This is a genomic window from Shewanella maritima (assembly GCF_004295345.1).
In the GTDB taxonomy this organism is placed as follows: Bacteria; Pseudomonadota; Gammaproteobacteria; order Enterobacterales; family Shewanellaceae; genus Shewanella; species Shewanella maritima.
The window spans coordinates 3,748,872-3,864,214 of record NZ_CP036200.1 but is presented as its reverse complement, the minus strand read 5'-3'; the positions used below and the strand labels follow the sequence as shown (position 1 = coordinate 3,864,214).

The 115,343-nt window shown below is 44.9% G+C and carries 87 protein-coding genes, 2 pseudogenes and 1 riboswitch (1 of these 90 only partly in view); of the genes and pseudogenes, 46 read left to right on the top strand and 43 right to left on the bottom strand.

The window, feature by feature from the left end:
* On the top strand, positions 1-1,640 hold the 3' portion of the coding sequence (locus tag EXU30_RS16370) for an acyl-CoA dehydrogenase C-terminal domain-containing protein (protein WP_130601819.1). It extends 151 nt beyond the left edge of the window; 1,640 of the gene's 1,791 nt are visible here — the last part of the coding sequence; its start codon lies off the left edge, out of view; it ends in the stop codon at positions 1,638-1,640.
* Between the two features lie 96 nt (positions 1,641-1,736).
* On the opposite strand, the gene EXU30_RS16365 is transcribed toward EXU30_RS16370, so the two are convergent.
* The 4 genes from EXU30_RS16365 to EXU30_RS16350 all read right to left on the bottom strand — a co-directional run bounded on the left by EXU30_RS16365 (position 1,737) and on the right by EXU30_RS16350 (position 6,141).
* Entirely contained in the window at positions 1,737-2,318 is a 582-nt protein-coding gene (locus EXU30_RS16365; RefSeq protein WP_130601817.1) for a thymidine kinase, read from the bottom strand.
* 222 nt (positions 2,319-2,540) lie between these two features.
* A complete protein-coding gene (locus EXU30_RS16360) occupies positions 2,541-4,103 on the bottom strand; it encodes a Na+/H+ antiporter NhaC family protein (protein ID WP_130601815.1) in 1,563 nt (520 codons plus the stop codon).
* A gap of 77 nt (positions 4,104-4,180) precedes the next feature.
* A riboswitch (Lysine riboswitch) is annotated at positions 4,181-4,380 on the bottom strand.
* Positions 4,381-4,466: 86 nt separating this feature from the next.
* Positions 4,467-5,390 (bottom strand): FAD-binding protein, encoded by a 924-nt coding sequence (locus EXU30_RS16355; RefSeq protein ID WP_130601813.1) that lies wholly within the window; start codon positions 5,388-5,390, stop codon positions 4,467-4,469.
* A 1-nt stretch (position 5,391) separates the two neighbouring features.
* Entirely contained in the window at positions 5,392-6,141 is a 750-nt protein-coding gene (locus EXU30_RS16350; protein ID WP_130601811.1) for an electron transfer flavoprotein subunit beta/FixA family protein, read from the bottom strand.
* Between the two features lie 435 nt (positions 6,142-6,576).
* On the opposite strand from EXU30_RS16350, the gene EXU30_RS16345 reads away from it, so the two are divergent.
* The 5 genes from EXU30_RS16345 (at position 6,577) to EXU30_RS16325 (ending at position 10,978) form a co-directional block, all read left to right on the top strand.
* Positions 6,577-6,981, top strand: coding sequence for an H-NS histone family protein (locus EXU30_RS16345; protein WP_130601809.1), 405 nt, complete (start codon positions 6,577-6,579; stop codon positions 6,979-6,981).
* Positions 6,982-7,173: 192 nt separating this feature from the next.
* Positions 7,174-7,566: an Rcs stress response system protein RcsF gene (gene rcsF, locus EXU30_RS16340; RefSeq protein ID WP_130601807.1), complete on the top strand. Its 393-nt coding sequence runs from the start codon at positions 7,174-7,176 to the stop codon at positions 7,564-7,566.
* 179 nt (positions 7,567-7,745) lie between these two features.
* A complete protein-coding gene (gene tsaA / locus EXU30_RS16335) occupies positions 7,746-8,495 on the top strand; it encodes a tRNA (N6-threonylcarbamoyladenosine(37)-N6)-methyltransferase TrmO (RefSeq protein WP_130601805.1) in 750 nt (249 codons plus the stop codon).
* Positions 8,496-8,538: 43 nt separating this feature from the next.
* Entirely contained in the window at positions 8,539-9,147 is a 609-nt protein-coding gene (locus tag EXU30_RS16330) for an acyltransferase (protein WP_130601803.1), read from the top strand.
* Between the two features lie 121 nt (positions 9,148-9,268).
* Positions 9,269-10,978 (top strand): proline--tRNA ligase, encoded by a 1,710-nt coding sequence (locus EXU30_RS16325; protein WP_130601801.1) that lies wholly within the window; start codon positions 9,269-9,271, stop codon positions 10,976-10,978.
* Positions 10,979-11,172: 194 nt separating this feature from the next.
* Here the strand turns inward: EXU30_RS16325 and EXU30_RS16320 are convergent, their stop codons facing one another.
* Positions 11,173-12,543, bottom strand: coding sequence for a GAF domain-containing sensor histidine kinase (locus EXU30_RS16320; RefSeq protein WP_130601799.1), 1,371 nt, complete (start codon positions 12,541-12,543; stop codon positions 11,173-11,175).
* Positions 12,544-12,560: 17 nt separating this feature from the next.
* Positions 12,561-14,108 carry a response regulator gene (locus EXU30_RS16315; protein WP_130601797.1) on the bottom strand — a complete coding sequence of 516 codons (1,548 nt, stop codon included), beginning with the start codon at positions 14,106-14,108 and terminating at the stop codon, positions 12,561-12,563.
* 486 nt (positions 14,109-14,594) lie between these two features.
* On the opposite strand from EXU30_RS16315, the gene EXU30_RS16310 reads away from it, so the two are divergent.
* Both EXU30_RS16310 and EXU30_RS20320 read left to right on the top strand, forming a co-directional pair.
* Positions 14,595-15,731: a patatin-like phospholipase family protein gene (locus tag EXU30_RS16310; protein ID WP_130601795.1), complete on the top strand. Its 1,137-nt coding sequence runs from the start codon at positions 14,595-14,597 to the stop codon at positions 15,729-15,731.
* A gap of 93 nt (positions 15,732-15,824) precedes the next feature.
* Positions 15,825-15,989 carry a hypothetical protein gene (locus EXU30_RS20320; protein ID WP_165399038.1) on the top strand — a complete coding sequence of 55 codons (165 nt, stop codon included), beginning with the start codon at positions 15,825-15,827 and terminating at the stop codon, positions 15,987-15,989.
* 107 nt (positions 15,990-16,096) lie between these two features.
* Here EXU30_RS20320 and EXU30_RS16305 read toward each other — a convergent pair whose 3' ends face one another.
* Positions 16,097-16,648 (bottom strand): YfaZ family outer membrane protein, encoded by a 552-nt coding sequence (locus EXU30_RS16305; RefSeq protein ID WP_242620243.1) that lies wholly within the window; start codon positions 16,646-16,648, stop codon positions 16,097-16,099.
* Positions 16,649-16,881: 233 nt separating this feature from the next.
* Here EXU30_RS16305 and EXU30_RS16300 point away from each other — a divergent pair, with 233 nt between their 5' ends.
* Positions 16,882-17,367 carry a glutathione peroxidase gene (locus EXU30_RS16300; RefSeq protein ID WP_130601793.1) on the top strand — a complete coding sequence of 162 codons (486 nt, stop codon included), beginning with the start codon at positions 16,882-16,884 and terminating at the stop codon, positions 17,365-17,367.
* Positions 17,368-18,078: 711 nt separating this feature from the next.
* Here the strand turns inward: EXU30_RS16300 and EXU30_RS16295 are convergent.
* The 5 genes from EXU30_RS16295 to EXU30_RS16275 form a co-directional block, all read right to left on the bottom strand.
* A complete protein-coding gene (locus EXU30_RS16295; RefSeq protein WP_130601791.1) occupies positions 18,079-19,860 on the bottom strand; it encodes a M1 family metallopeptidase in 1,782 nt (593 codons plus the stop codon).
* 498 nt (positions 19,861-20,358) lie between these two features.
* Positions 20,359-21,330, bottom strand: coding sequence for a PstS family phosphate ABC transporter substrate-binding protein (locus EXU30_RS16290; protein ID WP_130601789.1), 972 nt, complete (start codon positions 21,328-21,330; stop codon positions 20,359-20,361).
* Positions 21,331-21,701: 371 nt separating this feature from the next.
* Entirely contained in the window at positions 21,702-23,003 is a 1,302-nt protein-coding gene (gene phoR / locus EXU30_RS16285) for a phosphate regulon sensor histidine kinase PhoR (RefSeq protein WP_130601787.1), read from the bottom strand.
* Between the two features lie 101 nt (positions 23,004-23,104).
* Positions 23,105-23,794: a phosphate regulon transcriptional regulator PhoB gene (phoB, locus tag EXU30_RS16280; RefSeq protein WP_130601785.1), complete on the bottom strand. Its 690-nt coding sequence runs from the start codon at positions 23,792-23,794 to the stop codon at positions 23,105-23,107.
* A gap of 174 nt (positions 23,795-23,968) precedes the next feature.
* Complete coding sequence (locus EXU30_RS16275; protein WP_130601783.1) at positions 23,969-24,907, bottom strand: porin; 939 nt, start codon at positions 24,905-24,907, stop codon at positions 23,969-23,971.
* Positions 24,908-25,361: 454 nt separating this feature from the next.
* Here EXU30_RS16275 and rdgC point away from each other — a divergent pair, with 454 nt between their 5' ends.
* A complete protein-coding gene (gene rdgC, locus EXU30_RS16270; protein ID WP_130601781.1) occupies positions 25,362-26,273 on the top strand; it encodes a recombination-associated protein RdgC in 912 nt (303 codons plus the stop codon).
* Positions 26,274-27,646: 1,373 nt separating this feature from the next.
* Here rdgC and EXU30_RS16265 read toward each other — a convergent pair.
* The 3 genes from EXU30_RS16265 to EXU30_RS16255 all read right to left on the bottom strand — a co-directional run bounded on the left by EXU30_RS16265 (position 27,647) and on the right by EXU30_RS16255 (position 29,146).
* Entirely contained in the window at positions 27,647-27,958 is a 312-nt protein-coding gene (locus tag EXU30_RS16265; protein ID WP_130601779.1) for an Mpo1-like protein, read from the bottom strand.
* 8 nt (positions 27,959-27,966) lie between these two features.
* Complete coding sequence (locus EXU30_RS16260) at positions 27,967-28,596, bottom strand: GNAT family N-acetyltransferase (protein ID WP_130601777.1); 630 nt, start codon at positions 28,594-28,596, stop codon at positions 27,967-27,969.
* A gap of 169 nt (positions 28,597-28,765) precedes the next feature.
* Positions 28,766-29,146: a DUF3192 domain-containing protein gene (locus EXU30_RS16255; RefSeq protein WP_130601775.1), complete on the bottom strand. Its 381-nt coding sequence runs from the start codon at positions 29,144-29,146 to the stop codon at positions 28,766-28,768.
* Positions 29,147-29,308: 162 nt separating this feature from the next.
* Here EXU30_RS16255 and EXU30_RS16250 point away from each other — a divergent pair, with 162 nt between their 5' ends.
* Both EXU30_RS16250 and EXU30_RS16245 read left to right on the top strand, forming a co-directional pair.
* Positions 29,309-29,632 carry a hypothetical protein gene (locus EXU30_RS16250; protein WP_130601773.1) on the top strand — a complete coding sequence of 108 codons (324 nt, stop codon included), beginning with the start codon at positions 29,309-29,311 and terminating at the stop codon, positions 29,630-29,632.
* Between the two features lie 7 nt (positions 29,633-29,639).
* The gene (locus EXU30_RS16245; RefSeq protein WP_130601771.1) at positions 29,640-30,413 is read left to right on the top strand and encodes a Zn-ribbon-containing protein; all 774 of its coding nucleotides are present in this window, start codon (positions 29,640-29,642) and stop codon (positions 30,411-30,413) included.
* Positions 30,414-30,490: 77 nt separating this feature from the next.
* Here the strand turns inward: EXU30_RS16245 and syd are convergent, their stop codons facing one another.
* Positions 30,491-31,141: a SecY-interacting protein gene (gene syd / locus EXU30_RS16240; RefSeq protein ID WP_130601769.1), complete on the bottom strand. Its 651-nt coding sequence runs from the start codon at positions 31,139-31,141 to the stop codon at positions 30,491-30,493.
* Positions 31,142-31,195: 54 nt separating this feature from the next.
* Between syd and queF the strand changes: the two genes are divergently transcribed.
* Complete coding sequence (queF, locus tag EXU30_RS16235) at positions 31,196-32,050, top strand: NADPH-dependent 7-cyano-7-deazaguanine reductase QueF (protein ID WP_130601767.1); 855 nt, start codon at positions 31,196-31,198, stop codon at positions 32,048-32,050.
* A gap of 115 nt (positions 32,051-32,165) precedes the next feature.
* On the opposite strand, the gene EXU30_RS20820 is transcribed toward queF, so the two are convergent.
* Complete coding sequence (locus tag EXU30_RS20820) at positions 32,166-33,125, bottom strand: 4'-phosphopantetheinyl transferase family protein (RefSeq protein ID WP_278044718.1); 960 nt, start codon at positions 33,123-33,125, stop codon at positions 32,166-32,168.
* 502 nt (positions 33,126-33,627) lie between these two features.
* Between EXU30_RS20820 and EXU30_RS16225 the strand changes: the two genes are divergently transcribed.
* The 7 genes from EXU30_RS16225 (at position 33,628) to EXU30_RS16200 (ending at position 53,202) form a co-directional block, all read left to right on the top strand.
* Complete coding sequence (locus EXU30_RS16225; protein WP_130601765.1) at positions 33,628-34,428, top strand: helix-turn-helix domain-containing protein; 801 nt, start codon at positions 33,628-33,630, stop codon at positions 34,426-34,428.
* On the top strand, positions 34,425-42,515 hold the full coding sequence (locus EXU30_RS16220) for a type I polyketide synthase (protein ID WP_130601763.1): 8,091 nt from the start codon (positions 34,425-34,427) through the stop codon (positions 42,513-42,515). Before EXU30_RS16225 ends, EXU30_RS16220 begins: the two co-directional genes overlap by 4 nt.
* A complete protein-coding gene (locus EXU30_RS16215) occupies positions 42,512-44,950 on the top strand; it encodes a PfaB family protein (protein WP_130601761.1) in 2,439 nt (812 codons plus the stop codon). The genes EXU30_RS16220 and EXU30_RS16215 overlap by 4 nt, the downstream gene beginning before the upstream one ends.
* Positions 44,947-49,863 (top strand): hotdog fold thioesterase, encoded by a 4,917-nt coding sequence (locus EXU30_RS16210; protein ID WP_423213348.1) that lies wholly within the window; start codon positions 44,947-44,949, stop codon positions 49,861-49,863. The genes EXU30_RS16215 and EXU30_RS16210 overlap by 4 nt, the downstream gene beginning before the upstream one ends.
* A gap of 53 nt (positions 49,864-49,916) precedes the next feature.
* On the top strand, positions 49,917-51,026 hold the full coding sequence (locus EXU30_RS20930) for a beta-hydroxydecanoyl-ACP dehydratase (RefSeq protein WP_423213347.1): 1,110 nt from the start codon (positions 49,917-49,919) through the stop codon (positions 51,024-51,026).
* A gap of 8 nt (positions 51,027-51,034) precedes the next feature.
* Positions 51,035-52,669: an eicosapentaenoate synthase subunit PfaD gene (pfaD, locus tag EXU30_RS16205; RefSeq protein ID WP_130601759.1), complete on the top strand. Its 1,635-nt coding sequence runs from the start codon at positions 51,035-51,037 to the stop codon at positions 52,667-52,669.
* Between the two features lie 275 nt (positions 52,670-52,944).
* Positions 52,945-53,202: a hypothetical protein gene (locus tag EXU30_RS16200; RefSeq protein WP_130601757.1), complete on the top strand. Its 258-nt coding sequence runs from the start codon at positions 52,945-52,947 to the stop codon at positions 53,200-53,202.
* An 88-nt stretch (positions 53,203-53,290) separates the two neighbouring features.
* On the opposite strand, the gene EXU30_RS16195 is transcribed toward EXU30_RS16200, so the two are convergent.
* Entirely contained in the window at positions 53,291-53,980 is a 690-nt protein-coding gene (locus EXU30_RS16195; RefSeq protein ID WP_130601755.1) for a PilZ domain-containing protein, read from the bottom strand.
* A 539-nt stretch (positions 53,981-54,519) separates the two neighbouring features.
* Here EXU30_RS16195 and yghU point away from each other — a divergent pair.
* The 3 genes from yghU to EXU30_RS16180 all read left to right on the top strand — a co-directional run bounded on the left by yghU (position 54,520) and on the right by EXU30_RS16180 (position 57,357).
* A complete protein-coding gene (yghU, locus tag EXU30_RS16190; protein WP_130601753.1) occupies positions 54,520-55,374 on the top strand; it encodes a glutathione-dependent disulfide-bond oxidoreductase in 855 nt (284 codons plus the stop codon).
* Positions 55,375-55,528: 154 nt separating this feature from the next.
* Positions 55,529-55,825, top strand: coding sequence for an MmcQ/YjbR family DNA-binding protein (locus EXU30_RS16185; protein ID WP_130601751.1), 297 nt, complete (start codon positions 55,529-55,531; stop codon positions 55,823-55,825).
* Entirely contained in the window at positions 55,801-57,357 is a 1,557-nt protein-coding gene (locus EXU30_RS16180; RefSeq protein WP_130601749.1) for a recombinase family protein, read from the top strand. The genes EXU30_RS16185 and EXU30_RS16180 overlap by 25 nt, the downstream gene beginning before the upstream one ends.
* A gap of 269 nt (positions 57,358-57,626) precedes the next feature.
* Here the strand turns inward: EXU30_RS16180 and EXU30_RS16175 are convergent, their stop codons facing one another.
* From EXU30_RS16175 to EXU30_RS16165, 4 genes are all read right to left on the bottom strand, one after another.
* The gene (locus tag EXU30_RS16175; RefSeq protein WP_165399037.1) at positions 57,627-58,595 is read right to left on the bottom strand and encodes an AAA family ATPase; all 969 of its coding nucleotides are present in this window, start codon (positions 58,593-58,595) and stop codon (positions 57,627-57,629) included.
* Between the two features lie 31 nt (positions 58,596-58,626).
* On the bottom strand, positions 58,627-58,806 hold the full coding sequence (locus EXU30_RS16170) for a hypothetical protein (RefSeq protein WP_130601745.1): 180 nt from the start codon (positions 58,804-58,806) through the stop codon (positions 58,627-58,629).
* Positions 58,806-58,976 carry a hypothetical protein gene (locus tag EXU30_RS20315; RefSeq protein WP_165399036.1) on the bottom strand — a complete coding sequence of 57 codons (171 nt, stop codon included), beginning with the start codon at positions 58,974-58,976 and terminating at the stop codon, positions 58,806-58,808. The genes EXU30_RS16170 and EXU30_RS20315 overlap by 1 nt, the downstream gene beginning before the upstream one ends.
* A 319-nt stretch (positions 58,977-59,295) precedes the next feature.
* Complete coding sequence (locus EXU30_RS16165) at positions 59,296-59,865, bottom strand: recombinase family protein (RefSeq protein ID WP_130601743.1); 570 nt, start codon at positions 59,863-59,865, stop codon at positions 59,296-59,298.
* Positions 59,866-60,202: 337 nt separating this feature from the next.
* Between EXU30_RS16165 and EXU30_RS16160 the strand changes: the two genes are divergently transcribed.
* Both EXU30_RS16160 and EXU30_RS16155 read left to right on the top strand, forming a co-directional pair.
* On the top strand, positions 60,203-60,382 hold the full coding sequence (locus tag EXU30_RS16160; protein ID WP_242620242.1) for an MmcQ/YjbR family DNA-binding protein: 180 nt from the start codon (positions 60,203-60,205) through the stop codon (positions 60,380-60,382).
* Between the two features lie 456 nt (positions 60,383-60,838).
* Complete coding sequence (locus EXU30_RS16155) at positions 60,839-63,019, top strand: TonB-dependent siderophore receptor (protein ID WP_130601739.1); 2,181 nt, start codon at positions 60,839-60,841, stop codon at positions 63,017-63,019.
* A gap of 84 nt (positions 63,020-63,103) precedes the next feature.
* On the opposite strand, the gene EXU30_RS16150 is transcribed toward EXU30_RS16155, so the two are convergent.
* Positions 63,104-63,958: an SDR family oxidoreductase gene (locus EXU30_RS16150; protein WP_130601737.1), complete on the bottom strand. Its 855-nt coding sequence runs from the start codon at positions 63,956-63,958 to the stop codon at positions 63,104-63,106.
* A gap of 337 nt (positions 63,959-64,295) precedes the next feature.
* Between EXU30_RS16150 and EXU30_RS16145 the strand changes: the two genes are divergently transcribed.
* Positions 64,296-65,204, top strand: coding sequence for a LysR family transcriptional regulator (locus tag EXU30_RS16145; RefSeq protein WP_130601735.1), 909 nt, complete (start codon positions 64,296-64,298; stop codon positions 65,202-65,204).
* A 30-nt stretch (positions 65,205-65,234) separates the two neighbouring features.
* Here the strand turns inward: EXU30_RS16145 and EXU30_RS16140 are convergent, their stop codons facing one another.
* On the bottom strand, positions 65,235-66,146 hold the full coding sequence (locus EXU30_RS16140; protein ID WP_341274635.1) for an AraC family transcriptional regulator: 912 nt from the start codon (positions 66,144-66,146) through the stop codon (positions 65,235-65,237).
* Positions 66,147-66,470: 324 nt separating this feature from the next.
* Here EXU30_RS16140 and EXU30_RS16135 point away from each other — a divergent pair, with 324 nt between their 5' ends.
* Positions 66,471-67,418, top strand: a complete 948-nt coding sequence (locus EXU30_RS16135; RefSeq protein WP_130601733.1) for an SDR family oxidoreductase — start codon at positions 66,471-66,473, stop codon at positions 67,416-67,418.
* Between the two features lie 76 nt (positions 67,419-67,494).
* Here the strand turns inward: EXU30_RS16135 and EXU30_RS16130 are convergent, their stop codons facing one another.
* From EXU30_RS16130 to malQ, 7 genes and pseudogenes are all read right to left on the bottom strand, one after another.
* Positions 67,495-68,619: an alcohol dehydrogenase family protein gene (locus EXU30_RS16130; RefSeq protein WP_130601731.1), complete on the bottom strand. Its 1,125-nt coding sequence runs from the start codon at positions 68,617-68,619 to the stop codon at positions 67,495-67,497.
* A 218-nt stretch (positions 68,620-68,837) separates the two neighbouring features.
* A complete protein-coding gene (locus EXU30_RS16125; RefSeq protein WP_130601729.1) occupies positions 68,838-70,628 on the bottom strand; it encodes a glycogen synthase in 1,791 nt (596 codons plus the stop codon).
* Positions 70,629-70,642: 14 nt separating this feature from the next.
* Positions 70,643-71,907 (bottom strand): annotated as a pseudogene (glgC, locus tag EXU30_RS16120) (glucose-1-phosphate adenylyltransferase).
* Positions 71,908-71,969: 62 nt separating this feature from the next.
* The gene (locus EXU30_RS16115) at positions 71,970-74,597 is read right to left on the bottom strand and encodes a glycogen/starch/alpha-glucan phosphorylase (RefSeq protein WP_130601727.1); all 2,628 of its coding nucleotides are present in this window, start codon (positions 74,595-74,597) and stop codon (positions 71,970-71,972) included.
* Positions 74,594-76,849 carry a glycogen debranching protein GlgX gene (glgX, locus tag EXU30_RS16110; protein ID WP_130601725.1) on the bottom strand — a complete coding sequence of 752 codons (2,256 nt, stop codon included), beginning with the start codon at positions 76,847-76,849 and terminating at the stop codon, positions 74,594-74,596. Before glgX ends, EXU30_RS16115 begins: the two co-directional genes overlap by 4 nt.
* Positions 76,849-79,410, bottom strand: a complete 2,562-nt coding sequence (gene glgB / locus EXU30_RS16105; RefSeq protein ID WP_130601723.1) for a 1,4-alpha-glucan branching protein GlgB — start codon at positions 79,408-79,410, stop codon at positions 76,849-76,851. Before glgB ends, glgX begins: the two co-directional genes overlap by 1 nt.
* 16 nt (positions 79,411-79,426) lie before the next feature.
* Entirely contained in the window at positions 79,427-81,907 is a 2,481-nt protein-coding gene (gene malQ, locus EXU30_RS16100; RefSeq protein WP_130603553.1) for a 4-alpha-glucanotransferase, read from the bottom strand.
* A gap of 782 nt (positions 81,908-82,689) precedes the next feature.
* Between malQ and EXU30_RS16095 the strand changes: the two genes are divergently transcribed.
* On the top strand, positions 82,690-84,720 hold the full coding sequence (locus EXU30_RS16095; protein WP_130601721.1) for a methyl-accepting chemotaxis protein: 2,031 nt from the start codon (positions 82,690-82,692) through the stop codon (positions 84,718-84,720).
* 88 nt (positions 84,721-84,808) lie between these two features.
* On the opposite strand, the gene EXU30_RS16090 is transcribed toward EXU30_RS16095, so the two are convergent.
* The 3 genes from EXU30_RS16090 to EXU30_RS16080 all read right to left on the bottom strand — a co-directional run bounded on the left by EXU30_RS16090 (position 84,809) and on the right by EXU30_RS16080 (position 87,846).
* Positions 84,809-86,389 carry a methyl-accepting chemotaxis protein gene (locus tag EXU30_RS16090; protein ID WP_130601719.1) on the bottom strand — a complete coding sequence of 527 codons (1,581 nt, stop codon included), beginning with the start codon at positions 86,387-86,389 and terminating at the stop codon, positions 84,809-84,811.
* A gap of 119 nt (positions 86,390-86,508) precedes the next feature.
* Complete coding sequence (gene rimK / locus EXU30_RS16085) at positions 86,509-87,414, bottom strand: 30S ribosomal protein S6--L-glutamate ligase (RefSeq protein WP_130601717.1); 906 nt, start codon at positions 87,412-87,414, stop codon at positions 86,509-86,511.
* Positions 87,415-87,417: 3 nt separating this feature from the next.
* Positions 87,418-87,846 carry an ATP-dependent zinc protease family protein gene (locus EXU30_RS16080; RefSeq protein WP_130601715.1) on the bottom strand — a complete coding sequence of 143 codons (429 nt, stop codon included), beginning with the start codon at positions 87,844-87,846 and terminating at the stop codon, positions 87,418-87,420.
* A gap of 259 nt (positions 87,847-88,105) precedes the next feature.
* Here EXU30_RS16080 and EXU30_RS16075 point away from each other — a divergent pair, with 259 nt between their 5' ends.
* The 3 genes from EXU30_RS16075 to EXU30_RS16065 all read left to right on the top strand — a co-directional run bounded on the left by EXU30_RS16075 (position 88,106) and on the right by EXU30_RS16065 (position 90,940).
* Positions 88,106-88,777 carry a DUF2461 domain-containing protein gene (locus tag EXU30_RS16075; protein ID WP_130601713.1) on the top strand — a complete coding sequence of 224 codons (672 nt, stop codon included), beginning with the start codon at positions 88,106-88,108 and terminating at the stop codon, positions 88,775-88,777.
* A 243-nt stretch (positions 88,778-89,020) separates the two neighbouring features.
* Positions 89,021-89,350 carry a hypothetical protein gene (locus tag EXU30_RS16070; RefSeq protein WP_130601711.1) on the top strand — a complete coding sequence of 110 codons (330 nt, stop codon included), beginning with the start codon at positions 89,021-89,023 and terminating at the stop codon, positions 89,348-89,350.
* Positions 89,351-89,512: 162 nt separating this feature from the next.
* Positions 89,513-90,940, top strand: coding sequence for an RsmB/NOP family class I SAM-dependent RNA methyltransferase (locus EXU30_RS16065; protein ID WP_130601709.1), 1,428 nt, complete (start codon positions 89,513-89,515; stop codon positions 90,938-90,940).
* Positions 90,941-91,070: 130 nt separating this feature from the next.
* On the opposite strand, the gene EXU30_RS16060 is transcribed toward EXU30_RS16065, so the two are convergent.
* The 3 genes from EXU30_RS16060 to EXU30_RS16050 form a co-directional block, all read right to left on the bottom strand.
* The gene (locus EXU30_RS16060; protein WP_130601707.1) at positions 91,071-91,637 is read right to left on the bottom strand and encodes a chalcone isomerase family protein; all 567 of its coding nucleotides are present in this window, start codon (positions 91,635-91,637) and stop codon (positions 91,071-91,073) included.
* A 60-nt stretch (positions 91,638-91,697) separates the two neighbouring features.
* A complete protein-coding gene (locus tag EXU30_RS16055) occupies positions 91,698-92,177 on the bottom strand; it encodes a DUF2947 domain-containing protein (protein WP_130601705.1) in 480 nt (159 codons plus the stop codon).
* Between the two features lie 129 nt (positions 92,178-92,306).
* Positions 92,307-94,778 carry a 6-hydroxymethylpterin diphosphokinase MptE-like protein gene (locus EXU30_RS16050; protein ID WP_130601703.1) on the bottom strand — a complete coding sequence of 824 codons (2,472 nt, stop codon included), beginning with the start codon at positions 94,776-94,778 and terminating at the stop codon, positions 92,307-92,309.
* Between the two features lie 463 nt (positions 94,779-95,241).
* On the opposite strand from EXU30_RS16050, the pseudogene pseB reads away from it, so the two are divergent.
* The 12 genes and pseudogenes from pseB (at position 95,242) to EXU30_RS15990 (ending at position 107,093) form a co-directional block, all read left to right on the top strand.
* Positions 95,242-96,236, top strand: a pseudogene (pseB, locus tag EXU30_RS16045) (UDP-N-acetylglucosamine 4,6-dehydratase (inverting)).
* Positions 96,233-97,378 (top strand): UDP-4-amino-4,6-dideoxy-N-acetyl-beta-L-altrosamine transaminase, encoded by a 1,146-nt coding sequence (gene pseC / locus EXU30_RS16040; RefSeq protein WP_130601701.1) that lies wholly within the window; start codon positions 96,233-96,235, stop codon positions 97,376-97,378. The pseudogene pseB and the gene pseC overlap by 4 nt, the downstream one beginning before the upstream one ends.
* Positions 97,375-98,103, top strand: a complete 729-nt coding sequence (gene pseF, locus EXU30_RS16035; protein WP_130601699.1) for a pseudaminic acid cytidylyltransferase — start codon at positions 97,375-97,377, stop codon at positions 98,101-98,103. The genes pseC and pseF overlap by 4 nt, the downstream gene beginning before the upstream one ends.
* On the top strand, positions 98,096-98,701 hold the full coding sequence (locus tag EXU30_RS16030) for a hypothetical protein (RefSeq protein WP_130601697.1): 606 nt from the start codon (positions 98,096-98,098) through the stop codon (positions 98,699-98,701). The genes pseF and EXU30_RS16030 overlap by 8 nt, the downstream gene beginning before the upstream one ends.
* A complete protein-coding gene (locus tag EXU30_RS16025; protein ID WP_165399035.1) occupies positions 98,584-99,744 on the top strand; it encodes a hypothetical protein in 1,161 nt (386 codons plus the stop codon). Before EXU30_RS16030 ends, EXU30_RS16025 begins: the two co-directional genes overlap by 118 nt.
* Before the next feature lie 13 nt (positions 99,745-99,757).
* Positions 99,758-100,885, top strand: a complete 1,128-nt coding sequence (locus EXU30_RS16020; protein WP_165399034.1) for a Gfo/Idh/MocA family protein — start codon at positions 99,758-99,760, stop codon at positions 100,883-100,885.
* Between the two features lie 9 nt (positions 100,886-100,894).
* A complete protein-coding gene (gene pseI / locus EXU30_RS16015; RefSeq protein ID WP_130601691.1) occupies positions 100,895-101,959 on the top strand; it encodes a pseudaminic acid synthase in 1,065 nt (354 codons plus the stop codon).
* 54 nt (positions 101,960-102,013) lie between these two features.
* Positions 102,014-102,268 (top strand): acyl carrier protein, encoded by a 255-nt coding sequence (locus EXU30_RS16010; protein WP_130601689.1) that lies wholly within the window; start codon positions 102,014-102,016, stop codon positions 102,266-102,268.
* A 5-nt stretch (positions 102,269-102,273) separates the two neighbouring features.
* Complete coding sequence (locus EXU30_RS16005) at positions 102,274-103,863, top strand: class I adenylate-forming enzyme family protein (RefSeq protein WP_130601687.1); 1,590 nt, start codon at positions 102,274-102,276, stop codon at positions 103,861-103,863.
* The gene (locus EXU30_RS16000; protein WP_165399033.1) at positions 103,856-104,956 is read left to right on the top strand and encodes an FkbM family methyltransferase; all 1,101 of its coding nucleotides are present in this window, start codon (positions 103,856-103,858) and stop codon (positions 104,954-104,956) included. Before EXU30_RS16005 ends, EXU30_RS16000 begins: the two co-directional genes overlap by 8 nt.
* Positions 104,957-104,976: 20 nt before the next feature.
* Positions 104,977-106,035: a putative sugar O-methyltransferase gene (locus EXU30_RS15995; protein WP_130601683.1), complete on the top strand. Its 1,059-nt coding sequence runs from the start codon at positions 104,977-104,979 to the stop codon at positions 106,033-106,035.
* Between the two features lie 35 nt (positions 106,036-106,070).
* Positions 106,071-107,093 carry a radical SAM/SPASM domain-containing protein gene (locus tag EXU30_RS15990; RefSeq protein WP_130601681.1) on the top strand — a complete coding sequence of 341 codons (1,023 nt, stop codon included), beginning with the start codon at positions 106,071-106,073 and terminating at the stop codon, positions 107,091-107,093.
* Between the two features lie 102 nt (positions 107,094-107,195).
* On the opposite strand, the gene secF is transcribed toward EXU30_RS15990, so the two are convergent.
* From secF to EXU30_RS15960, 6 genes are all read right to left on the bottom strand, one after another.
* On the bottom strand, positions 107,196-108,143 hold the full coding sequence (gene secF / locus EXU30_RS15985; protein ID WP_130601679.1) for a protein translocase subunit SecF: 948 nt from the start codon (positions 108,141-108,143) through the stop codon (positions 107,196-107,198).
* 14 nt (positions 108,144-108,157) lie between these two features.
* Entirely contained in the window at positions 108,158-110,008 is a 1,851-nt protein-coding gene (secD, locus tag EXU30_RS15980; RefSeq protein ID WP_130601677.1) for a protein translocase subunit SecD, read from the bottom strand.
* A gap of 17 nt (positions 110,009-110,025) precedes the next feature.
* Positions 110,026-110,358 (bottom strand): preprotein translocase subunit YajC, encoded by a 333-nt coding sequence (yajC, locus tag EXU30_RS15975; protein ID WP_130601675.1) that lies wholly within the window; start codon positions 110,356-110,358, stop codon positions 110,026-110,028.
* A 37-nt stretch (positions 110,359-110,395) separates the two neighbouring features.
* On the bottom strand, positions 110,396-111,520 hold the full coding sequence (gene tgt, locus EXU30_RS15970; RefSeq protein WP_130601673.1) for a tRNA guanosine(34) transglycosylase Tgt: 1,125 nt from the start codon (positions 111,518-111,520) through the stop codon (positions 110,396-110,398).
* A 178-nt stretch (positions 111,521-111,698) separates the two neighbouring features.
* Entirely contained in the window at positions 111,699-112,739 is a 1,041-nt protein-coding gene (queA, locus tag EXU30_RS15965) for a tRNA preQ1(34) S-adenosylmethionine ribosyltransferase-isomerase QueA (RefSeq protein WP_130601671.1), read from the bottom strand.
* A gap of 71 nt (positions 112,740-112,810) precedes the next feature.
* On the bottom strand, positions 112,811-112,990 hold the full coding sequence (locus EXU30_RS15960; protein ID WP_130601669.1) for a hypothetical protein: 180 nt from the start codon (positions 112,988-112,990) through the stop codon (positions 112,811-112,813).
* Between the two features lie 325 nt (positions 112,991-113,315).
* Here EXU30_RS15960 and EXU30_RS15955 point away from each other — a divergent pair, with 325 nt between their 5' ends.
* The 3 genes from EXU30_RS15955 to EXU30_RS15945 all read left to right on the top strand — a co-directional run bounded on the left by EXU30_RS15955 (position 113,316) and on the right by EXU30_RS15945 (position 115,281).
* The gene (locus EXU30_RS15955; protein ID WP_130601667.1) at positions 113,316-113,921 is read left to right on the top strand and encodes an acyl carrier protein phosphodiesterase; all 606 of its coding nucleotides are present in this window, start codon (positions 113,316-113,318) and stop codon (positions 113,919-113,921) included.
* Between the two features lie 61 nt (positions 113,922-113,982).
* The gene (locus EXU30_RS15950) at positions 113,983-114,549 is read left to right on the top strand and encodes a protein disulfide oxidoreductase (RefSeq protein WP_130601665.1); all 567 of its coding nucleotides are present in this window, start codon (positions 113,983-113,985) and stop codon (positions 114,547-114,549) included.
* A gap of 78 nt (positions 114,550-114,627) precedes the next feature.
* Positions 114,628-115,281: an RluA family pseudouridine synthase gene (locus EXU30_RS15945; RefSeq protein WP_130601663.1), complete on the top strand. Its 654-nt coding sequence runs from the start codon at positions 114,628-114,630 to the stop codon at positions 115,279-115,281.
* Positions 115,282-115,343 lie beyond the last annotated feature (62 nt).

Here is a 115,343-nt window from a genome sequence, read left to right as displayed (position 1 = left end):
AAGTGATGCTACCTCTCAATGCTAGCGGCGATCTGCAGGGCTGCAAGCTAGAAGATGGAAAAGTCATCACGCCGGATGGTTTTATCGATGCGTATCAGCAATACGTTGATAATGGCTGGGCCACCCTCACCTGTGACGTTGAATACGGAGGACAAGGCCTGCCTGAAGTCGTGGGTGTATTTGCCACTGAGATGAAATCATCAACTAATATGGCTTTTGCCATGTATCCTGGGTTAACACATGGCGCTTACGCCGCAATCCATGCCCATGGTAGCGATGAGCTAAAAAACAAGTACCTACCTAAACTGGTCAGTGGTGAGTGGACTGGCACCATGAACCTCACTGAATCTCACGCAGGCACCGACTTGGCTTTACTTCGCACTAAAGCTGAGCCTGTAGAAGACGGGTTGTTCGCCATTAGCGGCGAGAAAATCTTTATTTCATCTGGCGATCATGACCTTGCAGAAAATATCGTTCACCTAGTGCTTGCCAAACTGCCAGACGCACCCGAGGGCGTAAAAGGTATCTCGCTATTTGCTGTGCCTAAAATCATGGTTAATGGTGATGGCAGCTTACGTGAAGCCAATACCCTACATGCTGCAGCGCTTGAGCATAAAATGGGGATCCACGGTAACTCTACTTGTGTCATGGTGTTTAATAATGCCAAAGGTGAGTTGATTGGCGAACCTCATCAAGGACTGCGCGCCATGTTTACCATGATGAACCAAGCTCGTTTAGGTGTGGGTATACAAGGCCTTGGACTATCAGAAATTGCCTATCAGAATGCCCTTACTTACGCTAAAGAGCGTATCCAAGGCCGTGCGTTGAGCGGCGCAAAACAAACCGAGCAAAAAGCTGATTCAATTTTGGTTCATGGTGATGTGCGCCGCATGTTGTTATCACAAAAAGCACTTAACCAAGGTGCGCGCGCATTAATGGGTCAACAAGCGCTATGGCTTGACCAAGCTGAGCGCAATGTCGATACCGTCAAGGCAAAACAAGCGCATGCCATTGCCGCCCTATTCACCCCAATCGTAAAGGGCTTTGTTACCGATCAGGGTTTTAAAGCCTGTGTCGATGCTCAGCAGGTCTTCGGTGGTCATGGTTATATTAATGAATGGGGAATGGAGCAATTTGTACGTGATTGCCGCATTGCCATGATTTATGAAGGCACTAACGGCGTACAAGCGCTGGATCTTGTTGGCCGTAAACTATTATCGGATAAAGGCGCAGCTTTAATGGCCTGGTCAGAAATGGTGAAAAGCTTTATTGAGCAACACGCAGGCAATGATGACATGCAGCCATTCATTGGCGGTTTGATGAAAGCGGCAGCAGACCTTGAACGTGCAACAGGTTACATAGTGAAAGCGGCACAAACCAACCCAGATTTGATTGGTGCAGCATCAATGGCCTATATGCAAATTTTAGGGATCACATCGTTAGCCTGGATGTGGGCAAGGATGGCGGCAACCTCACTTGAGGCGCTAGCCAACGGTAGCGACGATACTGCTTTCTATCAAGAAAAGCTTAAAACAGCCAAGTTTTACATGGGTTACTGGGCTGTACAGACAGGCAGCCTAGCAAGACAAATCGAAGCGAGCAGCCAGGATATCGTCGAGTTTGAAGAAGAGCTGTTCTAGCAGCTAGCTTTTTCAATCACTGATCAATAGTAAATAATCAATAAAAAACAGCTTCCTCGGAAGCTGTTTTTTATTCAATCGGTTTTCAAGCCGCAGTTACGCATCCCATAGGGTTTCTCTAAAATGCTTGCGGCATACTGACTCGTAACTTTCGTTACCGCCAATGGCAACCTGCTCACCTTCTTTCATTGGCTTACCAGTCTCATCAAGGCGCACCACCATGTTGGCCTTACGGCCGCAATGACAAATGGTTTTAAGCTCAACTAATTTGTCAGCCCACGCAAGAAGATACTGACTGCCAACGAAAAGTTCGCCCTGAAAGTCAGTTCTTAGGCCATAGCACAGTACAGGAATATCAAAGTTGTCGACCACATGGGTTAATTGGCGAACTTGCTCTTTACTTAAAAACTGACACTCATCAACTAATACGCAGTGGATATCTTGCGCCGCTTTTGCGGTGGCGACTAAGTCAATTAGATTGTCTTTGTCACCAAAGACTTGCGCATCGGTTTGAATACCAATACGTGATGCAACCTTGCCCTGACCGTAACGATCATCAATTGATGCGGTCATTACTAAGGTGTTCATACCGCGTTCACGGTAGTTATAAGAAGACTGTAATAATGAAGTCGATTTGCCGGCATTCATTGCCGAATAATAGAAGTACAACTGTGCCAAAACCAAGACCCTTTTTATATTTTGCGCTTGATTATACCCAAGCGGACAGCAAAAGGCATTGCGGTGGATCATTTTCTCAGTTTCGGTTAACTAACCGCGCGCCTTAACGGCCTGCATGCACTGGACTAGCAGCATAGCAGGTTAAATGATTGGCGAGAGTAGCTTCATTTGAAACGAAAAAACCGCGAAAATCGCGGTTTTTTTTCTGAAGACAACTAGCCGCTACTGAGCATTAGATTTGGCTTTAAGCACCAATACACTAATCACAAATAACACACTGGCAGTCGCTAGGCCAAATAGCACTGACGAAGTAAAGCCAAGCACGATATAACCCGCAATACTGATTAGCGCGACTATCACAGCGTACGGCAACTGAGTCCATACATGGTCTAAGTGATGACAACTTGCACCGGTGGATGACAAAATCGTGGTGTCTGAGATTGGTGAGCAATGATCGCCAAATACAGCACCAGCAAGCACAGCTGAGAGCATTGGTAACATCATAGTACTGTCGCTTCCCATCGCCATATCCGCAGCGATTGGCAACATAATACCGAAAGTACCCCAGCTAGTACCGGTAGAAAAAGCCGTTAAACCTGCTAGTAAAAATAGTACGGCCGGCAGTAATTCAAACGGGATATTACCAGTAGCAAGGCTTGCCATGTACTTACCCGTTTCTAATTGACCAATTACACCAGCAATAGACCAAGCAAAAAGTAAGATGTAAATAGCTGGCAGCATCGACTTAGCGCCCATCAACATGCCTTTGGCAATCATGTTGAATGCTACCTTCTGCACAAATGCCAAAATGAAGGTCACCACAAAGCCAACTAACCCACCATAAAGCAGTGACTGAGCGACATCAGTATTCTCGAACGCACCTAATACTGAAAATGGTTTATTGTCAGCCGCTAACGCGTCTGCGCCGCTTGAAATCATGAAAAATACAGTGGCCGCAATCAGTACTAAAATCGGCACGAACAGACCAGAAATTTTACCTGTATCCGCTTCAGGTAAATCAGCAGTCGCCCCTGGCGGCATGCCCTTCGACTCATCGTACAATTCACCTTTTTGGGCGTTTTGCTCATGCTGGCGCATTGGACCAACATCTAAAGTGAACATAGCTACACACAGTAATAACAGCAACGCAAAAATAGCGTAGAAGTTCATTGGGATCATTTGCATGAAAATGGTCAAGTGACCAGTATCAGCAAAACCGTGGGCAGTAAGAATACCGCCAATAAGTGCAATGATGTAAGCACCCCAACTCGAGATAGGTGAAATCACACAAACTGGTGCAGCCGTTGAATCAAGTAAATAAGCTAACTTGGCACGTGAGATATGGTAGCGGTCGGTAATTGGGCGTGAAATAGAGCCAACTACCAGACTATTGAAATAATCATCAATAAATACCGCACAACCAAGCACCATTGTCATCAGCTTAGCATCACGTTTGTTGCGAATGCGCTCCTTTGCCCAATCCGCAAAGGCTCGTGAGCTGCCACTAACACTAATAAGCGCAGTGATCATGCCAAGTAAAACGAGAAATCCAAGAATGTTTAGGTTCCAGGCATTAAGTGCACCATCATCCCAAACTAGGCCAGTGGCGGTATCGCCGATAAAGCTGGCGGTATTTGCGAGATTAAAGTCGGTAAGTAGCAGTGCGCCAATAATTATCCCCACACCTAGTGAAAGCAGTACTTTTCGAGTAAATACAGCAAGTACAATCGCAACAACAGGCGGCAATAAAGACAATGCTGAGTCAGCATAGTTGATTAAATTCATTATTATTTTCTTCGTGTAAGTACGAATGGAGGGCGACTGAACCGGTGCAAGGTAAGGTCATACCTAGGAACACCTGTCCTCTCAGTAGCGCTCCATAGTAAAATCAGTTTTGTCATCCCGACAAAACAATACTATGGCAGTGCAGTACCTGTTCGGTAACAACACCAGCAGCTGTTTGCGATAAAACTAACTACTTCGGCACCAAATCCTTTCGTGGTAGCTCACAGGCATCACCCTAACGACCACTACTGATATTTAATGCTCCTCTACTAAAGGGCGTTTGTGAAAAACGCGGGCACATAAAAACATAAGCGGCTATGGGGATGCCACCCCAGAGCCGCTTAGTGTGATTCAGATCAAGTTTTAGATCAAGTTATTGAGCGCAGGCACGGCGTCAAACAAGTCTGCTTCTAGGCCGTAGTCAGCAACCTGGAAGATAGGCGCTTCTGGATCTTTGTTGATTGCAACAATCACTTTCGAATCCTTCATACCGGCTAGATGCTGGATAGCACCTGAGATACCAACGGCGATATATAGCTCTGGAGCAACGATCTTACCGGTTTGACCAACCTGTAAATCATTCGGTACAAAGCCTGCATCAACAGCCGCGCGAGATGCACCAACCGCAGCGCCAAGTTTATCGGCAAGTTGCTCAAGGATGGCAAAATTCTCACCACTGCCCATGCCGCGACCACCCGATACAATAATGCCAGCATTACCGAGCTCTGGACGCTCTGATTCAGTTAGGCTTTGCGATACAAACTCAGTTTTAGCTTCAATGACTTGCGTAAGCTCAGCTACATCTGCATTACCTGTTGCTGCTACTGCATCAAATGCACTAGAGCGAACCGTAATAACTTTCTTGTAATCTAAGCTTTTCACCGTCGCTAATGCATTACCCGCATAAATTGGGCGTACAAACGTATCGGCATCAACCACTTCAATGATTTCAGAAATTTGCGCTACATCAGCAAGCGCTGCTACGCGAGGTAAGGTTGCTTTACCCACACTTGAAGCTGCAGCCAAAATGTGTGAGTAGTCGCCGCTTAGGTCATTAACAAGTTTTGATAGGTTTTCAGCAAGCTGTGCACCATAAGCGCCAGCGTCGGCAACCAGTACTTTAGCAACGCCATCAAGTTGCTTGGCACTATCAACAACTGCGCCACAGTTTTCACCAGCAACCAGTAGGTGAATGTCACCACCAATGGCTTTTGCTGCGCTAACGACTTTAGCGGTATCGGTTTTTAATTGCTGATTATCATGTTCAGCTAATACTAGAATAGTCATATTAAATCACCTTCGCTTCGTTCTTTAACTTCTCAACTAGCTCTTCTACTGAAGACACCATGATGCCCGCTTGACGCTCTGTTGGCGGCGTAACTTTTACCACCTCTTGATGCACTTTAAGGGTTACACCCAAGTCATCAATGGTGACAGTTTCAAGTGGCTTACGCTTAGCCTTCATAATGTTTGGTAACTTAGCGTAGCGAGGTTCGTTTAAGCGAAGGTCAGCAGTAACAACTGCTGGTAATGGCATCGCCAATGTTTGCAAACCACCGTCAACTTCACGAGTGACGGTTAGTTTGCCATCTTCTACGTTTACTTCAGAAGCAAACGTAGCCTGAGGCATATCAGCCAGCGCAGCTAGCATTTGGCCTGTTTGGTTATTGTCGCCATCAATAGACTGCTTACCTAGCAATACAATATCTGCTTGCTCTTTTTGTTGCACAGCATGCAAAATTTTGGCAATTGATAGCGGCACTAATTCTTCATCAGTCTCAACATGAATTGCACGATCTGCACCTAATGCCATTGCTGTACGTAGTTGCTCATGCACTGCTTTAGTACCGACACTCACAACAACAACTTCAGTGGCCTTACCTGCTTCTTGCAAGCGTACCGCTTCTTCTACTGCAATCTCACAAAATGGGTTCAACGCCATCTTTAGGTTTGCTGTGTCTACGTTTGTGTTATCAGCTTTTACCCTGACCTTCACATTGGCATCAACGACGCGCTTTACTGGCACCAATACTTTCATAGGGGTTCCTTCCTACACCTTCATGTATGTGGACGACACATTGGCCTATGCCAATGCAAGTTAGCTCAACTCTACTTCCTGTTGACGTTAACGTCAATGCAATTCAAACGCTTGTTTAACACTTTTTAATTACCGCTTTTGGCAATCAAATTTGACATGCACACATTTATGATATTTTTGACGGAACTAGGAAAATTTACACTTATTTATATTTTATAATTTGCCAGTAACAAATTTTATTTCTATTATTAGCAATTCAAGCGTCTGCGTTATTTTTTGCTCGTTGTAGTTCGCAATAAAAAGTCCGCAAACCTGTTAGTTAAAAGTGTAAGTTAGTTCACAGTCTTCATCGTCACGAACTAGGCTTCACTTTTAAAAATCTATAATTAAAATGAATTATCAAATCTCCCTTTTTAAATAATTAGGATAGTAGCAATGAGTGATTTTATTAGCGTGTTAACCCATGGTCGTCGTTTTAAAGCTGCAGTTAAAGATTTAGCTCTAGAAGATTTACGCGACGTAGCCACCAAACTAAATAAAATCATTGACGACCGTGAAGCTGAAGAGAAAGCTAAAGCAGAAGCAAATGCAGCGCGCGATGCACGTATTGCTGAAATTTTAGCTCAGATTGAAGAAAGCGGTTTATCAATTGAAGATTTAGATGCATCGGCTACTAAGCCAGCACCTAAAAAGCGTGCACCACGCCCAGCTAAGTATCAAATTACCGTAGACGGTGAGTTAATTACTTGGACTGGTCAAGGTCGTATGCCTACTGTATTTAAAAATGAAGTAGATGCCGGTAAATCAATGGATGATTTTTTAATTCCAGGAATGGCATAAACAGCGTCGTACATCATTACGCAGTTTAGCGCTTGTTGTCACAAGCAAGCACATGCAAAAGGCTGAGGTATCTCAGCCTTTTTTGTGGACATTTTTTTGCAATTTATTGTTTAAGTCTGCAGTAAAGCACTTTGCTTGCTACCCTATAGTGAGTAAACTTAACTAACTAACTCAAATGAGCGGCAATTACCTATGTTTAAGCCTCAAACAAGTTTATCAATTCTCGCTAGCTTAGCTCTATTATCAGGGTGTGCAGGTGAATACACCTTCAATAGTAATCTAGACAGCCAGGCTATCGACGAGTACTTCAAACCTGGCGAAGTGACACTATTTGATAAAGGCGTACAGCCTAGACAAAGTTATAAAATATTAGGCTTAGTTCAAGGCCAGGCTTGTCAACAAACGGTTAATGATGCTCCTGCAGACAAAGCACAGGCAAGGACTGAAGCAAGACGTAATGCAGCAGACATGGGAGCAAATGGATTGCTCATTCAAAACTGTCACGTCATTGACGAACCAGACTCTAGCTGTCAATCACAAGCATTATGTGTCGGCAAAGCAATTAAATTGCAGAATAACAACTAATACAAGGTGACAAACCTGAGTTTGGCAAAATTGGCAGCTAAATTTATATCTTGCTATCTCAGTTAAGTAAAATGCGCTATCACATCGTTTTTAAATAATGTTTGATAGCGCTGACACCTTCGCCACCTTAGTAAATACCGCGCCTCTCTAGTCCATACTGTATTAATTTAGTTTCGATTATGTCTACTTCTAGTTTCTCAAACCTAATCTCGGCCGTTGCAATTTGCCGTACACCATACAAACAAAAATTTGGCATCCCACGTCAACCCGGTTTAGTCGATACCAAAGGATATATCGAACTTGTTGGTGAGTTTAATAATATCGACTGTGTAAGAGGTATTGAGCAATATTCGCACCTTTGGTTAGTATTTAGTTTTCATGAAAACTTAGCTCAAGGTTGGAAAACAACTGTACGCCCACCTCGCTTAGGCGGTAATGAAAAGTTAGGTGTATTCGCTACTCGTGCTACATTTCGCCCAAATGGCTTAGGTCAATCAGTTGTTAAACTGCACCGAGTAATTCAGCAAGATGGCAAAATTAGACTAGAAATATCAGGTATGGACTTGGTTGATAAAACACCAATTATTGATATCAAACCTTATATCCCTTTTTCTGATGCAATCAGCGATGCCAAAGGCGGAATGGCACAAGAAAAACCTGAGTTAATTAGTGTTGAATTTAGCGAGCAAGCTTTAATACAAATTAGCCAATACGAAGCTAAACATGAACATGTCGATCAGTTTAAGCAGCTTATTGAAGGAGTATTGTCCCAAGATCCAAGGCCTGCCTACAAAAAAGCTAAAGTGGACCCAAAACTCTATCAACTAGCATTATATGACCGCGATATATTTTGGCGTGTTATCGACAATATTATAGTTGTTGAACAGCTCGTGAGTAGCAAAGTTATCGACAATAAAGAGCATCAATAAGCACTATAATTTAGAAAGACCTAAATTCTATTAATAAATGCAAATGACCATTGACTACCAAACCCAGCATAAAAAACGCTTATCTTATATGCCATGGCTTTACTTCAACCTAAAGCCTAAGCATTTTGCTTGGGCAAAACCTTGGCAAGAAGGAATTCAGCAGCAATTAAGTGCGCTCGAAACAGTCTCAATTGGCGACAATTGCTTTATCGCCCCAGAAGCAAACCTATTTGCCGAACCTGGACGCGACATCACAATTGGCTCTAAATGCATGATTGCCGCAGACAGCTTTATCCATGGTCCGATTAATATCGGTGATGAAGTCGCGATTAATCATGGCTGCAGTATTGATGGCGGCCGAGTAGGTATCACCATAGGTAATCGCACTCGCATTGCCAATAATGTCACCATTTATGCCTTCAATCACGGCATGAGTGTCGATGCTCCTATTTATCAACAACCAGTCAGCTCAAAAGGCATCACCATAGGTGAAGATGTTTGGGTTGGTGCGCAAGCCGGTATTGTCGATGGCGTGACAATCGGTAACCAAGCGGTTATCGGCATGGGCGCAGTTGTGACTAAAGATGTCGAAGACTTTGCCATTATGGCCGGAAATCCAGCTCGAAAAATTGGCGATCGCCGCGATAAATAACCTGAACTCGAGTTAAATTGTTAGCCAAAAATCATCAGCGACAAAGCTTAAATATTCAGTGACATCAGCGCTTCAAGTGCTAAAATGACGCTCATTAATAGCTATTGAGTGGACATTAGGAATGCGTGTAAGCAACTACCTGCTTTCAACCCAAAAAGAAACCCCTGCAAATGCAGAAATCGTTAGTCACCAATTGATGCTTCGTGCTGGCTTCATTCGTCGCAATGCATCAGGTTTATATTCATGGCTGCCAAGTGGCTTGCGTGTATTGCGCAAAGTTGAGGCAATTGTACGTGAAGAAATGAACAAAGCAGGCGCTATCGAAATTTTAATGCCGTTAGTTCAACCGGCAGACCTTTGGGAAGAAACAGGCCGTTGGGACAAGTTTGGCCCAGAGCTACTGCGCTTTCAAGACCGCCACAACCGCGACTTCGTATTGGGTCCAACTCACGAAGAAGTGATCACAGACCTAGTTCGTAAAGAAGTTAGCTCATACAAGCAGCTACCTCTGACTTTATATCAAGTACAGACTAAGTTTCGCGACGAAGTGCGTCCACGCTTTGGTGTGATGCGTGCCCGTGAGTTCTTAATGAAAGATGCATACTCTTTCCATTTAACTCAAGAGAGCATGGATGAAACCTACCAGGCGATGCATAAAGCCTACAGCAACATTTTAGAGCGCATGGGTTTGGCTTATCGACCAGTAATTGCTGATACAGGCTCTATCGGCGGCAGTGCATCACACGAGTTCCACGTACTAGCTAACAGTGGTGAAGACTTAATCGCTTACTCAACTGACAGCGATTACGCGGCCAACATTGAGAAAGCAGAAGCACCAATGCCAAGCACAACCTTGGCTGAGCCGACTCAGGAAATGAGCTTGGTTGACACGCCAAACGCTAAAACTATCGCTGAGTTAGTTGAGCAGTTTGACCTTGAGATCACCAAAACAGTTAAAACCCTCATCGTTAAAGGTGCAACCGAAGAAGCACCATTAGTGGCACTGATGGTGCGCGGCGATCATGAACTTAACGAGCTTAAAGCTGACAAGCACGATCTCGTTGCTGCGCCGCTTGAATTCGCGACCGATGAAGAAATTCGCCAAGCGGTAGGTGCAGGCCCAGGGTCATTAGGCCCTGTTGGTCTTAACATGCCTATCATTATCGACAACGATGTCGCGGTAATGAGTGATTTTGGCGCAGGCGCAAACCAAGATGATAAGCACTACTTTGGTATCAACTGGAACCGCGACGTGGATATGCCACAAGCTATGGATATCCGCAACGTAGTGGAAGGTGAGCCTACACCAGACGGTAAAGGCACTTACGCGATGGCGCGTGGTATTGAAGTTGGTCATATCTTCCAGCTTGGCACTAACTACTCAGAAGCGATGGGCGCAAGCGTACTTGACGAAAACGGTAAATCTAAAGTGATGCTAATGGGTTGCTATGGTGTGGGTGTAAGCCGCATCGTTGCTGCTGCAATTGAGCAAAACCATGATGACCGCGGCATGATGTTACCAGAAAGCCTAGCACCATTTACTGTGGGTATTCTGCCGATGAATATGCACAAGTCTCACCGAGTGAAGGAAAAAGCTGAGCAGCTGTATCAAGATCTGACTGACGCAGGCTTCGAAGTATTATTCGATGACCGTAAAGAACGCCCTGGCGTGATGTTTAACGACATGGAGCTAGTTGGTCTACCTCATGTTGTGGTGATTGGCGATCGCAATATTGATGCTGGCGTATTTGAATACAAGAACCGCCGCAGTGGTGAAAAGCAAGAAGTTGCTTTTGACAATATTGTTGAGTTCTTAAAATCTGCTAAATAAAGACTGCTAAGCCCCTAGCTGACTGAGCACCAATACAATCAGCATCACAATTTAGGGGGACAAAGCTGATATAAAAAACGCACCTTAGGGTGCGTTTTTTAATGGCCAGAATTTTCCGTAATTGCAAAAAGCCACCTTTATAGTGGTTAGTTTAATTCATGCTCTAGAATTTGGAGATAAGTTGAAAGCTAGCCTTAATTAGAAACCTCTTTATCAATATAAATATCGATTTCAAGTCCCTGGTTTGGCTCGGATAGGATCTCGATGCTACCACCTAACTTTTGCGTCACCAGATTATAAACTATCGACATACCTAAACCTGTTCCGCCCGCATTTCGCGCTGTAGTAAAAAATGGCTCAAAGATACGCTCTTTCACCTCAGCTGATAAGCCGACACCATTGTCTTTATAGTACATCATCACCCTATCATCCATGGCCTTTGCGCCAAGCTGTATTTTCTTATCGCCTTCAAAACTATCCGGGTAAGCGTGTCGAAAGCAATTCGACACCAGGTTGGTAAAAATTTGCGCTATGGCGCCAGGGTATGAGTCGATATGAATAGCATCTTCAAAATCGATAACAAGCTCGATGTTATGCTTACGTGTAAGCGGTCTAAGTGGTGTAGAAATTTGTTCTAAATATTGAGTCAAATCAAACTGCTCTCGCTCAAGCAGCAACTGATCGGCAGCTGTACGTTTAAAATTATGTACCAATTCTGCAGCGCGAGATAGATTACGGTTGATGAGCTGCAGGCCATCTTCCATGGTACTCAAAAAGTACTCAAAATCCTCCTCACCTAACTCACCAGCAGTAAACTTAGCTTTTAGCTTATTTAGCTCATCAATACAGTGACTTGTGGATGTCACAGATATTCCTAAAGGCGTATTAACCTCATGGGCAACACCTGCAACTAAGTTACCTAAAGCCGCCATTTTCTCACTTTCCACCAGCTTGGTTTGCGCGGCTTTAAGTTTATCTATAGTGATGTTTAGCTCTTCGGTGCGCCTATTAACTTCATCTTCAAGCCGGGTATTAATTTGCTCAAGCTCTAATTGATAATGCCTGACCTCATTAGCATTAACGGCACGACCATATAAATCAGCGAGAGAGCTTACAAAGGCTTGCTGCTCTCGGCTCCAGTCAAGCAATTGACCTCTATGCTCGCAGCAGATCACCCCAATCATCTTGCCTTTGTGGCGAATTGGGCAATCAAGCATTGACACTATGCCGTTAGGCTTAAGATAAACATCGGTAAACTCATGGGTGGCAACGTGATGACACGCATCTTCAGCAGCAATTACTCGTTCGGTATCTAATGCGGTAAAATATGCTGGAAATGCACTGCGAGGCAAGGATAAATCGTCAAGATGCTGTTGCTTATCAAGTATAAAAATACTGTCGATTTGTTGCTTGTCATCGCTTAATAGCCAAATTCCGGCTCGATCAATGCCAAGCCCCTGAACGACCGAATGCACTATCAACTTAGATGCCTGGGTTAAGTCTCCTTGATCAATATCACTGGATTGACTTACATCTAAAAGCACGCTTTCTAGTTCAGTGTTCATCTACCGCTACCCTAGCTTTAATGGCCATCATCAGGCATCTTGCGCTGAACATCGACAAACTTCGACATAAGCGCCAGTGTCGCCTTACATAGTTCAGGGTCAAACTGTTTACCTGACTGCTCGCGGATATAAGCCTCTACCTTCTCTGCTGGCCATGCTGGTTTATAACTGCGTTTTGACAGCAGCGCATCCACTACATCAACCACAGCCATAATACGCCCTTCAAGAGGAATGTCTTCACCGCTTAACCCTCGAGGATAACCATCACCATCCCAGCGCTCATGGTGAGTATAAGCAATCCGTGCGCCCATTTTGGCGATAATACGGTTTGACGCTGCCAACAGGTTATAGCCTTTTTCAGCGTGGGTTTTCATAATTTCCCACTCTTGCTCATCAAGCTTACCTGGCTTATGCAAAATGCTTTCAGGGATACCGATTTTCCCCACGTCATGCAGTGGTGCGGCGTAACGAATCGTCTCAATAAACTCATCACTCATATTTAAATACTCTGCGAGCATTTCACACATAATCGCAACACGTCTTACGTGAGCGCCGGTTTCTTTACTGCGCTGCTCAATCGCGTCACCTATGATCAGAATCAGCTCTTTTTGCGTCTGCTGTACGTTCTCTTTACCGGTAAGGTTTTCAAATGTAATGCTAACGTTGGCAGCGAATAGCTCAAGAATACGAACTTGCAGTGGCGTTAAAGAGGTATCGTGTTGCAGGTATAAAATGCTAGTGACATCTGAGCCGAATTGGTAAAAGCCTACATATATGTTGTCGTGGATCACCGATTTTTTCAGCGCAATCGCTTCGATAATGTACTCTTTCACATCACCGGGCAGCGACTCGACATTTTCTATCTCTTTATAGCTCACCATATCACCTGTCGCAGCTAGCAGATTCATCTGTGTATCTTCGTATAAATCCTGATGGTAACTAGTGAGGTAAAGTGCAGAGCTATTTAAACTCAATAGTTGCAGAGTTTGCTCTAACACGGCACTGCCAAAATGATATAAGGTTTGCGAGCGCAGCACAGACGATGACGCGGAAATTACCTTCTCCATACCTTTTTGGCTTTGTTCGATGATTTTAATATCGCGGTAAGAGCGCAGTGAGGTATAAACGCAGGATTTTAGCTTTGCAGCTGTTAGTTCAGTTTTTGCTTTGTAGTCGTTAATGTCAAAATCACGAATAACGCGCTCTTCTGGTGCGCTACCAGGCTGACCTGTGCGTAAAATAATACGTGTACTGTGGTTTTCTAATTCACTACGGATTTGCTCAACTAAATCAAGCCCAGCATGGTCGCTTTCCATCACTACATCAACAAAGGCAAGTGCAATATCGGGCTCATCGCGCATCAGTGCAAACCCTTCAGCGGCGCTGAAGCAAGAGAAGAAGGTTAACCCTCTGCCATCCAGCTTAAAGTTACTAAGGGCAAATTTAGTCACTTCATGAATACCAGGCTCATCATCAATGATAACCACTTTCCATGGGCTTAATTGGGTACGTTTTTCTTGCGTACCCGATGAGCGCATTTCTGACGACTTTTTAAATAGAGCCACACTGTATCCTTAAAGTTTGGGTTGGTTTACTGCGTAATATGAACGAAAACTAACCTTGGTTTCCTACCAGAACGGCATAAGTGATGTATCTAAAATGACATCTGCTACACACTTAATTGCCTTTCAAACCTGCCGCCCACACGAACATTTATTTAGCGATTTGCGCTTATGCTTAAGTCGAGTTATTCAGCGGCAATATCGATTCAAAGTATTTCGAGTGAAATCAACAAAAAGCGACTACAAAAAAATAACAAATCTGTTTATTTTAATAGCTCATAAACTACCTGTTTGTCAAAGAAAAATCCCCATTCAAACCACCCTAAAACTTCATGAAACTGCGTCACATTTACCAGGCAGATTGCTTGAAATAATTCGAGCTTCATCATCGATAAAATTTTTCACCTCTATATTGAAATAGCCTAGGCAATCGTCCTATGCTGAATGTAATCAAATAACAAAAAAGCATAACTAATTAAAGGAGTTGTATTGGCTGACTCAGTGGCATTGGTGTTAGGCGGTGGTGGCGCGCGAGCTGCGTATCAAATAGGTGTGCTCAAAGCCTTGGTGCAACTGTATCCGCGCAATCACCATATCCCGTTTAATATTTTGTGCGGTACTTCAGCTGGAGCGATTAACGCCACCTCTTTAGCAACTCACGCATCATGCTTTCATCTAGGCGTAAAGAAACTCGATTGGGTTTGGCGCCATTTCCATACAGGTAAGGTATATAAGTCCTCCATTTCAGGCGTAACCTCACATTTACTTAAAATGGCAGTAAAGGGTATTCAACTTGATAGAATAAGCACGGATGCGGGGAGTTTGTTCGATAACCAACCATTACGAGAACTGCTAAATCAACTTATCGACTTTGCTCGTATCGATAGAAACATTATTAACGGCGCGCTTGATGCGATTAGCGTTGATACCTCCTGTTATAACAACTCGCATTCTTATACTTTTTACCAAGGTCATGAGTCAATTGGCGACTGGCAGCGAGCTCGGCGCAATGGCATTCGCACTCGATTACACACTGAGCATCTGCTCGCCAGTAGCGCAATTCCTATGGTGTTTCCCTCCATAGCCTTAAATCGCAATTACTTTGGCGACGGTAGTGTGCATCAACTTGCACCACTATCAAGCCCAATTCACTTAGGCGCAAATAAGGTTTTTGTCATTAACCTGGATAGCCCACATCAACAAAGTCACACTGAGCTTGTGCATCATCCTAGTACGGCCACCATTGCAGGGCACCTACTTGATACCATTTTCTCCGACACCCTAAATAGTGATTTAGAGCGTTTGGAGCGAATTAACAAAACGCTTGATTTGATTGAACCAAAGCAGCGCCAGCAACTCGGTTTACGTCAAATCGAAACGCTGGTATTTAAGCCCAGTGAGGATTTAAGTGAAATTGCCAGTCGCTATTATGAGGAGATGCCGTTTGCAATTCGTTCACTACTTAAGCTCATTGGCATAAGCAAGCAATCAGACTCCAGTATTGTCTCTTATCTGTTGTTTGAGAGCAGTTACACCAGCGCACTCATCGACCTTGGTTATCAAGATGCCATGGCAAGAATCGACGAGATAACAGACTTTTTCGATATTAGCATCCACACACCCTAGCCTCTTTTGATAACTACACACTGTAATAATCCTGCCACGTTTGCCCGCGATACTTGAGTAAGAAAATAGGCTACTAACCTTAGGGATCAAGCAATGGCTAAGCGCGACAAGCACAAACGCTATGATGAAGATGAGTGGGGAGAGAACCTCAATGACAACAGTAAATCTAAGAAACTAAAAAATAAACGTCGACAACAAAAGCGTGTGTTGAGCGAAGATGATACCTATTTGCTAGAGCAAGATTGGAGTCAGTCATAAAAATAAAGGCAAGATAACGTTTAGTATCTTGCCTTTAATGCCTATAGCTTATTTGAACAGCAATTCGAGCCTAACGTGCCGCTGGTTAGGCTCAGCAGATGGTTGAGCTAGAACTTGATAGCGCCGCCGATGTGGAAACCATCTTCAAAGCTCTGGCTACTGGCATGGTCAAACTTAAGCTTCTGATATCGGTAACCTGCATACAGCCCCATATTTGGATTCAAATTGAACTGTACTTTAGCGCCGTACTCGACATAACCATCTACATTAGAAAACGACAACACCGATGGTGCATAGTAGGCCGAACCATGTAGCGAAAGGTTCTTACTAATACTTAAGCCATATTCCCCACCCACGGCAACAGCGCTACCGTTAGGGGCATGTTTGTGCCACATATGAACGTACTTAGGCCCGACTTGGAAGTGGTGAGGTCCACTTTGATGAACCATATGGGCAGCAACTTCAGCTAGGTGACCTTTGTTTTCATGGTAGGTGTAACCTAAATCTAAGTTGGCATTTTGGTTCAGACTATTACTCAAACCAACTGATACACGGTGCTCACTCAAACCTAAGTCAAACTCACCTGCTTGTACCATGGTGACAGGCATCGCCACAAACGTTGCAGCAACAATCACAGTTTTTACACCATTGAACGTCATAACACACTCCCTTTAGTTGTTGTTGGCTGAATTATATGAATCCAAAGGTAAAAGTCTTGCTAGATGGGGCAGAATTAACCTTTATTACAAGTTGCCATCCCTCCCTCAACCATAGAGAAACAATTCACTCACACCAGTTCAACTTTCACTTCGCAACCATACATTGCAAAATTAAATTGCGCACAACTTAATTATCAACTATATTGCTGTTATTACTTTTCGGAGGTCAAAAAATGAGTCAATCAATTTATCAGTTTTCAGTAACAGACATTCGTGGCGAGCAACTTGAGTTAGCCGACTTTAAAGATAAGGTTTTACTGATCGTCAATACTGCAAGTAAGTGTGGATTTACTCCGCAATACAAGGCTTTGGAGACCTTATATCAAGAGTTTAACGAGCAAGGTTTAATGATATTAGGCTTCCCATGTAACCAATTTGGCGCTCAAGAACAGGGGAGCGAAGCTGAGATTAGTGAGTTTTGCGAGTTGAATTTTGGTGTCACCTTCCCACTACTATCAAAAGTCGAAGTTAACGGTGAAAACGCGGTCCCGCTATACAAGTTTTTAAAAAGCCAAGCAAAAGGCTTGCTTGGTAGTGAATCAATCAAATGGAACTTCACCAAGTTTCTGGTTGATCGTCAGGGACAAGTTATTGAACGCTTTGCTCCAACAACAAAACCTGAAGCATTAAGAGGTCAAATTAGTCAGCTTTTAAAGTAGCGAAAATGGCTATAACGATTAAACTCAATATACCGATGAAGAGTTAACGTTGTGGGCACAGGAGCTTTGTCGTCTTTTATTGGCTCAAAGCTAGTAACCTTGATAGATAGTTCGACTGGGTGCGCAAAAAAATTACTGCTAATTTGGCAGCTTAAATTTTTGATTTTTAGTGCTATTTGCTAAAAAACCAAATTATTTTGCAAAAAATTAAGAAAAATTGACTCAATCAGTGAACTTTTTGGCCTAGATGCCTTCTAACAAAGTAACAATGTTCATCACTTTGTTCTTCATCTCCCTGGGACTTCTAGCGCAGTCCCTTGATCTCAAGTAGATCGATAGGCAACCATTTGGTTGCCTTTTTTTATGGCCGCACATATTTAAATGAAATCCGGTTATACTCAATCATCAATAACCACTTAAATTTAGCAAAGTAGTTAATGGGCTTTTAAGAGAGATATTGGGAATTTCGAAGCGGCCTATATAAGCAGAGAAAAAATATTTAATTTTTTTCACAGCCTAATGAACTTTATTGAAAAGCACTAGTCTGAATAAGTAAGCAAGTTGACAAGTTTCCCCAGACTCCAACGCGCTTCTTCATCATCCCTTATGGCTGGCGGCTCATCACCGCCTTCCAATTTGCAAGATTCTTTTTATTGGCAACCCATTCGGTTGCCAATTTTTTTGCCTGCTCTTCAATTGAATATCTTGGAACTATTGCTCAAATAACTTATCTAATTGAAACCTAAGCGACGGATGGTAGCCTTTTCGAGCTTGCTGGTAAATGGCTAACGCCTGCGAATTCATTCCAGCAATTTGTAACTCAAGGTATAACGGTCTAACAAACTTAGCCCGGCCGACTTCGACTAAGAAAGCTGTTAAACGCTGCATCACTTTCTGGTAACGATTTCGAATCGCTACTCTAAACCAATCACATAAAATCTCGCTGTTACTACTTTGTGTAAAGGCAAAGCACGTATCTAAATCATCAAGCTGCTCAGTTGTTAGCACTAAAGGTAACTGGGTTAAAAAGTACTGCCAATGATGGACTCGCCAATCCTGGATTGCTAACTTGTTAGCATCAATACCAGATGTAAACTCGCTAAGCGCGAAATCGACCTTATTCAGACTGTCTGAGGTCGGCGCTTTGAACCAAGCTGGCATACCTGTGCCGTACACCCATTCATGTAGCTCGTGGGCAGAAATTTTGTCCCCATGGTCGATAAGCAATGTTTGCTCAGCATATTCCATAAAGGTTTCAGTGGTAATTGCAGTAAAAGCAAAATGCTCAACATAGCGGCGTAAAAAGATATCGAAACTATCCCGTCCAAGTCGCGATTCGAGTTCATGGACGAACATAGAGGCTTTGTCATAGGTAAAACGATTAAACGCTAGGTTTGGATCGCCCAGTTGCACATTAGCAGGTAAGGTTTGACTGCTGACTTCACTTGAAGCTAGCTCTTCTTGTAAGCGGCCATACTCAATCATTTTCTCAAGTTCAGCTTGCTCCTTGCTATACACGGCTTCAACAATGCGGTTGGTAAAATAGGTAGTAAACCCCTCGTTAAGCCATAAGTCACGCCAAGTCGCATTACTGACTAAATTACCAGTCCAAGAATGGGCTAACTCATGAGCGACTATTGATACCAAGCTTTTATCACCAGCTATTAGCGTGGGTGTCATAAAGGCAAGCATTGGGTTCTCCATACCGCCAAAGGGGAAGCTTGGCGGCAACACTATCATGTCATAACGCTGCCAGGCATATTCACCTAAAAGTGATTCAGCTACCTGCATCATAGCTTCAGTATCTTCAAACTCATTTGCTGCGCGCTCAAGCATGCCCGGCTCTGTATAAATTCCGCTACGTTTACCGGTGGCCTTGAACGCAAGGTCGCCGACAGCAATGGCAAGTAAGTGTGTCGGGATAGGCTTAACCATAGTGAATTGATACACGCCGTCATCCGCAATAGCAGGATCGTTTAACGCGCTCATCACAGCACGTAATTGCTTGGGTACACTCACCTTAGCATTAAAAGTGACTCTCGCTTTCGGTGTGTCTTGCAGTGGGATCCAGCTCCTGGCATTAATAGGTTGTGATTGACTAAACAAATAAGGTTGCTGTTTCCCCAATGTTTGCTCAGGTGCTAACCACTGTAATCCTTGAGCTTGCGGGCTTGTACAATAAACAATCTTGACTTTATTAAGTTGGGTTCCAACTTGAATACTAAGCTGTTGACCTAATGCATCGTTAACTTGAACTAGCTGGTATTCAAGTGCGTTATCCAGCTCATCCTTTACCGCAACGATATCCAAATCTCGACAATCGATTAGCAGGCTATCGCTTGAAGACAAACGCTCAAAACTTAGCACTACCTCGCCGGAGAGTTGTTTTAGGTCAAAGTCTACCGTGATATCTAAATCGAAATGAACAACGCGGTTTTGGTCGCAATTAGCGCTGGAATGATAATCTTTGTTAAAGTCGAACACTTTCGCCACAACAGCTCCTTCGGCTGAATTTATATCCTAAATTGTATAACAAGCAATGATTTATTTATTAAGCATAGGTCAAAGATTTCTGCGGTGATTCGGGATCAGGAAAATTATCTGAAAAAATTGAAAAAGGTGGGAACTAATCTCAACGCCGCCGGTCATATATAGTGAACCGAATCTTATTTGAAAGTTTCATTGTTCATCATCATCCTCCCATTTGATAACACTGTTATCGCCCATATTGCATTTGCAGTATTAGCAACCTCAAAGTAGGTTGCTTTTTTTTGTCTTTGAAATAGCAACATTTAAAATATAGTCATACCAATCGGGATAAATAAGCGGGCGGGTTAGACTGCCTTAGAAATGTCCAACGACGTAATAAGCCCTTTTAATCAATAAGAGTAAGCCAGTAGGCATGCTCACATACCTGTGCTGATGGGTATAAATGGCAGACACAAAAAAGACCTCGCGAGGAGGCCTTTTAGATTCAGGTTTTGTAAGCGTTTAAAGCTTAATGCCTGCTTTTTCTAAGTCTTTAGCAACAACTGAGCGAGGTAGCGGTACATAACCGTCTTTCTCAACAATTTGCTGACCCTGCTTAGAAAGCATGTACTTGATGAACTCGCGGTCCATTGGCGACAGCTCTTTATTAGGGTGCTTGTTGATGTAAACGTATAGGTAACGAGATAGTGGGTAAGTACCGTTTGCAGCATTCTCGTGAGTCGCAGCGATATACTTCTTACCTTTCTTCGAAACTGCTACGGCTTTAACACCAGCAGTTTTGTAACCGATACCAGAGTAACCAATCGCATTCAGAGATTGAGAAACAGACTGCACTACTGACGCACTACCTGGTTGCTCGTTCACGTTTGGACGAAAATCACCTTTACAAAGTGCTTTCTTCTTGAAGTAACCATAAGTACCAGATACTGAGTTACGACCGTACAGCTGAACGTCTTTTGCGCTCCAGCTACCGTCTAGGCCAACATCGCCCCAACGCTTAACTTCGCTACCACCACACTTGTTAGTAGAAGAGAAAATACCGTCGATTTGCTCAATGCTTAAACCTTCAACTGGGTTATCTTTGTGTACGAATACAGCTAATGCATCAATCGCTACACGGATAGCAGTTGGTTGGTAACCAAAATGCTTCTCGAATGCTTCAACTTCGTTTGGCTTCATTTTACGGCTCATTGGACCGAACTGTGAAGTACCTTCAGTAAGGGCTGGTGGCGCAGTAGATGAACCAGCAGCTTGAATTTGAATGTTTACGTTAGGGTAGATGTGTTTAAAGTCTTCTGCCCAAAGAGTCATCATGTTCGCAAGCGTGTCAGAACCAACAGATGACAAGTTACCAGAAACACCACTTGTTTTTTCATAAACAGGTAGAGTTTGATCGATTGCAGCCATCGCGCCTGCAGAGAATACACCAGCGGCAGATAGGGTAATAGCGCCGACAAGTTTTTTCAGTTTCATTGTAATGCTCCAAATTAAGCGTACTTTGTTTTGAACACGGTCAGTATCAACTTCAACGATGACAAGTCTATTACTGCTAGATGACAGTTGTATGACAGAGTGACATTTCGATAACAGATTTATGAAACACCTTAAAAACACTTTTAAGCGCCGACATAAGATCACGATTAAGCTATATTCGAGAGAATGACATATGCTCGTTGATGATTGACGCAATCTACAGGTTCGAAGTAACAAGTTAAAAACACAGAAATTGAACGCAGAACGTTAGCCAGAATTAGAAAGCAAAAAGCAGACAGAATTAGAAAGCAAAAAGCAGCCAGAAGGCTGCTTATTCAAACTCTAACTTAATACATCTGAATGACAACAAGCTATGTCACTTCATCAGCTAAAAGGTGTGATGGAATAATAAAGCTAAAGGTACTGCCTACACCTACCTCACTCACAATAATTAACTCACTGTGATGATGACTCAGCGCATGCTTCACAATCGCCAAACCTAAACCTGTACCACCTGTTTTACTGCTTCTGGCATTATCAACCCGATAAAATCGCTCAGTTAAGCGGCTAATGTGTTGAGGCGCAATACCTTGACCAGTATCAGTTACCGAGAACCTTGCGCCTTGCGCAACCTTGTTCCAGGTAACTGTTATAGTGCCACCTTCTGGTGTATAGCGAATCGCATTAGAAATTAAATTTGAACAGGCACTTCTAAGCTGCAATTCAACACCATGAATGTTCAATTCAGGGTCACAGTCAAATACTAGGGTATAATCAGTTAACGCTAACGCTTTGGCTTCTTCCTTAAGCACATCAATCATCACACGCATATCGACCACTTGCGATAAGTCAATCTCATCCGCATCTTCTATCCGTGACAACGCAAGTAACTGCTCAACCATGGATTGCATCCGCGTGGTTTGCTGCTGCATTAACTCAAGCGGCTTACTATTAGGTGAGTCAGTGCCTTCCATGGTTTGCATGATCTCTAAGTAGCCCTGTAGCACGGTAAGCGGGGTTTTAAGCTCGTGCGACACATTGGCGACAAAGTCTTTGCGCATGCCTTCTAGTTGATTAAGACGAGTGACATCGCGAGCTATAAGTAACAGCTGTCTGTCACCGTATCGCATGATACGAATCTCTAACGTGCGGTTGTCCGATACTGGGGATGGGATTTCTAACGGTTCATCAAAACTAGTTGAACGTAGATACTCTGAAAAATCGGGATGACGCAATAAGTTATCAATGCGCTGACCATTATCTTGTGGCCACACAAAGCCTAAAATCAACTGCGCAAGCTTGTTACACCACAAGATATTATGACTCGAATCGAGCACCACTGCTGCGTCTGGCAGTGCCTCAGCACCTTGACGAAAGCGACCTAGAATAGACGCCAACTGCCCTACTCGGCGACGATTTTTACCTTGCAGACGGTAAATACCATTAAACACACCTTCCCAACTGCCTTGCCCTTGAGGCGGTGTTAGACGCTTATCTTTCCATAACCAAAAGTTAAGACGCGCGATTTGACGATAGTGCCAAACCAGCAAAACAATACAACCTAAAATGACAGTCACTGCGACCTGGCCAACTGCTAAACCCACAATAAATAGCAAGCCTACAACCAAACCCAATCTTAGTAACAATCGAAAGCCAGAATATGATTCAAACATAAGCAGACCTAAAAAAGGGTTGTGTAACAACCCTTAGAAAATAATTAGGTAAATATTGCGCTACACCTTAACCCAATATCTACCCTATGACTACTCGTTTGCTATAAACGGGTTGAGAAGCGGTAACCAGCTCCTCGAACAGTTTGAATAAGCTTGTCGTGTCCGCCAGTTTCGACGGCTTTGCGCAGACGACGAATGTGTACATCTACGGTGCGATCTTCTACATAAACATTGGTTCCCCAAACGTTATCTAGAAGCTGCTCACGGCTGTACACACGTTCAGGGTGAGTCATGAAGAAATGCAATAGTCGAAATTCGGTCGGCCCCATATCGAGCACACTGTCACCAAAGCTAACGCGATGACTCACAGGATCTAGTTGCAGGCCTTGAACATCAATCACCTCTTCTAAACGCGTTGGTGCACTGCGGCGTAATACCGCTTTAATACGAGCAACAAGCTCCTTTGGAGAGAAGGGTTTAGTGATGTAATCATCCGCACCGACTTCAAGGCCTTTGACCTTGTCTTCTTCTTCGCCACGAGCAGTCAGCATAATGATCGGGATCTGACGCGTAAATTCATCTTGCTTTAAGCGCTTGGCTAGCTGGATACCACTGCCTCCAGGGAACATCCAATCTAGCAAAATTAAATCTGGATAAGGCTCTTGTAATAACTCAACTGCTGAATCAAAGTCTTCAGCTGCAGCAGTGCTAAAGCCATGCTGTTCCATGACGAATGTCAGCATCTCACGGATTGCTGCTTCATCTTCTACAATTAAAATCCTAGCTGTCATAATCGCTTCTGTTGCTTCTGTTATAAATGTGCCACATGGTTATTATTGGTCAGTTTTATTACAGATTTATGATAGTAAACTGCATTTTCTCACTAATTCCAAAAATATGTCATATTAATATCATTAAAACGAAAAAAGGGGCCTAAGCCCCTTTTTATCAAGACAATTATTAATTTAGAACTTGTGTTCTAAACCTAGACCAAAGTACTTGTCTTTGTCATCACCAGATTCAGGCGTATTGTGAGTGTAGAAAGCGAACAATTTAGTTGGCTTACCTAACTTGTAATCAGCACCAACTGACCAAGAATCGCCTTTGTTTTCCATGTCCTGGAACTGAGCTTTAAGTGTTACAGCATCAATGCTGTAAGCTGCGCTTAATAGGTAACCTTTATTCTTAACGTTACTGTTTAGCTTTTCTTCTTGTTGGTACATACCACCAAGTTTGAAGCCAGCGATTTTACCTTGAACAGTTGCACGAGCAACGTCATAGCCTTTTACTTTTGAATCATACGCGATAGATGCGTAGATAGGAGATTTCTTAAGGCCTGAGTCACCGTACATAACAGCTGTAGAGAAGCCATTCTCTTCCTGCTGCTTGCTATCAGCGTCAGCTACATAAGTTACACCCGCTTGGAAACCGCTGAATGATGGCGTCACGTATGTTGCAGTTTGCGCCATACGGTTCTCACCGGCGAACAAACTCTTTAAGTCACCAGATAAGTCATTGAACAGGTCAACTTTACCTTGCGACTTTTTAAGCATGGTGTCATTGCGACCGACAGAAACAGCACCAAAATTACCTTTTAAACCAACAAACTGGTTACGAGCAGTAAAGTTATCAGAGCTTGCGTTACCTGTATCAACTTGGTATTCAACAGTGTAGAACGCTTCTAATGAATCGCTTAACTCAAAAGCACCTTTTACACCAAAACGAGATGCGTTGCTTTGAATGGTAGTATTAGAAACGTTCTTACCATCTTCATAGTAATCGTTAGATTGAGCAGTGACATTTAGCTTACCGTACACTGTGATTGGATCAGCAGCGTAGGCAGTTGACATAGTTGCAGCAGTGATTGCTGTAGCAATTACAGTTTTAGTTAACGCTTTCATCATTTCATCCTTTTGACGAGTTATCGTCTTTTTTGCTTGTAAAGGGCGAAATAAATCGCCGCTTTGAACTGTGAACGGCGGCAAGTTTGCACGTTGAATATTGCAGATTTATTTCAGTAAATTCACTTTTGCTTAAGTAGCTGTTTGCAAAATAATCAGCCAGTAAGCAAAGTGCTTATTTTTCAAATAGTAAGATAACACCTCAAGATTTATGACAGTTTTGTGAAGCGTGTTTTTTTAGTGACTGTACGCAAAATAAAACGCAATAAAGTCCGAAACTGCACCAATATTAGGCGACTAACTTCTAATAACTCATTCACTGTTCTAATAATCAAACGAGCAAAGGCTGAACAAAACTCACCCAGCTATCACTCTCAACTACGTGGCATGTTTACCCTTTGGATGACATGCCGTACACTGCTGCACTATTCATTGATTTAACTTAGGTTACTCATATATGTGGTTCAAAAACTTAACTCTCTACCGCTTTAACAAACCATTCAACGTTGAAACCGAAGCGTTAGAAACTGCTTTGCAAGACTTCACTTTTTCACCTTGCAGCAGCCAAGACATTAGCAAATTCGGTTTTAGTAAGGCGCTAGGCAAGCAAGGCGACGCACTAGTACATAGCGCAGAGAACCGTCACTTAATTTGCGTAACGAAAGAAGAGAAAATCCTGCCAGGGCAAGTGATTAAAGAAGCCCTTGATGAAAAAGTCGCTGAAATTGAAGCAGCAGAAAACCGCAAAGTGACCAAAAAAGAAAAAGACTCCATCAAAGATGAAATCACCACCACTTTGCTTCCACGGGCTTTTTCTCGCCGCAGTCAAACGCGCGCACTAATCATGCCTGAGCTTGAAATGATTTTAATAGACAGTTCAAGTGCAGCTAAAGCAGAAGAATTACTCGCGTTGCTGCGTAAAGCACTAGGCAGCTTGCCTGTTATTCCGCTTAGCTTTGCTACCCCAATTGAAACGACACTGACTGAGTGGTTAAAAGCTGGTAGCGCACCCATGCCGTTTGAAATGCAAGATGAAGCAGAACTGAAGAGCGATTCAGATGAAGGCGGAATTGTTAGATTCAAACAACAAGTGCTACAAGAAGATGAAGTACTAGCTCATATTGAAACAGGTAAGCAAGTTCACAAACTTGCTTTGCACTATGGTCAATCTATTGCCTGCGTCATTCAATCTGATGCCAGTGTCAAGCGTATTAAGTTCTCTGAAGAATTCCGCGCGGGTAATGATGATATCGGCGGAGATGATCCTTTAGCAAAAATCGATGCTGACTTTGCGCTTATGGGAAGTGAGTTGGTGTCTTTTGTTAATGCTATGCGTGATGCATTAGGTCCATTTGAGCAACAAATTTAAGCTCATTTTTCGCGAAAACTCACTTTAATAAAGAAAGGCCGCGATGTTTCCATCGCGGCCTTCTATTCTCTTGTTAAGCTGTCCAGCTATTGTCGTGCTCCCTGCACCATCCATGCGTCTAGTTGCGTCCTGCCCTGTCCGTGATCTTTCCTTGAAATCCGTGTACTTGCGTACTTCCCTCTTACTCGGTTTTCCATTGACCGAGCCTGCTCTATCCTAAGCGTGTCCTAGATCTATCCCTGAAAATCCTTCTTATTACACTTCCGGTGTAACTAACGCTTTCTCTCACTCCCTGACAAAAAGCTTTTATCCTTAACTGGCTTAACGCCACTTTCCTTTGGTGAACATCCTGTCACCCCATTCCCGTGTGTATCCAGCTCCTTGGATGTGGATATAGTAAAGAAGTTGTATCAAAATCACAGGGGTGAAAAACTATTTTAACATCAACTCAACAATAAGCTTGTTGTGCACAAGGAGAACAATAAACAAAAACAATAACTTACATCGTAACCACAGTGTAAACACTCAATAACAACTGTTGTTGTCTCACACGGTTTGTGAGATATATCTCACACGAAAGATGTCATATATAGCAACATAAACGAAAGTACTAGTAAGTATAGGTTAGACTACATTGTTGAATTTGTAACACCGCAAAGCACGCTTTGTACAAAAAACAGCCAACAAAGCTTAATTCCTACAATACTCGATCTACGTTTTATACTCACGTACTCCACATCAATATTCAATACAAATAAAAAAGGCACAACCTCGAAAGGTTGTGCCTGTTTTTCTTCTTGTTAGCCATCCTGCTAATTTGTTGCTCCCTGCACCATCCGTGCGTCATCGCTATCCAAGCGTGTCCTATCCCTTTTAACTCAAATCCTTGCTAATCATTAGCATTGAGCTTCATTCCATTGATCAGTCATCCATTTACTGAACATTCAAATCCATCTGAGTCTTCCTTGGCGTCCTGCTATCCTTCCCTTATTCCTTGTGTCTTACGACACCCATCCTTGTTTCGGTTATCCATTTACCGAGCTCATGCCTGTTCCTTGGGCGTGTCCTGCATTCATCCTTGAAAACCATCATCCTTAATACAACCTTCCTTTAAGGCTAATAAGTTATTTGCTCTTCCTGAGCCGTAATAACTTGATGGGTTAATCATACGCCTTTAAGAGGTCGGTCCAAGATGCTTTTCATACATTTCACAGAAGAATAACATTTCAAAAATGAAATATTTAACCAAAAAACCAATAAAATCATAAAGAAAGACTTTAACGATTGTTAAAACACTGATGCACGTCAATAGAAAGACCTACAAGCGTGTAAGAGATATCTCACAAGCAAACGGTTTGATCATCCATACTCAATTATTTTCGAATTCGATTTGTTAACATTTGCCACAACATTACCCAGTCACCAACAAAGCTATACCAGGGATAAGTGAAGGTAGCAGGTTTATTCTTCTCAAAGAAAAAGTGTCCAACCCAGGCAAATCCATAACCAATAAAAGGTAAAACAAATACATAGCTCCAGCTTGCTGTGACTACCACCCAGGCAAGTACCGCTATCGTCAACAAAGAGCCGACATAATGTAAGCGTCTGCAAGTTGGGTTTTGATGCTGAGACAAGTAAAAGGGATAAAACTCGGCAAAACTTTGGTAACGTGGACTATCAGACATAAATCTACCTATGATTTCTTGTAGAAAAGTACACTGCCATGGACACTGCCTATAGTGACATCGGCAATTGCACTGAACTCTTGCTTAACGAAGATTTGTTTATGGCGATGATCACTGACAAATACGCCCACACCATCTAACTCATGTTGCTCATCACACCAGCTCTGTACAGCTTGAATTAGTCGACTGCCTAAGCCTTTGTTTTGCTCGGCAGGACTTAATGCAATGAACTGCAACACACCGCATTTCTCCGACGGAAGCTGCTCGAGAATACACGCCTCTTTATTGATCATGCTTTGGGTCGACTTCCAGCCAGTACCTAACACCATCTTCAAGCGCCAATGCCAGTAACGAGTTTCACCAAGTGGCACTTGCTGGGTAATCACACAAGCCACCCCAAGTAAACGCTCACCATCAAACAAGCCTATTAAAGGTTGGTCTTGTTGCCATAACTCATTTAATTCCTCACGAATCGCCGCCCTTAGTTTCTGCTCATAGGTAGACAAGTCACCTTGCCCTAAAACGTCATTAAAGAAAGGATCATCATGATAAGCGTTGTAGATAATAGACGCAGCAATCCGCAAATCTTCAGCGGTTAAATACACTGCTCGCAGCTGTTCTAATGTAAATGCTGACATATGCGCTCACCTTACATTTATAAGTAAGTTAGTATTTGAATTACAGCTTAAAATTCCCTCAATTAATCCAATCTAGCAATTTAACATTTTTTAAACAATTACTTTTTTACAATGTAAAAGGCCTCGTCAATGACGAGGCCTTGCCTTACTAATTTAAGCTTTTGCTTACTTATATTTGCTTATAAGCACTGTCGCCCCAGCCAACGAGCGCGTTATCGCGCAGCACGACCGGAGTACATTCATCCTTAGTGGTCTTACCGTCGCCTTTAGTCCACTGTGTACGATAAAAATAAACTTGTACTTCTTGTTTCGCGTCTCCGTCATTGCTTAGATAGGCTTCGGTGAAATCAGCCGTCCCCATAATTACAAGCACTTGCTCTTTGGTCATTCCCATCGAAAGCTTAGTCAAATTAGCGCGGTTTTTTTCTTGTTGTACTTCCCAATAATCATGGTTTTTAGCTGACTTATGATCGCCGACATTCAATACACAGCCTGATAAACCTAAGGTTGTGGTCGCAATAATAATTGAAGCTAATAGTTTTGATTTCATCTCAGTTCCTTTTTGTTAAAATGGTCAACTATGCTCGCTATAAAGCGATATCCATGCCAATTATTTAAGGTGTTGAAATTAAAAGACAATTAATCTTAACCTAGGTTAAGTGAGTTAAATTGCCAACGTCATTAAGCTAAATTTTAAGGATTTTCACCAACCATGCGTCCAATTGACCACGTACTTGCTGCCGCAAAAGGTATCGCACTTAAAGGGCAAAAGCCCAATGTTGCTCTCATTAAAAGTCGTGTTGGCGCAAATGTGCCAATGCCAGTCATAGTTCAAGGTATTCGCGAGTTTAATGCCATGTCTGAAGAAGAATGGCGTGGAATTGAAGACTCACAACCACAAGCAATAAGCAAAGACAAATCCGCTGGCGTTAGCCTCGAAGCCCTAAGCAAGCAAGTTAATGCCATGCAAGAGTATATCTCTCAATTAGAGTCGCGTATCAGCCAGCTTGAAACACAAGCTAACAAAAGCGAATAACACAGCTATGTTTGTTTATGAATTAAGATTTGAGTGCTTTGCTGACACCACTATCACAGCGGCAGAAAAAGCAATCAATAATCTGCTTGAAGCTTATCGCGCCAATGGTCAAGTGCTCGGGCGTGAATTTGCGGTAGCCTTTAATGATGGCGAGTTTAAAGTGCGTTTGCTAATGCCAGAGCAAACCAGCCTGCACCCAAAACACAATAGCCCTTGGGTTAAGCGAGCATTGACTGAGCTGACTGATGCCAAACTGCTTGCACCTCGTGAAAAGTTCATAGGTCAGGATATAAACTCAGAAGCTTCAACCACCGAAGTACCAAGCTGGCAGGTACTGTACACCAGCTATGTGCATATGTGCTCGCCACTTAGAAGTGGCGATAGTCTAATGCCAATTCCGCTTTATCACATTCCGGCTACTTTTAATGGCGATCATAAACGGGTGATCAAGTGGCAAACTGAGTGGCAAGCCTGTGACGAACTGCAAATGGCTGCAGCAACCAAAGCGGAATATGCCGCACTTGAAGAGCTTACAAGCCATCAAAGCGATCTGTTCCGCCGAGGCTGGGATTTACGTGGACGTATTGAGTACCTCACTAAAATCCCTACTTATTACTACTTATATAGAGTGGGCGGCGAAAGCCTAGCTACTGAAAAACAACGGCCATGCCCACGCTGCGGCTCAAAAGATTGGCTGTTAGATGAGCCGCTATTAGACATGTTTCACTTTCGCTGCGACAACTGCCGCATTGTATCTAACATCTCCTGGGATCATCAGTAGCCCGAAAAGTGGTAAAGATAAAAAAGTGGGTCAGAGTAAACTTTACTCTGACCCACTTTTTTTAACTCACTAGCGACTTACTTTTGATGACCCATTAAATTGCCCCACATGATTTTAATTCTTGCCCATATTCCAGGATGCTCATGGACTACATCTTGTTCCTGAATTGGTGCTACTGGCGGTTTAATGATGACTTGCAACTGCTCAATAAACTCAGCGATTGAGCTGGCTAACTGCTGCTTAGGTTTATCGCCTGGAATTTCAATCCACACGCTGCCATCAGAATTATCAACGGTCAGCATTTGGTCGCCCTCACCCAGCACGCCAATAAACCAGGTTGGCTGATGCTTAAGCTTTTGCTTCATCATCAAGTGACCAATCATATTCTGCTGTAGATATTCAAAGTCTTGCTGATTCCAGGCTTGCAGTAGCTCACCCTCGCCCCAAGGGCTGGTGAAATTTAGCGGCGCGCTATAATAGCGGCCGTAAAAGGCATTAATATCGACGTGCAATTCAAGCTCAAGCGCCTTAGCGACATTATCAAAATCAGCTGGAGTTTGGCGCTTATGAGGCTGCCAAAAAACCGCATCATCTAGATCGGCATCGTCATCCGCCACACATGGAGAGGCTTCACCTAGCGGGTAATAACGCGGCAACTCAGATAATGATGACTGATACACATTTAGATACTGTTTGAAAAAGTTATCAAAGGCAGATGAACAAGACACTTAAGCTACTCGTAGTTTATAATAAAGCGATATTTTGACATGGAAACCGATTAGATGACACAAAATCACGATCCTTATAATGAAGCGCCAGAACTTGCTGAGCTAACCCTTGGTAAATCAACTGGCTATGTCGCTGAATATGACGCTTCATTGCTGCAAGGGGTCCCGCGTAAACTTAACCGTGATGCCATTGAGTTAACTGGCGAGCTACCTTTTCATGGCTCAGATATTTGGACCGGCTATGAGCTGTCTTGGCTAAATGCCAAAGGCAAGCCTATGGTTGCCATCATGGATGTTTATTTAGATATCAACAGCGTTAACTTAATTGAATCTAAGTCATTTAAGCTGTATCTCAATAGCTTTAACCAAACTCGTATCGACAGTGTGGAAATGCTAGAGCAAACCATCAGCAAAGATTTGGCTGATTGCGCTCAAGGCGAGGTAAAAGTTAAAGTCATTGAGCCTAAACACTTCCCACAGTCTCGTATTGTTGAGCTGCCAGGCACTTGCATCGATGAGCTAGATATTGAAGTGAACGATTACGACTTCAAGCCTGAGTATCTTGAAGACAGTACTGACAGTAAAAATGTTGCAGAAACCCTAACTTCAAACCTGTTGAAGTCAAACTGCTTGATCACTTCACAGCCAGATTGGGGCAGCGTGATGATCCGCTATCAAGGGCCAAAGATTGATCGTGAAAAGCTGCTGCGCTATTTGATTTCATTCCGCCAGCATAACGAGTTTCATGAGCAATGCGTCGAGCGTATCTTTACCGACTTAAAGCGCTACTGCCAATGCAGCAAGTTAACGGTTTATGCTCGCTATACCCGTCGCGGCGGATTAGACATTAATCCATTCCGCTCTGATTTTGAGCAGCCGCCAGAAAGCCTACGTTTAGCAAGACAGTAATTGCTGTTCACTAGCAATTAGAAGTAGCTATAAACATCAAGCCATCTCAGTTGAGATGGCTTTTTTTGTCTATGCAACAAATTAATCAATATAAAAGCTACAGGCTCTCGCAGAATTAGCGACCTAGCATTTGCGCTAACTGCACTTTATCCACTAGAGAAAACTGCCAGTTGGTTTTGCCAGCTATATTAGATGTAATCGCAAAGCGATATTCTTGATTTAAATAACCAAACTGAACCTGCCATTTTTGCTTAGCAAGATTTGTCTTTTTGATATCACCAAGTTTAGCGTCATCAAACTCTAGTCCAATGCCATCAAGCGTAGGCAGGTAATGAATTGACTCACTCTCGTTTGCTGTGCTCTCGTTTTCAGTGCTCTCGTTTACTGTATTTTCTAACGTTTGTAATTCGGCTTTACTCGAAACGACATGACGAAAATCAAAAGCAAATGATTTTAGCGATAATGCCAATCCAGAACCTTCCGCTTTAATAAACGACTCTTTCAATGCCCATAAATCAAAAAATCGCTGCCTTTGCTCACTCTCTGGCAGCTGTTGCAACTGGGTGATTTCTAACTCACTAAAGTAGTTATTTAAAATTGCGTGAATATCGGTGCGACTGCGCAGGCGCTCGATATCTGCGCCGAGCATAATAGGCTGACAATCACCACTGCTCGCTAACTGATTGGGGTTATTCATACATGCAATAGCAATCATAAACCAGTCGCCACTGTGGCTTAAGTTAAAACTAATACCACTATGTTTAAATTGTGCATCTGTGAGTCTAGGTTTGCCGTGTTTGCCATACTCAAAGCGCCACTGCTGCGGCGCAATATCACTGTGACGCGATAGCAAAATCCGCACCAGCGCCCTGACCCAAAGTGATTTTTCACGGCGCTCTGAGCTGCGAATACGCTCTACCTTTGCCAGCTCATCATCGCTTAATAACCCAAGCAACTGCAGAGTCAGCGGTTCAGGCATTGGAAACTTCTCGCCGGGATTCGCGCTCGAGTATTCAGGCGCTTTATTGATGTGCGCCTTCGAAGATAAATTAACAAAGTAGACGTAATAGCTCATTGTTTTACCGCCATTGATTGGCATCCTAACTAATAAATTATCGATGACTGATAAAACAGTATCTTATAGGGCTAGTCTCGGGTGTTTATACGACACATGTAACGCTAATCCAGCTCAAAAACTGGTCGAGCCACTTCTAGCTAGACGATACCGCATTATGCTTAAACTCAGCACTAATCACCACAAAATCATTTAATTCATTCGCTTACGTATAACTTTTATGCAGATGAAACTTAAATCTTGTTAATGTTAACCCTAGCCTGGTTAACTTTTAAGTCCCAGGTGATTGTATCGACCTGAAACCTACTGTAACCTGCGTTACTAATTTAAACCGTCACTTTCAAAGCGCAGCTAGCGTTTATGGAAAACTTGCGTTGATGAACAATAATCCAATAAGACTAATCAGCCGCACTCAATGCGCTGCGATAAAACAGCCAAATTTGCAGTGTACAAGCAGTAAAAGGATAAGCAGTGCAAGCATTGGCGCGGAGCGTGTTAGTTAATGACGCAGAAAACCACTCGCCATCGCAATGCCACCACCACCCCTGAAATGCGCCAGTTTATTCAAACTTCGGATTTCAGTGTCAGCCAGCTGGCAAAAATCTTAAATATTTCAGAAGCAACCGTGCGCAAATGGCGCAAGCGTAGCTCGGTAAGTGATGCACCAAATACGCCGCATCACCTCAATACCACGCTGTCACCAATGGAAGAATACGTGGTTGTCGGTTTGCGTCATCAACTCAAAATGCCGCTCGACAGACTGTTAAAAGTCACCCAGGAATACATTAATCCAAATGTATCTCGCTCAGGGTTGGCGCGCTGTTTAAAGCGTTATGGCGTATCTAAACTTGATGATTTCCAAACCGACGGCGTGCCCGACAAATACTTTAATCAACTGCCGATTGTTCAAGGCAGTGACGTTGAAACCTACACTTTAAATCCAGAAACCCTAGCCGACACCCTCGCCCTACCACACTCATGTGAAGATGTGGTGCAAGTGGTATCGCTTAGCTTACCGCCAAAAATCGCGCAAGATCAGAACTACTCCATCTTGTTGGGCGTTGATTATAAGAGCGACTGGGTTTACCTCGATATTTATCAAGACTCGCATACTCAAGCAACTCGCAGATACATGGCCAATGTATTAAAAGATGGGCCATTTCATCTGCGCAAGTTACTGGTCAAAAATTACCACACATTTTTAAACCGTTTTCCGGGCGCCCATGTATTGAACAGCCCAGATTTAACGGACGAAACATACCTTTCAGCTAAGGAAAAGCTGAGCACTGGAGACTCACAATGAGCCAAACCAAGCAAGCAAATGTAGGGAAAGAGCCCTCAGCGATGGGAAAAAAGCCGTCAGCTACAGAGAACGAGACGGCCAACAGCCTACGCCTCAACAAGCGTCTAAAAGACACGCCTATTGCCATCGTCGGCATGGCGAGTATCTTTGCTAACTCCCGCTATCTGAATCAATTTTGGGATTTGATCTGCGATAAAATCGACGCTATCACTGATGTTCCAAATAGCCACTGGCAAATCGACGATTACTTTGACACCGACAAAAACGCGCCAGATAAAAGCTACTGTAAACGTGGCGGCTTTATTCCTGAAGTCGACTTCAACCCTATGGAGTTTGGCTTACCGCCGAACATTCTTGAGTTAACCGACACCTCACAGCTCTTGTCACTCGTAATTGCCAAAGAAGTGCTTGCTGACGCTGGCGTAAGTGACGATTACGATACCAACAAAATTGGTATTACCTTAGGCGTGGGCGGCGGTCAGAAAATTAATCACTCGCTATCGGCGCGCTTGCAATATCCAGTGCTAAAAAAGGTATTTAAAAACAGCGGCATTAGCGATGCTGACAGCGAAATGCTGATCAAGAAATTCCAAGACCAATACATTCACTGGGAAGAGAATTCATTCCCAGGCTCATTGGGCAATGTGATTGCAGGCCGTATTGCCAACCGCTTTAACTTTGGCGGCATGAACTGCGTGGTTGATGCCGCTTGTGCAGGCTCGCTTGCTGCAATGCGTATGGCACTAACGGAGTTAGTTGAAGGTCGCAGTGAAATGATGATCACTGGCGGCGTTTGTACCGACAACTCACCGCAAATGTACATGAGCTTTTCAAAAACGCCAGCATTTACCACCAACGACACCATTCAACCATTTGATATCGATTCAAAAGGTATGATGATTGGCGAAGGCATTGGTATGTTGGCGCTAAAACGTCTTGAAGACGCTGAGCGCGATGGCGACCGTATCTACTCGGTGATCAAAGGCGTGGGTTCATCATCTGACGGTAAATTCAAATCTATTTATGCGCCGCGCCCTGAAGGCCAAGCCAAAGCGCTAAAACGTGCTTATGAAGATGCAGGTTTTGCCCCTGAAACCGTGGGTTTAATTGAGGCGCACGGAACTGGCACAGCTGCAGGTGATGTCGCCGAATTTAACGGCCTAACCTCGGTATTTAGTGAGAACAATGAGCAAAAACAACATATTGCGTTAGGCTCAGTGAAATCGCAGATCGGACATACAAAATCGACTGCGGGCACAGCTGGTGTCATTAAAGCAGCGCTTGCCCTGCACCATAAAGTACTGCCGCCAACCATTAATGTCGACAAACCAAGCGAGAAGCTAAATGTTGCCGACTCGCCATTTTACATTAACAGTCAAACGCGCCCTTGGTTGCCAGATGCCAACAACACGCCGCGCCGAGCAGGTATTAGCTCGTTTGGTTTTGGTGGCACTAACTTCCACCTTGCGCTTGAAGAATACAATAGCGAGCATCAACGTGGTGACAAATACCGTCAGCGTCAGGTGCCGCAAAGCCTGTTGTTAAGCGCAAACAGCAAGGCCGAGTTAAGCTCATTAGCTAATGATGTTATCAATCAAGTTAATGCTGCTATCGATGCCAATGCTGCGCTAAGCAAACAAACTGAAAACCGCGGTAGCAACAGCAATTATTTAGCCCTTTGCCAAATCGCCAACACCAATCCTGTGCGAGTATTGGATGCAAATACGCCGCGTTTAGGCTTAGTAGCAAGCAGTCTCAATGAGTTAAAAACTCAGCTTGAACAAGCGATTAAAAAGCTCGCCTCAGATGAAGCTGCATGGCAGTTGCCATCAGGCACCAGTTACCGCGCAGCTGCGTTAATCGATTCAAGCAGCGCACCGAATAAAGTCGCTGCCTTATTTGCTGGTCAAGGTTCACAGTACGTCAATATGGGCATCGAGCTAAGCTGCTTGTACCCTGAGATGCGTGCGCAAGTGATGAAAGCCGATAGCGTGTTTAACGCTAATGGCAAAACATTATTATCACGGGTACTTTACCCTATTCCGGCATTCGAAAAAGCCGACAAAGACGCGCAAGCAGCGCTGCTGACGCAAACCAATAATGCTCAAAGCGCGATAGGTGCGATGAGTATGGGTCAATATGAGCTATTCACTCAGGCAGGTTTTAGCGCCGATATGGTAGCAGGCCATAGCTTTGGTGAGCTTTCAGCATTATGCGCTGCCAAGGTTATCTCAACAGATGATTACTACCAGCTAGCATTTGCCCGCGGCGCTGCCATGGCAAGCGATGCGCTAGATGCTGACGGCAAAGCTAAAGACAAAGGCGCCATGTACGCCATTATCTTAACAGGCGACGAGCAAGATGAAGCCAATGCCAGCAACATCAGCACACTTGAGCAAATTATTGCTAAGTTTGACGGCGTAAAAGTTGCTAACTACAACAGCGCGACTCAGCTAGTGATTGCAGGTCCAACCGACACTTGCGCCGATGCGGCGAAGGCTATTACTGAGCTTGGCTTTAAGGCTATTAACCTACCAGTATCAGGTGCGTTCCACACGCCACTTGTCGGTCATGCGCAAAAGCCATTTGCTGATGCCATCGACAAGGTGAAATTTAGCGCCAGCAAGCTTGAACTCTATTCAAACGCGACAGCACAAGTTTACCCAAGCAACGGCAAGTCAATTAAGTCAGCTTTCAAGCAGCACATGTTGCAGTCGGTACGTTTTACTGAGCAGCTAATTGCTATGTATGACGCAGGTGCACGCGTGTTTGTAGAATTTGGTCCTAAAAACATTCTGCAAAAACTGGTTGAAGCGACCTTGGGCAAGCATAGCGATGTAGCTGTGATTAGCTTAAATCCAAAACCAAAAGCAGATAGCGACACGCAGCTACGCATAGCCGCTATGCAATTAAGCGTACTTGGACAAACCATTGCCAACATCGACCCTTACCAAGCGGAGATTGCCGCTGAAGCTGAAGTCAAAGGTATGAACGTCAAACTAAGCGGCGTTAACTACATCAGCCCAGCGACGAGAGCCAAGATGCAAAAATCACTTGAGACAGGTGAGATCAGCAGTCAAATCGTTGAGAAAGTTGTTGAAACTGTCGTCGAAAAGATTGTTGAAGTCGAAGTAGAGAAAGAAGTTATCAAGGTCGTTAAAAAACCAGCGGCTTCAGTTGCCAATAATGCAAGTGTCAATGCAGCGAGCGTTGCAAATATGAACGAGACTATCGTGAAAAAACCAAATATCAATCAAGCACTGCCAAGCAGTGACACTAACCTCTCGGCGTTTTTCAACGCTCAGCAACAAGCTGCCGAGCTGCACCAACAGTTCCTGGCTATTCCGCAACAATATGGCGAAACCTTCAGTCAGCTTATGGCTGAGCACAGCAAATTGGTTGCTGCAGGTCTAGCTATTCCAGAAAGCCTGCAACGCTCGATGGAAATGTTCCACCAGCATCAAGCGCAAACGCTGCAAAGCCATACTCTGTTCTTGCAACAACAAGCGCAAATTAGCCAAAGCACCCTAGCAGCACTGGCTGGCACGCAAGTACAAACTCAAGCTCATACTGCAAGCCAGTTACCAACTGAGACACAAACACCTGCTCAAGCTCAGGTAAGTGCACAAGTCAGCGCGCCCGTGCACCAAGTTGCACCTCAGCCTGCTGAACAATCAAAGAAACAAGCTGTGCAATCAGCGCCCGCAGCTATTACACAACCTGCTCAGTCACTTGCAGCCACAGCAACGCCGGTTGTACCTGTGCCAGTGTCAGCGCCAATAAGTGAGCCAGCAACATCGCCAGATTCTGCCCAGCAGCCGGCTAAGCATAGTACTGTGCAAAGCACTGAACAGAGCACTAACGGTCTAAGTACCAAGCAAGTACACGACACCATGATGTCGGTAGTTGCCGATAAAACTGGTTACCCGACTGAAATGCTAGAGCTTGAAATGGACATGGAGGCCGATTTAGGCATCGACTCAATTAAGCGCGTAGAAATTTTGGGTACAGTGCAAGATGAATTGCCAACTCTGCCTGAGCTAAGCCCAGAAGATTTAGCAGAATGTCGCACCCTAGGCGAGATTGTTAGCTATATGGAAAGTCAGTTAGCTACTGATACTGCTCCCGTAGCTGTAGAGACTTCACCATCAGCGACTCAAGTTGCTACTACTGGTTTAAGTGCTGAGCAAGTGCACAACACCATGATGGCAGTAGTAGCCGACAAGACTGGTTACCCAACCGAAATGCTTGAGCTTGGCATGGATATGGAAGCCGATTTAGGTATCGACTCAATCAAGCGTGTAGAGATCTTGGGTACAGTGCAAGATGAATTGCCAGAGTTACCCGAGCTAAGCCCAGAAGATTTAGCAGAATGTCGCACCCTAGGTGAAATCGTTAACTATATGGAAAGCCAGCTTGCAGCTTCTGCAACTGATTCAGCTCATTCTGTGGCAACAGTGCCAGCTACACCTGCTCCTTCTACTTCAACTGGTTTAAGCGCAGAGCAAGTGCACAACACCATGATGGCAGTCGTTGCCGATAAAACCGGCTACCCAGTTGAAATGCTAGAACTTGGCATGGATATGGAAGCCGATTTAGGTATCGACTCAATCAAGCGTGTTGAGATTTTAGGTACCGTGCAAGATGAATTGCCGACACTTCCAGAGCTAAGCCCAGAAGATCTAGCAGAATGTCGCACCCTAGGTGAAATCGTTAGCTACATGGAAAGCCAGCTTGCTACTGATACGGCTCCAGCAGCTACAGAAACTTCACAGTCAGCAACTCAAGTTACAGCAACAGGTTTAAGCGCTGAGCAAGTGCACAATACTATGATGGCAGTGGTTGCCGATAAGACTGGCTACCCAGTTGAAATGCTAGAGCTTGGCATGGATATGGAAGCTGATTTAGGTATCGACTCAATCAAGCGTGTTGAGATTTTAGGTACAGTGCAAGATGAGCTGCCAACACTTCCAGAGCTAAGCCCTGAAGATTTAGCAGAATGTCGCACTCTAGGTGAAATCGTGAGCTACATGGAAAGCCAGCTAGCTACTGATACGGTTGATACTACGACGACCTCTGCGCCTGCAGCACCAACTCAATCTTCAGCAACTGATTTAAGTGCTGAGCAAGTGCACAACACCATGATGGCAGTCGTTGCCGATAAGACTGGTTACCCAGTTGAAATGCTAGAACTTGGCATGGATATGGAAGCTGATTTAGGTATCGACTCAATCAAGCGCGTGGAAATTCTCGGTACAGTGCAAGACGAGCTACCGAGCTTGCCCGACTTAAATCCTGAAGATTTGGCCGAATGTCGCACTCTAGGTGAGATTGTCAGCTATATGGAATCTAAGCTGGATAGCAGCGAAAGCTCACTGCAAATCCAAGATGTAGCGCCAGCAGCAATCGACACCACCGAGCTTCCACCACATCAGGAAGTTAGCCTAAAAAAGTTGCCAGCGGCGGATAAACTAGTTGATGCATTTGCTAAAGATGCTTGCATAGTGATCAATGATGACGGTCACAATGGCGGCGTGTTAGCAGAAAAATTGAATGCAGCCGGTTTGTCTGTCGCAGTAGTACGTGCGCCGCAATCAATTGTGAGTGCCCACGCCCCTATCAGCAGTGACATAGCAACCTTTAACCTTGAGCAAATCAGCGATGACGCGATTGCCGCAGTACTTGCGCAAATTGGCCAGCAATATCAAATTGCCGGCCTTGTGCATCTACAACCGCAGCACTCAGCCGATGATGCTATTGGCTTAAACGACGCCGCTTTCCACTCAGTTGAGCAAGCTTTCTTAAGCGCTAAACACCTGCAAGCTAAGCTGACTGAAAAGGCACGCGATGAGCGTTGCTGCTTTATCACGGTAAGCCGTATTGACGGCGGCTTTGGTTATGCAAACTCAAACGATTTAACCAGCGCAGAGCTTAACCAAGCTGCACTTTCAGGGCTGAGCAAAACTCTAAGCCATGAATGGCCACAGGTGCTTTGCCGCGCGTTAGATATTGTGCCAGATATGGAAGCCGTTGATTTAAGCCATGCCATTATCAGCGAGCTATTTGATACTGACACGCAAACTACTGAAATCGCGATTAACGCCAATGCCCGTTACAAGTTGGTTGCCAGCACCCAAGCGGATGCCCAGCTAACCAAAGCCGAGCTTAATCAGGATGACTGCATCCTAGTAACTGGCGGCGCCAAAGGTGTGACCTTTGAATGTGCGCGAACCCTTGCCAAGCAAACTCAGTCACACTTTGTGCTAGCAGGTCGCAGCCAACATCTCGGCACTGACCTACCACTGTGGGCGCAAGGTAAAAATGCCAATGAGCTTAAAGCAGCTGCAATTAAGCACATTCAAGCCCAAGGCGAAAAACCAACGCCTAAGCAGATTGATGCCTTAGTTTGGCCAGTGGCTAGCAGCCTTGAAATTGATGCAGCTCTTGCGGCGTTTAGCCAAGTCGGCGCAAGCGCTCAGTACATCAGCATGGATGTCAGTGAGCCACAAGCGATTGAAGCTGCGCTGCAAAATGTCAAAGCCATCAGCGGCATTATTCACGGCGCTGGTGTGCTGGCAGACAAACACATTCAAGATAAAACCCTAGCCGAGCTTGGGCGTGTATACGGCACTAAAGTGACTGGCCTTGCTAACCTGCTAAAAGTGATTGAGCCTACTCAGCTTAAGTTGCTGGCAATGTTCTCATCGGCGGCAGGTTTTTATGGCAATACAGGTCAAAGTGACTACGCCATGTCAAATGAGATCCTTAATAAAACCGCACTCAAGTTTGCCAAGCAATTGCCGCAAGCCAAAGTGATGAGCTTTAACTGGGGTCCTTGGGACGGCGGTATGGTTAGCTCTGCATTAAAGAAAATGTTTGTTGAGCGCGGCGTCTACGTAATTCCACTTGATAAAGGTGCAGATTTATTCGCGCACAAATTGTTATCGACTGGCGGCACTCAATTGCTGATTGGCTCAAGCATGCAAGGCTCTTCTACTAGCAATAAAACGGAAGACTCTGCAAAAAAGCTTAATGCGAACTCTGGGAATAATGTCGATAACGATTTAAATATCGACGCCGAGGGTTCGCTAACGCTACGCGCTGCACTTTCAAACACCACTGCTCAGGGTGAAGTGATTGTTGAGCGTACGCTTGACCCACTAACCCTGCCATTGCTCGCCGATCACTGCATTGCCGGTAACCCAGTGTTGCCGACAGTGTGCGCGATTGAATGGATGAAGCAAGTTGCTGAAAACATCACAGGCAAACCTGTGATGATTAAAGACTACAAGCTACTGAAAGGCATAGTGTTTGAGACAAAAGCCGCCCATGAACTACAGCTAACACTGACGCAAACCGCTACAGGCCTTAACGCGCTTATTAGCAGTCGCCTAGCTGGCTCTGAACAGGCTTATAGGCCTCAGTATCAAGCAACAATAGTTCAGGCAAGCTCAGCCCAAACACAGTTAGTAAGTGCTAACTCTTTGACGCAAACTGCTTTGTCACTGCAGGAGCTGCAAGCCAAGTTAGCAATTGATGGTGTTGAGCCAACAAATCATTTGCTCACTAACAAGGCTGAGCTATACAGCAATGGTACCTTGTTCCATGGCCCCAGTTTGCAAGGCATTGAACAGGTACTTCAGCTTGACGAGCAACAACTGATTTGCCGTGTAGCAATGCCAGCGGCGGCAGCTAATACTGATACTCACTCAGCAAATGGCTCAGGCGCGCAGCGCTTTGGCGCAAGTCAGCCACTAGCCGAAGATTGGTTACTGCAAGCTATGTTGGTATGGGCAAGGGAGCAGCATGGCGCTGCAAGTTTACCTGCAAGTATTGGTGAAATGATCTATGGTTCGCCATTCGGCTTAGGTGATGGTGATGGTGATACAGATGGCAACAGCGGCTATATCAAGCTTGAAGTGGTAAAAAGCAGTAAGCGTTCACTCACTGCCAACGTGTACTTGTACCATGATGATGGCCGTTTAAGCTGCGCGATGCTCAATGCCAAAACCACCATTAGTAAAACCCTTAATGATGCGTTTTTAGCACCTGCTACACCACTTGCTGAGCTCAAGGAGTCAAGTTGAGCAATCACTCGTTAACTTCTGAGCCTGATACCATAGAGCAACTCACGGCAAGCGCTTTGCGCTTAGCCGTGTTTGTGCTTGATGACAGCGCAAAGCAAAGTTCGGCCAAGCTGCCAGCAACTGACCCATTAGTTAATCAACCATTAGCCGAACTGCTTGCTCAAGCTGAGCGCTTAAATCTAGCTGAGTCAATAGCCGGGCAAACTCAACACCTTGCCAGCATATTGCTCGCAGCGAAGAGTAAGCCTCAGCTGATCACGCTAACTCATCCAGCAGCAAGCAATAGCGAGCGACAAGTGTTGATCGCACCAGCATTGATGGCGGCAAAGCTTCATTGTCATGCCCATGCGCTTATTACTGGTATTAGTACTGGCATAAGTTCTGGCAATGAAGACGCTAGCTCAGTCCAAGCCGCCCTTAAACACGCTAAGCGCGAGCACATTTCGCCAGTGAGTTTTTTAATAGAGGCCGTACCATCTAGCTCAGCTGAGCAAGAGCTCTTGAGTAATCATATTACTGGCATTGCAAAAATCAGTGAGCTTTTCACTAAACGCGCGTTACCAAAAGCGAATGCAAAAATAGCTAGTGCCAAACCAGCTAATGCAAAAACTGCAATCGAGCTTACCCAGCAAGATTTAACTCAATCTGAGCAGCTTAGTTACTGGTACACGCCATTACATCAACAACGTGTGGCGACGTTAACCCTGTGCGGTGAGCAAAACTTAACCCTAGTCATGGTGCAAGGCTCACAGCTTGCTAAACCTGAGCCGCTATTATCAAATCAAAGAATTTGGCTGCCTGTTCGCGCGCAAGATACAGCTGAGATGCGCCAGCAACTGGTGTCTTTTGTCAATGAGCTCACCAACATCAAACATACTGATGATCAGTCAGCTTTACTTAAACTTATAAGCTGCGCCATACACAACTCTGTTCAAAACATAGAACCAAGTCATCAACAGCAATCAAAAGCAAGTGCTGTGATAATGGCTAACAGTGTTGAACAAGCCATCAGCGAAATCGATGCTATGCTCGCGGTGATTGATGCTCCCTTTTCTGACAAACAAGCTTCTGACTATAAAACTCCTGCGGGCAGTTGTTTTCAAACTTCTGAAACCTCTATGCCGCAAAACGATTTATGTTTTGTCTATCCGGGTGTCGGCACGGTTTATCCAGAAATGTTTAGCGAGTTTGGCCGCTACTTCCCTGCGCTTTACAGCGAACTTGAAGCTGAAGGCGACTTAGGGCAAATGTTGCAAGCTGATTTACTGGACTCTTGCGCTAAAGACAAAAAGAAAGCCGCCGACGTTAGCCAGATGGCACTAAAAGAATTAGCGATAGCTGGTGGCGGCGCAAGCTTTATGCTGACTCGATTGCTGCAGCGGGTATTTAACATCACCCCAAACTACGCCATGGGCTACTCCATGGGTGAAGCGGCAATGTGGGCGAGCCTTGGAGTCTGGCACAAGCCCCACAGCTTAGTTGCAGCGACCGATCACTCATCAATTTTCAATCACGATATTTCAGGCGAGCTCAACTGTGTGCGCCAAACCTGGCAACTTGGTGATCATGACACCATAAACTGGAATAGCTTTGTGGTACGTGCAACTGAGCAAGAAATTCAAGGCGCAATAGATGCACTAGCTCAACAGAAGAATCATGCACAAGCCCAGCAGCTTGATCAAAATCGAGTTTATATTGCCATCGTTCAAGGCGACACCTGCGTGATTGCCGGCTGTGAGCATAGCTGCAAACAAGTGTTAAAACAGCTAGGCAAGCGTGGCATTGCCGCCAATCGCGTTACCGCAATGCACACTGCACCCGCCATGCTCATTCGCGATCAGCTAAAAGATTTTTATCAGCTGCCTATCAGCAAAGGAGCTAATGCAACTCAACAATGCCAACAAACCCAGTTTATTAGCGCCGCTAGTGAGCAGTTTGTTGCACTCAATGAAAACGCCATTGCAGCATCGGTAGCCGATACCATGTGTCAGCCTTTGGACTTCACTAAATTAGTCGACAAAGCTCACCGATTAGGCGCTCGTTTATTTGTGGAAGTGGGCGCCGATAGGCAAACCAGCACCCTAGTCGACAAGATCCTAACTGCGAATTCTGAGCAAGCGACTAATTCTGAGCAAGCGACTGAGCCTGAACAAGCCCGCGCGAAGGGACTCTTAACCCAATCTGAGCAAGCCCGCGCGAAGGGCTTAGCCATCGCGACTAATACTAAGGCGGGCGACGATATTACCAGTTTACTTAAGTGTTTAGCTCAGCTGTTTTGTCATCAAGTACCTATGTCTTTGGACTATTTAATGGACGGGCTTGAATCACAGTTACAACAGCTTACTTGTAACGCTGAGCCTCTAAAAATACATACAAATTCTTCAACCGCCATCACGGAGCCGACAGCGGTTACCTTAAAAGGAGCACAAGTTTGAGTTCGACTAAACTTGCCACAACCAGCAAACACAAAATTGCCATTGTTGGTTTAGCTAACCAGTATCCAGATGCCGATACCCCAGACTCGTTCTGGCAAAATCTGCTAGATAAAAAAGACTCTCGCAGCACTATCACGGCGCAAAAACTCAATGCTGAGCCACATGACTACAGTGGCGAGCAAGGTCAGTCTGATCGCTTTTATTGCGATCAAGGCGGCTATATTCAAAACTTTACCTTCAATCCCAATGGCTATCAGTTAGCGCCTGAACAACTTGCAGGCCTAGACGACAGCTTTTTATGGGCCATTGATACCGCGCACAAAGCGCTTAAAGATGCCAACATTGAGCTAACTAACCCTAAGCTATCGCGCACCGGTATTGTAATGGGCACCTTGTCATTCCCAATAGCCAAATCAAATGAGCTGTTTGTACCCTTGTATCACGGCGCGGTTGAAAAAGGTTTGCAACATAAGCTTAAACAGCCAAACCTCAAGTTACAGCACTTTAGCCCCAGCTCAGCAGACTCAGGCAAAGGCGATGAAACAGCTGTGCCACTTGCAAACGGTGCTATTGCTCATAACGCCTCAAAGCTAGTTGCTGATGCACTTGGTTTAGGCGCTGCACAACTTAGCCTTGATGCAGCCTGCGCAAGCTCTGTGTACTCATTGAAATTAGCATGTGATTATCTGCAAACAGGTAAAGCCGATGTCATGCTAGCGGGCGCAGTGTCTGGCGCAGACCCATTTTTCATCAACATGGGCTTTTCTATCTTCCACGCCTACCCTGAGCACGGCATTTCTGCGCCATTTGACCAAAACTCAAAAGGCTTGTTTGCAGGTGAAGGTGCTGGCGTACTGGTACTAAAACGTCTTGAAGATGCTGAGCGCGATGGCGATAAAATCTATGCCCTAGTCAGCGGCATTGGCCTGTCAAATGATGGTAAAGGCCAGTTTGTACTTAGCCCAAATAGTGACGGCCAGGTAAAAGCCTTTGAGCGCGCCTACGCCGATACCCAAATGAACGGCGAGCAGCTCAACCCAGAGCAAATAGAAGTCATTGAGTGTCACGCCACCGGCACGCCGCTTGGCGATAAAGTTGAGCTGACCTCAATGGAGCGCTTTTTTGCCGATAAGCTTAACGGCAGCAATCCTCCACTCATTGGCTCAGCTAAATCGAACCTAGGGCACTTACTTACCGCAGCGGGTATGCCGGGGATCATGAAGATGGTCTTCGCCATGCAGCACGGCATGTTACCACCAAGTATTAATATCAGTGCGCCGATTAGCTCGCCTGATGGCATGTTTGCCAACCATACCCTGCCACAACAAGTGCAGCCTTGGCCTGTAAAAACGAGCAATACTCATCGCCATGCAGGCGTTTCTGTATTTGGTTTTGGCGGCTGTAATGCGCACCTATTGTTAGAGTCTTATCAAGGCAAAGGCCAACATCTGGCGTGCACTGAAAAACCAGCCAAGCCTAGCACGCTAGCTGTTACCGGCATCGCCAGTCACTTTGGCAAGTTTTCCAATATCAGTGAGTTCGCCACGGCTGCGAAAAATAAGCAAAACGCATTTATACAACTGCCACAAAACCGCTGGAAAGGCCTGCAACACCACCATGAGTTGCTCGGTCAATATAATGTCCCAAGCGACCTAAGCGGCGCATTTATTGAAAGCTTCGAGTTTGACTTCCTGCGCTTTAAAGTGCCGCCAAATGAAGATGACAGATTGATCTCACAACAACTGCTGTTGATGAAAGTCGCTGATGAGGCGATCCGCGATGCGCAATTAACGCCAGGCGGTAAAGTTGCGGTACTGGTGGCAATGGAAACTGAGCTTGAGCTGCACCAATTCCGTGGCCGAGTTAACCTGCACACCCAATTAGCCAACAGTCTCAAGGCTCAGGGGGTTGAATTAACAGCTGACGAATATCAAGCCCTTGAAGCTATCGCCATGGACAGCGTACTCGATGCCGCTAAGCTCAATCAGTACACCAGCTTTATTGGCAATATTATGGCGTCACGGATCTCATCACTTTGGGACTTCAACGGCCCAGCGTTCACCATTTCGGCTGCTGAGCAATCGGTAAACCGTTGTATTGATGTGGCGCAGAACCTACTGGCAACCGAATCAGATGAGCCGCTAGAGGCTGTGATAATTGCCGCCGTTGATTTAGCTGGCAGTGTTGAGAATATTTGCCTCCGCAGCGCGACGATGAATAAGTGCAGCGAAACGCTTGATCAATCAGCAACGAATACCACTCGCTTTGGCGAAGGTGCTGGCGCGATTGTGCTGCAAGCCGATGTCACTGCTGAAAGAGCTAATAATAACGCTACGGGAACAAACTCAGAACTTGATTTGATGCAGCAAGCATTAGGTGCCGTTTCGCTTGACTCTGACCCACATAACTCTGACCCACAAGACCCGGTTGCAGCAGAGTCTAACGTGGCTTCAAACGCGACAAGCTACGGCACCATTGAGGCGCTAAGCTTTGGCAAGCTTGCCAACTTTAATCAGGTTAGCGACGCGCTGTTAAGTCAGACTGATGTACTGGCTCAACAAGTTAACACCATAGAGCTTAACCAAGCACCTGAAAGCCAATTTGCAGCTGCGCAGCAGTTATCGAACCTATTTAGCCAAGCGACGCTGCAGCACGCTAGTGACTGTATTGGTCACACCTTTGCCGCATCAGGTATGGCGAGCTTGCAGCATCAGCTGCTAACCTCAGCCGACACTAACGCTAACAGTAATCAAACTAACAATAATCAAACTATCGTTGCCGGCATTAGTAGCAGCATTAGCGAAGACCAATGCTCGTTGTTAGCCATGAGTCAAACACCTGAGCAACAAGCTGCATTAGCCCTGCGCTTAAATCACGGCGTCAGTGAATATGAAAATGAGCCTAAACAAAAGCTGAGTCTGGTAAAAACTGTCACCCTTGGTGGTCGTGATATCTATCAGCACATTGTCGATGCGCCACTAAACCAGCTTGCCAGTATTCAAGCCAAAGTTGCCGATGGGCTAAGTTCATCAGCAGGCGATGTCACGAATAATGCTAAACCAGCCAGTCAGGTGAACTTTACTGTAACGAGTCCCATGTCTGCGCACAGAGATGCAAACTCAGAGCACACAAATTTAACTAACCAAATTGATCTAAGCATGACCTCAAATACCCAAAACTCTCGTCCGCTAGCTCAAACGAATATCACCACTGCGCAAACCAATGCCCTGCCGCCAGCACATTTGTCAGCATTTGAGCAAAACCAATGGCTCGCTCATCAGGCGCAAAAAGCCTTTCTAGAGTCGCGTGAACAAGGCTTGAAGCTAGCTGATGCTATGTTAAAACAGCAGCTTGCGCAGGCTAATGGCCAAGCGCCAGTTAGCTATGATCCACAAACTCATGCAGCTGAAACAAGTACCGCCCCAGTAAACGTACTAGCGGCTGCGCAACAAGCTATATCGGCTACGTCTTTGCGGCCAGATCACGCCAACGTGCCGCCATATACCGCGCCTATTCCTGCCGATAAGCCTTGTATTTGGAACTACGCCGACTTAGTTGAATACGCTGAGGGCGACATTGCCAAGGTATTTGGTGATGACTACGCGGTTATCGACAACTACTCACGCCGCGTACGCCTGCCAACCACAGACTATTTGTTGGTGTCGCGTGTGACTAAGCTTGATGCACAAACCAATCAATATCGTCCAAGCTCAATGACCACAGAGTATGACATTCCTGTTGACGCGCCATATTTGGTTGATGGGCAGATCCCTTGGGCAGTTGCGGTTGAATCAGGTCAGTGCGATTTAATGCTGATCAGCTACCTTGGCATCGACTTTGAGAACAAAGGTGAGCGCGTTTACCGCTTGCTTGATTGTACCCTCACCTTCTTGGACGATTTACCGCGTGGCGGCGACACCCTGCGCTATGACATTAAGATCAATAACTTTGCTAAAAATGGCGATACCTTATTGTTCTTCTTCTCGTATGAGTGCTTTGTTGGCGACAAGATGATCCTGAAAATGGATGGCGGTTGCGCCGGCTTCTTTACCGACAAAGAGCTTGAAGATGGCAAAGGTGTTATTCGCACCGACGATGAAATCGCTAAGCGTCAGGCCGCATTAAATAATCCAAATAAGCCTAAGTTTGAACCACTGCTGCATTGCCCACAAAACCAGTTTGATTATGGGCAAATTCATCGCTTGTTAAGTGCTGATATCGGTGGCTGTTTTGGCGGCGCACATCTTGCCCACCAGCAAGCTAACCAAATGCAACCTTCGCTGTGTTTCGCATCAGAGAAATTCCTGATGATTGAGCAAGTCAGCAGGGTTGATGTTCATGGCGGCGCCTGGGGCTTAGGCTTAATTGAAGGTCATAAGCAGTTAGCACCAAATCACTGGTACTTCCCGTGTCATTTTAAAGATGATCAAGTAATGGCTGGCTCACTGATGGCAGAAGGCTGTGGTCAGTTGTTGCAGTTCTTTATGCTGCATATTGGTATGCATACCCTAGTGCAAAATGGCCGCTTCCAGCCGCTAGAAAACGCTTCGCAAAAAGTGCGCTGCCGTGGTCAAGTACTGCCGCAGCACGGCGAACTTACCTACCGCATGGAAGTCACTGAAATTGGCGTGAGCCCGCGCCCGTATGCGAAAGCCAATATTGATATTTTGCTTAATGGCAAAGTAGTGGTCGACTTCCAAAACCTTGGGGTAATGATTAAAGAAGAATCTGAATGTACTCGCTATGTGCCAGACACGACTCCAATCCTAGAAACCAGTGAAGGCAATACCAGCTCAAAACAAACTCAGTTTGAAGCAGCTTCAATCAATGCACCTCTAATGGCGGTTGAACCAGACTTAAGCGCGCCAACCAATAAGGGCGTTATTCCCTTAAACACGTTGAAGCGCCGATAACGCCAGATTATCCAAACCGCACACCTGATACGCTGCCATTTACGCCATATCACTTGTTTGAGTTTGCCACAGGAAATATTGAAAATTGCTTTGGCCCAGACTTTGGCATCTATCAAGGCCTTATTCCGCCGCGCACACCATGTGGTGACTTGCAGCTCACTACTCGAGTGATTGATATTCAAGGCAAGCGCGGTGAGCTTAAAAAGCCATCGTCATGTATCGCTGAATATGAAGTGCCGCAAAACGCTTGGTACTTTGCCAAAAACAGTCATCAAGCATTAATGCCTTACTCGGTGTTAATGGAAATATCCTTGCAGCCAAATGGCTTTATCTCAGGCTACATGGGCACAACGCTAGGCTTCCCAGGTGAAGAGCTATTCTTCCGTAACCTTGATGGCAGCGGTAAGCTGCTGCGCGAAGTGGATTTACGCGGTAAAACCATAGTCAACGACTCTAAGCTGTTATCAACCGTGATTGCCGGCAGCAATATTATTCAAAACTTCACCTTTGATTTAAGTGTTGATGGCGAACCGTTTTACACAGGTAGCGCGGTATTTGGTTACTTCAAAGCCGACGCCCTGAAAAATCAATTAGGTATTGATAACGGTAAAATCACGCAGCCTTGGCATGTGGCCAACGACATTGCTGCTGATATTAAAGTTGACCTATTAGATAAAAGCTCACGCGTATTCAATGCACCGGCCAATCAGCCGCATTACCGCTTAGCGGGCGGTCAGCTTAACTTTATCGACCACGCTGAAATTGTTGAAACCGGTGGCGATTACGGCAAAGGTTATCTGTCGGCAAGTCGCACCATTGACCCAAGTGACTGGTTCTTCCAGTTCCACTTCCATCAAGATCCGGTTATGCCTGGCTCACTAGGCGTTGAAGCAATTATCGAGTTAATGCAAACTTACGCCATTAGCAAAGACCTAGGTAAAGGGTTTACTAACCCGAAATTTGGCCAAATTCTGTCAGAGATAAAATGGAAGTACCGCGGCCAGATTAACCCACTGAACAAACAAATGTCCCTCGATGTGCATATCAGTAGCATTGAAGATAAACAGGGTAAACGCATCATTACAGGCGATGCCAACCTTAGCAAAGACGGCCTGCGCATTTACCAAGTAAAAGATATTGCCATCTGCATTGAGGAGGCATAAGGAAGATTATGACAACCACAACACATAACGAGCAGCTTTCTCCATGGCCTTGGCAAGTTGCCACAGCTGACAGCGCATTTGCCCTAAACGATATTGCGAAGCAGCTTAAAGACTTAACTAAGCCATGCTATGTGATTAACCACGCCGAGCTAGGTCTTGGCGTGAGCCAGCAAGCGCAAGTCATTAGTGATGCAACCGAGCTAAGTGAAGCAAGCGCCCAGCCAGTGAGCGCATTTGCACCAGCCCTTGGCACACAAAGCCTAGGCGACAGTAATTTCCGCCGCGTTCACGGAGTTAAATACGCCTATTATGCAGGTGCGATGGCAAACGGTATCTCGTCTGAAGAGCTGGTCATCGCCCTAGGTAAGGCAGGTATTTTATGCTCATTTGGCGCTGCTGGGTTAATTCCATCTCGCGTTGAGCAAGCCATTAACCGCATTCAAGCTGAACTGCCAAATGGCCCTTACATGTTTAACCTCATTCACAGCCCAAGCGAGCCAGCACTCGAGCGCGGCAGCGTTGAGTTGTTCTTAAAGCATGGCGTTAAAACGGTTGAAGCATCAGCATTTTTAGGTTTAACCGAGCAAATCGTTTACTACCGCGCAGCAGGTTTAAGCCGCGATGCCAGCGGTGAAGTTGTGATTGGCAACAAGGTTATCGCTAAAGTTAGCCGCACAGAGGTTGCCAGTAAGTTTATGCAACCCGCGCCAGTAAAAATGCTGCAAAAGCTAGTCGATGAAAAGCTGATCACCGCAGAGCAAATGGAGCTAGCGCAACTTGTTCCTATGGCAGATGATGTCACCGCCGAGGCTGACTCAGGCGGTCACACTGACAATCGCCCGCTAGTCACGCTGCTGCCGACGATTTTAGCGCTGAAAGATAAAATTCAGGCCAAGTACCAATACAAAACTCCAATTCGCGTGGGCAGTGGCGGCGGTATCGGCACGCCAGATGCGGCGCTAGCGGCATTTAACATGGGAGCCGCTTACATAGTTACAGGCTCAATCAATCAGGCGTGTGTTGAAGCGGGTGCCAGTGAGCATACCCGCAAGTTACTTGCCACCACTGAGATGGCAGATGTGACCATGGCGCCAGCTGCAGACATGTTCGAAATGGGCGTTAAGCTGCAGGTGGTTAAGCGCGGAACCCTATTCCCAATGCGCGCTAACAAGCTATACGATATTTACACTCGCTATGAGTCAATTGAAGCGATCCCTTTAGAGGAACGTGAAAAGCTTGAGAAGCAAGTATTCCGCTCAAGCCTAGATGATATCTGGGCTGGCACAGTGGCACACTTTAACGAGCGCGACCCTAAGCAAATTGAGCGCGCCAAAGACAACCCTAAACGTAAAATGGCGTTAATCTTCCGTTGGTACTTGGGGCTGTCAAGCCGCTGGTCTAACTCAGGTGAAGCAGGCCGTGAAATGGATTACCAAATCTGGGCAGGTCCAGCACTTGGCGCATTTAACGAATGGGCAAAAGGTAGTTATTTAGACGATTACCAAAACCGTAATGCTGTCGATTTAGCCAAACATTTGATGCATGGCGCAGCCTATCAAGCGCGAGTCAACCTACTTACCGCCCAAGGTGCTAAACTACCCGTAACATTGCAACGCTGGCAGCCACAAGATCAAGTGAGTTAAGCGGTGTAGACTGACAGACTAACTTCGAATTGAGGTTAGTCATCAACCCTAGGTGCTACTGTTGCGAGACGCCGTAAAATCATCCCTGATGGCTTCACTCTGGTTTATGATTGGGACATCCATGTCATAAAGACTCGCAAACAATAGCTCCCTAGAGTTGTCTAGCGAAGAATGTTTATTTAACTTCTCTGCACGTATGAAGCAAGGCGTCTAGCTGCAGGCTTTAGCTAGAAACATAAAAAACAGATTAAGAATCCAAAACAAAGAGATAGACAATGAGCGAAACGCAAAAGTTAGATTTTTCCGCGGTAAACGGCACCACACAGAAGTCGTTCAATGCCCAAAAGAATCTGATCAAACGTATGCTAAAAGGTAGCAGCGCCGAGTGTAGTGTGTGCGGTCAAACCCTAACACTGTTACTGCCACCAAACAGCAAAAACGCTAAAGCAGCAGATAAAGCCCCTGGCATCTACTGCAAAAAAGGCTGCACCGATATCGAGTTAGATATGGAAGCTGTGGCGATGATGAAGTAATCGATGATTAGTTATAGCCTCTGCTGGTTTGACTAGCAGGGGTTAAAATGAAATAGCTAATACAAACGGTATTGGCATAGCAAGTCAACTACTTCTCTGCCAACAAAGCAATATGGATCAGCTTATCAATGGTCTGTTGCTGCTGCACGGCAAACTGGCAACCCAACTGAAAGCCTTGCTCATCTTGCTTAACGTTGCATACCTTGGCGATAACCGTGTCTCTATCCACCTCGTCTGCCTCACCACTCTCGTCGCCAATAGCGATACTGATGTCACTGTCTTCAGGAATAGATTTTTGAGTGCAATCTTGCATCACTAGATGACAACCTGTGAGGGATACGTCATTCATCACGGCAGGCCAGCTTCTTGTACCTAGATTTACCGTCACTTTAAGCTCAGTATCGACTCGTTTTGTGGCTCTAAGGTTGTGAATGCTCACCGCTTTAGGAAATGACAGCACTATCATGCGTGATGGCATAGTAACGGTCTGCTCAATCAATGACATAAAGCCAATGATGGAGGCTTTTTGTCCTTCAACTAAGCCACGTACCGCAATCTTCATTCCTTTGACCACATGTTGAGAAAAGTTGCCAAGTTTGCCCATGTCAGGGCACTCGATCAGCAAATACTCGTTTGGCATAAAACCGATGAATGTGGATTTAAAGCGACCTTTTTGCCCAGCAGGGGTAATGATATCAATGCTGATTGCACTGCCCGCTTTTAAGAAGTGATTTTCCTGCGCTAGCGCTTGCTTAATGGATAACTGCTTAGTAGCCATGTAGCGACCTGATTCCTCTTCCTATATTCATTTTATTCGTTATTTTAATTTCTGTGCTTGCTGCTAGCGCAGCATTAAAACCGCAAAACATTAACTCACTCAAACTAACATAGTCCACTGCACTCTAGTGAGATTCAGATAACATAAACCACTGCTGTAGCGTCATGCTATCAGTCGACAGAAACACGCATTTACACAATATGACGCTAATATCGTCATTTGTCGTATATAAATTTTGCCGTATATAATTTTATCGTTTGATTGATAACTTTTAGCACTAAAATTATGGCTAACCACGGGGTTATATTCTGCTGTTTTAGCCCAATATCCTATACCAACCGGGACAAATAGTTGTTCAGAGATTAGGCTGGAAAAATCGCTTAGAACAAAGCAGAAATTGTAGCGAGCGAGTTGTTCTAGCTTCAAGATTTCTAACGAAGTTATAAGCAATTCTTACCAACAAGAGTTAGCCAGTAAGAATGCTCACACATTTGTGCTGATTGGTACAAAGACATATTAAAATGACATAAGGGCCTGCAATGACAAATCAATACACACCACCTAAAGTGTGGACCATGGAAGAAGAGAACGGTGGCAAGTGGGGCGGCATTAATCGCCCGGACTCTGGTGCGCGCTATGAGCGTGAGTTACCAAAAGGCAAGCACCCTTTTCAGCTACATTCCCTAGCGACGCCAAATGGTCAGAAAGTCACCATTATGTTTGAAGAGCTGCTAGCTTTGGGCATTAGTGATGCTGAGTACGATGCCTACTTAATTAATATTGGTGAGAGTGATCAGTTCTCTTCAGGATTCGTCGAAATTAACCCTAATTCGAAGATCCCAGCGTTATACGACAACCAAGCTGAAACTAATATCTTTGAATCTGGCTCAATATTGGTTTATCTAGCGGAGAAGTTTGGTCACTTCTTGCCAAAAGATGGCGTAGCACGCGCTCAGGTGATGAATTGGTTATTCTGGCTACAAGGCAGTGCGCCATACCTTGGCGGCGGCTTTGGTCACTTCTATTCCTACGCCCCAGAGAAGTTTGAATACCCGATAAACCGCTTTAGTATGGAAACTAAACGTCAGCTAGACGTGTTAGATAAACAGCTAGCCAGCCACCGTTATATCGCCGGTGACGAATACTCAATTGCAGATATGGCTATTTGGCCGTGGTACGGTAATTTGGTGCTAGGTAACCTGTATGATGCCGCTGAATTCTTAGATGTCGCTAGCTATAAAAACGTAGTGCGCTGGGCCAATGAGCTAAACGAGCGTACTGGCGTAAAACGCGGCCGCATTGTTAATCGCGCCTGGGGTGAAGAATGGGAGCAAGTGCCAAACCGCCACAGCAGTGCCGACATAGATGCCGTACTAGCTAAGGCGCCAAAGTAAGCACCTAACATTAACACCACCAACAAAAAGTAGAGGCTAATATCTTTTACTAGCTAGTAGGGTTAGCCTCTACTTATTTTCATACACAGCTCATTGACGTCGCCAAAAGTTGTCATAATAAATAATTGCCATCATTAACTAAGAGCTAAACACAATGCAATTTGAAACTCTGCGCAACTACCTGCTCGCCAAGCCAGAAGCCACTGAGAGCTTTCCATTTGGTGAGGGTGCCCACGTATTTAAGGTTAAGGGCAAGATGTTTGCGTTAATCGCCTGGCGTGATGGTGTACTAATGATGAATTTGAAATGCGATCCAGATGAAGCCATCGCACTATGCGACATCTTTGATGCAATAAAGCCTGGCTATCATATGGATAACACCATCTGTTATAATTACCCATACAATAAAAAACAAAGGGTAATACCATGCAACTCGCTGATAGTTATGTAAGATTCTCAAGTAAAGGCCAAGCCAAAGGCCACAGCTTAGAACGCCAACAACAAGACATACAAGCCTATTGCACTAAAGCGGGTTTAACACTGTCAGATAGCAACTACCAAGATTTAGGCGTGTCAGCGTTCACCAGCGCCAATGCAGACGAGGACAAAGGGTTAGGCCAATATCTAGTAGGCTTGCGTGAGCAATTAGTAACAAGTCGCCACCTGATAGTGGAAAGCTTAGACAGGTTAAGCCGTGCAAAGGTAGTTGTTGCACTGAGCCAATTCACCCAGATATTAAGCTATGGCGTATCAATCCACACCATCATGGATGGCAAAGTTTATACAGCGGATTCAGATCCAGCCGACATCATGTTTAGCTTAATGATTATGATGCGAGCTAATGAAGAATCAGAGGTTAAGTCAAAGCGCCTTAAATCTAGTTGGGACAGGAAGCGAACCACACCAACAGCGAGCAAGAAGAATGCAACCTGCCCTTGGTGGCTTACTTTAAATGAGGATGGTCAGACATACACAGTGGACGAGGCCAAAGCCGAGATAATACGCGAGCTATTCCAGCGTTGCATTAATGGTGATGGCGGTAACAAGTTGGCACAGTACCTAAACTCAACAGGCTATAAAACTGCACGTGGCAAGGCTTGGGGTTTATCTAGTACGAGCTACCAATTAAACACTAAAGCGGTTATTGGCATATGGGAACCCCACATTTACGAGGATGGCAAAAGAAAGCCAACAGGCGAGCAAATAGAAAATTACTACCCGCCAATAATGGAACCTGATTTTTACTGGCTAGCTCAAGCACGTAGAGACGAAAGAAAGCGCCCGAGCAATGCAGGCCGTAAAGGTGCCTTTTTAAACATCTTTAGTAAAATAACAGTGTGTCCTAAGTGCGGTTCAGGTCTACATTTCCTAAACAAAGGTAAACTTAAATCAGGTAAGTTAGCGGCCTATTTAGCTTGTGCAAAGCAGCGAGTAGGCGAATGTGATCAGCCCATATTGAAATGGCAGAAAGCTTTAGACTTCATCGAGCAAGTCTATTTAGCGCCTTTCATGTATCAACACTGGCAACAGCCAAAAGCTAAGCCACAGGAAAACAAGCTTGAAAGCCTGCAAGCCCAATTAACTAAAGAGCAAACCGAGTTGAACAATCTACTAATCTCTATAGGCAGTAATTTGAACAGCGTTATATCGAATCAAATCAGCCAGCGTTCAGAGAAAATAGCCCACCTAGAAAGCACCATAGAAGCCGCTCAGCGTGAGCAAGCAGAATTGTTAGATGATGGTATCCACCAGCAGCGAGAAGATGCCTACGCGCTATTTAGACGTTGTACAGCGGATTATTCAGACGACACTTACCAAGACAGACAGCAATTAAACAGAATGTTGAGCAAGGCATTTGGTAAAGTAGCTTTTGACGTTGAGAGCAACAAAGCAACCATTGAAAAGTTAGGGATGAGTTTTGATTACCTTGATACAGGCTGGTGTGTCTCGGCTGAGACTGTAGATGGTTGGATGGGTAGATAGGATATGTGTGTTGCTGGTGGCTTTGTGAATGGGTCGCCACTAGCATCTAGTTTTAGTTAAAAATACCTCCAAATTGGTCAAAGGTGGTGTAACACTTTTTAGGGTGAAAAACAGCCCTAATACGCACAATAAGTACGATAAAGGATACGCAAGCGTATTCGCATACAACCTATTGTTCTATAAGGATTTTTTAAGCATTTTAACTTTTTCCCCCTTTTTGCTTTGCGTATTGAGAAATCACCAATATTACGGTCAAATACACTGTACATCTAAAACACATCATTCAGCGGTAAAGGTGACTCCTTTTTGAACCATTCCGTAAAGCTTTCTAAGTCGCTTACACCAAATTCATTATCGCCTTCAAATAAATACTCTACTTTAGGCCACATCAATTTACCTGAAACATTGTTACCAACTTTCAATCCAAACATAGCGTTGAATTTCTGCATGCCTTTCTTCAAATTGTAGCTGTCACCTTGCTTCATCTTAGACAGCATTACAGCGAACTTCCTAAGCTCTTTTAGCTGTGCATCAATAGAGTTTTCAGCGAGTAAGCATTGATTTTCAGCGTCTACGGTGTAAGAAGTGCAATCCACCCAAGATCCAAACCCATGCTCACTACGCCCTTGTTTACTACCAGCGTTAACAGTGAAGCTAAACTCGCCTGCCTTGTTAATAGTTATATCACGGTCAACCGTAGTAACGGCATTGGTTGAACCAGCAAACATCACAGTACCGCCTGTAATAGCTCCCTTGTTGGCATGATGCACAACTATCACTACAGCCCCTAGATCACGTAGTCTAGGCACTAATTGATTCAGCGGTTGCCATGATGCAGCGCTATTCTCATCAGCCATGTTAAACAAGGTTCTCACACTGTCTAAGACAACAATGTCATACCCACCAGCGATAACAGCATCAATAATGGCGTCTCGGTGTTCTTCCAGTGTCAGGTCTAGATCAGGGTTGCTATTAGGCTTGCTGTAATACCCAATATTGTTATTACCACCCAGTGTCTTAACACGCCTGCCAATCGAGTTAATATGCATCTCACCATCGAGATAAAGCACAGTTTTACCAGTGGCACATGGTTGCCCTAAAAACTCTCCCTCATAGCTTGATACAGCCTTACACAGCGCATAAGTGAATAAACTCTTACCAGCGCCAGAAGCACCAGCGACAAGCATTGATTCAGTGTCGTATAGTAGCCCCTCCACGATTGGCTCTAGTTCTCTCATATTGTCCTCATACCATCTTGTTGGTTTGATGTTATTGTTTATGTTCATTGTCATAGGTAGTAGTTCCTCCAGCGGTTGAAGCCGCTTTGATTAAGTTTTTCACATAGGCACTAGGACTAACCCCAGCATCTTTAGTAAGCCGACTCAGCGAGTGTTTAACATCGCCGTACACTTGCACCCTTATTGGTTTTTCTTTCTCACGATGTTGCATTAGTCATCATCTCCATTAGCGCCTGTATCGCTCTGTGAGCAGCGTTCTAACACTTGAGCTATCTTGTCAGCTTGAGTGTCAGTTATCGCCATTTCGCAAGCTTCAGCAGCGCTTACAGTAGGCTTTTCATATAAGGCGCATATCTCATCGCCTGTTCTTTTATTATTCAAATTAAAGTCCTCATTGTTTTGTTACAACATGTCATTAGGGGGCGTGTCTTTGCGCATTTGACGCCTTATTTCAACAGCACCCGTCTAATCAATTTTATTAAATTTCAGTATCAGATTTTCCCCTTGTTAAAGTGCCTAAAAACGCAAAAAACCCAGCCACTTACCTAGAATAATCTAAGCAAATGAAACTGAGTTTCTATTACTGCTTTGGGGGTTAATCAGGCAATATCCCGTTAACCTCGTTAATCCATTGCATCAGCGACACACTAACTAATGGTTTTGCCCGTGTAAACAATACATTAACTTCTATTCACCTTTTTTATTTGTTCCAATGACGTTTTACAGTTGCTAGGCTCAAACCTAACTCAGCGGCTACTTTGCTCTGAGATAATCCACCAGCCTTACATTCTTGCACTTTGGCAGTAGTGTCAGTGGCTTTAGGTCTGCCTAGTGTCTTGCCCTCTGCCTTGGCACGTTGTAGCCCCTCTTGGGTACGTTCACGGATGCGGTTACGCTCGAACTCAGCAAAAGCACCCATCATTTGCAACATCAAACGCCCCTCAGAGCTAGACAGATTAGCAACAGGCAAATCTAAGCACACCACCTCAATACCGTTAGCAATCAAAGCGTCAACAGTCGATTGAACATCAATGTTATCGCGGCCTAGGCGGTCAAGCTTCAATACAATCAGACGGTCGCCAGCTTCCATGCGTACATTAACCAATTGCGAGAAAGCTTGTCTTTCCATGGCGACAGTCGAACCTGAAACGGTTTCGGTAACTACTCGGCTATCCTCAATTTCATAACCAGCGTTGCGAATAGCTAATACTTGGTTCTCGGTGATTTGTTCGGTTGTAGAAACTCGGCAGTAAGCAAAGGTGCGGCTCATTGGTATCAATCCTAATTCGTTAGTGTCATTTAATGGTGTCATCAATAGTAAGTGGTGTCAACAATTGTTTAGGCTATTTTGTTGATACCAATCAAAGGATAGGTTTTATAGTGTCATAAAACGGATGTTTGTTGATACCACCTAGTTATAGGGAAAACCTCAGGCCACCAGCCAGCCCGTATCAAAAAGCACAGACGGACGAGCCAAAAGCGAAGTAGTCCCGCAAAAGCCCATTCCCCAATTAAGCAGCGATAAATGAGGGTATTCCCCGCATCTAGCCAAAACTCAAAATTGAAAGTAAATAGGGTATGTTTATCAATCGGGGTAAATAGGTTACATGGATAAGAAACATTGGATTTCTATTTATTTTGACTCTAAGCCAGTTGACATGCTAACTACCACAAAGCTAGGCGCAGTGCCCCAAGGCGAAGTTGAAAGACTTGTCGACAGCTCCTTCGAGCTAGTTGTGAGTAAACTCACCAAGAAAGACCAAACCTCAATTCGCAATCAAATGTAGTGTTAACCAGAATCAAGGTTCTCAAATCTAGCGCTCAGCTATATCTAGAATTAAGGTGAATGTAGTGCACACTAGCTAGCAGATGCATTGCCCAATAAGCTTCTGCGCAACTAAGTAAATGAGATAGGCTCTAGTCTAGATTGACCGCTCTTATCCCGTCGGCTAACCCAACACCACTAGTTCAAACACAGTAAACTGCCCAAAATAAAAGCTGCAAACATCCTACAGGCGTTACCGCATAACAACCTGCTGGCAAACAAAAATATCAACCCCTCGATAATCATTAAGCTAATCAGTCGCTAACGACCAACTGTTACACTCACACAACCAAACCATAACAATCGGTAACTTTAGATAGGCATTGTTATGATATATCATAAATATAAATCTAATTATTACCGTATTGGTAACGGTAATTGACTATTATTAATAATCCCATAAAACGATCTAACCATTATGCAAAACCACGGACTATTTCAAAAAAGTGCCATTGCCATAGCAGTGTCGCTAGCAAGCAGCGTAGCTATTGCTCAAAGCGCTGACGAAGCAACGACAACCGAGCCAACGCTCGATACACCAACAGTTGAACAAAGCATTAATCTCGACACCATTGAGCGTATTGAGATCCACCACAAATGGCAGCCTTATCGCGGTAACGTGCCGCTCAGCAAAACGCCACAAGCAATTGATACCATTAGCAGTGAGACACTTGAAAACGCCGGTATCACCCGCTTTCAAGAAGCGCTTGATATGTCTTCTAGCGTGGTAAGACAAAATAGTTCAGGTGGATTGTGGGACAGCTTTGCAGTACGTGGTTTTGCCGGTGACGAAAACAATGCAGCGGGCTATTTAGTCAATGGCTACAACGTTGGCCGTGGCTACAATGGTCGTCGCAGCACCTCAAACATCGAAGTGATTGAAGTGATGAAAGGTCCAGGCTCAGCGCTGTATGGACAAGGTGAGCCAGGCGGCACAATTAGCATTATCACCAAAAAACCTAAGTTTGAAGAACAAGGCTATGTGCAGCTAACCTTGGGTGACTACGACAAAAAGTACACGGAATTTGATTACACCAATGGTATTTCTGAAGATGTGGCATTTCGCATCAATGGCTCGTACGAAGACTCAGATACCTACCGTGACCATGTGTATTTTAAAAGCTTAAACCTACACCCATCGCTACTATGGAACATTAGCGATCGCACTAGCGTTAACTATGAGATGGAAATCCTTGATCAAGAAAAGCCTTTAGATAGAGGCGTATTTGTTCTTGATAATGACTTTGACGCCGCATCAACCAATGCTTTTTATGGCGACATCAAAGACGGTGCCCACAATGTAAAAGCCCTAGGCCATCAAGCATCGCTTAGACACACCTTATCTGACACCTGGCACTTACTGACTGGATTCTCGTATCGTGAGTCATCATTTAAAGGTCAGTCGTCTGATGCTGAATTATCAGCAGGCCGCCAACTGATTTATGACGACCCAACCAAGCTTTCTCGTCAGCGCCGCGAGCGCGACTATCAAGCAAGAGACTTCACTACACGCCTTGAAGTCAGCGGTACATCAACCCTGTTTGGTTTAGAAAATAATTTCTTAATTGGTGGTGATTACTATGACTACCATGTCGATACCAAGTTAAATCGCTGGCGTACAGCCTATGGCTCTGGCGATCCAACCTATGCCATTGACCCAAATAATCCAAACTATGATCAGGTTCAGCCAGAAACCTCAGTACAAACGGATCAAACGGAAGATCAGCAAGCTGGCGGTGTGTATGTGCAAGACCAAATTATGCTAGGCGATAGAGCATCGATATTAATCGGCGCACGCTATGATAAATTCAAGCAAGAGATCTACGATTTCACCCGCGACCGCGCACAAAGCCAAAGTAAATCTGCACTGAATCCACGCTTAGGTATTACCTATGAAATCACCGATGCAGTGAACTTGTACACCAACTATGCAGAAGGCTTTAGACCAAACCCAGGCTTAGACTCAAATGGTGACGCTTTTGATCCAGAAAAAAGTAAATCGTTTGAAGTAGGTGCTAAGTGGCAAAACGCTAGTGATACCTTCAGTGGTAATATCGCCTGGTTTAACTCAACTAAGAGCAATATCTTAACGGCTGATCCGTCAAACCCTGACTTCTCAGCTACCTTAGGTGAAGCCACCAGCCAAGGCATTGAGCTTGAGCTAACGAGTTATATTACCGACAACACCAACGTTAAATTAGCCTACTCATATACCGATGCTAAAACGGCCAATGAAACCACTAACCCAGATTGGGGCGTAACCATCCCTAAAGGCTCAAGATTGATTAACATTGCCGAGCACGTGGGTAATTTTTCTCTTAATCACTACGCTAATATTAAGAGTATGGAAGCCTACTTTGGCACAACAGTGAACTATGTTGGCGACAGATTAGGTGAAACGACCGACCCTGACTATATTTTGCCAGCTTACACCCTAGTTAACCTGCATGCGTCATTACAGGTGAACAATGACTTAAGCCTCAAGTTTGATATTAATAACCTGTTTAATACCAAGTACTTTGAAAGCTCGTACCACAAACTGTGGACCATGCCAGGTGAGCCGTTAAACTTCCAGGTGAGTGTGAAGTATCAGTTCTAACTTGTTCGCTAAGCCATAAAATAAAGCCCTAGCAACTACTAGGGCTTTTTTTATCTAACGTATCAATGCAGATATGCTATTGGCTTAAACAAGCTGAGCAAACTCTTTGGCAAAGGCATCAAAAGTTCTTGCTGGTCTGCCAAGCACCTTCTCCACATCATTGGTCACATAGGCGTAATCCCCTTGTGCAAACCAATCCATGATTTCTGCCAAATGCTCAGCTAGCCATGGGTTCATACCCGCAGATTGCATCGCCTGTTGCGCAGCAAGCTTTGGCACGGCGACATATTGAATATCCTTAGCCGCAGCAGCCGATAACACCTTGGCCTGCTCAGCAAAAGTTAACCCCTGCGGCCCAGACAATAGATAAGTTTGCCCGCTGTGCCCTGATTCAGTTAACGCAGAGACGGCTACCGCTGCCACATCGCGAATATCCACCACGCTTTGCGCGGCATCAGCTAACGGCAAGAAGAATTGCCCCATAGACTTAATCGTCTCTAGGCTGCCAAACAGGTTTTGATAAAAAGAGTTTGGCTGCACTAGGGTATAACTGACACCAGACTGCTTGACCATTTCATCAGTAATCGCGTGAGTGCGAATAATTTCTGAGCCAGCATCTTGTCTAGCGCCCATGCCAGAAAGTTTAACCAGGTGCTTGGCACCACTGGCTTTCATCGCCTCAAGTACATTCGTTACCCACTGTTTATTATCTGGGTGCGCGACCATAGCAAGGTAAACCGATGATACACCTTGCATTGCTGCAATCATTGAAGCCACATCATCAAAATCGCCGAGATAAACTTGCTCGCCAGTTAAATTTAACGCTTGCGCGGCCTGAGCATTTCGTACCATCACGCGAAAGTCAGCCTGCTTTTGTTGTAGCTGTTTAACCACTTCTGAGCCCGTGTTACCTGTCGCACCTAAAACTAAAATAGCCATATCGTCACCTTAATACCAATTAGCACAAGAATGTGATCATTCTTACTGGTTAAAATCGCTTATAACTTCGTTAAAAATTTTGTAGGTAGAACAACTAGCTAGCTGCAATTTTCGCCTTGTTCTAAACGATTTTTCCTGCGTAATATCTGATCACTCACTTATCCCAATTGGTATAAGTTGTAAAACTTGCGCTTGTTGCAGTTGATGAGCAAAACTATAATTCATCCCGAATAAGACTATTAGATGGTTAAATTGGGCTTCACTTTCCCATATTTGGGATGCTTAAGTTCAATCACAAACAATTGACCACTAAGCGCTAAGCAATAAGGTAATAAAGATGAAGGAATTTGATGGATTGCCACTGTTTGCCAAAGTGGTTGAGCTAAAGAGCTTTGCAGAGGCAGCAAGACAGCTACAACTACCAACAACCACGGTAAGCCGTAAAATCCAGCAGCTTGAAGCTGAGCTTGGCGGAAAATTACTTAATCGCACTACCAGAGCATTGTCGCTGACAGAATTGGGTGAGCAAGTTTTACCAAAAGCTATGCTTATTCAAGATACCATCAAAGAGCTGCAAACCGATGCCGAAGCCTTTGCTAATCAGCCCATGGGTAAACTACATATATCTGCGCCGCGCTCTTTTTGTCAGCACTTGCTCGCGCCATTGCTTGCAGAGTTTAGGAGCTTATACCCAGGAATAAAATTAGAGCTAGAAGCGGCAAACCGAATACAAGATCTCACCAAAAGCCGTGTGGATTTTGCGTTTCGTATCGGCGAGCTAAAAGACTCATCCTTAATCGCGTTGCCGCTGACAGCTGTTGACTATGAACTCACTGCCAGCAAAGCCTATCTGGATCAGAATCAAGCACCAAAGCACCCTGTTGATTTGATTAAACACCCAAGTATTCGTAATCATGTTGACGGCTATATCTTGCCCTGGCAGTTCAGTCAGGCTAATGAAAGCTACAGCCATCAAGCTGATGCCGATTTACTGTCAGACGACCTCGATGTATCTGTGACTTACACACTAGCAAACCTTGGTATTAGTTACTTGCCCGTGTCATTAACCAAGCGATATCTCGAATCAGGCGAGCTTATTACGCTACTCCCAAACTGGGATAAACTCTCCCCGATCGCTTATTTACTGTATCCAAACCGCAAACACTTACCGCAGAAAGCCAAGTTGTTTATCGAATTTATTAAGCAGCGTAAAAGCTTCTTTAAAGACAAGCTGACGTATAATTAAAGTTAGGTTGAATGGTAAAAAACATAAGTGTTAAACCGCCTGTTCAAGTAAGTCTTTATTCGCGCCCCACTGTTTTGGCGACTGACCATACATACGCTTAAACTCGCGGCTAAATTGTGATGAGCTTACATAGCCCACACAAAGCGCGGCCTCGTTAACCGTCATACCTGCTGCTATTTTCATGGCGGCATCATTCAATCGCATGGATTTCACAAACTGAATTGGCGACATAGTAGTTGCCTGCTTGAACTTACGATGAAATACCGCGCGGCTCATACCAATTTGGGAGGCTATATCATCAATAGTGATGGATTCACTTAAATGACTCGATAGATATTCGATTGCACGTGCTATTTCATTACCGGCGCCATAAGCTCGCATCGCAGAGGCGCCAGCTTCACCTTTAAGCACGGCGTAATACAACTCGCGTAAGCGACTATCAGCTAAAATGGCAGTATCAGCTGGGCTTTCATCAAGTTGCAGTAATCGCAGCAGAGCTTCGCTAAAACTTTCGTCCCAGGCTGCTAAATTCAATCCAGCGGGCTGCATTGACGCACGGCGCGCGCGGCTCACGCCCGTCACATTGCCATACTTAATTGCCAGCTCACTCATCAGCTTGGTATCTAAGGTGATATATATACCCAACAGTGGATTCTCATTTGAGGCTTGTGGTGTGCCCGCTTCCACTGGCATAGACATAGTGCAGCACAAGTATTGATTGTTGCCGTAAATAAAGTGTTGACCATCAAGGATCGCCTCTTTGGTGCCACTAACAATGGCAACAATTGTCGGCTCGTAGACGGCAGGTGCGCAGCGCATTGATTTGGTGACCCTAAACATATTAACGCTGGAAATCCCGGTTGGCTTAATACCGTCATCACTCATCCGCCGCTCAATGATTTGTTTAATTTGTAGCTGGATCTGCTCTCGACTCATGCCCATATCTCTGACCTCAATCACTATTCTAAATCACTACCCACGAGTATTTTGCCGACGATTTACCTTAACCAAGGCAAGCTAACCTTTCACCCTAGTTATAACGCCAACTGTTAAGTTCGCCAAACAATTATCACCAACTTGACACAAATAGGCATATTTTAGCGACAAACTCGCCTATTTAATGCGCACGACGATACATATAATACAACTCAAGCATTAACGCATAGTACTAAATAACTGCCCGATTGAGCAGCAGATAGAGCTAAGGAGTCGACAAGCTAACTTGTCCATTCCAGTTTTGAACAACGAATTTGAGGATTGTTAACTATGACGACTAAATATTTTGGTAACAAAGGCTGGACTCCTGAGCGAATCGGCTCACTAGCTGGCAAGACTTATTTGATCACAGGCGCAAATACAGGTGCAGGTTTTGAAGCATCACGCATTTTATTAGCTAAAGGTGCCAAAGTTGTGATGCTAAATCGCAACGCAAGCAAATCAGCGGCAGCGATTGCAGCGCTCAAACAGCAATTAGGCAATGATATCGATGTTAGCTTTGTGCAAATGGATCTTGCTGAGCTTGCATCTGTGCACAAGGCCGCACAGCAGGTTTTACAATCCACAGCGAAAATTGACGCGCTAATTTGTAACGGCGCTATCGCACAGGTTGCCAAGCAAGAATTCACGAAAGATGGTTTTGAAAGCCACCTTGGGGTCAATCATTATGGTCACTTCTTATTATGTGGACTGCTGTTTGACCGCATCGAGGAGTCACAAGGTCGCATTGTCGTGGTGAGTAGCGAAGGCTACAAAATGGGGTTAAAAACCATGCAGTTTGACGATATGAACTGGGACAAAAATTATCACCCTAACCATACTTACTGCCACAGTAAATTGGCACAGATGATGTTTGCCTATGAATTACAAAACCGCATCAAAGACGCAGGCAAGCGTGTTGAAGTCTATGTGTGTCATCCGGGCGCATCAAAGACTTCGTTGATCAACGATAAAGCCAGCCGCGCTACTCGTATTATCTTTGGCATAATGGCGATGCTACCCATTGTGCAGTCTGCAGAGAAAGGTGCATATCCAGAAATAATGTGCGCCACCGAAACAGGCTTAAAACAGCGTGCTTACTATGGTCCGACTGGGTTTCAGTACTTTGTTGGCCCAGTAGACGAGTGCAAACTAGAAGCGTTCGCTCATGATGAGCAGGTATGTCAAACCCTGTGGCAGTTGTCAGAACAACAAACAGGATTTAATTGGGCGCTATAAGCTATAAAAACAAATAAAGCCGTGTACGTTATATAGCAGCACGGCTTTATTGGGCAAATGGCGGGCGGTGCAGTTGTTAGAACTTTAACGACAGGTCGATAACTAACTTACCAATGTGCTTTTTCAACTCAAACTCTTGCTGCGCCTGAGCGATTTCAGACAAAGCAAAGCGATTAGCAATTAACGGCTTGATTTGTTTAGCTTCAATACGCGCAATGAGATTGGCAAACACATCCTTGGCTAAAATTGTACAACCGAATAAGCTCAGGTCTTTCAAATAAAGCGTGCGCACATCTAGCTCTACTATCGGTCCAGCAATTGCGCCCGATGTGGCATAACGCCCGAATGGTTTAAGCACTTGCAAAAATTGCGGCCACTGCTCACCCGCAACTAAATCAATCACCACATCAACGCTGTTTTGCCCTAGTTTTTTTGCAAGATCATCGTTTCTATCTAGTACAACATCTGCGCCAATAGCCGTTATTTCGGCAAACTTAGACTTGCTTGTAATCGCAATTACTTTCGCGCCTCGCGCTTTGGCTAACTGAATCGCCGCAGAGCCAACACCACCAGATGCGCCGCTAATTAACACTAAATCGCGCTCTGTTGCATTAACGCGCGTTAGCATGTTTTCAGCAGTCGAGTATGAACACGGAAACGAGGCAAGTTCGACATCGCTAAGTTCACTAGATACAGGGTAAGCATGCTTTGCCGCGACTTTAGTGTATTGCGCAAACCCACCGTCACATTCTGAGCCGAAATACCATGGCGACGCCAGCACTTCATCATTAGCTTCTTGCACGCAGGGCTCAATTAGCACTCTACGCCCTAGCAAGTTTTTATCGACCTGCTCTCCAACAGCTACCACAATGCCACAAACATCTGCGCCTTGAATTCGCGGAAATTGAATTGCCTCGCCAGACCAGCTTGCATCGCTGCTATTGGTAGCAGATGGTTCAGATTCAGGCGCTATGTTCTCGGCCTCAGTGTTTTTAAGTTCAGCGCTTTCAACATAAGATTTTGAGTACCAGGCTTTGCGTGTATTAAGGTCGGTATTATTAACCCCAGCAGCAGCCACTTTAATTAGTACATCACTAGCGCTAATAGTTGGTACAGGCACTTGATGATTTAGCACTAGCTTTTCCACACCGCCATGACCGAGTAATTGCACAGCTGACATGTTATTTGGGATGGTTTCCATACTGGACTCCGGTCTGTATTTGAGTTGGGGGAAATGAAGTTGCGCTAAGTTTTATCACCTTAGCACCAGGGCAGAATTAATGCTGAGGAAACACTTTACCCAAGCAAGCTTAAATAGCCACTAAAAAGGCAGCAATACATGCGAATATTGCTGCCCAAGTTCAAACTATTGGCAATTGCCTAACTATTGCTTACATCAAATTCTGCTCAACGCTAACGCTATGCATCATGTGCCACCACCTGCTCAGTCCCGCTAACTGCTATCACTTCAAACCGATATAGCTGCTGACAATAGTCAATCGCCACCTGCTGCCAGGTAAAGCGCTGCTCTCCTGCTTTTTCTCTTATAGCTAGCCAGTCATTGTCACCATAACTTGCTAGGCACTCATCGAATACCCGCAGCAGTTGTTCGGCCTGTTGCTGAGGATTGTCACCACTAAATTGCCAACCCGTTTGCTTATCGATAACCGTATCTTTTAAGCCGCCAACGGCATGGACTAAACAAGGCTGATACTGCTTCATTGCGAGCATCTGGCTAATACCGCATGGCTCAAACGAGCTTGGCATAATAAATAGCTCACCTTGTTGGTATAACTGCTCAGATAGCAGTTCATGGTAACCGTTTAAAAACAGTAAATTGGCATGCTTTGCGGCTATCTGTTGCATTTGTTTAGCAAGCTCAGCATCTCCACTCCCCAGCAGAATGAACTTAGCTTTTGGATGCTGCATTTCAAGGTTTAGCAACATTAGCTCCAGCGTCTTGTGCTCGGCTGTCACCTGATATAACAACAAGGCAACTTTTTGCGAGGTTAAGCGGCCAACCGAGGTGAGTAACCAGGTGTGAGGTATCACTAAGCCTGGTGGATACAAGTTTAACGGAGATTTACTTTGCTTATTCTCGTCTTGCCTTTGCCATTGGCGAAGCCGGTTGGCAGCTATAAAGTCACAGGCGCTCACTTGCTCTTTCGTGCCCTGCCATTCAATCAGCACATCTTGAATAAGGTTAAACAAACTCTGGCGGTTGTCAGCAGAGGTGTACGCGCGCTTTTGCTCAACTGACGGACAAGCATCATGATAAAAACAGCCATTGATTATGCCGATAAGCTGGCCTTGATGCTGCTTTTCAACTAGATCTTGCTCTAAGCCTTCACCACCTATGAAGCCAAGTTGAGAGTCTGATGCTCGTGTCACTTCTTGGGCATAACTTGGAGACACAATATGTACACAATCACTATGAGCGATGCCAATGCGCATTGGGTTAATGCAGTTATCGTATCTTGGGTCGAGTAGTTTAAGCTCACGAGCTTTGGTTAAATCAATCTCTGAAAACCAAGGCTTAAACCAGTGACAAAACGATGATTCATCGTGGCTGAACGGTCTGACACCTTGAATGGCTAAATTGTGAATGGTATACACGCAGCGCATGGTTTTAAGTACGGCAAATTCATCTACTTGTGAGCGCAGCATAGCAAGCATTGCTGTGTGCCAATCATGAAGATGCAGCACCTGATAGTCAGCAAGCAGGCCGTGCCTAAACGCGCTGGCGACACTTAAACAAAACAGAGCAAACTTATTTGCATCATCAGCAAATGGCCGCTGGTAATGTGACTCAGTGTATACCTTGCGCTGACCTTGACGGAGCTGAGGGTGATTAAACAAAGGGTGGCTAAATATGTACACCTGAGGTTGCGGCGCATCATGTTCAGCAGCCGAGGCAGAAGCAGGGAGTTGCGGCCGAGGCATTTTATATAGTTTAACCAGCTCAATACGTCCGGCATATGGCACCTCAACATTTGCCACAAACTGCGCCTGATTATCGCTGGCAATAAAACCATAGTCAGGCATGGCGACATCAGCTTGCACATTTTGCTCAATTAATGCCGGCGGTAAGTCACGAATAACATCTGCCATGCCACCGACTTTCGCACCATTTATGGCGCCATTTTCGGCGGCGACTAACATCACTTTTTTTTCTTCAATACTTTGATTGTTTTTAATATTTTGCTCCATCAACTCACTACCGCCTATTCGTATCCCACAGGTAAACCCAACATTTTTCGCGTCACTAAGGTAACGCCGCCTTTTGACACCCTAAAGCCGCGTGCGCGGTCGTGTTCAGGGTCAAAGCCAATGACCATACCCTCTGGGATAATGCAGCCACGGTCGATAATGGCATTCTTAATGCGGCAGTTTTTCAGCACCACGACATCAGGCAGCAACACCGCGTCCTTTACAAACGAATATGAACACACGCGCACCTCATCAAATAGCACGCTGCGCTTCACTTTAGCGCCAGAAATAATACAGCCACCTGAAACGATTGAGTCCACCGCCATGCCTCTGCGGTCTTCATCATCGAACACAAACTTAGCAGGTGGTAGCTGCTCCTGATACGTCCAAATCGGCCATTTAGCGTCGTATAGGTTCAACGCAGGTGTGGGGGAAAGCAGCTCCATATTTGCTTGGAAGAACGAGTCTAACGTTCCGACATCACGCCAATAAGGCGGCTCACTATCGAGCGAGCTTGCAAAAGGGTAAGCAAATACATTGTGGTCTTTGATGATATTGGGAATGATATCTTTGCCAAAATCGCGTTCTGAATTTTCATTCACCGCATCTTTCTTTAGCTGATCAAACAAGAACTTAGTATTGAACACATAGTTACCCATCGACGCCAAACACTTCTCGGGGTTTTTAGGCATATGTTTCGGATGCTCGGGCTTTTCTTCAAAGCCGATAATGCGATTATCTTCATCTACTTCCATCACGCCAAAAGCGCCGGCGGCTTCAGGAATATCCGCTTCTAGGCAACATACCGTCATATCTGCGCCAGACTCGGCATGGGCGGCAAGCAAGCCTGCATAGTCCATACGATACACATGATCACCCGATAAAATCATCACGTATTTAGGCAGTTCATGGCGAATAATGTCGATATTTTGAAATACCGCATCGGCAGTGCCTTCATACCAATTACCCGAAGTTTGCTGCGAGGCTGGTAGAATTTCTACCGACTCACCAAGCTCCTTTTTAAAATGCCCCAACCACGCGTCACATGACGAATAAGCGAGTGAGACTTGTACTGAGTGACCACGCCAACACGGCGAATGCCCGAATTAATGCAATTAGATAGTGGGAAGTCGATAATGCGGAATTTACCCCCAAAATACAGCGCGGGTTTAGCACGCCAATCAGTAAGCTCATGCAAGCGTGAACCGCGACCACCTGCGAGAATGATGGCATAGGTATCACGGGTTAAGTTACTGATATAACGAACACTATTATTCATATACACTCTCCAGTTAAACCTTAAACTTCAGGTACGTCCTTGTTTCTAAATCCGATAAAGCCTTATTTCATCCAAATGTGGTCACGGTAGCCTTCAATGGTGTTATCACTTGAAAAACGTCCGCTTGCCGCTGCATTACGAATGCTCATTTGCTGCCACTGGGATTGATTTTGATAGGTTTTCGCGACTTGCTGCTGGGCGCGGCAATAGTCGTCAAAGTCTGCGGCGAGCATCCATTGATCATTGGGGTCTTTAATTGCGTTGATGATGTCGTCAAAAATATTTGGCTCAACCAAATTGAAATGACCGCCCTCAAGCATATTGAGCACTCCCTGCAACGCTTGGCTACGCGCGATAATCTCGCTGGGGTTATAGTGAGGTTTTAAGGCTTCAACCTCGTCGGCTTTCAGCCCAAATAGGAAGAAGTTTTCTTCACCTACTTCTTCAATCATTTCCACGTTGGCACCGTCTAATGTGCCTATGGTCAATGCGCCATTCATCATAAACTTCATGTTGCCGGTACCGGATGCTTCTTTACCTGCGGTAGAGATTTGCTCAGATAAATCCGTACCAGGGCAGATTTTCTCCATGGCGCTAACGTTATAGTTGGGTAAAAATGCCAAGCGCAGATAAGGGGTCACAACTGGGTCAGAGTTAACCATATGGGCAACATTGTTGATCAGCTTGATAATTTGCTTGGCCATGGCATAGCCTGGCGCGGCTTTACCGCCAATTAGTACACAACGCGGCACCATACCCTGAGTATCGCCAGACAAAATGCGCTGATAAAGATGGATAACATGCATGATGTTCAGTAGCTGGCGCTTGTATTCGTGAATCCGCTTTACCTGCACATCAAACATCATCTTGGCATCAAAACTCACCCCGCATTCTTGCTCAACAAAGTTAGCCAAGACCTGCTTATTCGCCTGTTTAACTTCAGCCCACTGTTTGACGAACTGATGGTCGGCGGTAAACGCATTTAGCGCGGCGAGTTTTGATAAGTCGGTCACCCAATCATCACCAAGGCGCTTAGAAATCAGCGTTGATAATTGCGTATTGCAGTAGGCTAGCCAGCGCCTTGGAGTGACACCATTAGTGCGGTTATTAAATTTTTCAGGCCAAAGCTGGTAAAAGTCATTAAATAATCCGGCTTTAAGTAGCTTAGTGTGCAGCGCTGCAACGCCATTGACCGAAAAGCTGGCAACGATGGCAAGATAGGCCATACGAATGTGCTGCACAGGCCCTTCTTCAATAATCGACATTTGCGCCAACTTTTGACAATCGCCCGGCCATTGGTGTGCCACCTGCTCGAGATAACGGGCGTTGATCTCAAAAATAATCTCCATAATCCGCGGCAGCATATGTGCCACCATAGGCACACTCCAACGCTCTAACGCCTCTGGTAACAGTGTGTGATTGGTATAGGCAACGCTACTGCTGGTAATTTGCCAGGCTTCATCCCAGCCAAGTCCGTGTTTATCCATTAATAAACGCATCAATTCTGGCACAGCGATACTAGGGTGAGTGTCATTTAACTGAATAACATTGTTGGCGCTAAACTGACTGAAATCATTACCAAACTTATCCAAATGGCGGTTGATTAAATCTTGCAGACTCGCTGAGCTTAAAAAGTACTGTTGGCGTAACCTTAGCTCCTTACCATTCTCACTAGCATCATTGGGATACAGCACCATGGTGATTTGCTCAGCGAGGTTTTTCGCAGCAACAGACTCGGTGTAATCCCCATCATTAAACTCGGCTAAGTTAAAATCGTCATCCGCTTCAGCCTTCCACAGTCTTAAGGTGTTAATACGTCCATTACGGTAGCCGGGAATGGGCATGTCGTGAGGCACGGCTAGCACAGTCTGCCCTGCTTGCCACACATGGTGGCGACGGCCAGTATTGTCTTCATATGTATGGGTATGACCAAAAAACGGCACTGATACTGTACGGTGAGCGCGGCGCACCTCCCAAGGGTTACCGTCACGTAGCCAGTAGTCTGGACGCTCGATTTGATAACCATCGACAATTTTTTGGGCAAACATGCCGTATTGGTATCGAATACCATAACCAGTAACCGATAAATCTAAACTGGCACAGCTATCGAGGAAGCACGCTGCTAACCGCCCTAACCCACCATTACCTAGGCCTGCATCATGTTCATATTCTTCTACCGCTTCTAATTCACTGGCATATTGCGCCAACACTTGGCGGCCTTGCTCGGTTAAATCAAGATTTAACAGCGCATTGCCTAGGGCACGCCCCATTAAAAACTCTAAAGATAAGTAAGCAACTTGCTTTTGCTTAAAGTCATTATCTTTTAGGCGGGTTTCACGCCACTCATCAAGCATTTGCTCCTTAAGAGCTAACGCTAGCGCGTCAAACAACTGAGATTGATCTTTCTCGGTTGAGCACAATCCATAACGTATTTGCCGCGCTACGCCTGAAGCTAAAGACTCATGATCAACCCCAGTAGCAACAGGCTGTGCTTTGCTCGTCTTGGCTTTGGTCTTAGCTGCAGCGCTAGATTTAGTTGAGGTGCTAGATTTAGTTGTCGCTTTAGTACTTGAAGTTTTAGTACTCGAGTTTCTAGTCGTCCGCTTAGCAGCAGTTTTACCGGTAGAGGATGTTTTGCTAGCGGCATTACTAGCGCGTTTACTAGACGGTGGTGTATTGGCAGAGCTCATGATTCTCTCCTTGAAAAATGACTGTGAAATATCATTAAACTGTGTGCTTGCAGTTGATAGTGCGAGGCTGTGCTGTCACTAGGTAAATAGCGCGTTTTGCGATTGGCGGTATCGATTTGCTGACTATCGGCAGCTGAAGCGGCAATAGAGGCGCTTGTCACTAAATGCTTTGGAGTAGAAAACAGCTCAAACTCACCTTGCCATGGGGTATCTTCTTGGGTATCGAGTACCCGCTGCCAATGCTCAAAATGTGCGAGTTGTGGCAACTGAAAGTCTTGTTGGCAGTTATCTGCATTGAGCAAAATGAGAATCGCTTGAGCGTTACAAGGTGTTGGCATCGAGCCTTGTTCAGCTAAATCACCACAGATCATCACTGCCAATGTTTTACAGTGATACTCACTCCAAGCCGCTTTACTCATAGGGTCGCCCTGGCGGTTGAACCACACCATGCCGTTATCAAGCTCAGCGTGGGGCTGATGAATAAACTGCTGATGACACAACATTGGGAAGCGTTTACGTAGTGCAATCAATGCCTTGGTAAATGCCAGCAAGCCATCATCGCATGCTTGCCAATCAAACCAGCCATTGGGGTTATCTTGGCAATACGCATTATTGTTGCCCTTTTGGGTTTGCCCCACCTCGTCACCCGCCAGCAACATAGGGACGCCTTGAGATAACAATAAGGTGGTTAACAGGTTGCGCTGCTGTCGCTGACGCACTTGATTGATGGTGCTGTCAGATGTGTCACCCTCGACACCATAGTTACAGCTGAAGTTTTCTTGATGGCCATCGCGATTTTGCTCACCATTAGCTTGATTGTGCTTATGTTGATAACTCACTAAATCACGTAGCGTAAATCCATCGTGACTGGTGATAAAATTAATACTCGCGCTTGGGCCGCGACCACCATGCTCAAACACATCACTGGAGCCATGAAAGCTCTTGGCAAAGTCAGACAACATGGCATCATCACCACGCCAAAATCGGCGCATCACATCGCGATATCTGTCGTTCCATTCACTAAAACCAATGGGGTAGTTGCCCAGCTGATAACCGCCAGGACCAATATCCCAAGGCTCAGCGATAAGTTTCACCTGACATAAAACAGGGTCTTGCATCAGGGCATCAAAAAAGCCGCTGCCTGGGTCAAAACCATAGGCCTCGCGGCCAAGACAACTGGCAAGGTCAAATCGAAAGCCGTCTACTCCCATCACTTCAATCCAATAGCGCAGCGAGTCCATCACCATCATCAATACTTGCGGGTGATTGATATTTAGCGTGTTGCCACAGCCGGTATCGTTAATGTATTTTCTAGGCTCATTCGGCATTAAGCGGTAATAACTAGCGTTATCTATGCCGCGAAAGTTATAAGTTGGCCCTAGCTCATTGCCCTCTGCAGTATGGTTGTAAACCACATCTAAAATCACCTCGATACCCGCTTGATGCAGCGCCGACACCGCATGCCTAAACTCAGCAATATCGGCTTGGCTTAAATAACTTGGGTGCGGCGCGAAAAAGCCTAAGGTGTTGTAGCCCCAGTAATTATTAAGCCCTTTCTCGATTAAAAAAGGCTCGTCAGCAAAGGCCTGTACTGGCAGCAGCTCAATTGCTGTAATCCCAAGCTCAGTGAGGTATTGAATAATTGCCGGCTCACCCAGTGCGGCAAACTTACCGCGTTTTAGCTCTGGTACGTTAGGGCAAGTCTGAGTAAAGCCTTTAACGTGGGTTTCATAAATAATCGACTTAGCCAGCGAGCGCTTTATTGGCTTAATAATGATGTCTTTAAGCGGCGCGGTATCGACCACCACACACTTAGGCATATAGGGCGCACTGTCTAATTCACTGAAACTCAAGTCCGCCTTTACTGTGCGCGAGCGATAACCGTATATCGCTTCATGATGCACTAACTCACCATCAAATTGCTTGGCGTAAGGGTCTAGCAGCAACTTGTGATGATTAAACCTATGACCAAGCTCAGGCTGATACGGACCATAAACTCGGTAACCATAACGTTGCCCTGCGCTCACGCCCAAAATGCAGCCATGCCATATGTGACGAGTTTTAGCGCTTAAACTAAACTGCGCCACCTCGTTATGCTGCGCGTCAAACAGGCATAGCACGACCTTGGTAGCATTGGCTGAAAACAGTGAAAAATTAACCCCACCTTCAACCACATTGGCCCCAAGCGGAAAAGCGCTACCCGCAACTAGCGTCCACTGATGCAGGCTTGAGTACTCGGCTGCGCTGCTCATTACGCGCCTTTACCATTAGAAGGCTTAACTGCAGTTTTAGCTTTGCTGTTAGTTTTAGCTTTGCTTTTAGCAGAAGTAGACTTGGTTTTGTTTACCGCGTTAGTTTTAGAAGCAGTTTTAGACTTAGACGCTGCTGTAGCAACAGCTTTGGGCTTAGTCGTGCTCTTGGTGCTCTTAGTCTTAGTATCTTTGGTCTTAGTATCTTTGGATTTATTGGCTTTGGTTTTAGTCGCTTTGGTTTTAATGGCTTTGGTTTTAGTTGCCTCGGTTTTGGAAATAGCTTCAGGCTTCACCTCAGATGTTGGTTGCTTGTCGCTGTTGGCTTGCCCCTCTTGATTACTCGTCTGAGTTTGTGAAACTGGGATCAAGTAACAGCAGCCCAGCGGTGGCACGCCAATCAAAGCGCTTTGCGCTTGTTCTTGCCAGGGCTGCGCCTCAGGCTCAACGGTATGCTCATTGACCACATGACTGCCACCATAGTGTTTGTCATCGCTATTAAGCACCTCAACATAGGCTTCATTATTGGGTAGCCCTACACGAAATCCATGGTGTACTTGCGGCGTCATATTCACGACCACCAGCACATGAGTTTGTTTTTGCTCGCAAAAGCGTAAGTACACAAACACGCTATTATCGGCGTTATGACAATCTAGCCACTGAAAACCGCTAGGCTCAAAATCTGCTTCAAACAGCGCCGGTGTCTGATGGTAAAAAGCGTTTAAGTCGCGCACCCAATCTTGCACACCTTGGTGCGGCGCGTATTGCAGTAAATGCCAATCAAGGGAATAGTTATGGTTCCACTCATCACGCTGAGCAAACTCGCCGCCCATAAAGAGCAGTTGCTTGCCTGGATGCGACCACATAAAGCCATAATAGGCGCGCAAGGTTGCAAACTTTTGCCAATCATCACCGGGAATTTTTGAAATTAGCGCCGCTTTACCATGCACAACTTCGTCGTGACTCAGCGATAAAATAAACTGCTCAGTATGGGCGTAAACCAAGCTAAAGGTCATTTCGTGATGGTGATGACGGCGATAAATCGGGTCACGGCGTAAATACCCCAAGGTGTCGTTCATCCAGCCCATATTCCACTTATAACCAAAGCCTAAGCCATCATCGCTAACAGGCTTAGTCACGCCGCCCCAGGCGGTAGACTCTTCGGCAATCATACAAATGCCGGGAAACTCTCGATGCATACTGCTATTGAGCTGTTTAAGAAACGCTATCGCACTGAGGTTTTCACGTCCGCCATGTTCATTTGGCAGCCACTGTCCTTGCTCGCGGCTGTAATCTAGATACAACATGGACGATACGGCGTCGAGACGCAGGCCATCAAAGTGAAACTCACTTAGCCAGTAATGGGCATTACTGAGCAAAAAGCTTTGCACTTCAGCGCGGCCATAATTGAAGATCAAAGTGTCCCAATCTGGGTGCTCGCCTTGTCTTGGGTCGGCATGTTCGTATAAACAGCTACCATCAAAGCGTGCTAAACCATGATGATCTTTCGGAAAATGTGCAGGCACCCAGTCAAGTAAAACAGCAATATCATTGGCGTGACAAGCATCAACAAAAGCTTTCAAACCAACCGCATCACCCATTCTTTGAGTTGGTGCAAATAGCCCCACAGGCTGATAGCCCCACGAGCCATCAAAAGGATATTCACTGATTGGCATCAATTGGATATGACTAAAGCCAATTTCAACCACATAGGGGATCAGCTCATCAATTAGTTGCTGATATTGATAATATTGCTCGCCGTTCTCCCCGACTCGGCGCCACGATGCCAGATGCACCTCGTAGGTCGACATAGGGCTTTTATGAGATGCGACTGCAGCGCGCTTAGCTAACCAATCATCGTCTTGCCATTGGTACGCTTCCTTTGGTGGCACCACAGAAGCATTGCCTGGCGCGCCTTGCATGCCCTTGGCATAAGGGTCAGCCTTTTCAACCAATTCACCTTGTTGGTTAATCAATTGAAATTTATATAGTTGCCCAGCTTCAACTTCGGGAATAAAGATATCCCAAAGTCCACTTGCAGGGTGAAAACGCATCATATGGCGCTCGCCATGCCAGTAATTGAAATCGCCGACAACTGCAACCCGCTTGGCATTGGGCGCCCACACACAAAAATGCACGCCGTGAGTATGCTCGCCATTTGCCGCTGCTAGTTCACGCCAATTCGCTCCTTGAAACTGATATGCCTGTAGCTGACTACCTTCATTAAACAAATATACGTCTTGCTCAGATAATGGGCTTGGGTATTGGTACGGGTCGTTAATCAACTCAAGGCTATGTGGGTATTGCGCGCGCAACTGATATGCAAAAGGATTTTTACGCCTAGGGATCACCCCGCTAAAGTAGCCAGTTTGGTCTTCTGCGTTTAGCTGAGCGACCTTGCGGTTACTCTTTAAGTCAATCACTTCAACCTGACTTGCCCCTGGCAAAAAACAATTCACAATAAGTGATTGGCTCTGCTCATTCTTGTGCATACCAAGCACTGAAAAAACATCATTAAATTGCTCATTGATGATGGCGCTAGCGTCTGTGATTGAAGTCGTCATAGGTTTAATTTCCATATCAAAGTGAATTGTTAATTTGGGGTGCAGCTTCACGTTCATCAGCACCTGGTTCAGGAATTGCGCCGCTAGCAATGGGCGAACAGGCTTCAATGCTGGTGCTCATGGCTCGAGCAAGGCTGATTAAAGATGTGCGCTGTCGCACCTTAGCAAGCTGGCGAATTTGGCTAACGGTGTAAGGCAAGCGTTGCTGCCAATTAGAGTATTGCTTCCAAGTGCCAGGAATATTGACGCATTGGCTATCGTCAAGCAGATCGGCAAGTTGCACGCTAAACAGGTTCGCGCTGCCACTTGCCGCCGTTGCAATCCAAGCGCAAATAAGGGTGTCTGTGTTTAGCTCAAAGAATTCCGGGTGAAATCTAAAATGAGCGTCCTCGCTACTGCTACAATCATTGCCACTCACATTGCTCAAGCTGTTGTCACCGTGTAGCCATTGTTTTAAATCGGCGACAAATTCCAATACTTGGCGCAACTGCCTCGCATCTAACTCTGAGACGCTAGCCGCAGACTTGCCGACGAGCGCTTTGTGGATAAACTCCTGGCCATAGTTTGCTAGCCATTGAAGCAACTGCCATTGCTGCGTTGACCTTTGCGCATAGGCTTGAGTTTCAGCGGCTTGAGTTTCAAACAGGTGCAACTGTTGGCGTAAATTCAAATCTTGCTTTTGCCACCACATTTTGAGTGGTGCGACATCGTGATTTGCCAGCATCATCAAGCTGCGGCGTTTTTGCTGAGCTGGTGGCACAAAACCTTCACTGTGCTCACTGAAATAAAACAGCTCATTGGAATACATGTGACTGCGCGCCATAGCGTCAATAATTGCTGGCGGCACTGTGCCTAAGTCTTCACCAATAACCAGGCAATTGGCGCGCTGGCTTTCCAAACAGATAATTGCCACTAAGGTTTCAACCGGATAAAACACATAAGCGCCATGACCATGACCATGCTGCTTGGTTAACGGCCACCACCATAACCTTAGTAACCCCATTACATGGTCGATTCGCAGTGCGCCATATAACCGCATGTTGCTGCGTACTAATGCGATAAAATGAGCAAACTTTTGCTGACGCATTTTTACTGGGTCAAACGGCACTAAGCCCCAATTTTGCCCGCTGGCAGAAAACGGGTCTGGCGGCGCACCAATACTGGCATTAACGCAAAAGCTTGCCTGCTCGCTTTGTACCTCACAGCCATGCACCACAGCGCCAACAGCCAGGTCACCTACTAAACCAATTGCCATACCACGCTCACGGCAACGCTGCTGACACAAAGCCAATTGCTCATTTGCCACAAACTGCAGGTAAGCAAAAAAATCAGCAGTCGGGTTCATCCACTTAGGCGCTTGTTGTACCTCATTCAAGCAAAACTGTATTAACGCCTCACCTTGTTGTTGCTTAAAATGCTTAAACGCCTGCCCTCGCTGAAAACTTTCGTCATGTAAGTTGCTGGCAAACTGCTGATATAGTGCCAGTAATTGCTGATATTTACGCTTAAACACCTGGATATAATCAATCGTTTCACCAAGAGCTAAGGTAAGATTTACACTGCCAACTTGCGCATTGTCGACACCTTGGAAAACCTCAGATTTAACCTGTGAATATTCAGGAACAGCAGCAATATCGATATAAAGCGGGTTTAAGCGGCGCCTGTCAGTCGGGCTGTATGGGCTAGGATGCTCAGGGTGGGCAATATCCAAGGCGTGAAGCGGGTTTAAAGTGATAAAACTCGCACCGATGTCAGCGCAATAGTCAATTAACTGCCTAAGCGCGCCAAAGTCTCCGATACCATAACCCGATTGCTCGCTGCGCAATGAGTACAGCTGAATACTCACACCCCAAAGCTTCGCTCTATCGTTCACTGGCGCTTGATAGCAATAGCGTGGTGCTAACACCCATTGACCAGTGCAACCCAAATGACCTGCATCTAAGCCATCTACATCTTGGTGATTTGGCGCTTGATTGTTGGAGCCTTGGTCAAACAAGTCGTGCTCGATAACCCGAGCAGTTAATTGATGGTAGCCACTCGATAGCGCAATGGTCTCTGGGATATATGCATTAACATCGACTTGGTAACGACAATAGCGTCGGCCTTGATAATGATATTCACCAATAATATCCTCGGCGTGAGTTTGATAGATAAAAGTAAAATCACTTCCACTTTCTAAATGCACCTTTATTTGTACCTGACAGTCTTGCTCTATCAGGTGCATGTGCAACGAGGGCTTGTCTAGGTGGGAAAATTGAAACTTGGGCAGCTGCTCAAACCATGGCTCGACATCAAGCTGATGGTTTCGCGCCTCGACTATATGCGACTCAAATTGCGATTTGCACTCTTCTGCATCATCCACACTGCTACGCTCATTAGAGAGCATAGCTTTGAGTATCCCTACCCTGTCTTGCATAGGGATACGAATGTGCTGACCAAAACAATCAACAAACTCAGCCCCAACACCCTGCAAATACAGTAACTTATCCAGCCCCATATTTGTCTCCATGTGAAAGACAACCTAAGGCTTAATTCAGCAAGCGCTAATTTATCTCTAAACCCCAATTGGATTTAAACCAAAGTAGACCTGCCAGCTTAAGCCGCCGAAATTAATAAACTTCAACTTAGACATTGCGGTACATATCGAGGAAGTTGCAGTTAACATGCCAAGGTCAGATAACAGATATAAGATAAAAAAATGACAAACTGGTTAAATTTAAAACAACGCTAATATAGGTGCTTCAGGCAATAGCATGACTTAAAGGTATGAGTTTTAAACACAGCTACGAATTAACTATATTAAAATTTCGCACTAAAGCTGGGCATAATGATTTTCAGGGCGCACAAAAAACGTACAAAAGCATTTTGTTCAATGGCGATGATGGGTTGGCTGATGGAACGAATTCAAACACATGTTGTTAGTGAGTCAATAAGACTGGCATTGCTTTTCGTACTTCTTGAGTGAGTAACTTTCGACAAATAGCAAACATATAGGCGCCATTAGAAGTAAATTTTTCAAAACATTCCCGCGTTCTACTCCAAATCGCGCATTGCTTAAACAGAAAAAATCGCCTAAATTTAATAATGTAGCAACAATATAACAACAATTAAATTTAAGCCTCTCATGATTGCGACAAGACAATTTCAACGTAAGTGTTGATGTGCCTTATACCTCTCAGGCTCGTTAACGGATTAACAATTCAAACATCCATAAACGACGCCTGAAGATTGATTTTTTGCATCATTGAACGAGGTTGCGCATAACTCGGCGACAAGACTATGTTTACTCTGACTATCAAGCAAAAAATAGCTTTGGGCTTTGCTGCAATTGGCATTTTATTACTGGCGGGAAGTAGCTTTTTTTACCGTTCTCTTAATCAAATTCAGACCGCAAACAACAAAATTGAGCTGGTAGCGGTACCAGTACAAAATCAGTCAAACGATCTACAAAACACCTTACTACACATTGCTAAAACGAGCAGTTTAGCGTTCTCGCAACAAGCAGCAAAAGATATCAGCAATAGTCAAAGTCAATTTGAGCTATTGGCAACCCAATACCGCAGCAATATTGATGCTTTAGCCAACAAGGTGAACAGCCAAGCTAAAATGCGACAAGCTCTTGCTAGCGCTAGTGAGCAATACAGTCAGTATCAACAGCAACTTAATGCCATGTTCGCTGCCAAACTTGCAACCGCCAATGGGCGCGATAAGTTTGAGCAACTCGCAACAAACTTTGTTAATGCCAAAAACAATGCCAGTAACAACATGATTGATTTAGAGATCATGGAAGTTGCCCCTGAAGATATCGCGCTGCTCGATGAAGTCATTGGTACAGGTATTCGTATTGATGACATGCTATTTACTTTAGGTAATACTATCAATGAGTTGTCTAGGCTCACTGACAAAACCACATTAGATAGCCACCAGCAAGATGTCGCTGTGTTATTAGGTAACCTTAAAACCTACTCGCAATATCTGCACCAGCAAGCCTCGCCTTTAGCCATCGATGAGTTACTAAAACAATATGACACTAACTTAGCCGTTATCTTGAGCATGGTCGATGAGCAAGGCAGGTTGTATCAAGCTCAAACTGAAGTCATCAATCAGCTGAGTCTCGCCGAGCGTAATTATCAAGCGGCTAACCAAACTTTTGAGCAGGTGAATGGTCAGCTAGAACAATTGGTTACCCTGGCTAAGGGGCATTTCTCAGAGCTACAATCTGATGCTAGTGACGTTATCGACACATCTAAGAGCTTGGCAATAGTGATGGCTGTAGGCTTTATTGTCCTAGCTTCTCTCATCTACTTTTTCACCTCCAAAGCTATGCTTGGGCCACTGGCTGCAGTTAACAAGGCACTGTCACGGATAGCCAGTGGTGATTTATCAAGACGCATTAAAAAGCGTAATAATGATGAATTTGGCGAGCTAATGGATAACATCAATAAACTTGCAGATGACTTAACTCTGTTACTAAAACAAATCGACCGTGATGCTCATCTACTTGACGATGCAGCAAATGACTCTCGTCAGCAAGGTCAAGCGTTAGCTGAAGCCGCAACCGCACAAATCGATAAAATCGCCACCGCGAAACAATTAGCAGAAGAAATTCATCGCAGCTCAGATCAGGTTAACCAACAAGCAGGGGATGCCAGCGAGCAAATTCATCTCGCATCTGAGCAAGGCGCTCAGGTAAAAGGTATTGCCGTGAGTAACAAGCAGCGTATTGAGCAGCTTTCAAGCAAGCTTCAAGACTCGGTCACTATCATGGCAAACCTGAGTCAGCACAGTAATGATATTGGCGGCATTCTGGTTACCATTAGCAGTATCGCTGAGCAAACCAATCTACTCGCGTTGAACGCAGCCATTGAAGCAGCTCGGGCGGGTGAGCATGGAAGAGGCTTTGCTGTGGTTGCAGATGAGGTGCGCGGGCTTGCCTCTCGCACCCAGGCATCAACGGCGGAAATCCAAACTATGATCACTGCGCTACAAAAAGAAACCGAGCTTGCAGCCGACACCATTGAATCTGGTCAGCAACAAGCAACTGAATGTGTATCGCAAAGTCAGTCGCTTAATGATGCTGTAGAGCATATTGAAAATGCCTTACAAACCATCAACAGCATGAGTAGTGAAATTGCCCTAGCCGCTGAAACGCAACTTGATTTTAGTAATCAAATTGAGCACACCATGAACGAAAGTAGCACCACTACAGAAAATAACGCAGAGGCGTCACAATCGATGGCAAGTCAGAGTTTAGAACTAAATGAGTTAGCAAAATCACTGACCACTTCAGTTGAGCGCTTTAAATTATAGCGCCAGTAGTCAAATGCAATAAAACACACACAATTGATTAACAATCATGCGTGTTTTAGATGATAATTGACTCACCTAGCGCACAGGTTTATTCACCTAAAGTACCTACCGCAAAACGGCGAATAATTGACCTCACCGTTAACACAGAGTCATTAAGCTGATTAGAATTCTGCAGCGATTTAACTGACGAGTCTTTGGTCACTTTTGCAGAATCAGCAATCTCAATAATCTGCTGATTTATGTTATCAGCAACGCAGCTTTGCTCTTCAACCGCCGCCGACATTTCCATGGTAAGCCGAGTAATTTGCTCGACGGACGAACAGATAGAGTCCAGCGACTGGCGAGTTTTATCAACAATATCTACGCCCTGGGTTGCTGCAAGCTCACCGCGCTCAGATACCTCAACAGCATTACTTGCACGCAGAGTGAGCACTGACACAATCGAATGGATCCGGTCTGTTGACTCACGAGTTTTTGATGCTAATGCCCGAACCTCATCAGCAACCACGCTAAAGCCGCGGCCTTGCTCGCCGGCCCTTGCCGCTTCAATTGCAGCATTGAGTGCAAGCAAGTTAGTTTGGTCGGCAATGTTGGAAATAAGGCTTGCCGCTTGACCTATCTCATTGGTTGACTCAGCCAAATCACGCACGGTTTGCGCGATTTCTGCAACTGAGCGATTAAGTTCATCAATCGACTCTTTAGCTTGACTGGCTTGTACGCCACCCGCATTGACATTTTCCAGTGCTGTTTGTGCGCTTAGCGCAGAGTTTTCGACATTGCTAGACACATCCTGAATAGCTTTGGACATCTGAGTAATCGCCGCTGCAATATGTTGAGTTGATGCGCTCTGTATATCAATCGCATCAGCTGTGGATTCAGCTTCCTGGTGAGTTTGCTCAACGATGCCATCGAGTGACGTGGCAGAGTCTTCAATACGTGTCATTGCGGTGCGTGAGCGAGCAACCTCGCTACCTAGGGCAAGTTTCGCTCTAGCCTTTACACCAAAGTCGGAAAAATACGTTTCTGCAACAGTTTGATTAGAAAATGAATTTGGACTTAAGCGGATTACATCCATCCAATCTTGATATTGTTTGTAGCCCATCCAACTACTTGACGCCACGGCAGCCAAGGCGCACAAGGCGCCTGCGCTCACGCCCCAAAACGGCACCATCATGCTAGCTACCACCAAGGTAGGCAGCCAAACCGGTAACAACCTGATAAGTTGATTGGAGCGCACAGCCACTTCGCTACGCGGCTTTAGCCCATTACGAATTCGCTTGTACGCCTGCTCTGCGCGATTAACTTCTTCTGGTAGTGCGCTGACACGCACCGACTCGTACCCTACGACTTTCTCATTTTCAAATACCGGTGTAACGAAGGCACTAACCCAATAGTGATCGCCATCTTTACGTCGATTTTTCACCAACCCCATCCACACCTTACCTTTTGATATGTAAGACCACATGTCTCTAAAAATAGCTGGCGGCATATCTGGATGACGAACAATATTATGTGGCTGACCAATTAACTCTTCACGCGTAAATCCGCTTACTTCAACAAAGTCATCATTACAGTATGTGATATGCCCTTTGCGATTAGTTCCTGAAATTAAGCGCATGTGGCTTGGTATTGGATATAGTTTTTGAGTGATAGGTAGGTTATTTCTCATTGCGACTCCCTGTCGTTCTTTTTCCTTCTGTACACAGTAAGTGTGGAAAACAATGAGAAATTGTCAAACTAGTTCATTAGATTAATCTGAATTATAAAGTGTAAATAAATATGCCAACGTTAGCCCATGCCCTTGGTTCGGGTAGACTTTTTCTCAGCGCTCTTTTCTAAAAACTGAACTATCTTGTCAGCAACATCTATATTGGTCGCCTTTTCAATCCCTTCTAGCCCAGGAGAGGAGTTCACCTCCATGACCAAGGGACCATGCTTAGAGCGTAGTAAATCCACGCCCGCTACGTTCAAGCCCATGGTTTTAGCCGCTCTAACTGCAGTTAAACGCTCTTCTGGTGTTAGCTTAACTAAGGTTGCCGTGCCGCCGCGATGCAAATTAGAGCGAAACTCACCTGCTAAAGCTTGGCGCTTCATGGCTGCAATGACTTTATCGCCAATCACAAAGCAGCGAATATCAGCGCCGCCAGCCTCTTCAATATACTCTTGCACCATAATGTTGGCTTTGAGCCCCATAAAGGCTTCGATTACTGATTCAGCGGCCTTGCGGGTTTCGGCCAGCACCACGCCAATACCTTGAGTGCCTTCAAGTAACTTAATCACGCAGGGAGCACCACCAATCATGTCGAGTAGATCGGGGACGTCGGTAGGCTTATTCGCAAACCCTGTTACTGGCAAGCCAATGTTTTTACGAGAAAGCAATTGCAAAGAACGCAGCTTATCGCGAGAGCGAGAAATGGCTACAGACTCATTAAGCGAATAAGTACCCATCATCTCAAACTGTCTTAGCACTGCAGTACCATAGAAAGTCACCGAGGCACCAATACGAGGAATGACTGCATCAAACTTAGGTAATTCCTCTCCGCGCATGTGAATGCTCGATGCCCGCATATTAATATTCATGTAGCAGGCAAGAGCATCAATCACTCGAACCTCATGCCCACGAGCAATTGCAGCCTCTTGTAGGCGACGAGTGGAATACAAGTTAGCATTACGCGACATAATGGCGATTTGCATTTGTTATTCTCCTAAAACATATGATGATTGAGCATCGACCAAATAACGCCCAGCCAGAGCTCTGCGGCCAAGTAACATACGAAATTTCATGTTCTCACGAGAGGTCAAGGTGAGTTCAATATCAAACTCTTGCGAACCAATAATCACAGGGGTTTTTATCACATAGCGATCTGTTACATGACCACCAGAGCTTTTCACCTTGCGTTTATCAAATACGGCGAACTCTTGCGTCACCTCTCTATCAGAGCCTTGCTCAGGTTGAAACACGACTCTTATCCACGGCTCACCTTGTTTAGTAAACGGCGTCACATCAACCGCGTGCAAGCTTGAGGTGCGTGCGCCGCTATCGACTTTCATATTGACTCGCTCATTGTTGATATGCGGGAATCTCGCCCATTCACACCAACCGATTATTTGTAAGTCTGCTGCCATTACTTGACCTTTAACTCTTGTTTATAAGCTAGTTTATATTGCCAATGTCATCATACATCTTAGCGATTGTATTAAGTTAACGCACTTTAATCAGTAAACTAACTTGCTCTTCGCGCACGTCAAAACCGCTCCGCTAACCACAAAAAGTGCTCGCGACAGCAGCCGCTATTTGAGCACACAAGCTTACATATGATATTTGACATAGCTTAGCGAAACGACAAACCTGTAACTCTATCTTCGGTACTTATATGGAACATGTATGTTTAGCGATCACACTTTTGCATTTTTACAGCAATTAGCGGCGAACAATGACCGCGATTGGTTTAAACAAAATCAGCAAGATTACGAAGACAAAGTTCGCACGCCAGCGCTAGAGTTTATTGAAGTGATGACACCTGTGGTACTTGGCATGTCACCTAGGCTCACTGCTGTGCCGAAAAAGGTAGGTGGTAGCATGATGCGCCCGCAGCGTGATAGTCGCTTTAGCAAAGATAAAACACCATACAAACTTAACGTTGGCATTCAGTTTAGGCATTTTCAAGCCAAAGATGTACATGCACCTGGGCTGTACCTGCACCTAGCAAATGATGGCTGTTTTATCGCTGCCGGCATTTGGCATCCAGAATCTAAAGCGCTCAACGCTATTCGTGAGTGTATCGATGAAAACCCAAACGGATATAAAAAAGCCATTGAGCAAGTTGTAGATGCTGGGTTCGAACTCACTGGCGATAGCCTAATTCGCCCGCCAAAAGGTTATGACAAACAGCATCCACTCATTGACGAGTTAAAACGCAAAGATTTTATTGCGGTTAAGCCAATTTCAGTTGAGCAAGTGTGCAGTAAAGACTTTGTCGACGTTTGTGAGGCAGAGTATCAGCACACTAAAGCGTTAATGGCGTACCTTTGTTTTGCCCTCGACTTAGACTTCTGACAGAAACACGAAAAAAAACCGATTCAACAAAGCTCAACAATTGCTGTCTTGCAAAACATTAACGAGGATTAACGTGATTGCCACGCTGAAATATTGCACACTGCAATCACTGATGACATTTTATGTCACTAACAAGATTATTCTTGATTGGCATCGAGTCTTCTGCCCTTGCACAAAGTGAGTAATTGACCACTTTAAGTCCGGCAGATTCCTCCTTGGCACATCAAGTATTGAGGCCAATTTATGAGTTTTAAGCAACAATTTCAGTCGTTTCAGTTTAATGGATTTAAGCCTGCTAACCTTATGCAAGGTTTGCATCCAATCATCGCATTGTTAGTCATGCTAGCGGTATCAGTTGCCACTATTGCGCTGCTGCCTTTTCTGATTATTTTTATCGCTATTACTTTAATAAGCGCCCACTTTTTTGGACGCTCATTAATTAAAAAGGCTGCAAGACATGCCGAGCGCCAGCAACAAGGGTTTGTATATGATGACCCAAACTTGCAACGCACACCGCGAGGCTCTGCGCACGCTCAACCACAAGGCAGAACCTTTGAGCACCAGGCAGACTAGCTAACACTAATTCATCCTATTCCACCCTACCTATTTAACCGATAGGTCTTCCAACCCTTTGCCGAGCTTACACGCTCGGCTTTTTTTATTTACAAACTGTGCCAATCAAAAAAGCCTCATGGTAAAATCCCCAGCTGACTTTTGACCTGCCAGTAACTCACCATGATCATCGCCCCTAATCATTCAATGCCGTTAGCTATCAGCGAGCTAAATATTGACGAGCCTTCGCAGCGCAGAGCCTTAAGCTATGCCAATACCATTCATATGCTGTTTGATAAGGTAATGACGGATAAACAGCCAGCAGACCGAATTGTTGCCGACTATTTTCGCGAGCATAAAAAGCATGGCTCAAAAGATCGTAAAGTTATCCGCGAAACTCTATTTGCCACATTTAGATGGTGGGGTTGGTTAAAGCAGCTGGGTGACTATCAACAGGCATCTAACTGGTTAGCCATGATTGCACTTGCCAGCAAGATTGAAGCAAAACAATTTGCTGGAGCAGCTAGCACCTGGCAGCAGCTATCATCATTAGACATCAATTGGCAACTTGACGCGCCAACGCTAGGTGACTTTGTTAGCGTAGATGAACTCAAGCAGTTAACCGCGTATGTAAACCAAGCAGTAGGCATTAATATCAATGCAAGCGATCTAGCACCAACATGGTTTTGGCAACATTGCTTTGCCAACAAACAAGCTGATGCTAGTTCTGATGCAAATGCCGACTCGGCTCTTAACTCGGAGGTGACTCAGCAACAACTCTCATTAGCTGCGGCGCTCAGCTCAAGACCACCAATTTGGGGCCGTGCGCAAAATGTGTCAGCACAGACATTAGTAACAGAGTTAGTCAAAGAGCAGATTGATGCCCAATTGAGTGAAAACATTAATGACGCGATAAATCTGGGGCATAAAAATATCAACTTGCCTGCACTAAACGCCTTTAAACAAGGACGCTTAGAGATCCAGGATTTAGGCTCGCAAGTGATTGGCTATGTTTGTGCAGTTAAAGACGATGAACACTGGTGGGATACCTGCAGCGGCGCAGGCGGTAAAACGCTGCAACTACGCTCGCAAATGCTTATGCAAAATGCTCACTCTAGCGGCAGTATTGTTAGTTCAGATATTCGTAAAAAGCCGCTGCAAGAGCTGCAAAAACGCGCCAAGCGCGCAGGTTTTAGCGGCATCACAACGGCGCCTTGGCAGGATGAATCATTGCCTGTGGATGCAATTAGTTTTGATGGTGTACTCGTAGATGCGCCTTGTAGCTGCACTGGTACCTGGCGTCGTAACCCAGACATGCGCTGGATTGATGACGAGTCTGCAATTAACAACAAACCAGAGCTACAACTCGATATTCTCACGCGCAGCGCTGAGGCGGTAAAAGTGGGCGGAAAATTGGTTTACGCAACTTGCTCACTCGCCATAGCGGAAAACCAAGGCGTTGTGGAAGCCTTTGCTAAGGCCAACACTCACTTTGAGCTACAAACGCTGCGTCACCCTTTCACTGATGAGCAAACTCAAATGCTTACCGTGATGCCTGAGCAAGCTAACAGTGACGGCATGTTTGCAGCTGTATTTATCAGGAAAAGCTAGCATTTATAAGCTCGCCTACTACTGACACTGCCTTTTGGCGTAGGTAGTTTAAAGTTGAAAATAAAAAAGCGCCCGTGGGCGCTTTTGTTATTTTTAACCAAGTACTTTTGCTATTTTGAGAAGGTAAAGGCTATTTATTAAGCATTTTCTTACGCAAGCTCTTTTGCGCAGGCTTATCGCCTAACCAGATTTTGAGCAGAGCTTGTCTAAAGGCTTCACCTTCAATTACACCTAACTGCTGACCATTCTTAAACGTGGTCACACCCATATCTTTTTGAGTGACAAAGGTAAACTGGTCGCCTTCAACGATTTCATGACTTAGAAAGGTCATAAAAGTGTCGACTTCAGTCTGAATGCTGGCAACATCATCTTTAGTTGCAAGCTCAAAGCCTTCATTAATCGCATCCTGCATCTTTTCAGAGGTGATCATCCCTGAAGTGATGTTTAAACGCACCACCGAATGAGGCTGAGCAAGTACGGCATCTAACTCAGTTTGCGGCGCAGGTAAGTAGAGGCTACCTACATATAAGTCCATAAAAAACTTACTGCGTACGCCAGCGCCATTTAACTGTAGCTGAGCGTGAGTAACGTCAAGTTTTTCTGCAACTTCAACACCAGCGACTTCTTTGGCTTGGATAACTGAACTAAAAGATAAAGCGGTAAGGGCTAATGAGGTAAGAATTAGCGATTTTTTCATTATAAACTCTTTGAGATCTTGTTGAATCAGCGAACTTAGCAAGCCAAGCTCGCTAGATGATCACCCACGTACTCCTAGTTTAAATTGCCCAGATTGTTCAAACATCATCGCTTGTTTTTGCCCTGGTGCAATCAATAGTGGGCCATCATCGAAAAATAAGAAACACTTCCAGTTTCTTACAAATACATCCCAACGTGTTTCAATAATTTGATACTTCTCATAACAGAAGAATACCTGAGTGTCGCCAGCCCAATCTATGTGCTGCGAAACCACCTCTGGCATTGCATTGTCTTCACTGTCCCAAGCAGCTTGCCAATGCTCTGTTATCTTCCATGCCGAATCCTTTGCGGGCCAGTCACCTTTAGTAAACTGCTCTGCACGGCTACTTTTGTTGCTGATCCACTTGTTCCACACTTCCATCGCGCTTTTATCAGATAAAGGCTTAATGGCTTGCTTGTCGTCATCGGTCACAGGCAGATCTTTATGGCTAAAAATCCACTTACGTTTATATTGATCAAGCGAAAGGTAACTCAGGTTCAAAACAACTCCTGTATCGGGTTTATGGCACGTTGAAATTGGCGCTAATTGTAACGCCATTAAGGCCCAACAAGAAACTATTCAGACCAGTGTTTTGCGATTTATTAATATCTTCAGCTAATAGGCTAAAACTTACGCTTGCAGCATTACCTTTTTGTACTCTAACGCTGTTGCATTTTCAGGCTCTAGCTTGAGCACCTGCTCAACGTATTCAAGTGCATAGTTAACTTCACCCAATTGATATAAAAAATGACTCAACTCTAATTGCACCGAAATGCTATTGGGTGATTTCTCTAAATAAGACACATAGGCATTAAGCGCTTCTTGATAGCGCCCCGACAACTGCAATACTTTGGCATACTTGGGTAAATACTCATCACTAAAGTCACAAACTAAATTCAGTAACTTTGCTGCATCATCGAGCCGATTGAATTGCAGCAACAAACTGATGGCTTGTTTAAGCTCTAGCTCCTGCATTTGCTCAATTGGAATGTTGAGGATAGCTTCTAACGCTTGTTGTGTTTTTCCCTGAAAAACCTGCAAATAGCTGCTAGCAAGGAAGTGTAACCTGCGAATGTCTTCGCCAGTGTCTATGTATGGTTCGGTATACTGCACCATCTTACTTACACCTAACTCATGACGGTTTTGATTAAGCAGGTTCAACTTATGAAAAGCATTGTCAATAAATGGGGCTTTATCTGGTGCTTTGGGACTGGCTAGCTGAGTAAAGTGCGCTTGATAGTCAAACTCGCACTCATCAACTAATTCTTGTTGCGCTGCAGGTAAAGATTGATAGCGCTCAGAGAAAGTTTGCTTCCAAATGGTACTGCGGCCAATTAAATCGAATTTGCGCCACTTTTCCACTAGCTGCTCAACATCGACATTGGGTGCGCCTTCATCTATTCGTAAGCTAACCCGCTCGAGTGAATCCTTAACCAAAGCCAGTAAGTCTTTAGCAATAATTTCAAAAGCTTTGTAGTACTTAACTAAGCTGACAATCACATCTTGCTGACTGCGTTCATCATTTTGCTGGGTTGAGAAAAACTGACTGAACTCATAGTAGCCGTAGAACTTACAAACAGAGCCAAGAGTCGAGAAGCCACTATTGATTTTATCTTCTACTTTATCGAGTTTGGCAAAAAGCTTAACCAAATCCTGCTCTGAAGCCGTACGCATTTTTTCGGTTAACTTTCTGGCATCATCCAACAGTGGGATGAGCTTATTAAAGTCAGTTTTAGTTTGAATCAGCTCATTACTGAGCGCCTGGAGCAGGGGTTGACGCTGCTCAAAGCTAAGTTTGTAGTGCTTTGGATTAACGATATCCCTCAATCCTTGATCAATACTCGCGATCTTAATTGACTCTGGAGCTTGGTAATCAACGCCCTTAACCTTAGCGGCATCTTTGGCAATATTGACGACCCTAACGTTTGAATAGGAGGCGACAGACTCTTCTAACCCGGCGATAGCTGAAACCAGCTGCATAGGCGTTTCCGCCATCTCACCAGAGTAAGTCTCTACCCATTCAAACATTTGCCCTAATTGCGGCCCTAAACTTGAGCCAAAAGTCCCCTTGGTGTGCGTAGCCCCAGATTGGGAGTGACAAAAATCGACGCCCAACAACACAATTTGCTCAAACCCCATATCCACTGCAACTTCAACCGCAGAGTTAGTTACTGTCGGGCCCATTGATAAGGTGTTGTCAGCATCTAGCTCGCTCCAGGGCAAACGGTTGCCGGTATACAAGGCTGCACCTGACCACTGCCCTACCATGCGAGTTTCAAGGTGATATGAATATACAAGCAATGCATTGGGCGTGAGCTGCATGAGATCTTTATTTACATCAAAGTTCTCAGGCTGCGGGTCAACAGAAACGATAATATCAGCTTGAATACCTAACTTATTTAACTTACCCGTTAGTCGAGATACGGCAAAAACAATAAGGTTATCTCTATTTTGCAGTAGCCAATCAAGGTGCAAGTCTAGTGACGGACCACCACCTAGCACAACACAGGTTTTGCCGCGAAACTTGTCTTTCAATACCGATACTGGTTGCAGGTTATCAGGCAGGTTTCGCAACTGTGTTTTAACGAACATCTTTTGATTAAAGTGAGTTGTCTGCTCAAAAAACTCATGTTGCACTAGCTTTTCTACGGCAGCGTTTAACTGCGAATAACTTTGCAAGTGGTTACCTTTGACAGCGCTTGAGCGATGAACAGAAAATTTAGACTTAGTGATGAAAATGCTATAAGCACCTTGACTCACTTGCTGCTCGAACTGGGCAAGACTGAGCACTTGTACTTTTTTGGCGTGTGACTCTGGGATTTCAACGTTGAGTAAATCCAATACATCTTGCAGCTCAACAAACACATACTTAGAACCGTCAGCAAGCGTCTGGTTTAGTAAATAATTGACTAATAGCCCAGAGTCCATTCCCACGACAATATGCAGCTGGTGTGTTTTGGTAAATTCCCCTGCAAACATCTCCGAATACAAAGAGGCTGAGTCAATCTTCTCGAAGGTGCGACGATTTACACTAGTTAAGTAGCCTTCATCATATTGACTAATGGCAAATTCATTGGTGATTTCAGATATCGATGATTGCATGTTTTGCTTACCTAACCTTGGTTCGAAACTCAATGTCAAAATTATGTCGTCTCGTCCAATGAGTTTATATACCAAGCCATGTCATATTGGGAAAACGACAGTTTTCTTGCTGTTAATGTTAATTTTTAGCTATTTGTTCGTCATTAAAAGCAAGTTACACGCCAATCCACATGCTTTTGGTTGCTAAGTCTATACTGTCTATAAATAAAGCTATAAAAGTTAATATGTTAGCAATTATGCAATTAATTGCACACTTAGCTCATGAAACGGTTCCTCTATTCCTAGGTTAATACTATGATAGAAATAATGTGCTAAGTTAATGAATGCGTTAAAAATAAACTTGGTGCGTTACTTGCTAGTGTTGATAGTGACATAGATAATAATGACATAACTACAATGTCACTATTTCTGCTTTAGCGGCCTTTATTTATGCTGAATGATGAACTGTGAAATCGGGGACATTATGTTTGATAACAAATCAATTCTTATTACAGGTGGCACAGGCTCATTTGGGCACAAATATACCAAAACGCTGTTAGAGCGTTATAAACCAAAACGCATCATCATTCTGTCTCGCGATGAGCTGAAGCAATATGAAATGCAGCAAATATTTAATGATAGCTGTATGCGTTACTTCATTGGTGACGTGCGTGATGTTGATAGGCTAAAACAAGCATTTAAAGATGTAGATTATGTGATTCATGCTGCCGCAATGAAGCAAGTCCCAGCGGCTGAATACAACCCGATGGAATGCATTAAAACCAACATCAATGGCGCAGAAAATGTCATCAGAGCCGCAATCAGCAATAACGTTGAAAAAGTCATCGCGCTATCAACAGACAAAGCCGCCTCACCAATCAATCTCTATGGCGCAACAAAGCTAGCATCAGATAAGTTATTTACAGCGGCTAACAACATGGTTGGCAATGCGCGCACACGTTTTGCCGCCGTACGCTATGGCAATGTTGTTGGTTCTAGAGGCTCTGTGGTTCCTCTGTTTAAAAAGCTCATCGCCCAAGGCGCAACTGAGCTGCCAATCACCCACCCTGATATGACGCGGTTTTGGATTACCTTGCAAGAGGGCGTTGACTTTGTTCTGAAAAACTTTGAGCGCATGCAAGGCGGTGAAATATTTATTCCTAAGATCCCGTCTATCAAAATCACCGATCTTGCAAGAGCTTATGGGCCAGAGCTTGAGCAAAAAATCATTGGTATTCGCCCTGGCGAAAAAATGCATGAAATCATGGCACCAGAAGATGACTCTCACCACAATATCGAGTTTGATGATCACTTTGTGATTACCCTAGCATCAAGTTTTTTGGGGAAGAGATTAACTATTACCGCAATCGACTCAATGAGAACGGCAAATTAGTCGAGCCAGGGTTTGAGTACCACTCAGGTAGCAACCCAGAATTCTTATCTGTCGAGCAAATTATTGAGCTGGATGCCAAAGCATGATCCCTTATGGCAAACAAGACATTACTCAAGAAGACATCGACTCAGTATTAAATGTACTCACGTCAGACTTTCTTACTCAAGGGCCTAAAGTGCCCGAGTTCGAAAGCGCCATTGCCCAATATGTTGGTGCAAAACATGCAATCGCGGTAAATAGCGCAACTTCTGCGCTGCATATTGCCTGCATGGCTTTAGGTGTAGATGAGCATAGCTGGGTATGGACCAGCCCGCTTACCTTCGTTGCTTCAGCCAATTGCGCCAGATTATGCGGCGCTAAAGTCGACTTTGTAGACGTAGACCCTGCAACAGGCAATATGTGCCCTAAAGCGCTTGAGCTAAAGCTTGCTCATGCAGCAAGTATTGGCAAGTTACCAAAAGTCATCATTCCGGTTCACTTGGCCGGCCACAGCTGCAATATGCAAGCTATTCAACAGGTTGCTAGTCAATACGATATCGCCATTATTGAAGATGCCTCTCATGCCATAGGTAGTCGTTATCACGACAAACATGTGGGCTGTTGCCAGTTCAGTGATATATGCGTATTTAGTTTCCACCCCGTCAAAATTGTTACCACTGCCGAAGGTGGTGTGCTCACCACGCAAAATTCAAACTTAGTGAGTAAGCTCAAAAGCCTGCGTAGTCATGGAATAGATAAAAACTGCGCGGAATTACTCAGACCGGATGAAGGTGATTGGTATTATGAGCAACATGAATTGGGTTTAAACTACCGCATGAGTGACATACATGCGGCTTTAGGTGTGTCACAACTCGCTCGCCTAGATAACTATACAGCTAAGCGCAATGAACTTGCCAAGCAATACCAACAAAGACTAAGCAAGTTACCCTTAGACACCATTGAGCCTCTAAGTAATAGCTATTCTGCTAGGCATTTATTGTTAATCAAATTACATAACCCAACCAAGCGAAAACAAGTTTTCAATGCAATGAGACAGGCGAATATTCAAGTACATGTGCATTATTTCCCGGTTCATTTACAGCCATACTATCTAGCTCAAGGCTTTAATGAAGGCGATGCGCCACAAGCAGAGACCTTATATAGCCAGTTGCTATCACTGCCGCTCTATCCCGAGCTTACTCCAGCGCAAGTTGATTATATTTGTGACACGCTTGAGGCCTTGCTATGAAAGTAGCCATTATTCCAGCACGCGGCGGCAGCAAACGTATTGTGGGCAAGAATATTAAACTGTTTAACGGTAAGCCAATCATTGCTTACTCGATTGAAGCGGCGCTTGAGTCGAATTGTTTCGATAAGGTCATTGTATCCACTGATTGCCAAAAGATTGCCAATGTTGCCAAGCAATATGGCGCTGAAGTACCCTTTGTTAGGCCTGCGCAGCTTTCAGATGATCACGCCACAACTGCGGTTGTTATCACCCACGCAATCAACTGGTTGCGAGAGCACCACTATGATCCAGAGTTTGTCTGCGTACTGTATGCGACCGCCCCTTTTGTTCAGGGCGAAACATTACGCCAATCACTAGAGCAACTTTTGCTGCAACAGAAAAAAAACTACTGCTTTGCGGTCACTGAATTCCCATCACCTATCCAACGTGCTTTTAAAGTTACCGATGACAATGGCGTGCAAATGTTTCAGCCACAGCATTTTAATAGTCGCTCACAGGATCTTGAAAAAGCTTACCATGATGCTGGGCAATTTTACTGGGGCAAAGCAAGTGCCTTTGTCGACCCAAAAAGCAAGGGAATGTTTTCCAGCGAAGCTATGCCTTTTGTCCTCCCAAACCATCAGGTGCAAGACATTGACACCCTAGATGACTGGCGCAGAGCAGAGGCGCTGCACAAACTAATGTTGGCAGAGACAGCAGTGATGACGGAGAAATCCCATGGCTAACATTGCTTTTCGAGTCAATACAGGTCAGGGGCAAGGGGTTGGACACTTAGTAAGGTGTATCAGTCTCGCTGAGGCATTAACCCAAGTTGGTCACCAATGCTACTTTCTGCTGAGTGTGTATGAGCCCTCGATTGTGCCCTTTTTGAAGGACTTTACGCACCAGTACTTGTACCAAGGTACTGAGCTCAAAGATACCGAGCTCAATAAATTAGATGCAGTTGAAGATGCCAAACGGACGACTGAAGCCATTTCGCAGATTGATGCAACGTGGTTAGTGGTGGATGACTACAACCTCGACAAACAATGGGAGCAATTAGTCAGAAGTCCAGATGTGAGACTGTTGGTTATTGATGACTTATGCCGCGAGCACCACTGCGACGCATTACTGGACGTGCGATGGCGCGGGCCTGATACCAAAGACTATTATCAAAATCTTGTGCCCCTGAAGCCAATGTGCTGTTGGGGCCACAGTATGCGTTATTGGGCAGCGCTTATAGCCAAGCTGTCGCCGCAGGCGTTAACAGCAGATTTACCATTCTTGTTGGCATTGGCGGCGGCGGAGATAGCCATACGAGCGCAGGGCTTATTTCAGCGCTAGCTGAGCAAGCCAAACAAAACAACTGGCTGATTAAACCCATCATAGGTCCGTTGACAGATAACAAGCAGCAATTGCTATCCTTGTTTGAACAGGATGATTGGGTAGAGCCAATTACCGATTGCTATGACTTGTACCCACATATTGCGGCATGTGATTTATACATTGGCGCGGCTGGTGGTGTGCTTTATCAACTGCTTGCCCTGAAAAAACCTGCAGTCACTTTTTCTTTATCAGCGAATCAACAAACAGATATTAGTGCGCTAGAAGGAATTGGCCATTATTTCCATTGCGATACTGACATGGAACTCGCGCAGCTAGCTAAATTGGTACAAACGATAGAGGCTAACTACGACAGAGTAACCGCGCTGCTTGATATCAATACCATCGCCATCGATGGCATGGGAGCATCAAGGGTCGCTGAAGTGATGACTCATGGATGTAGTAAGCCGCTTGAAACCTACACCAAGCCGTATTCGCAGCAACACCAATATGAACGGCTCAACGACAACTATCGAGTACGAGCGGTTGTTGATTCCGATATCAATCATTATTTGGACAGCCGTAATCTCGCAGCCAACGCCAAAAACATGATTGCTACCACAGCGATCCCAAGGCTCGGGCACTACCACTGGTGGTTTACTAGCTCTCGTGACTCATTCGCTCTAGAACATAATGAGCAAATCAGTTTATACATTTGGCATCAAGTTTATCAGCTAGATGCTGGTCACCTTGCTCATCTGCTGCAACGTCAATTTCTTATCGGTGGTTGGTTTGTTACAGAGCAAAGCACTTCGTTCCAGGACGCAATGCTGGCGCTCAATTGGCAGTTAGAACACTGTGACAAGCATCACCCAGATACCCCTTGGATAGCCGTAATTCATAAGAAAAACAACTATGTAAAACTGATGAACGACTATCTTGGCTTTGAAGACGTACCATTAACTCATGAATACCATGACGTAATTGGAACATTTTTTGCTGGTGCATCAAGTGATGATTTTCACTATGTCATGCGTCAGCCGCAGTCCCGTAGGCAGGACTAAAGGTAAGGATTTAATGCAACAAAAACGAAACACAGCACCACTGAACATAGGCTTTATTGGCGGCGCGTATAACTCAGCCGTAGGCTATGCTCATAGCGTAGCTTGCCAGCTTGACGGCACCTGGAAGCTGGTTTCGGGGTGTTTTTCTCGTGATGCTACCAAAAGCCTTGATACTGGCAGCTACTGGCAAATTCCACCTGAGCTTATTTACCACGACTGGCGACAATATATTGCGCAGCAAGCAGCCAACCTCGATGCTGTGGTGGTACTGACGCCAACCCCTGATCACGAGCAAGTTGTCTGCGAGCTATTAGAAGCAGGAATAGCAGTTATCTGTGAAAAAGCGCTCACGGCAACCATCGAACAATCAAAATCAATTCAGCATACGCTAAATAAAACTAAAGGTTTTCTTGCTGTAACCTTTAACTACAGCGGTTACCCTATGTTAAGGGTACTGAAAAAGCATGTAGAAGCGGGCGATTTAGGGAAGATATTGCAAGTCCGTGCTGAAATGCCTTCTGATGGTTTTATTCAAGAAATCAATGATATGTCACCGCAAGCATGGCGCCTTGAAGATGGTGATATCCCAACATTGTTACTTGACCTTGCAGTGCATGTACATCATATCAGCAGCTTTGTAACTGGGTTAACTCCGACGGCTGTCAACGCAGATTTTAATCATTACTCTGTGTTCGACAACATCATCGATGATGCCAACATTTGGTTAAAGTGCGAGCAGAACATTCGAGCGTCTTACTGGATGAGTAAAACCGCTATTGGCCACAAAAATGGTCTACGTATTTCAGTGTTTGGTGACAAGGGCAGCGGTCACTGGGTACAGGAACACCCAGAGCAATTACATATTTTCAATCAACAATCAGTTGAAACTATCTATAACCGCGGCAATTGCTTATTCCCGAGCGAGATTAGAGAACGCTTTAAAGCTGGACATCCTGGCGGGTTTATCGAGGCGTTTGCCAACCTCTATCAAGACATCGCCGATGCACTAATCGAATTCAAACAATCTGGTAAGCATAACTCCCCGTACGTCTTTGGCTGGCAACACGCCCATGAAGGGCTTTCACTGCTTGATAACGCAGCAAAATCTCATGCGCAACAGCAGTGGGTAACACTTGATTAAAGGCTTCCTATGAACGAACTACAAAACCAAGTCACTATTGGTGATAAAAAAGTCGCAGCAGGCGAACCGAGCTATATTATTGCTGAGCTTTCAGGAAACCATGGCGGCAGTTTAGACAAGGCACTTGAGCTATTGAGAGCTGGTGCAGCAACCGGTGCTGACGCCATAAAATTGCAAGTTTACCGCCCAGATACCATTACACTTAATGTTAACCATGGTGATTTTGCTATTCCAAGCGATAACGCCTGGGCCAAGTATCAGAACCTGTATAACCTCTACGAATATGCCCATACCCCTTGGGAATGGCTACCAGCGCTATTTGAAGAAGCACAAAAGCTGGGTATTGAATTATTTGGCTCAGTGTTCGATGACACCTCGGTTGATGTATTAGAGCAGTTCCCAGTAAAGGCATATAAAATTGCTTCACCTGAAATTGTCGATTTCGGCTTACTTAAAAAGGTGGCTGCGACAGGAAAGCCAGTGATTGTATCAACAGGCTTAGCTAGCTTAACGGATATCAGTCAAGCTATTGATTGCCTGCAAGAAAATGGCTGCCAACAGGTCATATTACTAAAATGTACCACCGCCTACCCAACTCCGGCGGAAGAAGTTAACCTGACCACGATTCAAAGCTTGGCGCAAACCTTTGCTTGCCCTGTTGGACTGTCTGATCACACGGTAGGCATAGGTGTACCTATTGCAGCAGTCACTATGGGAGCTTGTGTAATCGAAAAGCACATCAAACTTGATGACGGCGAAGAAACAGTCGATAGCTTCTTTTCGCTGACGATTGAAGAATTTCAAACCATGATCACCGAAATTCGCCGTGCAGAAGCTGCCATTGGTAAGGTTGAATACAGCCTCACCCCAGAGGCGGCGAAAAATAGCAACGGACGTCGATCTTTGTATATCAGCCAAGATTTGCAAGCAGGTGATGTGCTGTCAATGGAGAACGTTCGCTCCGTGCGTCCAGGTTTTGGCTTAGCGCCTAAATACCTGCCCCTTATTCTAGGGCGTAAGATCAAAACCAATGTGGTCGCTGGCGATCGCCTTAGTTGGGACATCATTGAGTAGCGACCATCAATAGCCAGTAAAACTAACTTTAAGAACAAACATAAAGAACTGACAATGAATCAAGCACAACAAGACATAACCAACACTATCATTGACTACATCAAGCAGCATGCTGATGAAGTATCAGTCACTGAGCATAGTAATTTCGTCACTGAGGGCTTATTAGATTCATTCGCGATTTTAAGTCTTATCATGACCCTCGAGAGTGAATTTTCTATCAAGTTTACCCCTATCGAACTTGCAGACTCATCTCTACAAGTCGTGGGTGGACTGGCCGCTGCCGCCTTAGCAAAAATGACGAGTAACTAATCCCAATGTCTGTCATTTACGATTATTTTCATCGCGCTGCAACTCGCTTTCCAGACAAGCTAGCACTTGTAGATGCTGAAGATACTTACACCTATGCTCAGCTACTTGCAGAAATAGAAACCCTCGCTTGTAAAATCATCGACAAATCAGGGCAGCAAAGACCACGGGTGGCGTTAATTACAGATAATCAAAAAGATAATATCTGTACCTGCTTGGCCATCGCCAAACTCAATGGCTGCTGTATACCAATGAACGGTCAGCTGTTGCCAGCGCAGCTGATACGCGCCTGCCAGGCCGTTGATGCCAACATATTGGCTGGTAGCGCCGGCGCCATTCAAAAAACGGCTCAAGCAAAACACGCTATAGCGACCATTGATTTGTCAGCTGTTGATTTATCAGCTGTTTCGCAAAATAATGCCGAAATCTCGCAAGGCAATAACCGAGTATCAGCCGAGCTAGACGCACGCATAGCCAGCTGGCAAGGAGCACAAGATTTTTTGATCACCCTGTCTTCTGGTTCGACCGGTGCGCCAAAGCCAATTATGATCTCACAGCAGGTCAAGCTGGAACGAGCCAAGCAATCATGGGAGCTGTATCATTTAACTGAGCGCGATGTGAGTTTGTGCGCATCCCCCTTCTTCCACTCACTGGGTCAACGACTAACATTCGTACCATTACTGCTTGGTTGCACCATGGTGCACCTAGGTAAGTTCACCCCTAGTCAATGGCTAAACCTGGTGGAGCAATATCAAGTTAGCTTCGTCATCTCGGTATCTTCGCACTTATACGCGTTAAAGAAACAGCTTATCGCCAATGCAAAACAACTGACATCGTTAAACACCATAGTGACATCATCAGCACCGATTGATGCCAAGTTCAAAGCGCAGGTATTTAACGCTATCGGTTGTGACTTCCATGAAATTTACGGCGCGACAGAAATTGCCGTTGCCACTAATTTATCTCCAGCTCAGGCCTCGGCTAAATATCAAACCGTTGGCAGTGCATGTAACAACATAGACCTTGTAATACTCGATGATGAATATAAGGAGGTTACCAAGGATACTGTTGGCGAAATTGCTGTGCGCACGCCGCTAGCATTTAGCGGTTATTATCAGCAGCAGGTACTAACGCAGCAATCGTTCCACAAAGAGTATTTCCTTACTGGCGATTTAGGCGAAAAAGACGCAGATGGTTTCCTCAGCTATGTAGGGCGAAAAAAAGATATCATTATTTCGGGTGGGATAAATATCTACCCTAAAGATATCGAGAGCGTTTTATTGCAACACAGTGCAATCCACGAAATCGCAGTGATTGGTGTTGAAGATACCCTGTTAGGTGAAGTGATAGTGGCTATCTGTATTGCTGAGCCCAATACGATTGAGTCGAAAAAGATTGAGTCTGAGCTAAGGAAGTTAGCCAATAAACAGCTCGCCGCCTTCCAGCGGCCGTTAAAATACTTCTTCCCTGATGAGCTGCCGCTAACCGCTACAGGTAAAGTATCAAAGCTCATGTTAAGAGAGCAATATAGCAAGCTCAACGACGGCTGGACTGACAGCCTTAGAATGATGTTATATGGAGGGTCTGCTGATGACTGAGATTTATATCTTTGGCGCAGGTATTCAAGGCGAGATTTTCTTAAATACAATCAAACCATTACCTAACATCAATCCCATTGGCATTATTGACGGCTTTTCTAATAAAACCAGTGTTCAAGGCTTAGCCGTACTTAGGCCAGAACCTATCGCAAATAAAGATGTGCCCATCTATATCTCGGTTGGCTTGATCTCTAGCAAGATCAAAGCGCAATTACTATCACAGGGGTTTACTAAAGTTTATGACTTTACCGAGTCACTGCATGCCTTCCCTGCGATTATTGAACAATTGAAAGTCCATAGCCTTTGGTTTGACCAAGACCAGAGCAAACGTGTTGATGGTGCGGGGATCGAACAATTTCGCCATTTACTGTCGGATGACAAGAGCAGGCAACTACTTGATCAAATAGTCAGATTTAGAACCGATTTTGACATAGCGGACTACCCTATTCCTGACAGCCAAATACAGTACTTTTGTGAAGATGTTCCTGCCCTTGCCACTCTTGAACGAATCAGGTTCATTGATGCAGGCGCCTACATTGGCGACACACTTGAACAGCTATTTTTCGCCGCCGACAAGTACAATAAAGTCATTGAATATTGTGCCAGCTTTGAGCCAGATACCGCCAACCTTACCCGGTTAAGTCGTACTAGCGCTAAATTGTCTCAAACTAATAGTAGCGCGCATATTTTTGTCTATCCTGCGGGAGTATGGAGTGAAAGTGCGCAACTAAGCTTTGATGCCAGTCAAAATACTTCAAGCAAGCTATCACTTGATAGTCTCGATGCCACAACCATCAACTGTGTAGCCTTAGATGATGTGGTGTACTCCGCCAAGCCAAATTTTATCAAAATGGACGTCGAAGGCGCCGAAGTCGCCGCGTTGAATGGTGCTAGAAATATCATTCAAGACTATACGCCGGTACTGGCTATTTGCCTTTATCACACACCGAGTGATCTGTGGAAAATACCGGCACTCATCAACGAAATGAACCCGAATTACGACATGTATTTGCGTGTCTATGGCGACATGCTGTTGGAAACGGTGCTTTATTGTGTACCAAAACCTAGCGCGTCAACGCTGCAAAATACCTAATAGGCGAGCAAGGAAAAGCCATGTGGAAAGACCATATATCAATCATTAGCCAGGACATGAAGCAGGCTGATGACAAATATCTACCAACAAGTTTTTGGCAATTTGGTGCTAAAGGGCTTGAGCAAGATTTACATCAGCACGGGATTGAAAATTTTCGCTCAATGACCAGCGCCCTGTCTTACTTTGTGCCTACATACATGTTCCATGGCTGGGCAACGCAGCAAGAGAAATATCACGCCATGGTGGCGACATGTGAGCGCCAATTAAACGGCGATGCAAAAGCAACACTGCTGATGAAAGACTTCCTCAACGGTGAAATGCACGCTCGCAGTGATTATCGCGTACTAAAAGCGACCGAGACCCAAGTAAAGCCCTTTACTGACACCTTTAGTGAAAGCAATGTCGGTAACCCACTAGAGCAGTTTGAATTTGATGGCCGCCGCTTTAGCCGTTCAAGCTTAAACTATCTGCTCGGCATTAATTTCCTTAAGCAACAACTTGGCTCAATTGAGATTAACACTGTGCTCGAAATCGGCGGCGGGTTTGGCTCGCTTGGTGAAATTTTACTTAGCGATAAGCGTAACAACTGCTTTTATCTTGATGTCGACATTGCACCAACCTGTTTATTCTCGACTTACTATCTGCAATCGGTATTTGGCAAAGACAATATCGCCGATTACCAAGATATAAAATCACTCGAGCAAACCAGTTTGACGCAATTAGCGCAGCAGTACCAAGGCGCCGTAGCTTGCCCGTGGCAACTACCTAATATTTCTGGTGAACTGGATCTGTTCGTGAACTTCATTTCATTCCAAGAAATGGAGCCAGACGTGGTTGAAAACTACCTTAAACACGTTGATAGGTTAAATACCAAATATGTACTACTGCGTAATCTTCGTGAAGGTAAGCAACTCGCTAAAGACGGTCACGCTGGCGTAAAACAACAGATTAAAGGTGAAGATTATGATCGTTTCTTACCTAACTACCAGCTTGTTGCAACCAATGTTCATCCCTTTGGATTTGAAACGATTGATGGTTTCAACTCTGAGCTAAGGTTGTACAAGCGCCAGCTAACGTAAACTCCCCCACCAAACTCGGTCATTAAGGAGGATTGATGAGCACAAGAAAACACATTCAAGATGATCGCCCTGCTAGCGCTAACGGGGGAGATTACTGGCAACGACTGCTGGATCAAAAGCACATTGAATCAATACTGTTTTCAGGAGACTGCGGCCAAGAGCAAAAGCAGCAACTGTTTTATCGATATGTTTCCGTCGTCAATATCGAGCCATTTAACTTCTGTAACCGCAAGTGCAGCTACTGTCCTGTGTCATTTTTAGATGAGCGCAGAGGCAAGATCAAGCACATGAGCGACGACATTTACCACAAGCTAATTGCCGAGTTAAAACAAATAAACTACAGCGAAAAGCTGGTTTACAACTTATATAACGAGCCACTGGCGAGTAAGAAAAAGTTTTACCAAAAGCTCAGATATGCACTAGAGCAGCTGCCTCAAGCCAGACTATTTTTTAATTCTAATGGCGACTATTTAGATCTAGAAGCCTTGCAAGAACTGAGTGAAATTGGCGTCACTGGCATTAATGTTACTTTGCATACAAAAGGCGACTACGACCATCAAGAACGTCACCAAGAACTTATCGAGTTTTACGACAAACTTGAACAGGACTTAACAATAGACAGTGAAGATCCCGGATTCTCAATCCACAGTCACTTTGTTCATAATGGCATGCGGGTTGATGTTAACTGCATGAACTATGAAGAAATCGGTCATTCCCGAGCTGGCGCAATGGAGCATTTAAAAATCACTCAAATGCGCGATTACCCGTGCTTCCGACCCTATCGTGAATTAACGGTGTACCACAACGGTTATGTTTACCCTTGCTGTAACATCATGCCTGACTTAGATGTAGGCCATAAATATGCCATTGGTAACTTAGCTGACGACAACTCCATTTATGACCTTTATGCATCTAAGTTGATGCAAGGCTGGCGCAAATCATTACTGACATTCAGCACTAAAAAGTCGCCGTGTGACCTTTGTTATGAACGGACATGTACCGTTAATGATGATGACAGGCAAAAAAGGCAGGAAATATTCGACAAGATAGAAGCATAAAACCATTTTCTTGCCTTGAGCAAAATAAAAAACCCAGCGCAATGCTGGGTTTTTAATAACTATTCGTTAATCGCTAATAGCGAATCAACTAGCAATTGCCAATTAAGGCATCATTGATTGTTGATCTGCGCCTTCTTTCTCGATTTCAACTGGCATCATGTGCTCACGATTAATACCAAGTTTAATCGCTAGGTAAGATGCTACGTAAATCGATGAGTAAGTACCTACTATGATACCTAGCAGCAATGCTGTAGCAAAACCATGGATCATAGTACCGCCTTTAAGGAACAAGGCTGTCACTGTGATAAGCGTAGTACCAGTGGTGATCACGGTACGGCTCATGGTTTGCGTAATTGAGGTGTTCACCACTTCTTCAGAGCTACCTTTACGGATCTTCAAGAAGTTCTCACGAATACGGTCGTATACAACGATAGTATCGTTGAGCGAGTAACCGACAACTGTTAACAAACCTGCAAGTACGGTGAGGTCAAACTCAAGCTGCAGTACCGAGAAGATACCTAAAGTCACGATAACGTCATGGGCAAGCGCGGCAACAGAGCCGGCCGCTAAGCGCCACTCAAATCGGAACGATACATAGATAAGAATACAGATAAGCGCAACAAGTACTGCTAATCCGCCTTGCTCTGCAAGCTCCTTACCTACTTGCGGCCCAACAAACTCAACGCGCTTTTGCACTACACTTGAGTCGATTGATTGCGCCGCAACCATCACACCATCAACTTGATCATCGCTTTTAACTTCTTCACGCACCGGTAGACGCACTAATACGTCGCGGCTAGAGCCGAAGTTTTGTACTACTGCACCATCAGTTGTTGGCGTAACTAACTTTTCACGGAAGTTGTTTAAATCAACCGGATTCGAGAACTCAAGTTCAACCACAGTACCGCCAGTAAAATCTAAGCCCCAGTTGATACCTTTAGTGGCTAATGAGCCTAAAGATGCCAACACAATGAACATAGACAGAATACTGATAGGCGCCGCGTGACGCAGGAAGTTGATTGTCTTTTTTACTGAAAATATCTGAAACATGTGCAATCTCTTCCTTAAATAGACAACGTCTTAAGGCGCTTACCGCCCCACAACGCGTTAACCACAGAGCGCGTACCTACGATAGAGGTAAACATTGAGGTTGCAATACCAATCATCAGCGTCACAGCGAAACCTTTCACTGCACCAGTACCCACAGCAAATAGAATCAACGCTGTCATAAAGGTAGTGATGTTAGCATCGGCAATGGTCGAAAATGCGTTTCCGTAACCTTCATGAATCGCTTGCTGAACAGTGCGACCTGCCAATAGTTCTTCACGAATACGTTCAAATACTAATACGTTACCATCAACCGCCATACCGACAGTCAATACCATTCCAGCAATACCTGGAAGAGTAAGTACTGCCCCTGGGATCATTGACATGACGCCGACAACCATAATTAGGTTAGCCATAAGCGCTAGGTTGGCAATAAAACCAAATGCACGGTAGTAGATCAGCATAAATAGCAATACGATTGCCATACCCCAGATCATTGCTTGCATACCGCTTTCAATGTTCTCAGCACCCAGGCTAGGACCAATTGTGCGCTCTTCAACAATGGTAACTGGCGCAATCAACGCACCTGCACGTAGCAGTAGTGCTAAGCTTTGCGCTTCTTTATGGTCAAGACCATTAATAACGAAGTTACGACCTAGACGAGCCTGAATGGTTGCAACAGAGATAACCTCTTCAATCTTGGTCATCTTAACGCTGCCATCTTCTTTACGCTCACCACTGTCCTTGTACTCGATGAACAAGGTTGCCATTGGTTTACCAATGTTATCTTTGGTCACGTTTGAGAAAATTGAACCACCTTTCGCATCAAGACTAATCGATACTTGCGGGCGGCTGTATTCATCAAATGAAGGTTGCGCACCAGTAATATGATCACCAGTTAGCATCACTTCTTTTTTCAGCACAACTTGTCCGCCACCACGACGGTCGAAGATTTCAGAGCTAGCTGAAACGCGGCCAGATGCTGCAGCTGTTGGGCTTGCTTTATCATCAACCATGCGGAATTCAATCGACGCGGTAGCGCCAAGAATCGTCTTAGCACGCGCAGTATCTTGAACACCAGGAAGCTGCACTACAATACGTTCAGCCCCTTGACGTTGAACCACAGGTTCGGCAACACCTAACTCATTCACACGGTTACGAATCGTGGTGATGTTCTGTTGCAATGCTTCTTCTTTAATCTGCTTGAGGTAAATCTCAGACATATTAGCAAGCAACACAAAGTTATCACCGCTAGAAATATCGCTATATACCATGTCAGTACCGCGAGTCTTTAAGTAACGCTCAGCTTTACCGACAGTATCTGCATCACGGAACTTAATCTCGATACCTCTAGGTGTTTTGCGCACACCAGCGTAACGGATTTTTTCTTCACGTAGTTGACTACGGAAATCAGCAATTTTTGCCTCTTCCATCTTGCGAACGGCTTCGCTCATGTCCACTTCCATTAAGAAGTGCACACCACCACGTAAGTCCAAACCTAACTTCATTGGGCCGCCACCTAGGGCTTCTAACCACTCAGGCGTTGCCGGAGCCAGGTTTAACGCAACAGTGTATTTATCACCTAGTGCTTCAGAAATCGCTTCGCGAGCGGTTAGTTGTTGCTCTGGGTTTTGCACACGGACAAGCAGTTGACCATTTTCGAGCTCAGAGCGTTTTACCGCAATGTCGTTACTCGCTAACACGTCAGTCACTGTTGCTTGAGTTTGCGCTGTTACTTCAACGCCACGGGTAGCAACCACTTGCACCGCGTGATCTTCACCAAACAGGTTCGGAATTGCGTAAAAACCACCAACGGCGATGATTAACACCACCATGATGTTTTTCCACATTGGATACTTATTTAACACTCTAGAGCCCTCTTGGCTTACAACGACTGAATAGAACCTTTAGGTAAAACTGCCGTGATGTAATCCTTTTTGATAGTGATTTCAGTCGATTCATTAATCGCTAAAAGTACGTAATCGTTCTCAGCACTAATTTTAGTTACTTTACCTAACACACCACCGTTAGTTAGCACTTCGTCACCTTTAGAGATCGATTCCATTAGGCTCTTATGCTCTTTCACGCGCTTAGATTGTGGGCGGAAAATCATGAAGTAAAAAATTAAACCAAATACAACTAACATAAAGATAAGTTGCATGGTTTCGCCGCCTGCTTGGGTACCTGCTGCGTTTGCATATGCGTTTGAAATAAACATAGTTCTCTCTTCTTATACTATTTAAAATTAATGAAAATTAGTCTTTTAACTCAGGTACTTCACGTCCTAAGCCAGTGTAGAAGTCTTTAACAAAGTCATCTAATGTACCCGCCGCGATAGCATCGCGCAAACCTTCCATCAACATTTGGTAATAACGTAAGTTGTGGATGGTGTTTAAACGCGCACCTAAGATCTCATTACAGCGATCTAAGTGGTACAAATAGGCGCGTGAGTAATTTTTACAAGTGTAACAGTCACACTTAGGGTCAAGTGGTGACGTATCTTCGCGATGACGGGCATTACGAATCTTAATCACACCTTCACTGGTAAATAGATGACCATTACGGGCATTACGTGTTGGCATCACGCAGTCAAACATATCAACGCCGCGGCGTACGCCTTCAACTAAGTCTTCAGGCTTACCTACACCCATTAGGTAACGAGGCTTATCCTCTGGGATCTGCGGGCAAACATGTTCAAGAATGCGATGCATGTCTTCTTTAGGCTCACCAACAGCAAGACCACCCACTGCGTAACCGTCAAAACCAATCTCGGTTAGACCCTTGATACTTTCGTCGCGTAAGTCTTCGTATACACCACCTTGAATAATGCCAAACAAAGAGTTTGGATTTTCAAGACGGTCAAACTCATCACGTGAACGCTGTGCCCAACGCAGCGACATCTGCATTGATTTACGCGCTTCATCATGTGTTGCAGGATACGGTGTACATTCATCAAAAATCATCACTACATCACTGCCTAGTGAGTCTTGAATTTGCATCGACTTCTCAGGGTCTAAGAAAATCTTTTCACCATTAATTGGCGAGCGAAAGTGCACGCCCTCTTCAGTGATTTTACGGATATCACCTAAGCTGAATACTTGGAATCCGCCTGAGTCAGTCAAAATAGGGCGCTGCCAGTTCATAAAATCGTGCAGGTCACCGTGCTTACGCATGATTTCTTCACCTGGACGTAGCCACAGGTGAAAGGTGTTACCTAGCAGAATGTCAGCGCCAGTCGCACGTACTTCTTCAGGTGTCATACCTTTAACCGTGCCGTAAGTACCGACAGGCATAAACGCTGGTGTTTCTACCGTACCACGTTCAAAAACTAAGCGGCCGCGACGTGCGCGTCCGTCTGTTGTATCTAATTCAAATTTCATAAATCACCTTGCCAGATAAACAGTCTGACATGTTTGTGTTTCAATAGAGATAAGGGCAATTTTTGTCGCTTCAAGTCACCTTGCGTAAATCAATCTAAAAAGCTGACCAGTCAGGTTTGTAATGCGTACAAAAAAGCCCACTTCACAGTGGGCTGACATTTTAAAGCAAAAACTGATATTAGTCGGCTTTTTTCGTCACAAACATGGCATCGCCATAACTGAAAAAGCGGTATTTTTGAGCAATCGCATGCTGATACGCATTCATTACTTCATCGTAACCTGCAAAAGCGCTCAACAGCATGATTAAGGTTGACTCAGGTAAGTGAAAGTTTGTCACCATGCAATCAACCACTTTGAAGTTAAAGCCTGGGTAAATAAAGATATCAGTGTCACCACTAAAAGCTGCAAGAGGCTCGTCACCACTTGCCTTGGCTGCACTTTCTAACGAACGTACCGATGTGGTACCAACCGCGATCACGCGGTTACCGTTGGCTTTAGTCGCGGCGATTTTATCAACTACGCCTTGCTCAACATTGGCCCACTCTGAATGCATCTTGTGTTCAAGTACATTATCAACACGTACTGGCTGGAACGTACCCGCGCCGACATGCAAAGTCACAAAGGCAATATCCACGCCTTTATCTTTCAGTGCTTGCAGCATGTTGTCATCAAAGTGCAAACCAGCAGTTGGCGCAGCTACCGCCCCAGGTTGGTCATTGTAAACGGTTTGGTAACGCTCTTTGTCGGCATCTTCATCTGGGCGATCAATGTACGGCGGCAGTGGCATATGGCCAATTTCTTCAAGCACAGTCAAAATAGTGTTGTCATCCTCAAGCCCTAACTCAAACAAGGCATCATGACGAGCTAACATTTTCATTTGATAGCCATTATCAAGATGGATCATACTATCGACTTTTGGCGATTTTGAGCAGCGCACATGTGCTAGTACCCGCTTGTCATCTAGCATACGCTCTACCAAAATTTCTAGTTTGCCGCCGGTCGCCTTTTGACCGAACAAACGCGCTGGGATAACTCGGGTATTGTTAAACACCATCAAGTCACCCGGGTTTATCATCTCAAGAATATCGGTAAACTGTTTATCTGCTAATGCGCCGGTGTTTCCCGCTAAAGTTAGTAGGCGCGAAGCATTACGCTCCTGTGTCGGGTAACGGGCAATCAGTTCATCAGGTAGTTCAAAAGAAAAGTCGGCTACGCGCATAGGGTTAACTCTCAAGATACAAAAACGGCCGCTAGTCTATGACTGCGGCCGCTTAATATCAAGTATAATGGTTATTTTGTCAGCTTATCTTCAGCGAGTTCTGCGTTAACGTCTGCATCAGCCTTAACTCCTTCGCGATGGATATCATCCATTTTGAAAGAATGCGTTTCATAATTAAGATCTATTTCAACCTTGGTACGCTGTTGCCCCTTGGATCGCCCAAGTAATTTATTTAGCCAGTTTATCATCATCCATGATCCTTAAAACCGATATCAAAGTTAAACTCTAAAGGGTAATTAATACAATCTTATCTACAGTCTGTCGCGAATCTTGTTATGCTCTAGGCTAGTTTTTAACTAGTGCTGCTTTTTGGATTAACGTGGCGTTATAGCTAACCTAGCTTTTTGCACAAAAATATATAGCGCTACTTGATAATTCACTGGGCTAAAAACATAGCAGCTCTCATCAAAACTCTAAGTAGAAACATGCGTAACTATTCATGCTGTTTCCATAAAGCGCAGTGTTAACAAGTTAAAAACATAATACTTCATTTTTCTTAAAATAAAAGAGCAATTTATGAACTTTTTGGCGCATTTGCACCTTGCAGATAATAGTGACACCAATATGGCAGCGAATCTTGCTGGCGACTTTGCGAAAGGCAGTATAGATAGCTACCCTAAACATCTGCAGCAGGGGATCTGGTTACATAGGCAAATCGATTCAATGACCGACGCTAATGATATAGTAATTGATCTACTTAACAGTTTTCCTAAACGCTCTCGTCGTATCGCGCCTATCCTGGTTGATCTAAGCTTCGATCACTACCTTGCTTATTATTGGCAAGAATACCATTCACTGCCGTTAAGCGAATTTTGCGCAAAAGCCTACAAACAGCTAGAACAAACTCCTGAACTACCGGCAAAGCTCAATCAAATTGCTCCTAAAATCATCGCTCAAGATTGGCTCGGTAGTTACCGCTCGCGTAAAGGCTTATCACAAGCAATTAAGGGCGTGTCAACAAGGTTGTCAAAACCTGAATTATTCCAATACGCCGATGCCGATATCGATAAGCTGTATGTTGATATCGAAATTGCGTTTCGCACCTTCTACCCACAATTAATGGCCTATACCCGCATAATAAGCCGCAGAACGCCAAACGAATATTTAGTCGATAACGCATAAGCGAGTTTGACTTGCAGCGCTAGAAGAAAAAACGGACGATAACAAGATATAAGCAAGATAAATGTCAGTAAACTCAATGCTATTGAAAACAAAACAAGCGCTAGCTACACGTCTCAGCAGCCCAAAGTTCTGGTTAGGCCTAGCTCGGGATATCTTTATCATGGCTGTTATTTTGATTGGCGTATCTATGTATTTACAACGCGATATTGCCTCAGGCGCCGCGCCGCATATTCAAGCTAGCCTCATTAGCGGTGAGCAAATCCACCTATTTAAACAAAAGAGTGACAAGCCAACACTTGTGTACTTTTGGGGCACTTGGTGCCCGATATGCTCAGTCACCTCGCCTGCAGTTAATGGCATCACAAAAGACGGGCATCAGGTGGTGACTATCGCGGTGGCATCGGGAAGTAATAGCCAAATTTCTCAATACTTAGATGAGCATCAATATCAATTTGCCACCGTTAACGAGCAACAAACGAAACAACCGCTTAGCGAGCAATGGGGCGCCCATGCCCTGCCCTCGATTTACCTAGTCGATAGCAATAATCAAATTGTAATGACAACCTCAGGTGCTACGTCATACTGGGGATTAAAACTCAGGCTGTGGTTAGTAGAGCTGCTGGCTTAGCGGCATAAAAATAACACCAAGAGCAGTCTGTGTTATGATGCGCATCTTTATTAAGCCTCGCAGATTGTAGAGTTAGCCATGCAAGTTTTTGATTACCGACCACCCGCCATTCCATGGCTCGATATCCGTTATGTTGATCGCGATATCATTGTTATCAATAAACCTTCTGGCTTACTGTCCAATCCGGGTATTGCAGCGCACACCCATGACTGCGCACTCACCAGACTGCAGCGTGTGTATCCTGATGCTATATTAGTGCACCGCCTTGATTGTGATACCTCAGGGATTATGGTGTTTGCCCGCAACAAGAAAGCTGAATCTAGCATCAAAACTCAGTTTCAAGACCGTTTAATCACTAAAGAGTACATTGCGGAAGTCAACGGGCATTTAACTAATGAATCTGGCGTAATTGATAAATCGCTCGCTGCTGATAAAGAAAACCGTCCGCTACAAAAAGTATCGGCAGATGGCAAAGTCGCTATTACCAACTATCAAGTGCTAGAGCAACGTGAGCACAGCACACTGGTTCAGCTATTGCCACAAACAGGGCGCACCCATCAGTTAAGAGTGCATATGCTAGCTTTGGGAAACGTTATTTTAGGCGATCAGTTTTATGCTAATGAACACGTCGCCAACGCAAAATCTAGGCTTCAACTGCACGCTCAAAGGCTAACCTTCACTCATCCATACAAGAAATCTGAAGTGAGTTTTTACAGCAAACATAGTTTTTAACTGTCTACGAGCTAACTCTTTGCAAATAGCTGCCAAAGTAACCGAGAAACATACAAAAAAGC

What these genes read in the sequence shown, in the direction of transcription:
- EXU30_RS16360 (WP_130601815.1), bottom strand. Translation starts at nt 4,103, where the DNA reads ATGAATTTAATCAACTATGCTGACTCAGCATTGTCTTTATTGCCGCCT.
- EXU30_RS16355 (WP_130601813.1), bottom strand. Translation starts at nt 5,390, where the DNA reads ATGACTATTCTAGTATTAGCTGAACATGATAATCAGCAATTAAAAACC.
- EXU30_RS16350 (WP_130601811.1), bottom strand. Translation starts at nt 6,141, where the DNA reads ATGAAAGTATTGGTGCCAGTAAAGCGCGTCGTTGATGCCAATGTGAAG.
- EXU30_RS16345 (WP_130601809.1), top strand. Translation starts at nt 6,577, where the DNA reads ATGAGTGATTTTATTAGCGTGTTAACCCATGGTCGTCGTTTTAAAGCT.
- rcsF (WP_130601807.1), top strand. Translation starts at nt 7,174, where the DNA reads ATGTTTAAGCCTCAAACAAGTTTATCAATTCTCGCTAGCTTAGCTCTA.
- tsaA (WP_130601805.1), top strand. Translation starts at nt 7,746, where the DNA reads ATGTCTACTTCTAGTTTCTCAAACCTAATCTCGGCCGTTGCAATTTGC.
- EXU30_RS16330 (WP_130601803.1), top strand. Translation starts at nt 8,539, where the DNA reads ATGACCATTGACTACCAAACCCAGCATAAAAAACGCTTATCTTATATG.
- EXU30_RS16325 (WP_130601801.1), top strand. Translation starts at nt 9,269, where the DNA reads ATGCGTGTAAGCAACTACCTGCTTTCAACCCAAAAAGAAACCCCTGCA.
- EXU30_RS16320 (WP_130601799.1), bottom strand. Translation starts at nt 12,543, where the DNA reads ATGAACACTGAACTAGAAAGCGTGCTTTTAGATGTAAGTCAATCCAGT.
- EXU30_RS20320 (WP_165399038.1), top strand. Translation starts at nt 15,825, where the DNA reads ATGGCTAAGCGCGACAAGCACAAACGCTATGATGAAGATGAGTGGGGA.
- EXU30_RS16305 (WP_242620243.1), bottom strand. Translation starts at nt 16,648, where the DNA reads ATGACGTTCAATGGTGTAAAAACTGTGATTGTTGCTGCAACGTTTGTG.
- EXU30_RS16300 (WP_130601793.1), top strand. Translation starts at nt 16,882, where the DNA reads ATGAGTCAATCAATTTATCAGTTTTCAGTAACAGACATTCGTGGCGAG.
- EXU30_RS16290 (WP_130601789.1), bottom strand. Translation starts at nt 21,330, where the DNA reads ATGAAACTGAAAAAACTTGTCGGCGCTATTACCCTATCTGCCGCTGGT.
- phoR (WP_130601787.1), bottom strand. Translation starts at nt 23,003, where the DNA reads ATGTTTGAATCATATTCTGGCTTTCGATTGTTACTAAGATTGGGTTTG.
- phoB (WP_130601785.1), bottom strand. Translation starts at nt 23,794, where the DNA reads ATGACAGCTAGGATTTTAATTGTAGAAGATGAAGCAGCAATCCGTGAG.
- EXU30_RS16275 (WP_130601783.1), bottom strand. Translation starts at nt 24,907, where the DNA reads ATGATGAAAGCGTTAACTAAAACTGTAATTGCTACAGCAATCACTGCT.
- rdgC (WP_130601781.1), top strand. Translation starts at nt 25,362, where the DNA reads ATGTGGTTCAAAAACTTAACTCTCTACCGCTTTAACAAACCATTCAAC.
- EXU30_RS16265 (WP_130601779.1), bottom strand. Translation starts at nt 27,958, where the DNA reads ATGTCTGATAGTCCACGTTACCAAAGTTTTGCCGAGTTTTATCCCTTT.
- EXU30_RS16260 (WP_130601777.1), bottom strand. Translation starts at nt 28,596, where the DNA reads ATGTCAGCATTTACATTAGAACAGCTGCGAGCAGTGTATTTAACCGCT.
- EXU30_RS16255 (WP_130601775.1), bottom strand. Translation starts at nt 29,146, where the DNA reads ATGAAATCAAAACTATTAGCTTCAATTATTATTGCGACCACAACCTTA.
- EXU30_RS16250 (WP_130601773.1), top strand. Translation starts at nt 29,309, where the DNA reads ATGCGTCCAATTGACCACGTACTTGCTGCCGCAAAAGGTATCGCACTT.
- EXU30_RS16245 (WP_130601771.1), top strand. Translation starts at nt 29,640, where the DNA reads ATGTTTGTTTATGAATTAAGATTTGAGTGCTTTGCTGACACCACTATC.
- queF (WP_130601767.1), top strand. Translation starts at nt 31,196, where the DNA reads ATGACACAAAATCACGATCCTTATAATGAAGCGCCAGAACTTGCTGAG.
- EXU30_RS20820 (WP_278044718.1), bottom strand. Translation starts at nt 33,125, where the DNA reads ATGAGCTATTACGTCTACTTTGTTAATTTATCTTCGAAGGCGCACATC.
- EXU30_RS16225 (WP_130601765.1), top strand. Translation starts at nt 33,628, where the DNA reads ATGACGCAGAAAACCACTCGCCATCGCAATGCCACCACCACCCCTGAA.
- EXU30_RS16220 (WP_130601763.1), top strand. Translation starts at nt 34,425, where the DNA reads ATGAGCCAAACCAAGCAAGCAAATGTAGGGAAAGAGCCCTCAGCGATG.
- pfaD (WP_130601759.1), top strand. Translation starts at nt 51,035, where the DNA reads ATGACAACCACAACACATAACGAGCAGCTTTCTCCATGGCCTTGGCAA.
- EXU30_RS16200 (WP_130601757.1), top strand. Translation starts at nt 52,945, where the DNA reads ATGAGCGAAACGCAAAAGTTAGATTTTTCCGCGGTAAACGGCACCACA.
- EXU30_RS16195 (WP_130601755.1), bottom strand. Translation starts at nt 53,980, where the DNA reads ATGGCTACTAAGCAGTTATCCATTAAGCAAGCGCTAGCGCAGGAAAAT.
- yghU (WP_130601753.1), top strand. Translation starts at nt 54,520, where the DNA reads ATGACAAATCAATACACACCACCTAAAGTGTGGACCATGGAAGAAGAG.
- EXU30_RS16185 (WP_130601751.1), top strand. Translation starts at nt 55,529, where the DNA reads ATGCAATTTGAAACTCTGCGCAACTACCTGCTCGCCAAGCCAGAAGCC.
- EXU30_RS16180 (WP_130601749.1), top strand. Translation starts at nt 55,801, where the DNA reads ATGCAACTCGCTGATAGTTATGTAAGATTCTCAAGTAAAGGCCAAGCC.
- EXU30_RS16175 (WP_165399037.1), bottom strand. Translation starts at nt 58,595, where the DNA reads ATGAGAGAACTAGAGCCAATCGTGGAGGGGCTACTATACGACACTGAA.
- EXU30_RS16170 (WP_130601745.1), bottom strand. Translation starts at nt 58,806, where the DNA reads ATGCAACATCGTGAGAAAGAAAAACCAATAAGGGTGCAAGTGTACGGC.
- EXU30_RS16165 (WP_130601743.1), bottom strand. Translation starts at nt 59,865, where the DNA reads ATGAGCCGCACCTTTGCTTACTGCCGAGTTTCTACAACCGAACAAATC.
- EXU30_RS16160 (WP_242620242.1), top strand. Translation starts at nt 60,203, where the DNA reads ATGGATAAGAAACATTGGATTTCTATTTATTTTGACTCTAAGCCAGTT.
- EXU30_RS16155 (WP_130601739.1), top strand. Translation starts at nt 60,839, where the DNA reads ATGCAAAACCACGGACTATTTCAAAAAAGTGCCATTGCCATAGCAGTG.
- EXU30_RS16150 (WP_130601737.1), bottom strand. Translation starts at nt 63,958, where the DNA reads ATGGCTATTTTAGTTTTAGGTGCGACAGGTAACACGGGCTCAGAAGTG.
- EXU30_RS16145 (WP_130601735.1), top strand. Translation starts at nt 64,296, where the DNA reads ATGAAGGAATTTGATGGATTGCCACTGTTTGCCAAAGTGGTTGAGCTA.
- EXU30_RS16140 (WP_341274635.1), bottom strand. Translation starts at nt 66,146, where the DNA reads ATGGGCATGAGTCGAGAGCAGATCCAGCTACAAATTAAACAAATCATT.
- EXU30_RS16135 (WP_130601733.1), top strand. Translation starts at nt 66,471, where the DNA reads ATGACGACTAAATATTTTGGTAACAAAGGCTGGACTCCTGAGCGAATC.
- EXU30_RS16130 (WP_130601731.1), bottom strand. Translation starts at nt 68,619, where the DNA reads ATGGAAACCATCCCAAATAACATGTCAGCTGTGCAATTACTCGGTCAT.
- EXU30_RS16125 (WP_130601729.1), bottom strand. Translation starts at nt 70,628, where the DNA reads ATGGAGCAAAATATTAAAAACAATCAAAGTATTGAAGAAAAAAAAGTG.
- EXU30_RS16115 (WP_130601727.1), bottom strand. Translation starts at nt 74,597, where the DNA reads ATGAGCTCTGCCAATACACCACCGTCTAGTAAACGCGCTAGTAATGCC.
- glgX (WP_130601725.1), bottom strand. Translation starts at nt 76,849, where the DNA reads ATGAGCAGCGCAGCCGAGTACTCAAGCCTGCATCAGTGGACGCTAGTT.
- glgB (WP_130601723.1), bottom strand. Translation starts at nt 79,410, where the DNA reads ATGACGACTTCAATCACAGACGCTAGCGCCATCATCAATGAGCAATTT.
- malQ (WP_130603553.1), bottom strand. Translation starts at nt 81,907, where the DNA reads ATGGGGCTGGATAAGTTACTGTATTTGCAGGGTGTTGGGGCTGAGTTT.
- EXU30_RS16095 (WP_130601721.1), top strand. Translation starts at nt 82,690, where the DNA reads ATGTTTACTCTGACTATCAAGCAAAAAATAGCTTTGGGCTTTGCTGCA.
- EXU30_RS16090 (WP_130601719.1), bottom strand. Translation starts at nt 86,389, where the DNA reads ATGAGAAATAACCTACCTATCACTCAAAAACTATATCCAATACCAAGC.
- rimK (WP_130601717.1), bottom strand. Translation starts at nt 87,414, where the DNA reads ATGCAAATCGCCATTATGTCGCGTAATGCTAACTTGTATTCCACTCGT.
- EXU30_RS16080 (WP_130601715.1), bottom strand. Translation starts at nt 87,846, where the DNA reads ATGGCAGCAGACTTACAAATAATCGGTTGGTGTGAATGGGCGAGATTC.
- EXU30_RS16075 (WP_130601713.1), top strand. Translation starts at nt 88,106, where the DNA reads ATGTTTAGCGATCACACTTTTGCATTTTTACAGCAATTAGCGGCGAAC.
- EXU30_RS16070 (WP_130601711.1), top strand. Translation starts at nt 89,021, where the DNA reads ATGAGTTTTAAGCAACAATTTCAGTCGTTTCAGTTTAATGGATTTAAG.
- EXU30_RS16065 (WP_130601709.1), top strand. Translation starts at nt 89,513, where the DNA reads ATGATCATCGCCCCTAATCATTCAATGCCGTTAGCTATCAGCGAGCTA.
- EXU30_RS16060 (WP_130601707.1), bottom strand. Translation starts at nt 91,637, where the DNA reads ATGAAAAAATCGCTAATTCTTACCTCATTAGCCCTTACCGCTTTATCT.
- EXU30_RS16050 (WP_130601703.1), bottom strand. Translation starts at nt 94,778, where the DNA reads ATGCAATCATCGATATCTGAAATCACCAATGAATTTGCCATTAGTCAA.
- pseC (WP_130601701.1), top strand. Translation starts at nt 96,233, where the DNA reads ATGATCCCTTATGGCAAACAAGACATTACTCAAGAAGACATCGACTCA.
- pseF (WP_130601699.1), top strand. Translation starts at nt 97,375, where the DNA reads ATGAAAGTAGCCATTATTCCAGCACGCGGCGGCAGCAAACGTATTGTG.
- EXU30_RS16030 (WP_130601697.1), top strand. Translation starts at nt 98,096, where the DNA reads ATGGCTAACATTGCTTTTCGAGTCAATACAGGTCAGGGGCAAGGGGTT.
- EXU30_RS16020 (WP_165399034.1), top strand. Translation starts at nt 99,758, where the DNA reads ATGCAACAAAAACGAAACACAGCACCACTGAACATAGGCTTTATTGGC.
- pseI (WP_130601691.1), top strand. Translation starts at nt 100,895, where the DNA reads ATGAACGAACTACAAAACCAAGTCACTATTGGTGATAAAAAAGTCGCA.
- EXU30_RS16010 (WP_130601689.1), top strand. Translation starts at nt 102,014, where the DNA reads ATGAATCAAGCACAACAAGACATAACCAACACTATCATTGACTACATC.
- EXU30_RS16005 (WP_130601687.1), top strand. Translation starts at nt 102,274, where the DNA reads ATGTCTGTCATTTACGATTATTTTCATCGCGCTGCAACTCGCTTTCCA.
- EXU30_RS16000 (WP_165399033.1), top strand. Translation starts at nt 103,856, where the DNA reads ATGACTGAGATTTATATCTTTGGCGCAGGTATTCAAGGCGAGATTTTC.
- EXU30_RS15995 (WP_130601683.1), top strand. Translation starts at nt 104,977, where the DNA reads ATGTGGAAAGACCATATATCAATCATTAGCCAGGACATGAAGCAGGCT.
- EXU30_RS15990 (WP_130601681.1), top strand. Translation starts at nt 106,071, where the DNA reads ATGAGCACAAGAAAACACATTCAAGATGATCGCCCTGCTAGCGCTAAC.
- secF (WP_130601679.1), bottom strand. Translation starts at nt 108,143, where the DNA reads ATGTTTCAGATATTTTCAGTAAAAAAGACAATCAACTTCCTGCGTCAC.
- yajC (WP_130601675.1), bottom strand. Translation starts at nt 110,358, where the DNA reads ATGTTTATTTCAAACGCATATGCAAACGCAGCAGGTACCCAAGCAGGC.
- tgt (WP_130601673.1), bottom strand. Translation starts at nt 111,520, where the DNA reads ATGAAATTTGAATTAGATACAACAGACGGACGCGCACGTCGCGGCCGC.
- queA (WP_130601671.1), bottom strand. Translation starts at nt 112,739, where the DNA reads ATGCGCGTAGCCGACTTTTCTTTTGAACTACCTGATGAACTGATTGCC.
- EXU30_RS15960 (WP_130601669.1), bottom strand. Translation starts at nt 112,990, where the DNA reads ATGATGATAAACTGGCTAAATAAATTACTTGGGCGATCCAAGGGGCAA.
- EXU30_RS15955 (WP_130601667.1), top strand. Translation starts at nt 113,316, where the DNA reads ATGAACTTTTTGGCGCATTTGCACCTTGCAGATAATAGTGACACCAAT.
- EXU30_RS15950 (WP_130601665.1), top strand. Translation starts at nt 113,983, where the DNA reads ATGTCAGTAAACTCAATGCTATTGAAAACAAAACAAGCGCTAGCTACA.
- EXU30_RS15945 (WP_130601663.1), top strand. Translation starts at nt 114,628, where the DNA reads ATGCAAGTTTTTGATTACCGACCACCCGCCATTCCATGGCTCGATATC.